The 112935-nt window shown below is 58.5% G+C and carries 116 protein-coding genes, 3 tRNA genes, 1 other RNA gene and 6 pseudogenes (2 of these 126 cut by a window edge); 92 read left to right on the plus strand and 34 right to left on the minus strand.

Annotated features, from left to right (window positions below):
- The 5 genes in view from AFERRID_RS13890 to dapC are tightly spaced (at most 21 nt apart) and all read right to left on the minus strand, a layout consistent with a single transcriptional unit that may run on beyond the window.
- Positions 1 to 158 carry the 5' end (the start) of a sulfotransferase family protein gene (locus tag AFERRID_RS13890; protein WP_126605524.1) on the minus strand. 805 nt of this gene lie to the left of the window's left edge, so the window shows 158 of its 963 coding nt (coding positions 1-158); the start codon lies at positions 156 to 158; the stop codon falls past the left edge of the window.
- A gap of 11 nt (positions 159 to 169) precedes the next feature.
- Positions 170 to 997 (minus strand): SPOR domain-containing protein, encoded by an 828-nt coding sequence (locus AFERRID_RS13895; protein WP_113525667.1) that lies wholly within the window; start codon positions 995 to 997, stop codon positions 170 to 172.
- Positions 987 to 2135 (minus strand): succinyl-diaminopimelate desuccinylase, encoded by a 1149-nt coding sequence (gene dapE / locus AFERRID_RS13900; protein WP_126605525.1) that lies wholly within the window; start codon positions 2133 to 2135, stop codon positions 987 to 989. The genes AFERRID_RS13895 and dapE overlap by 11 nt, the downstream gene beginning before the upstream one ends.
- Positions 2136 to 2146: 11 nt before the next feature.
- Positions 2147 to 2971, minus strand: a complete 825-nt coding sequence (gene dapD, locus AFERRID_RS13905) for a 2,3,4,5-tetrahydropyridine-2,6-dicarboxylate N-succinyltransferase (protein WP_113525665.1) — start codon at positions 2969 to 2971, stop codon at positions 2147 to 2149.
- A 21-nt stretch (positions 2972 to 2992) separates the two neighbouring features.
- Positions 2993 to 4210 (minus strand): succinyldiaminopimelate transaminase, encoded by a 1218-nt coding sequence (gene dapC, locus AFERRID_RS13910; protein WP_225982002.1) that lies wholly within the window; start codon positions 4208 to 4210, stop codon positions 2993 to 2995.
- 245 nt (positions 4211 to 4455) lie between these two features.
- Between dapC and AFERRID_RS15795 the strand changes: the two genes are divergently transcribed.
- Together AFERRID_RS15795 and AFERRID_RS15800 are read left to right on the plus strand one after the other, a co-directional pair.
- Positions 4456 to 4845: an EamA family transporter gene (locus AFERRID_RS15795; RefSeq protein ID WP_232027603.1), complete on the plus strand. Its 390-nt coding sequence runs from the start codon at positions 4456 to 4458 to the stop codon at positions 4843 to 4845.
- Positions 4842 to 5300, plus strand: a complete 459-nt coding sequence (locus AFERRID_RS15800) for a DMT family transporter (RefSeq protein ID WP_232027605.1) — start codon at positions 4842 to 4844, stop codon at positions 5298 to 5300. The genes AFERRID_RS15795 and AFERRID_RS15800 overlap by 4 nt, the downstream gene beginning before the upstream one ends.
- Here the strand turns inward: AFERRID_RS15800 and AFERRID_RS13920 are convergent.
- The 5 genes from AFERRID_RS13920 to AFERRID_RS13940 all read right to left on the minus strand — a co-directional run bounded on the left by AFERRID_RS13920 (position 5262) and on the right by AFERRID_RS13940 (position 9789).
- Positions 5262 to 5936 (minus strand): HAD family hydrolase, encoded by a 675-nt coding sequence (locus tag AFERRID_RS13920; RefSeq protein ID WP_126605526.1) that lies wholly within the window; start codon positions 5934 to 5936, stop codon positions 5262 to 5264. The genes AFERRID_RS15800 and AFERRID_RS13920 overlap by 39 nt on opposite strands.
- A complete protein-coding gene (gene ubiG / locus AFERRID_RS13925; RefSeq protein ID WP_126605527.1) occupies positions 5929 to 6636 on the minus strand; it encodes a bifunctional 2-polyprenyl-6-hydroxyphenol methylase/3-demethylubiquinol 3-O-methyltransferase UbiG in 708 nt (235 codons plus the stop codon). Before ubiG ends, AFERRID_RS13920 begins: the two co-directional genes overlap by 8 nt.
- Entirely contained in the window at positions 6633 to 7958 is a 1326-nt protein-coding gene (locus tag AFERRID_RS13930) for a TRZ/ATZ family hydrolase (protein WP_126605528.1), read from the minus strand. The genes ubiG and AFERRID_RS13930 overlap by 4 nt, the downstream gene beginning before the upstream one ends.
- Before the next feature lie 80 nt (positions 7959 to 8038).
- On the minus strand, positions 8039 to 9208 hold the full coding sequence (locus tag AFERRID_RS13935) for a lytic murein transglycosylase (RefSeq protein ID WP_225982004.1): 1170 nt from the start codon (positions 9206 to 9208) through the stop codon (positions 8039 to 8041).
- Positions 9209 to 9258: 50 nt separating this feature from the next.
- A complete protein-coding gene (locus AFERRID_RS13940) occupies positions 9259 to 9789 on the minus strand; it encodes a C40 family peptidase (protein ID WP_225982005.1) in 531 nt (176 codons plus the stop codon).
- Positions 9790 to 9954: 165 nt separating this feature from the next.
- On the opposite strand from AFERRID_RS13940, the gene AFERRID_RS13945 reads away from it, so the two are divergent.
- A tRNA-Asn gene (locus tag AFERRID_RS13945) sits at positions 9955 to 10030 on the plus strand.
- A 381-nt stretch (positions 10031 to 10411) separates the two neighbouring features.
- Here the strand turns inward: AFERRID_RS13945 and AFERRID_RS16045 are convergent.
- From AFERRID_RS16045 to AFERRID_RS13955, 4 genes and pseudogenes are all read right to left on the minus strand, one after another.
- Positions 10412 to 10537, minus strand: coding sequence for a hypothetical protein (locus tag AFERRID_RS16045; RefSeq protein WP_264158150.1), 126 nt, complete (start codon positions 10535 to 10537; stop codon positions 10412 to 10414).
- A 43-nt stretch (positions 10538 to 10580) separates the two neighbouring features.
- Positions 10581 to 10811, minus strand: a pseudogene (locus tag AFERRID_RS16050) (histidine phosphatase family protein); the annotation flags it as partial.
- Positions 10718 to 10945, minus strand: coding sequence for a phosphoglycerate mutase family protein (locus AFERRID_RS16055; protein ID WP_264158121.1), 228 nt, complete (start codon positions 10943 to 10945; stop codon positions 10718 to 10720). The gene AFERRID_RS16055 and the pseudogene AFERRID_RS16050, both read right to left, overlap by 94 nt.
- A gap of 398 nt (positions 10946 to 11343) precedes the next feature.
- Positions 11344 to 11721 (minus strand): DUF2628 domain-containing protein, encoded by a 378-nt coding sequence (locus AFERRID_RS13955; RefSeq protein WP_126605530.1) that lies wholly within the window; start codon positions 11719 to 11721, stop codon positions 11344 to 11346.
- Between the two features lie 261 nt (positions 11722 to 11982).
- On the opposite strand from AFERRID_RS13955, the gene AFERRID_RS13960 reads away from it, so the two are divergent.
- From AFERRID_RS13960 to AFERRID_RS15350, 24 genes are all read left to right on the plus strand, one after another.
- The gene (locus tag AFERRID_RS13960) at positions 11983 to 12780 is read left to right on the plus strand and encodes a bestrophin-like domain (protein ID WP_172959383.1); all 798 of its coding nucleotides are present in this window, start codon (positions 11983 to 11985) and stop codon (positions 12778 to 12780) included.
- Positions 12777 to 13526 carry a Pr6Pr family membrane protein gene (locus AFERRID_RS13965; protein WP_172959384.1) on the plus strand — a complete coding sequence of 250 codons (750 nt, stop codon included), beginning with the start codon at positions 12777 to 12779 and terminating at the stop codon, positions 13524 to 13526. The genes AFERRID_RS13960 and AFERRID_RS13965 overlap by 4 nt, the downstream gene beginning before the upstream one ends.
- A gap of 115 nt (positions 13527 to 13641) precedes the next feature.
- Positions 13642 to 14157: a type I restriction-modification system subunit M N-terminal domain-containing protein gene (locus tag AFERRID_RS16115; protein WP_331251195.1), complete on the plus strand. Its 516-nt coding sequence runs from the start codon at positions 13642 to 13644 to the stop codon at positions 14155 to 14157.
- Positions 14103 to 15260 carry an HsdM family class I SAM-dependent methyltransferase gene (locus tag AFERRID_RS15340; protein WP_331251196.1) on the plus strand — a complete coding sequence of 386 codons (1158 nt, stop codon included), beginning with the start codon at positions 14103 to 14105 and terminating at the stop codon, positions 15258 to 15260. Before AFERRID_RS16115 ends, AFERRID_RS15340 begins: the two co-directional genes overlap by 55 nt.
- A 1-nt stretch (position 15261) precedes the next feature.
- Complete coding sequence (locus AFERRID_RS15345) at positions 15262 to 15759, plus strand: hypothetical protein (protein WP_197722451.1); 498 nt, start codon at positions 15262 to 15264, stop codon at positions 15757 to 15759.
- Between the two features lie 89 nt (positions 15760 to 15848).
- Positions 15849 to 16154, plus strand: a complete 306-nt coding sequence (locus AFERRID_RS13975) for a hypothetical protein (protein WP_126605532.1) — start codon at positions 15849 to 15851, stop codon at positions 16152 to 16154.
- Complete coding sequence (locus AFERRID_RS13980) at positions 16135 to 16584, plus strand: TA system VapC family ribonuclease toxin (RefSeq protein WP_126605533.1); 450 nt, start codon at positions 16135 to 16137, stop codon at positions 16582 to 16584. Before AFERRID_RS13975 ends, AFERRID_RS13980 begins: the two co-directional genes overlap by 20 nt.
- Before the next feature lie 136 nt (positions 16585 to 16720).
- Positions 16721 to 18046 carry a restriction endonuclease subunit S gene (locus AFERRID_RS13985; protein WP_126605534.1) on the plus strand — a complete coding sequence of 442 codons (1326 nt, stop codon included), beginning with the start codon at positions 16721 to 16723 and terminating at the stop codon, positions 18044 to 18046.
- Positions 18046 to 18702, plus strand: coding sequence for a hypothetical protein (locus AFERRID_RS13990; protein WP_126605535.1), 657 nt, complete (start codon positions 18046 to 18048; stop codon positions 18700 to 18702). The genes AFERRID_RS13985 and AFERRID_RS13990 overlap by 1 nt, the downstream gene beginning before the upstream one ends.
- A 144-nt stretch (positions 18703 to 18846) precedes the next feature.
- On the plus strand, positions 18847 to 19581 hold the full coding sequence (locus AFERRID_RS13995; protein ID WP_126605536.1) for a hypothetical protein: 735 nt from the start codon (positions 18847 to 18849) through the stop codon (positions 19579 to 19581).
- Positions 19582 to 19681: 100 nt separating this feature from the next.
- Positions 19682 to 20521, plus strand: a complete 840-nt coding sequence (locus AFERRID_RS14000; RefSeq protein WP_126605537.1) for an AbiJ-NTD4 domain-containing protein — start codon at positions 19682 to 19684, stop codon at positions 20519 to 20521.
- A 39-nt stretch (positions 20522 to 20560) separates the two neighbouring features.
- Entirely contained in the window at positions 20561 to 20977 is a 417-nt protein-coding gene (locus AFERRID_RS14005) for an SRPBCC family protein (RefSeq protein ID WP_126605538.1), read from the plus strand.
- A gap of 225 nt (positions 20978 to 21202) precedes the next feature.
- The gene (locus AFERRID_RS14010; RefSeq protein WP_126605539.1) at positions 21203 to 21682 is read left to right on the plus strand and encodes a GNAT family N-acetyltransferase; all 480 of its coding nucleotides are present in this window, start codon (positions 21203 to 21205) and stop codon (positions 21680 to 21682) included.
- A complete protein-coding gene (locus AFERRID_RS14015) occupies positions 21679 to 22089 on the plus strand; it encodes a cupin domain-containing protein (RefSeq protein WP_126605540.1) in 411 nt (136 codons plus the stop codon). The genes AFERRID_RS14010 and AFERRID_RS14015 overlap by 4 nt, the downstream gene beginning before the upstream one ends.
- Before the next feature lie 110 nt (positions 22090 to 22199).
- On the plus strand, positions 22200 to 22979 hold the full coding sequence (locus AFERRID_RS14020) for an alpha/beta fold hydrolase (protein ID WP_197722452.1): 780 nt from the start codon (positions 22200 to 22202) through the stop codon (positions 22977 to 22979).
- Between the two features lie 107 nt (positions 22980 to 23086).
- On the plus strand, positions 23087 to 23404 hold the full coding sequence (locus tag AFERRID_RS14025; RefSeq protein ID WP_126605541.1) for a DMT family transporter: 318 nt from the start codon (positions 23087 to 23089) through the stop codon (positions 23402 to 23404).
- 5 nt (positions 23405 to 23409) lie between these two features.
- Positions 23410 to 23778, plus strand: coding sequence for a nuclear transport factor 2 family protein (locus tag AFERRID_RS14030; RefSeq protein WP_126605542.1), 369 nt, complete (start codon positions 23410 to 23412; stop codon positions 23776 to 23778).
- 96 nt (positions 23779 to 23874) lie between these two features.
- Positions 23875 to 24300 (plus strand): GNAT family N-acetyltransferase, encoded by a 426-nt coding sequence (locus tag AFERRID_RS14035; RefSeq protein WP_197722453.1) that lies wholly within the window; start codon positions 23875 to 23877, stop codon positions 24298 to 24300.
- Positions 24297 to 24539: a PIN domain-containing protein gene (locus tag AFERRID_RS14040; protein ID WP_192796451.1), complete on the plus strand. Its 243-nt coding sequence runs from the start codon at positions 24297 to 24299 to the stop codon at positions 24537 to 24539. Before AFERRID_RS14035 ends, AFERRID_RS14040 begins: the two co-directional genes overlap by 4 nt.
- 106 nt (positions 24540 to 24645) lie before the next feature.
- Positions 24646 to 24942, plus strand: coding sequence for a type II TA system antitoxin MqsA family protein (locus AFERRID_RS14045; protein WP_126605544.1), 297 nt, complete (start codon positions 24646 to 24648; stop codon positions 24940 to 24942).
- A 306-nt stretch (positions 24943 to 25248) separates the two neighbouring features.
- On the plus strand, positions 25249 to 25533 hold the full coding sequence (locus AFERRID_RS14055; RefSeq protein ID WP_126605546.1) for a type II toxin-antitoxin system Phd/YefM family antitoxin: 285 nt from the start codon (positions 25249 to 25251) through the stop codon (positions 25531 to 25533).
- Positions 25530 to 25964, plus strand: a complete 435-nt coding sequence (locus AFERRID_RS14060) for a putative toxin-antitoxin system toxin component, PIN family (protein ID WP_126605547.1) — start codon at positions 25530 to 25532, stop codon at positions 25962 to 25964. Before AFERRID_RS14055 ends, AFERRID_RS14060 begins: the two co-directional genes overlap by 4 nt.
- A 294-nt stretch (positions 25965 to 26258) precedes the next feature.
- On the plus strand, positions 26259 to 28907 hold the full coding sequence (locus AFERRID_RS14065; RefSeq protein ID WP_197722455.1) for a type I restriction endonuclease subunit R: 2649 nt from the start codon (positions 26259 to 26261) through the stop codon (positions 28905 to 28907).
- The gene (locus tag AFERRID_RS15350; protein ID WP_197722456.1) at positions 28868 to 29164 is read left to right on the plus strand and encodes a hypothetical protein; all 297 of its coding nucleotides are present in this window, start codon (positions 28868 to 28870) and stop codon (positions 29162 to 29164) included. Before AFERRID_RS14065 ends, AFERRID_RS15350 begins: the two co-directional genes overlap by 40 nt.
- A gap of 65 nt (positions 29165 to 29229) precedes the next feature.
- On the opposite strand, the gene AFERRID_RS14070 is transcribed toward AFERRID_RS15350, so the two are convergent.
- Together AFERRID_RS14070 and AFERRID_RS15070 are read right to left on the minus strand one after the other, a co-directional pair.
- The gene (locus tag AFERRID_RS14070; protein WP_126605548.1) at positions 29230 to 30252 is read right to left on the minus strand and encodes a HEPN domain-containing protein; all 1023 of its coding nucleotides are present in this window, start codon (positions 30250 to 30252) and stop codon (positions 29230 to 29232) included.
- Positions 30253 to 30358: 106 nt separating this feature from the next.
- Positions 30359 to 31174: an autotransporter domain-containing protein gene (locus AFERRID_RS15070; protein ID WP_145987107.1), complete on the minus strand. Its 816-nt coding sequence runs from the start codon at positions 31172 to 31174 to the stop codon at positions 30359 to 30361.
- 389 nt (positions 31175 to 31563) lie between these two features.
- Here AFERRID_RS15070 and tnpA point away from each other — a divergent pair, with 389 nt between their 5' ends.
- The 8 genes from tnpA (at position 31564) to AFERRID_RS14110 (ending at position 36779) form a co-directional block, all read left to right on the plus strand.
- Positions 31564 to 31896: an IS66 family insertion sequence element accessory protein TnpA gene (gene tnpA, locus AFERRID_RS14075; protein ID WP_012536651.1), complete on the plus strand. Its 333-nt coding sequence runs from the start codon at positions 31564 to 31566 to the stop codon at positions 31894 to 31896.
- Positions 31887 to 32234 carry an IS66 family insertion sequence element accessory protein TnpB gene (gene tnpB / locus AFERRID_RS14080; RefSeq protein ID WP_012536650.1) on the plus strand — a complete coding sequence of 116 codons (348 nt, stop codon included), beginning with the start codon at positions 31887 to 31889 and terminating at the stop codon, positions 32232 to 32234. Before tnpA ends, tnpB begins: the two co-directional genes overlap by 10 nt.
- 49 nt (positions 32235 to 32283) lie before the next feature.
- On the plus strand, positions 32284 to 33921 hold the full coding sequence (gene tnpC, locus AFERRID_RS14085) for an IS66 family transposase (RefSeq protein ID WP_126605549.1): 1638 nt from the start codon (positions 32284 to 32286) through the stop codon (positions 33919 to 33921).
- A gap of 415 nt (positions 33922 to 34336) precedes the next feature.
- Positions 34337 to 34753: a VOC family protein gene (locus AFERRID_RS14090; RefSeq protein WP_126605550.1), complete on the plus strand. Its 417-nt coding sequence runs from the start codon at positions 34337 to 34339 to the stop codon at positions 34751 to 34753.
- Between the two features lie 299 nt (positions 34754 to 35052).
- Positions 35053 to 35277 (plus strand): CopZ family metallochaperone, encoded by a 225-nt coding sequence (locus AFERRID_RS14095; protein WP_113525654.1) that lies wholly within the window; start codon positions 35053 to 35055, stop codon positions 35275 to 35277.
- A 246-nt stretch (positions 35278 to 35523) separates the two neighbouring features.
- The gene (locus AFERRID_RS14100) at positions 35524 to 35715 is read left to right on the plus strand and encodes a hypothetical protein (RefSeq protein WP_009568881.1); all 192 of its coding nucleotides are present in this window, start codon (positions 35524 to 35526) and stop codon (positions 35713 to 35715) included.
- A 138-nt stretch (positions 35716 to 35853) separates the two neighbouring features.
- The gene (locus AFERRID_RS14105) at positions 35854 to 36120 is read left to right on the plus strand and encodes a superinfection immunity protein (protein WP_113525653.1); all 267 of its coding nucleotides are present in this window, start codon (positions 35854 to 35856) and stop codon (positions 36118 to 36120) included.
- Between the two features lie 161 nt (positions 36121 to 36281).
- Positions 36282 to 36779, plus strand: coding sequence for an AAA family ATPase (locus AFERRID_RS14110; protein WP_126605551.1), 498 nt, complete (start codon positions 36282 to 36284; stop codon positions 36777 to 36779).
- Here AFERRID_RS14110 and AFERRID_RS15815 read toward each other — a convergent pair whose 3' ends face one another.
- Positions 36780 to 37019, minus strand: coding sequence for a DUF2147 domain-containing protein (locus tag AFERRID_RS15815; protein WP_232027609.1), 240 nt, complete (start codon positions 37017 to 37019; stop codon positions 36780 to 36782).
- A gap of 373 nt (positions 37020 to 37392) precedes the next feature.
- Here AFERRID_RS15815 and lexA point away from each other — a divergent pair, with 373 nt between their 5' ends.
- From lexA to pepN, 6 genes are all read left to right on the plus strand, one after another.
- Complete coding sequence (gene lexA, locus AFERRID_RS14120; RefSeq protein ID WP_113525651.1) at positions 37393 to 38010, plus strand: transcriptional repressor LexA; 618 nt, start codon at positions 37393 to 37395, stop codon at positions 38008 to 38010.
- On the plus strand, positions 38007 to 38651 hold the full coding sequence (gene imuA / locus AFERRID_RS14125; protein WP_113525650.1) for a translesion DNA synthesis-associated protein ImuA: 645 nt from the start codon (positions 38007 to 38009) through the stop codon (positions 38649 to 38651). The genes lexA and imuA overlap by 4 nt, the downstream gene beginning before the upstream one ends.
- Before the next feature lie 6 nt (positions 38652 to 38657).
- Entirely contained in the window at positions 38658 to 40076 is a 1419-nt protein-coding gene (locus tag AFERRID_RS14130; RefSeq protein WP_126605552.1) for a Y-family DNA polymerase, read from the plus strand.
- Positions 40054 to 43116 carry an error-prone DNA polymerase gene (locus AFERRID_RS14135; protein ID WP_126605553.1) on the plus strand — a complete coding sequence of 1021 codons (3063 nt, stop codon included), beginning with the start codon at positions 40054 to 40056 and terminating at the stop codon, positions 43114 to 43116. Before AFERRID_RS14130 ends, AFERRID_RS14135 begins: the two co-directional genes overlap by 23 nt.
- A gap of 156 nt (positions 43117 to 43272) precedes the next feature.
- Positions 43273 to 44124: a thiol:disulfide interchange protein DsbG gene (dsbG, locus tag AFERRID_RS14140; protein ID WP_113525647.1), complete on the plus strand. Its 852-nt coding sequence runs from the start codon at positions 43273 to 43275 to the stop codon at positions 44122 to 44124.
- On the plus strand, positions 44121 to 46754 hold the full coding sequence (gene pepN, locus AFERRID_RS14145) for an aminopeptidase N (protein WP_126605554.1): 2634 nt from the start codon (positions 44121 to 44123) through the stop codon (positions 46752 to 46754). Before dsbG ends, pepN begins: the two co-directional genes overlap by 4 nt.
- 41 nt (positions 46755 to 46795) lie before the next feature.
- Here pepN and AFERRID_RS14150 read toward each other — a convergent pair whose 3' ends face one another.
- From AFERRID_RS14150 to folD, 4 genes and pseudogenes are all read right to left on the minus strand, one after another.
- Positions 46796 to 48265: a CYTH and CHAD domain-containing protein gene (locus AFERRID_RS14150; protein ID WP_126605555.1), complete on the minus strand. Its 1470-nt coding sequence runs from the start codon at positions 48263 to 48265 to the stop codon at positions 46796 to 46798.
- The gene (locus AFERRID_RS14155; RefSeq protein WP_225982020.1) at positions 48249 to 48878 is read right to left on the minus strand and encodes a ParA family protein; all 630 of its coding nucleotides are present in this window, start codon (positions 48876 to 48878) and stop codon (positions 48249 to 48251) included. The genes AFERRID_RS14150 and AFERRID_RS14155 overlap by 17 nt, the downstream gene beginning before the upstream one ends.
- Before the next feature lie 21 nt (positions 48879 to 48899).
- Positions 48900 to 51005: a polyphosphate kinase 1 gene (gene ppk1, locus AFERRID_RS14160; protein ID WP_113525643.1), complete on the minus strand. Its 2106-nt coding sequence runs from the start codon at positions 51003 to 51005 to the stop codon at positions 48900 to 48902.
- Positions 50998 to 51848, minus strand: a pseudogene (gene folD / locus AFERRID_RS14165) (bifunctional methylenetetrahydrofolate dehydrogenase/methenyltetrahydrofolate cyclohydrolase FolD). Before folD ends, ppk1 begins: the two are co-directional and overlap by 8 nt.
- Here folD and AFERRID_RS15820 point away from each other — a divergent pair.
- A complete protein-coding gene (locus tag AFERRID_RS15820; RefSeq protein ID WP_232028034.1) occupies positions 51777 to 51932 on the plus strand; it encodes a hypothetical protein in 156 nt (51 codons plus the stop codon). The pseudogene folD and the gene AFERRID_RS15820 sit on opposite strands and share 72 nt — an antisense overlap.
- Positions 51933 to 52097: 165 nt before the next feature.
- On the opposite strand, the gene AFERRID_RS14170 is transcribed toward AFERRID_RS15820, so the two are convergent.
- Genes AFERRID_RS14170 through AFERRID_RS14180 form a run of 3 tightly spaced genes read right to left on the minus strand, consistent with a single transcriptional unit; the run spans position 52098 to position 57872 of the window.
- Positions 52098 to 55178 (minus strand): efflux RND transporter permease subunit, encoded by a 3081-nt coding sequence (locus AFERRID_RS14170; protein WP_113525641.1) that lies wholly within the window; start codon positions 55176 to 55178, stop codon positions 52098 to 52100.
- Positions 55179 to 55189: 11 nt separating this feature from the next.
- Positions 55190 to 56281, minus strand: coding sequence for an efflux RND transporter periplasmic adaptor subunit (locus AFERRID_RS14175; protein ID WP_113525640.1), 1092 nt, complete (start codon positions 56279 to 56281; stop codon positions 55190 to 55192).
- Positions 56282 to 56324: 43 nt separating this feature from the next.
- On the minus strand, positions 56325 to 57872 hold the full coding sequence (locus AFERRID_RS14180) for an efflux transporter outer membrane subunit (RefSeq protein WP_113525639.1): 1548 nt from the start codon (positions 57870 to 57872) through the stop codon (positions 56325 to 56327).
- A 220-nt stretch (positions 57873 to 58092) separates the two neighbouring features.
- Here AFERRID_RS14180 and AFERRID_RS14185 point away from each other — a divergent pair, with 220 nt between their 5' ends.
- Entirely contained in the window at positions 58093 to 58878 is a 786-nt protein-coding gene (locus AFERRID_RS14185; RefSeq protein WP_126605556.1) for a tetratricopeptide repeat protein, read from the plus strand.
- 66 nt (positions 58879 to 58944) lie between these two features.
- Here the strand turns inward: AFERRID_RS14185 and AFERRID_RS14190 are convergent, their stop codons facing one another.
- Together AFERRID_RS14190 and ppc are read right to left on the minus strand one after the other, a co-directional pair.
- Positions 58945 to 59523: a Maf family protein gene (locus AFERRID_RS14190; RefSeq protein ID WP_113525637.1), complete on the minus strand. Its 579-nt coding sequence runs from the start codon at positions 59521 to 59523 to the stop codon at positions 58945 to 58947.
- 12 nt (positions 59524 to 59535) lie between these two features.
- Complete coding sequence (ppc, locus tag AFERRID_RS14195; RefSeq protein WP_113525636.1) at positions 59536 to 62325, minus strand: phosphoenolpyruvate carboxylase; 2790 nt, start codon at positions 62323 to 62325, stop codon at positions 59536 to 59538.
- 334 nt (positions 62326 to 62659) lie between these two features.
- On the opposite strand from ppc, the gene hfq reads away from it, so the two are divergent.
- From hfq to AFERRID_RS14225, 6 genes and pseudogenes are all read left to right on the plus strand, one after another.
- On the plus strand, positions 62660 to 62926 hold the full coding sequence (gene hfq, locus AFERRID_RS14200) for an RNA chaperone Hfq (RefSeq protein WP_009561005.1): 267 nt from the start codon (positions 62660 to 62662) through the stop codon (positions 62924 to 62926).
- The gene (gene hflX, locus AFERRID_RS14205; RefSeq protein ID WP_225981764.1) at positions 62923 to 64248 is read left to right on the plus strand and encodes a ribosome rescue GTPase HflX; all 1326 of its coding nucleotides are present in this window, start codon (positions 62923 to 62925) and stop codon (positions 64246 to 64248) included. The genes hfq and hflX overlap by 4 nt, the downstream gene beginning before the upstream one ends.
- Positions 64249 to 64262: 14 nt before the next feature.
- Positions 64263 to 65456 (plus strand): FtsH protease activity modulator HflK, encoded by a 1194-nt coding sequence (gene hflK / locus AFERRID_RS14210; protein WP_113525635.1) that lies wholly within the window; start codon positions 64263 to 64265, stop codon positions 65454 to 65456.
- Complete coding sequence (gene hflC, locus AFERRID_RS14215) at positions 65453 to 66325, plus strand: protease modulator HflC (RefSeq protein ID WP_113525634.1); 873 nt, start codon at positions 65453 to 65455, stop codon at positions 66323 to 66325. The genes hflK and hflC overlap by 4 nt, the downstream gene beginning before the upstream one ends.
- Positions 66322 to 67523, plus strand: a pseudogene (locus tag AFERRID_RS14220) (ATP phosphoribosyltransferase regulatory subunit). The gene hflC and the pseudogene AFERRID_RS14220 overlap by 4 nt, the downstream one beginning before the upstream one ends.
- 42 nt (positions 67524 to 67565) lie before the next feature.
- Positions 67566 to 68861 carry an adenylosuccinate synthase gene (locus tag AFERRID_RS14225; protein WP_113525632.1) on the plus strand — a complete coding sequence of 432 codons (1296 nt, stop codon included), beginning with the start codon at positions 67566 to 67568 and terminating at the stop codon, positions 68859 to 68861.
- Between the two features lie 50 nt (positions 68862 to 68911).
- On the opposite strand, the gene AFERRID_RS14230 is transcribed toward AFERRID_RS14225, so the two are convergent.
- Positions 68912 to 68998: transfer RNA gene (locus AFERRID_RS14230), tRNA-Leu, on the minus strand.
- Between the two features lie 37 nt (positions 68999 to 69035).
- On the opposite strand from AFERRID_RS14230, the gene rnr reads away from it, so the two are divergent.
- Positions 69036 to 71276, plus strand: a complete 2241-nt coding sequence (gene rnr, locus AFERRID_RS14235; RefSeq protein ID WP_113525631.1) for a ribonuclease R — start codon at positions 69036 to 69038, stop codon at positions 71274 to 71276.
- A gap of 17 nt (positions 71277 to 71293) precedes the next feature.
- Here the strand turns inward: rnr and ppk2 are convergent, their stop codons facing one another.
- The 6 genes and pseudogenes from ppk2 to AFERRID_RS14265 form a co-directional block, all read right to left on the minus strand.
- Complete coding sequence (gene ppk2, locus AFERRID_RS14240) at positions 71294 to 72079, minus strand: polyphosphate kinase 2 (RefSeq protein ID WP_113525630.1); 786 nt, start codon at positions 72077 to 72079, stop codon at positions 71294 to 71296.
- Positions 72080 to 72112: 33 nt separating this feature from the next.
- Positions 72113 to 73500, minus strand: a pseudogene (locus AFERRID_RS14245) (dihydrolipoyl dehydrogenase).
- Between the two features lie 101 nt (positions 73501 to 73601).
- On the minus strand, positions 73602 to 74354 hold the full coding sequence (locus tag AFERRID_RS14250) for a competence/damage-inducible protein A (protein WP_126605557.1): 753 nt from the start codon (positions 74352 to 74354) through the stop codon (positions 73602 to 73604).
- On the minus strand, positions 74351 to 75016 hold the full coding sequence (purN, locus tag AFERRID_RS14255) for a phosphoribosylglycinamide formyltransferase (protein ID WP_113525627.1): 666 nt from the start codon (positions 75014 to 75016) through the stop codon (positions 74351 to 74353). The genes AFERRID_RS14250 and purN overlap by 4 nt, the downstream gene beginning before the upstream one ends.
- Positions 75009 to 76046, minus strand: coding sequence for a phosphoribosylformylglycinamidine cyclo-ligase (gene purM, locus AFERRID_RS14260; RefSeq protein ID WP_126605558.1), 1038 nt, complete (start codon positions 76044 to 76046; stop codon positions 75009 to 75011). Before purM ends, purN begins: the two co-directional genes overlap by 8 nt.
- 142 nt (positions 76047 to 76188) lie before the next feature.
- Positions 76189 to 76806: a superoxide dismutase gene (locus AFERRID_RS14265; protein ID WP_113525626.1), complete on the minus strand. Its 618-nt coding sequence runs from the start codon at positions 76804 to 76806 to the stop codon at positions 76189 to 76191.
- A 156-nt stretch (positions 76807 to 76962) separates the two neighbouring features.
- Here AFERRID_RS14265 and AFERRID_RS14270 point away from each other — a divergent pair, with 156 nt between their 5' ends.
- The 42 genes and pseudogenes from AFERRID_RS14270 (at position 76963) to pstA (ending at position 112358) form a co-directional block, all read left to right on the plus strand.
- Positions 76963 to 77625, plus strand: a complete 663-nt coding sequence (locus AFERRID_RS14270; protein ID WP_232027621.1) for a CDP-alcohol phosphatidyltransferase family protein — start codon at positions 76963 to 76965, stop codon at positions 77623 to 77625.
- A complete protein-coding gene (hda, locus tag AFERRID_RS14275) occupies positions 77510 to 78220 on the plus strand; it encodes a DnaA regulatory inactivator Hda (RefSeq protein ID WP_232028010.1) in 711 nt (236 codons plus the stop codon). The genes AFERRID_RS14270 and hda overlap by 116 nt, the downstream gene beginning before the upstream one ends.
- A complete protein-coding gene (locus AFERRID_RS14280; RefSeq protein ID WP_113525623.1) occupies positions 78217 to 79107 on the plus strand; it encodes a YihY/virulence factor BrkB family protein in 891 nt (296 codons plus the stop codon). Before hda ends, AFERRID_RS14280 begins: the two co-directional genes overlap by 4 nt.
- Before the next feature lie 95 nt (positions 79108 to 79202).
- Positions 79203 to 79664 carry a YceD family protein gene (locus tag AFERRID_RS14285; RefSeq protein WP_113525622.1) on the plus strand — a complete coding sequence of 154 codons (462 nt, stop codon included), beginning with the start codon at positions 79203 to 79205 and terminating at the stop codon, positions 79662 to 79664.
- 38 nt (positions 79665 to 79702) lie between these two features.
- A complete protein-coding gene (gene rpmF, locus AFERRID_RS14290) occupies positions 79703 to 79888 on the plus strand; it encodes a 50S ribosomal protein L32 (protein WP_012536832.1) in 186 nt (61 codons plus the stop codon).
- A 37-nt stretch (positions 79889 to 79925) separates the two neighbouring features.
- Complete coding sequence (plsX, locus tag AFERRID_RS14295; RefSeq protein ID WP_126605559.1) at positions 79926 to 80951, plus strand: phosphate acyltransferase PlsX; 1026 nt, start codon at positions 79926 to 79928, stop codon at positions 80949 to 80951.
- Positions 80948 to 81892: a beta-ketoacyl-ACP synthase III gene (locus tag AFERRID_RS14300; RefSeq protein WP_126605560.1), complete on the plus strand. Its 945-nt coding sequence runs from the start codon at positions 80948 to 80950 to the stop codon at positions 81890 to 81892. Before plsX ends, AFERRID_RS14300 begins: the two co-directional genes overlap by 4 nt.
- A 38-nt stretch (positions 81893 to 81930) precedes the next feature.
- A pseudogene (fabD, locus tag AFERRID_RS14305) lies at positions 81931 to 82865 on the plus strand (ACP S-malonyltransferase).
- The gene (gene fabG / locus AFERRID_RS14310) at positions 82865 to 83614 is read left to right on the plus strand and encodes a 3-oxoacyl-ACP reductase FabG (RefSeq protein WP_126605561.1); all 750 of its coding nucleotides are present in this window, start codon (positions 82865 to 82867) and stop codon (positions 83612 to 83614) included. The pseudogene fabD and the gene fabG overlap by 1 nt, the downstream one beginning before the upstream one ends.
- A gap of 84 nt (positions 83615 to 83698) precedes the next feature.
- A complete protein-coding gene (acpP, locus tag AFERRID_RS14315) occupies positions 83699 to 83947 on the plus strand; it encodes an acyl carrier protein (RefSeq protein ID WP_009561355.1) in 249 nt (82 codons plus the stop codon).
- A gap of 36 nt (positions 83948 to 83983) precedes the next feature.
- Positions 83984 to 85225, plus strand: a complete 1242-nt coding sequence (gene fabF / locus AFERRID_RS14320) for a beta-ketoacyl-ACP synthase II (protein WP_113525617.1) — start codon at positions 83984 to 83986, stop codon at positions 85223 to 85225.
- A 29-nt stretch (positions 85226 to 85254) separates the two neighbouring features.
- Positions 85255 to 86091 carry an aminodeoxychorismate lyase gene (gene pabC / locus AFERRID_RS14325; protein ID WP_126605562.1) on the plus strand — a complete coding sequence of 279 codons (837 nt, stop codon included), beginning with the start codon at positions 85255 to 85257 and terminating at the stop codon, positions 86089 to 86091.
- Complete coding sequence (mltG, locus tag AFERRID_RS14330) at positions 86088 to 87101, plus strand: endolytic transglycosylase MltG (protein ID WP_225981765.1); 1014 nt, start codon at positions 86088 to 86090, stop codon at positions 87099 to 87101. Before pabC ends, mltG begins: the two co-directional genes overlap by 4 nt.
- Positions 87098 to 87742, plus strand: coding sequence for a dTMP kinase (tmk, locus tag AFERRID_RS14335; RefSeq protein WP_126605563.1), 645 nt, complete (start codon positions 87098 to 87100; stop codon positions 87740 to 87742). The genes mltG and tmk overlap by 4 nt, the downstream gene beginning before the upstream one ends.
- The gene (locus AFERRID_RS14340; protein ID WP_126605564.1) at positions 87739 to 88740 is read left to right on the plus strand and encodes a DNA polymerase III subunit delta' C-terminal domain-containing protein; all 1002 of its coding nucleotides are present in this window, start codon (positions 87739 to 87741) and stop codon (positions 88738 to 88740) included. The genes tmk and AFERRID_RS14340 overlap by 4 nt, the downstream gene beginning before the upstream one ends.
- Positions 88724 to 89080: a PilZ domain-containing protein gene (locus AFERRID_RS14345; RefSeq protein WP_126605565.1), complete on the plus strand. Its 357-nt coding sequence runs from the start codon at positions 88724 to 88726 to the stop codon at positions 89078 to 89080. Before AFERRID_RS14340 ends, AFERRID_RS14345 begins: the two co-directional genes overlap by 17 nt.
- 88 nt (positions 89081 to 89168) lie before the next feature.
- Positions 89169 to 89259, plus strand: a tRNA-Ser gene (locus tag AFERRID_RS14350).
- Positions 89260 to 89305: 46 nt separating this feature from the next.
- Positions 89306 to 89402: signal recognition particle sRNA small type (gene ffs / locus AFERRID_RS14355), an RNA gene on the plus strand.
- 26 nt (positions 89403 to 89428) lie between these two features.
- Entirely contained in the window at positions 89429 to 91147 is a 1719-nt protein-coding gene (gene dnaX, locus AFERRID_RS14360; protein WP_126605566.1) for a DNA polymerase III subunit gamma/tau, read from the plus strand.
- A gap of 18 nt (positions 91148 to 91165) precedes the next feature.
- The gene (locus AFERRID_RS14365) at positions 91166 to 91489 is read left to right on the plus strand and encodes a YbaB/EbfC family nucleoid-associated protein (protein ID WP_126605567.1); all 324 of its coding nucleotides are present in this window, start codon (positions 91166 to 91168) and stop codon (positions 91487 to 91489) included.
- Positions 91490 to 91495: 6 nt separating this feature from the next.
- Positions 91496 to 92095, plus strand: coding sequence for a recombination mediator RecR (gene recR / locus AFERRID_RS14370; protein WP_126605568.1), 600 nt, complete (start codon positions 91496 to 91498; stop codon positions 92093 to 92095).
- Between the two features lie 59 nt (positions 92096 to 92154).
- Positions 92155 to 93372: an ammonium transporter gene (locus AFERRID_RS14375; protein WP_126605569.1), complete on the plus strand. Its 1218-nt coding sequence runs from the start codon at positions 92155 to 92157 to the stop codon at positions 93370 to 93372.
- 2 nt (positions 93373 to 93374) lie between these two features.
- A complete protein-coding gene (locus AFERRID_RS14380) occupies positions 93375 to 94226 on the plus strand; it encodes an NAD(P)H-hydrate dehydratase (RefSeq protein ID WP_126605570.1) in 852 nt (283 codons plus the stop codon).
- Positions 94213 to 95478 (plus strand): adenosylmethionine--8-amino-7-oxononanoate transaminase, encoded by a 1266-nt coding sequence (gene bioA, locus AFERRID_RS14385; RefSeq protein ID WP_232027623.1) that lies wholly within the window; start codon positions 94213 to 94215, stop codon positions 95476 to 95478. Before AFERRID_RS14380 ends, bioA begins: the two co-directional genes overlap by 14 nt.
- 82 nt (positions 95479 to 95560) lie before the next feature.
- Entirely contained in the window at positions 95561 to 96016 is a 456-nt protein-coding gene (locus AFERRID_RS14390) for a CBS domain-containing protein (protein ID WP_113525607.1), read from the plus strand.
- A gap of 12 nt (positions 96017 to 96028) precedes the next feature.
- Positions 96029 to 96514, plus strand: coding sequence for a tRNA (adenosine(37)-N6)-threonylcarbamoyltransferase complex ATPase subunit type 1 TsaE (gene tsaE, locus AFERRID_RS14395; protein ID WP_126605571.1), 486 nt, complete (start codon positions 96029 to 96031; stop codon positions 96512 to 96514).
- Complete coding sequence (gene mutL / locus AFERRID_RS14400; RefSeq protein WP_126605572.1) at positions 96504 to 98288, plus strand: DNA mismatch repair endonuclease MutL; 1785 nt, start codon at positions 96504 to 96506, stop codon at positions 98286 to 98288. Before tsaE ends, mutL begins: the two co-directional genes overlap by 11 nt.
- Entirely contained in the window at positions 98285 to 99253 is a 969-nt protein-coding gene (gene miaA, locus AFERRID_RS14405; RefSeq protein WP_126605573.1) for a tRNA (adenosine(37)-N6)-dimethylallyltransferase MiaA, read from the plus strand. Before mutL ends, miaA begins: the two co-directional genes overlap by 4 nt.
- 189 nt (positions 99254 to 99442) lie before the next feature.
- Positions 99443 to 99868 (plus strand): nucleoside-diphosphate kinase, encoded by a 426-nt coding sequence (ndk, locus tag AFERRID_RS14410; RefSeq protein WP_009562412.1) that lies wholly within the window; start codon positions 99443 to 99445, stop codon positions 99866 to 99868.
- Positions 99869 to 100960 (plus strand): 23S rRNA (adenine(2503)-C(2))-methyltransferase RlmN, encoded by a 1092-nt coding sequence (gene rlmN, locus AFERRID_RS14415; RefSeq protein ID WP_126605574.1) that lies wholly within the window; start codon positions 99869 to 99871, stop codon positions 100958 to 100960.
- A complete protein-coding gene (gene pilW / locus AFERRID_RS14420; protein ID WP_225981766.1) occupies positions 100957 to 101802 on the plus strand; it encodes a type IV pilus biogenesis/stability protein PilW in 846 nt (281 codons plus the stop codon). Before rlmN ends, pilW begins: the two co-directional genes overlap by 4 nt.
- Positions 101803 to 101813: 11 nt before the next feature.
- Positions 101814 to 102794 (plus strand): RodZ domain-containing protein, encoded by a 981-nt coding sequence (locus AFERRID_RS14425; RefSeq protein WP_126605575.1) that lies wholly within the window; start codon positions 101814 to 101816, stop codon positions 102792 to 102794.
- A complete protein-coding gene (gene ispG / locus AFERRID_RS14430) occupies positions 102784 to 103884 on the plus strand; it encodes a flavodoxin-dependent (E)-4-hydroxy-3-methylbut-2-enyl-diphosphate synthase (protein ID WP_126605576.1) in 1101 nt (366 codons plus the stop codon). The genes AFERRID_RS14425 and ispG overlap by 11 nt, the downstream gene beginning before the upstream one ends.
- 35 nt (positions 103885 to 103919) lie before the next feature.
- Positions 103920 to 105239: a histidine--tRNA ligase gene (hisS, locus tag AFERRID_RS14435; protein ID WP_126605577.1), complete on the plus strand. Its 1320-nt coding sequence runs from the start codon at positions 103920 to 103922 to the stop codon at positions 105237 to 105239.
- Positions 105236 to 105847, plus strand: coding sequence for a YfgM family protein (locus AFERRID_RS14440; protein ID WP_126605578.1), 612 nt, complete (start codon positions 105236 to 105238; stop codon positions 105845 to 105847). Before hisS ends, AFERRID_RS14440 begins: the two co-directional genes overlap by 4 nt.
- Positions 105844 to 107031, plus strand: a complete 1188-nt coding sequence (gene bamB / locus AFERRID_RS14445) for an outer membrane protein assembly factor BamB (RefSeq protein ID WP_126605579.1) — start codon at positions 105844 to 105846, stop codon at positions 107029 to 107031. Before AFERRID_RS14440 ends, bamB begins: the two co-directional genes overlap by 4 nt.
- A gap of 11 nt (positions 107032 to 107042) precedes the next feature.
- Positions 107043 to 108391, plus strand: a pseudogene (gene der / locus AFERRID_RS14450) (ribosome biogenesis GTPase Der).
- Positions 108392 to 108808, plus strand: a complete 417-nt coding sequence (locus AFERRID_RS14455; RefSeq protein WP_126605580.1) for a hypothetical protein — start codon at positions 108392 to 108394, stop codon at positions 108806 to 108808.
- Positions 108780 to 109010, plus strand: a complete 231-nt coding sequence (locus AFERRID_RS14460) for a histidine phosphatase family protein (RefSeq protein ID WP_126605581.1) — start codon at positions 108780 to 108782, stop codon at positions 109008 to 109010. Before AFERRID_RS14455 ends, AFERRID_RS14460 begins: the two co-directional genes overlap by 29 nt.
- 265 nt (positions 109011 to 109275) lie before the next feature.
- Complete coding sequence (gene pstS, locus AFERRID_RS14465; RefSeq protein WP_126605582.1) at positions 109276 to 110364, plus strand: phosphate ABC transporter substrate-binding protein PstS; 1089 nt, start codon at positions 109276 to 109278, stop codon at positions 110362 to 110364.
- Positions 110365 to 110490: 126 nt separating this feature from the next.
- The gene (gene pstC, locus AFERRID_RS14470; protein ID WP_126605583.1) at positions 110491 to 111447 is read left to right on the plus strand and encodes a phosphate ABC transporter permease subunit PstC; all 957 of its coding nucleotides are present in this window, start codon (positions 110491 to 110493) and stop codon (positions 111445 to 111447) included.
- 80 nt (positions 111448 to 111527) lie between these two features.
- Entirely contained in the window at positions 111528 to 112358 is an 831-nt protein-coding gene (gene pstA / locus AFERRID_RS14475) for a phosphate ABC transporter permease PstA (RefSeq protein ID WP_225981767.1), read from the plus strand.
- 20 nt (positions 112359 to 112378) lie between these two features.
- Here pstA and AFERRID_RS14480 read toward each other — a convergent pair whose 3' ends face one another.
- Positions 112379 to 112935: the 3' portion of a DUF2249 domain-containing protein gene (locus AFERRID_RS14480; protein ID WP_126605585.1), read on the minus strand. It continues 211 nt past the right edge of the window; only the last 557 of its 768 coding nucleotides appear in the window; its start codon lies beyond the right edge, outside the window — the gene reads right to left on this strand; its stop codon occupies positions 112379 to 112381.

Consider the following 112935-nt stretch of genomic DNA (forward strand, 5'->3'; position numbering starts at 1 on the left):
CTTTGTTCCGGAGACGGATGGGGCTGGGTAAAAAAGTGCGGTTCCTTCATCGCCGGCAAAAAAACCTGGGGATGTTGCCGCAGGTAGGCGTAAAGCGAAGTCGTGCCGCTTTTTACCGCACCGATGATATAGAAGTTGGGCCACACCGGTTGGGACATCTCGCGGTTCCTTACTGTTCTACGCTGTAAAAATCATGAAAGCCCATCTGCCTGAGTTCGGCGATGACCTGGACCGCAGCGACACCACCCGGCAGCGGACCAATCTGCACCTTGTAGTATTGCTGCCCGTTCACCAGTCCGGGCACGATGAGCACGCCGCGAATGCCGGCATGGAGCAGACGGTTGCGTTCACGGGTGGCATTGTTGACCCGGCTGAACGCCCCGGTTTGCAGAAAGGTTTGGGGTGGCGCCGGTATTTCCGGGGCCATGGGCAATGCTGCCGCTGTAACCGTGCCCCTGGATGCGCCTGCCGGAGGCGCGGCTACCGGTGCCAGAGCCACGATCTCCACTGGGGCGATGCCTTGCCCCGCCATCCCCAGGGCGTTGGCCGCTCCGTAGGAGAGATCCATCGCGCGGCCATCCACAAAGGGGCCGCGATCATTGACCAGCACGATAACACTTCGGCCGTTGCTGAGGTTGGTGACCCGGGCGCAGGTCGGCAGCGGCAGATCCCGGCTGGCGGCACTGAAGGCGCGTGGCCGGAAAGGGGTGCCCATAGCGGTGGTGGAGCCGGACTCCCAGCCATACCAGGAGGCCATGCCGCGCACGGCGTACCCGGCGGAGCTGTTCAGCGGCGCATAGATACGGCCGTGAACCTGATAAGGACGGTTATAAGCGGCGTGCAGATCAGGAGCGGGGGTGGCGCAGGCCGCAGAGGCGGACGGCGACGTATTGTTGGCAGTGGGTGATGTCGAGACTCCTGCACAGCCGCTCAGTGCCAGCATCCACAATCCCAGCATGGTATAGAAGACAGTACGGCGTGCGCCACTAACGGTCATTCGCGGCCTCCAGCAGATACACCATGATCTCCGTATAGATCTGCGCCAGATGTTCCAGATCGGCGACGGCGACGCATTCGTTGATCTTGTGGATGGTGGCATTGACGGGTCCGAGTTCTACGACTTGCCCACCCAACTGGGCGATGAAGCGCCCGTCCGAGGTACCGCCGCCGGTGGACAGTTGGGCCACGCGCCGTGCTACGGCTTGTAAGGCCTTTTGGGTAGCAGCTACCAAGGCACCCGGTGCCGTAAAGAAAGGCGGACCGGACAATTGCCAGTCGATGGCGTAGCGCATGGCGGCGGCGTCAAGGATTTTGTGGACCCCTGCCTGCAAAGATTCCGGCGTGGACTCCGTGGAAAAACGGAAATTAAAATCCGCCTGCAACTGGCCGGGGATGACGTTGTTGGCCCCGGTACCCGCGTGGATATTGGAGAATTGCAGGCGGGTAGGCGGGAAAAAATCATTCCCCGCATCCCAGGAGTGATCCACGAGATCCGCGAGTGGGCGGAAGGCGCGGTGGATGGGATTATCGGCCTTGTCAGGGTAGGCCACATGGCCCTGTATGCCGTGTACCGTCAGGCGCCCGTTCAGCGAACCGCGCCGGCCATTTTTGATGACGTCCCCCAGTACCTTTTCGGAGGAGGGCTCGCCGACCACGCACCAGTCGATGGTCTCCCCATGCTCCCGCAGCCAGTCCACCACATGGCGGGTGCCGTGGGTGGCGATGCCTTCTTCATCGGAAGTGATCAGAAAGGCCAGACGACCGGAATGCGCCGGATGCAGGGCGACAAAACGCTCTGCGGCGACCACCATGGCGGCGAGACTGCCCTTCATGTCGGCAGCACCACGCCCATAGAGCATGCCGTCGCGGATGACCGGCTGAAAGGGGTCGTTTTGCCATTCCGCGAGCGGGCCGCTGGGGACAACATCCGTGTGCCCCGCAAAACAAAGTCGTGGACCGGCGCCACCCCGTTCCGCCCAGAAATTCTCCACCCCGTTGGCAGGCAGACGCGTCACCCGAAAACCCACAGCCTTCAGCCGGGCGATCATCAGATCCTGACAGCCTGCATCCTCAGGGGTCACCGAAGGGCGGGAAATCAGGTCTTCAGCCAGTTCCAGTACGGCGCTCTTGCCCACGGGGCGCTCCCTCAGATATCGCGGAGAATGGCGTTGATGCCCACTTTGCCAAGAGTCTTGGCATCCACCTGCTTGACGATGACCGCGCAGTAGAGGCTATAGCTGCCGTCCTTGGAGGGCAGGCTGCCGGACACCACCACCGAACCGGCGGGCACCCGTCCGTAGGTGATTTCACCGCTTGCGCGATCATAAATGCGCGTGCTGGAGCCGATGAAGACGCCCATGGAGATGACCGAGCCCTCTTCAACGATCACGCCTTCCACCACTTCCGAGCGGGCACCGATGAAACAGTTGTCCTCGATGATGGTGGGGTTGGCCTGTAAGGGCTCCAGCACGCCACCGATGCCGACACCGCCGGACAGATGCACATGTTTGCCGATCTGGGCGCAGGAGCCGACCGTCGCCCAGGTGTCCACCATGGTACCCTCATCCACATAGGCGCCGATATTGACAAAAGACGGCATCAGCACGCAGTTGCGACCGATAAAGGCCCCGCGCCGCGCCGTGGCCGGCGGCACCACCCGAAAACCGCCGGTGCGGAAATCGTTGCTGTTATAATCGGCAAACTTGCCCGGCACCTTGTCGTAAAAATTGGTCTCGCCCCCCGGAATCCGGGCATTATCCTGCAAACGGAAGGAGAGCAGCACCGCCTTCTTGATCCACTGATGGGTGATCCATTGGCCATCACGCTTTTCGGCGACCCGCAGGACGCCCTTGTCCAGTCCTTCGATGGTCTGATGCACGGCTTCCCGAAGCTCTGCGGGGGCCTGCTTGGGGGAAATCTCCGCACGATTTTCCCACGCGGCGTCGATTATGGTGGCAAGATTCTGGCTCACACGAACTCCTTGATTAATGGTTTAGTTGTTAATAGTGGAAAGGGGATGCTGTTCCATAAAGCGACGTATGCGCTGCAGACCCTCGACGCAATCTTCCAGGCTGCCGACCAGCGCGATGCGGACCCTATCCTGGCCGGGGTGGACGCCGTGGGCATTTCTTGCGAGATAAGCGCCAGGCAGGCAGCGCACATGTTCTGCTCCATAGAGGGCGCGCACGAAGGCTTCGCCATCGCCGACCCGCGGCCAGAGATAAAAGCCGCCGGCGGGTGTCTCGATGGGTAATAGCGCACCGAGAACGTCATGGGCGGCCGCGAATTTGCGGGCATAATCGGCGCGAGTAAGCTGCACGTGCTGCTCGTCCTGCCAGGCGGCGACGGCTGCGGCCTGGATGAAGGGTGGGGTGGCCGCACCCAGATAGGTGCGGTAACGAACAAAGGCCTTGAGAATATCGGCGTCACCCGCCACAAAGCCGCTGCGCGCACCGGGAATGCTGGAGCGCTTGGAGAGACTGTGAAAAGCCAGTACCTGCGCCAGGCTGCCCGTCGCTGCCGCCGCTTCCAGAATACCGGCGGGTGCCTGTCCTTCAGGATACAGTTCGCTATAGCACTCATCGGCGGCGAGCACGAAGCGATGTTGCCGGGCTTTGCGGATCAGCCAGCCCAGGGTTTCCAGTGACAGGGTCGCCCCCGTGGGATTATGGGGCGAGTTGATGTAGAGCAACGCGCAACGTGCCCAGACCGATTCCTCTATCGCGAGAAAGTTCGGCTGCCCGCTGGCATCGCAGTTCAGATAATAGGGTTCCGCCCCCGCCAGTAGGGCGGCTCCTTCATAGATCTGATAGAAGGGATTGGGTAACAGGACCAGGGGTTTGGAGGCCTGACAAGGCGGCAGCACCGCCTGTGCGATACTGAACAGGGCCTCGCGGCTGCCGTTGGCGGAGATGATGTGCCGCTCCGGATCCAGAAAACCAATGGGCAAGGCAAAGCGCCGGGTTGACCAATCCGCGATGGCCCGGCGTAAACGCAGGTCGCCCAGCACCTTGGGATACTCGGCGAGACCATGCAGGTGCTCGATGATCGCCTCACTGACTATGGCTGGCGCCGGGTGGCGTGGTTCACCGATGGAGAAGTCGATGGGCTCCTTTGCTGGCGGTGTTGTTCCTGTCAGCAGCGTGCGCAAGCGCTCGAAAGGATAGGCCTGCAAGGTCTCCAGCAGGGGATTCATGGAATCTGTCGTCATAGAATGCGATTCTGGGGCAAGGACGGCGGTGATGACAAGCCCCAAACTTTCCCGGGGCGACCGCCGGATTCCGCATGACGCTAAGGGGCTGGGATTTTGCCGGGTTATGCAGGACAATGCGGCAGGATTGAAATAACCTTTTTCCAGATGGGACCACCGATATTCACCAGCACCGCCAGCCAGCCTTTGCGCTCCGCCAGAGCCTTCCCGCCATTGCCCTGCTGCTGGGTTCCAGCCTGTGGGGCGTGCTCTGGTGGCCGCTCCGCTATTTTCATGGAGCGGGCCTGCATGGCGCGTGGCTGATTTTTATCGTTTACCTATTGCTGGCGCTTCCAGCCGGATTGTGGTCCTGGCGCCGTCGTCATGAGCTGCAGCAGCACGGACGCACTCTGGTCGGGCTGCTCCTGCTTGGTGGCTGGACCAATGTGGCCTTCATGCTGGCGCTGGTGCATGGCGAGGTCATCCGTATTTTGCTGCTCTTTTATCTTTCACCGGTTTGGGCCATTTTTTCCGCACGGATTTTTTTGAAGGAGGCGATCGGCTGGCGCGGCGTCCTTGCGGCGCTGCTGGCGGTAGGCGGATCGGCTCTGGTGGTCAGCAATGGCCGGGGGTTTCTTTTGCGGACCTCGATATGAATGACTTGCTTGCCATATCTTCGGGCCTCGCCTTCGCCCTGAGCAATGTCATTCTGCGTGCGGACACGGCACTCGGCGATGTGCATCGTGCCACTGCAGTATGGTGGGGCTGTGTGCTGCTTGCCTTGCCTTTTGCGCTTTTTCAGCCGTTACCGGCCCTGTCCCTGCCGGACTATGGTTCTCTGCTGGCCTTTTCCTGGCTGTGGATTGCCGGGGCGACGGTGGCGGTGCAATTCGGTGTCGCGCGGATGCCGGTGAGCGTTTCCGCGGTGATCATGCCTTTTGAGGTCGTCGTAGGTGCACTATCGGCCTGGTGGCTGGCCGGGGAAGCACCGACGCTCCTCGAATCGTTCGGGGGTACCCTGATACTGACTGCGGCGCTTCTGCAGATTACCCGCAGCCAGGGGCATCCGGTTTTACTCGGGGGCGTCGAAATGGAGAAGGGCGAACTCTAGCTGTTCACTGCGCTGGATGATTTGATCGGCGCCCCAGTGCTGCGGGTCATTACCGGCCTCGAAGTAGCCCCAGGCCGCTGCCCAGCAGCGGGTTCCCGCGCCCCTGCCTGCTGCCATGTCGCGCGGATCGTCGCCGATCATGAGGCTGCGGGCCGCGCTGGCCCCCATCTCGGCGAGGGCGCGGGTGACCGGTAGCGGATCAGGCTTGGCGTGCGTCGTTGTATCGCCGCTGACGATGGCGGCGGGGGCAACGGGCAGTTTGAGCGCGCTCAGCAAAGGCAGGGTCAGAAACCCCGGTTTATTGGTCACGACACCCCATGCCATGCCGCGCTCCGACAGGGTCATCAGTGCTTTTGCCATACCCGGGAAAAGGGTGCTTCGTTCGCAGATATGGGCGGCATAAATCTCCAGAAACTCCGCTCGCAGGGACGCAAAATCCGGGTCCTCCGGCTGCACCTGAAAAGCCACCCGCAAAAGGCCGCGGGCGCCCTGGGAAGCGACCGGGCGGAGCATTTCCAGGGGCATGGCCGGCAACCCGCGTTCGATACGCATCCGATTGGCTGTGGCTCCGAGATCGGGAGCCGTATCCACCAGGGTGCCATCGAGATCGAAAAGTACGGCCGCCTGTTCAGACATCCGGGACTGCTTTGCGCGCCTGACTCAGGTAGTTGACGCTGACATCATCGCTCAGACGCGCGCGGTGGCGGATCGGATCAAAGTGCATGCCCTTGAGGGCCATGGTCTGCAGATGACTTTGGCGGGTCATGGCCAGTAACTCGCTGGGCCGGATGAACTTCCGATAGTCGTGGGTTCCGCGCGGGAGCAGCCCAAGCAGGTATTCGGCACCGACTATGGCCATCAGATAGCTTTGGGGGCCGCGATTGAGCGTGGCAAAAAAGGCATCTCCGCCGGGACGCAGCATGCGGGCGCAGGCATCCACGACGGCGGCAGGATCCGGCACATGCTCCAGCATTTCCATGCAGGTCACCACGTCGTAATACTCCGGTTTTTCCGTGGCCAGATCTTCGACGGCGATCTGCCGGTAGTCGATGTGGAGATGGTTGGCTTCCGCATGGGCGCGCGCCATGTCCAGGCCGTCCCCAGCAAGATCGATCCCGGTAACCTCCGCCCCCTGACGCGCCATGGCTTCGGCGAGGAGCCCGCCCCCGGTACCCACGTCCAGCACCTTTTTGGCCGCCAGCCCGCCACAGCCTCTGGCGATAAAATCCAGGCGCAACGGGTTGATTTCATGCAGAGTACGAAATGGCCCATCGGTATCCCACCACTGACCGGAGAGGGCGTCGAATTTGTTGACTTCAGCCTGATCACTATTCATCTGTCACTATCCTTTTCACGAATGCGCTCTACCCAGCCCCGGACGCGTGCGAACAGTTCCTGCGTGTCCCAATCCACGGCTCGGCCTTCGACGACACGCGGATTACCGTTTACCCAGACATGGCTGACCTGATCGCGGCCCGCACAATACACCACCTGCGAGACCGGGTCGTACACTGGATAAGTCGCCGGGTGATCCAGGTCAATGGCGATGCAGTCGGCGGCTTTGCCAGGTTCCAGACTGCCCGTTTCCCCGCCCCAGCCGATGGCTTCCGCGCCCCCCAGGGTTGCAGCCTCCAATGCCTCCCAGGCGGGGAAAGCGGTGGGGTCCCCGCTCACGCCTTTCGCCAACAAGGCTGCGGTGCGCAATTCACCCAGCATGTCGAGGTCGTTGTTGCTGGCCGCGCCATCGGTGCCGATCGCCAACGGGGTGCCCTGTTTGCGCAGGGTGGCCACCGGTGCCATTCCCGAGGCCAGCTTCAGATTGGATTCGGGGCAGTGGGCTATCCGCAGGCCGCTATTCCGGCTGATCGCCAGGTCCTCTTCATTCAACTGGGTCATGTGAACGGCAAGAAAGTGCTGATTCAATAGCCCCAGTCGGGCCAGCCGCGCCAGCGGTCGCATGCCGTCTCGGGCGATGGCCTCATCGATTTCATGCGCTGTCTCGTGGACGTGCATATGCAGGGGCAGTTTTTCGCTGGCGGCCAGATCGCGCGCGCCGCAGAGCCCCGCATCGCCCACCGTGTACGGCGCGTGCGGCGCAATGCTCTGGTGGATGAGCGGCATCCGGCGCAGGCGCGGCAACAAGTCTGCGGCCAATTGCAGACAGGCGTCGGCGTTCGCCGCGTAAGCCGTGGGGAAGTCGATGACGACATGTCCGATGGTGGCCCGCATGCCCATGCGCTGGGCGACTTCCGCCGCGGCTTTCGGGAAGAAATACATGTCATTGAAGGTGGTGGTGCCGCCGCGCAGCATCTCTGCGACAGCCAGTTCGGTGCCTATGGCCACAAATTCGGGGCTGACAAAACGACCTTCCACAGGCCAGATATGTGCGTTCAGCCACGTCATCAGCGGAAGGTCATCCGCGAGTCCGCGCATCAGGGTCATGGCCGCATGAGTATGGGCATTGACCAGTCCGGGCATCAGGACATGTTGGTCGAGGTGAGTCGTGCTGGCCGCGGTGTAGCGCGTGAGTATGTCTGCGGCGGGACCGATGGCGATGATACGCCCATCCTGCACCGCCAGCGCGTGATCGTGAAGCACGATGCACGGGCGAACCGGTACTACCCAACGCGCGCGAATGACCTGATCAACCGACTGCATTCCCGATTTCTCCAAACCCACACCGGACCTCTGCCTACTGGAAACGGAAGGCATTATATTAGCACAGGGGTGGCCCCGGATCAGCCGTTGATAATCCGCCTGATCGCCTCGGCATAGGCCCATACCGTTGCCGAGTAATAGGTATTCGGGTTGTAGCCCATGATGGCGTAGAAATTCGGGTAGGCGATGAACAGGGTCGGACCATGCTCAGTCTGCAGACGCAGCAGGCCTACGGGCGTGGATCCCGGCAGTCCGGAAGGCAGCTCCGGACGGATGTCGGCGGCGCGTAGTTGCGCCAGCGGATGCCTGCCTTGCAGAAATGGCGCTACATTCGTTCCCCGATTGCCGGATACTTGGCTCAGCACCGGCTGCCCCGGCTGCCAGCCGTGGCCACGGAAGAAGTTGGCAGTGGAAGCGAGGACGTCGGCCGGTGAACGCCACAGGTTGGGCATCGGCCCGCCGGGAGGATCATTCCAGGTGACCCCGTAGCGCAGGTAACTGCTGGCGAGAAACTGGGACATGCCCATGGCACCCGCCGGTGAACCCTGGAGTGTCCCCGGAGGGACGCCCAACCGCTGCGCGAGCTTCAGAGTTTCCGCGGTTTGATGCAGAAAAAACCGGCGCCGCCCCGGTAATGCCAATGCCAGGCTCAAATTGCTGTTGAGCACGGAAAAATTGCCCAAAAAAGTCCCGAAACCGGTTTCGATATTCAGGATACCCATCAGAATCGGTCCGGGGACCCCGTATTTTTGACTGACGGCTTGCAGTAATGCGGCGTGACCGCGCCAGAACTGTACTCCCCGGTCCAGACGGTCCTGCTGCACAAAACGATCCCGATAACGCCACCATGGATAAGGTATCGCGGGAGCGGCAGAAGGAGGTGAGGGCGTCATTATTTCCACTGCGCGGGCATTGAAACGGGCGTTTTGCAGGGCAGAAATCACATAGCCGGCGGGCAGGCCATCCCGCTCCTGCAGGTGGCAGGCGATTTCCTGCATGCGTTGCTGATAGCGGAGCGGGAAATTCTGGAATGCCACATTGCTGACACAGGTGCTGCCGGCCTTCTGGGCGGGCGTGGCGCTGGGCTGCTCGGGCACGGGTGCCGCAGGCAGCGGCAGCGGGGCTGGTGCCATGACTGCTGGTGCAGCCGGTGGATTCACCGGGCCGACGTTGGTCGCGCAGGCCGACGAGGCTGCGGCTATACAGGTCGCCAGTATCGTCATCGGAAGTAAAGCCCATTTTTTATGCATGATATTTTCACCAACGAAGATTCCGGAAATATTCGATGGCAATCGCCGGGTCAAGGGGCCCGCATCGCCAACAGTTCAGGGGGCATGGGACGCCGCACACCATCCAGACGCTCCGCCCAGTAAGGAATTCGCAAGCTTTGTACCGCCACCCCCTGACGGGGGTTCAGAGCGCTGACGAACTGATCTCCGCCGATATAGATGCCGACGTGGGAAAAGGGTTGGCCCATGGTGTTGAAAAATACCAGATCACCTGGACGAATGCGCCTGGGGTTTACCGCAGGCAGGGCGGCAGCCTGGGAAAAAGAGGTTCGGGGAATGTCAATGCCGGCGCGGCGCAATACATACTGAATGAATCCGCTGCAATCGAACCCCGTCCGAGGACTGTCTCCACCCCATTGATAAGGTTTGCCAATTTCTGCGATCGTATGCACGAGCACGGCATCGAGTATGGTGGTTTCCGCGCGATTGTGGTAAGCGGATGATGCGTTATCGGAAGATCGGTCTGCGGGCGGCGGCGTCATGGTGGCACAGCCGCTGAGGGTCATGGTCAGCAACAGCAGAAGTCCGCCCCCACGCTTCACGGAGCCCCCAGGTGACATAACGCGTTGCTTTCGCATCGTCCTCTTCCCCCTTCTTTTCTCTATGAAAAGTAGATAGCCCAAATGTGCCAGTTTGGCAAGGGGAAGTTCCGATTCTGCAGTGGTTCTTGACGCACGTTGCACAGAAGACTAGGATACGCGCACTTTTCCCCGGTAGCTCAGTCGGTAGAGCGGGTGACTGTTAATCACTAGGTCGGCAGTTCGAGCCTGTCCCGGGGAGCCAAGTAAAAACAAATGGTTGCGACGAAAAATCGCAACCCTTTTTGTTTCCTCCGGGAACATTCCTGGAACATTCAGATTATTTTGAGGGCAGCGGACTCCCTGCGAAGCTCCGGGCGAAGTCGGAATGTCCCCTTGTGCCGGTCAACGACTCCGCCCAAAAGGGGGAGCTTAGTGGGGTTGGGCTGAAGCGGCGAAGCTGCGGATGGGGTGCCTTGTAATTCCGAAGCAGGGCACAGGCAGCGTATCCGGCGGAAAGCATCCGCCAAGCGCACGGGTATGCCCGGGAGTGGGGCGCTCGCGGGTAGTGCCCCCGGCGTTCCGTTTACAGGGGCCGCTGCCTGTGCGGTGGTTCCACCGGGTGCAGGGCGGGGACTTCGTGCCTTCAACCCAGGCGGGAAATGCTGCCCGGGTCCAGGTGCAGATGCTCCCCAAAACGCAGCCCCAGCCCCAGCCCGAGCAACGGGTGGCCAGCGCCCGCAAAATATCGCCTGGGCAAAGCACAGCACATGCCTGTGGCTCTTTTCGTCCCATTCCCGGAGCAGTTCATCGCAACGCGCGCTGACGGCTTCCGGGCTTTCGCCACCTGGGGCGCCACACCGGAAAACGCTCCATGTCGGAATTCTTCGGCGAATCTCCGCCGTCGTCAGCCCCTCATAGCGGCCATAGCCCCACTCACCGAGTCCGGGGCTCAGTTCAGGAACGGCGTAACCCGCAAGAAGGGCGGTGCGGAGGGCGCGCAGCATCGGGCTGGAATAAACCCCGTCGAAAGGACCCATCTCCATAAGGGGGTTCGGAGCGCCTGCGCGTCTTTTCGCCCCTCCGCCGTCAACTCCACGTCGGTTACGGACGTGTGCCTGCCGCTACTCGCCCACTCGGTCATGCCGTGCCGCACCAGGGTGATGGATTCCAGGTTCATGCGCACCTCCTCGATTCCGCGCAGAATGCTGGATGTGGCGGTTTCGTACAAGGTGCTCCGTCTTGAGCGCTGCCCACGAATACTCCTCGCACCCACCACCGGGTATCCAGAAGAACTCCGGAGGCGAGGACCATAATCCCCGGCCAGAATCCAAGCCCCATTCTCGTGTATGCGGTGACTACCGCGGGCGTCGCGGCGGTAGCGTGTAGCGCCCGCAGCCCTTGCTGTGCCGCCATCAACGTGAGCGCGGCCACGAGCACCCACGCGGTGAGACTATGCCGGCGGCCGTTCAGAAGAAACAGGGACAGCCCGGCAGTCACGCTAAACAGGAAGCTGAGGAAAAATGACCAGAAAATCATGGTTACAACATTTCTGCAATCTTTGCGGCTGGGGAATCCTCACTGCGTCTTTTCCCGCGCGTATTGAGCCAAAGCGCCATCCGGGGTTTTCGCCTCGACGGTGGCGACGCTCACGTATCCCCGATTTCGGAGATTGGATTCACGCCAGCCGTTGCCATAGGCGCCGACGATGATTCCCAACACCAGCCCCACCAAGGCGAAACCCAGGTTCGCTGCCGAGGCGGGAGGCTGTCCGTGGGTGATGGACATCTGAAAAAGCCCTCGCACGATGTCGATGGCTAGAAAGAGCAGCGCCCATCCCCACATTTTCTTTACCAGCATCCAAAAGAAACCGAAAAAGAATCCCGGCCAGGAGACGCCCACCTTAACCGCTTCCAGTCCGCGCGTGGGATGTTCGAACACGTGATATGTTTTCATGCGGGGATTCCTTATGGTGGGGCGGCTTCAGGAACAAGTTAGCCCATCGCCCCGTATTTGCAAGGCCGGAGCTTCCCCAGGCCTTCAGGCATGGTCCGCTACTGGAATGTTTTGGAAAAGCCGTCGCTTCGCTTATAGTTTCAGCAATTGCTCTGGCCTGGTGTCTGTACATTCCGCTTCGGGATGGGCTCCAGTTTGTGTTAAATGGGGTTTTCCGTGTCGGCTTGGCCGACAACCCGGAGGTTATACGGAGTTTGGGGAATGGTAACGATTACCGCAATGAAAATAGGGCTATTTTCCGCAACTCTGTTTGTTCTTCTCATTGTTTTCGTCTTTTTTGGTTATCATCTCGGCCGACGACAGAGAAGACGGCGCGCCGGCGCCCAGGGCGACAACGATAATGGCGGGGGCAGCCATGTCGGCGGAACCGTATTTACCCTGATTGGGCTGCTTTTGGGATTTACGCTTTCCGCTGCCGCCACAGGCTTCCAGCAGCGGCAGGTCCTGATTGCTCAAGAAGCCAACGCCATTGGCACCGCCTATCTGCGCCTGGACCTGCTGCCCAAGCCTGACCAAGCGCCGTTGCGGTCCTTATTCCGGGAGTATTTACAGGCACGGCTGGATACCTATAAGGCCGCCGTGGGGTCCCCAGCCGCACATACGGCTTATCTGCGGAGCCTCAAACTGCAGGCCGCCCTTTGGCAACAGGGCACTACCGCCGCCCTTACCACGAATAACACGGCCATCATCAGTCTGACGGCATCGGCGCTCAATGCGACATTCGACATCACCACAACGCGACTGGTCGCCGCGCGTACCCACCCGCCCCTGGTCCTTTTTATCCTGTTATTCGGCGTGGCGCTGATGGCCGCCCTACTTGTGGGCTACGGCATGGCCTCCAGCCCCAGGATATCCTGGCTGCAGACCATTCTCTTTGCTGCGGCGCTCTCCATCACCCTGTTTACCATCATAGATATGGAATATCCACGGCTGGGTTTTGTTCGTGTGGATTTGGCGGATAGGGTCCTCATGGATACTCTGCAGGGGATGCGGCAATGAACGGGTCCCCTTTGCAAGCGGGCGTGACACGAGGGCACCGCTTCAAACCGCTCGTGGCCACATCCGCAGCTCTCGGCTGGATGGCCCTCGCGCTGCAGTTCGCCCTGTCCCTGCAATTGTCCATCGCGCACGGTAAGGGCGTGCTTGGCGGGCTGGTCATCTATTTCAGCTTCTTCACCATCCTGACGAACTTGCTGGTGGCGTTGGCGCTGACCGCCTCTCTGTTGCCGGTACGGTCCGGCGTTATCGAATTCTTGACGCGGCCGGGGGTGAATACAGGTATTGCGGCAAGCATCGCCCTGGTGGGTATCGCCTACGCCCTGCTTCTGCAACATCTATGGCATCCGGAAGGGCTCCAACTCGTGGCCGATATGCTGCTCCATTATGTCATGCCGTCGCTCTTCCTGGTCTACTGGTGGGTTGCCGTCCCGAGAGGGGATGTGCGCTGGACGAGTGTTTTCGCCTGGATGCTCTACCCGGTCCTCTATTTTTTGTACGCCATGACGCGCGGCGCCCTGTCCGGTGTTTACCCCTATCCATTCATCAATGCGGCGGAACTGGGCTACGAGCAAGCCCTGGCGAACGCTTTTGGGGTTTTGGCAGGTTTTATCGTGCTCGCGCTGCTTCTGGTTGTCATGGGGCGCTTCAAGGGACGTGCTGCATCCAGTCTTGCGGTGCGGAAGCCCCTTCCTTCCCTCGTCCCGGAACGGCGGTCGCGGACTGATGGCGAGAGTGATGTCCAGTGACACGGCATAACTGGCCCATAAACGTCCGCTCCGCTAGACTCGGGCCGAGCATTGCCGCCGAAAACGAGAAGAAATAACCGTGAACCAGCAAAACATCTCCGCACTCATCTGGGCCGTGGCCGACTTGCTCCGGGGCGACTTCAAGCAATCCGAATATGGGCGGGTGATTCTGCCCTTCACCGTCCTGCGGCGACTGGATTGCGTGCTCGCCCCCACGCGGGCGGCGGCCCTCGCCGAATACCGCGCAAAATCCGCAGCCAAGCTGCCCTTCGTGGAATTCGTCCGGCGTGCGGCCGGGCAGTCCTTTTTCAATCTCTTCCCCAGGACCTGCCGGGACTACTGGGTGACGCCGACAATCTGCGCAATAACCTGCAAGCCTATGTGCGGGCCTTTTCCACGGACGTGCAAGACATCTTCACCCGCTTCGATTTTCCCGCCACCATCGAGCGGCTGCACAAGGCGGGGCTGCTGTATCTCGTCACCGAGAAATTCACCAGCCTCAACCTGCATCCCGACGCCCTCAGCAATTACCAGATGGGCCTGCTGTTCGAGGAACTCCTGCGGCGTTTCGCGGAGATGTCCAACGAAACGGCCGGAGAGCACTTTACGCCGCGGGAAGTCATTCACCTGATGGTGGAACTCCTGTTTACGGAAGATGACGCGGCGCTGGCCCGGGGTGGCATCGTCCGCACCTTGTACGACCCGGCGGCAGGCACCGGCGGGATGCTTTCGGTGGCGGCGGAGCATCTGCACAGTCTCAATCCCGACGCCCGCCTGACCATGTTCGGCCAGGAACTCAATGACGAATCCTACGCCACCTGCAAAGCGGATATGCTCATTCGCGGCCAGGATGTGGCCAATATCGTTCCGGGGAACACCCTGTCCGACGACGGCCATCGCGGCAAGCACTTCGATTACATGCTGTCCAACCCGCCCTTCGGCGTCGAGTGGAAGAAAGTCGAGGCCACTGTCCGCGAAGAACACGAGGACATGGGCTACCGGGGACGCTTCGGCCCCGGACTGCCGCGCATCTCCGATGGCTCCCTGCTGTTTCTCCTGCACCTGCTATCCAAAATGCGCCCAGAGAAGGAGGGCGGCAGCCGTATCGGCATCGTCCTCAACGGCTCGCCGCTGTTCACCGGCAGCGCCGGCAGCGGGGAGTCGGAGATTCGCCGCTACGTGCTGGAACAGGATTATGTGGAAGCCATCGTGGCGTTACCCACGGATATGTTCTTCAACACCGGTATCGCCACTTATGTGTGGATACTCACCAACCGCAAGCCGGAGGAGAAACGCGGGAAAGTACAACTCAATCGACGGTTCCGGTTTCTGGCGCAAGATGCGCAAGAGTCTGGGCTCCAAGCGCCGGGAACTCGCCCCGGAACACATCAAGGCGATTTCGCAAATGCTGGGCGTCGGGGAGGCACTGGACCAGGCGGTACTCCTCGATGCCGAGGGCAAGGAGCGCACGCGGGTGGTGCTGTTCGAGGGCACTCCGGTACCGGAACCCGTAGACGGGGGTACCGTGAAAGTCCGTCCCGTCTCCAGGATATTTCGCATGACGGACTTCGGTTATCGCACCGTCACCGTGGAAAGGCCCCTGCGGCTGCGATTCCAGATGACTCCGGAACGTCTGCAGGAATACGAAGGAAAACTGCGGGAGAAACTGGACGGGAATGGGCGTGGACCGAGACGGGTCCGCAGCGTCGAGGCCCAGGCACAGGCCCTCCGTGAGATGGATGGGTTACTGGATGACGCCGAAGCCGTGTTCCAGGCGTTTGGAGACACCCCTGATGACAACTGGAACACCCTGTGGCCGCGCATCGAGGGGATTCTGGAAGCCCGAGGCAGCCGCTATACCCCGGCAAGCCGCAAGGCGTTCCGGGACGCGTTCACGGAATCCTGCCCGGATGCGGCACCCGTGGAAAGCGGGAAGCGTAACGGCCCGAAGTATGAGCCGGATTCCGGGCTGCGGGACACGGAGAACGTGCCCCTGGGCGAGGACGTGTACGCGTATTTCCAGCGGGAAGTCCTGCCCCATGTCCCGGATGCGTGGATTGACGAATCCAAACGGGACGCAAAGGACGGCAAAGTGGGCGTAGTCGGGTATGAGATACCCTTCAACCGGCATTTCTACGTGTTCGAGCCGCCCCGGAGTCTGGCGGAGATTGATGCGGATTTGAAGGCGTGCACCGGGCGGATACTCCGAATGCTGGGGGAGATGTCGGCATAAACGATGAGGGCAACTTGCCGCCACCCAGCAAAATGGTAAGCTGGTTTCATGGATGGCGTTGGCTAGTACCCCACGAGCAAGGAGGCATCATGAAAACCACCCTGGACTTACCGGATGAACTCATTCGCGAAGCGAAATTGCGGGCCGTCCTGCAAGGGCGCACGCTGCGCGATTTGGTGGCCGAGTACCTGCGACAGGGGATGGGAATGGCGGCGCCGAAACTGCCGACGTCACCCCCACGGGGTTCCGTGGTGGAGCTGGATGAGGGCGGTTTACCGTTCATCCGCGGACATGCCGACGCACCGGCGCTCCATATGAGCCTTGCTGAGTTGATTGCACTGGAACAAACCGCTCAAGCTGAGGAGGATGCGCGTCGTGCCGGGTTCCCTGTTTGATACCAGCGTGTGGCTGGCGGTGGTATTCACCCGACATCCTTTCCACGAAAGCGCTCGGAAAGCGCTGCAGGAGGCGACGGCATCCTACCCTGCCGTATTTTGTCGGGCAACCCAGCAAAGTTTTCTGCGGCTGGCTTCTACGCCGACGCTGTTCAAAGCCTATGGAGTAGACAGCATGAGCAACAGGGATGCTTTAGTCGCGTTGGATGCCCTGCAGTCTTCTCCGCGTGTTTGCGTTCGCGAAGAGGCTCCTGACGTTTTCTCCCTCTGGCGGATACTGGCCACCCGCGACACCGCCTCTCCCAAGGTGTGGATGGACGCCTATCTTGCCGCCTTCGCACTGGCCGGAGGGTTACGCCTCGCCACTCTGGACGGTGATTTCAAGAACTTCACCGCACACGGCCTGGATTGGGTTTTGGTGAACGCGTGAGGCTACGGTTACGGGTCCTCGACAGATGGAAAGACGTAACCAAGGGCAGCAAGGTGGGCATCATGGGGTGTGAGATATCGGGTATCCGGCCTTTCTACGTGTTCGAGCCGCCCGGGAGTCTGGCGGAGGTGGCGATATGACATATCCACGTTATCCAAAATACAGGGAATCGGGTGTCGAGTGGTTGGGGGATGTGCCTGAGGGGTGGGGAGTAGTCAGAACAAGGTGGCTGTTTTCCATAAAGAAGAATATCTCTGGAGAGTTGGGTTATGACATTCTATCTGTAACGCAACAAGGAATTCGAATAAAAGACATTGAAGGAAATAATGGTCAGTTTTCTATGGATTACGCTAAATACCAGATAGTTGACGTTGGTGATTTTGTAATGAATCATATGGATTTATTGACAGGATACGTCGATATATCCAAATTTCTCGGGGTTACGAGCCCAGACTACAGAGTATTTACGATAAGAAAGCCAACAGACTGTCACTATAAGTATTTCCTATATGTATTTCAAATGGGTTACAAAAATAAGATTTTCTATGCGTTTGGTCAGGGCAGTTCTCATTTAGGAAGGTGGAGGCTTCCCGCGGAGCAATTTAATAATCTTTCCTTGCCATTTCCTCCTCTCTCTGAACAAAAAACTATCGCCGCATTCCTCGATGCCGAAACCGCCCGCATAGATACCCTCATTACTGAATACGAAACCCTCATCGACTTGCTGAAAGAGAAACGGCAGGCCCTCATCAGCCAAGCGGTGACGAAGGGGCTGAACCCAGATGCTCCGATGAAGGATTCCGGGGTGGAGTGGCTGGGGGATGTACCGGAGCATTGGAGCGTGAGGCAGCTTCGCTTTATCGCAAATCTGAATCCATCCAAAAGCGAATGCTCAAACATTGGTGAAGATGAGGAGGTCTCATTTTTACCAATGGAGGCTATTGGGGATGACGGCTCGCTAAATCTTGAGCATGTGAAACCAATCAACGAGGTTAATTCTGGTTACACATATTTCCGCAATGGAGATGTGACTATCGCTAAGATTACGCCCTGCTTTGAGAATGGAAAAGGCGCAGTAATGAGTGGACTTAAAGGGCACATAGGGTTTGGCACAACTGAGTTAATTGTTGTGAGGCCGGAGCAGAATATATCCATTAGCGAATATATCCACTTGATTTTTGTTTCTGCATATTTTCGTAAATTAGGTGAATCATGGATGTATGGTGCTGGCGGGCAAAAAAGAGTACCCGACGAATTCGTGCGTAATTTCAAGATAGGGGTTCCACCTGTCGATGAACAACACGCCATCGCCGCATTTCTCGATACAGAAACTTCCCGCATGGACATCCTCGTTCAGGAAGCGGAAAACGGCATCAATCTACTCCGGGAGCGCCGGATGACGCTCATTTCAGATGCGGTGACAGGAAAAATTGATGTGCGTGACTGGAAAGGAGTTGCGTAATGGAATATTTGGCAAAAAAGCACGGCTTGTGGCTGGAAGGGGCGTATTCTCACTTACGCCTCATAACTCCACCGCCTGTTGTGCTCCCTTTTAGCTTGAATAGTGGCGTGAACGGTAATGTTTATGTTTTCTGTGAGGACTATTTTGATTCTGCGACTCGTGTTCGTAGAGGTCGGCTTTACCAATCTTCTGGTAGAGATGGAGACCGCTTCGAAAATGTGAGCCTTTTCCCATATCCCAGTCCATCCAAAGGTTGTCCAATAGATGAAATATATGAGACTGCAAACCTGAATATCAAAGCAGGACAAGAAGTAATTCTCGGCGACAATCTGGCGCAAACATGTTGGACCGTTGTTCTGGCTGAACGCAGAGGGCGTGACGCCTATTACATCACACTTAAGTCGAAAACCTTCCTTGGCGTATTACCGGAATTATTATCCGAAGAGATTCCACCAAACAACCGCGAGGATATCCACAGAGCCATGAATGCCGTCGTGGAGGCCGCATCCGTGCAAGCCCCCCAGCCAGTTATCGATGCCTGCCGGGTTGCCGCTACACATATGCTGCTTGCTATGTATCCGCAAATCACTAAAAAACGAGCTGGGGCAAATAGTCGGGAAGCTGGACAATGGGTCGTGTATCCAGTCTGCCGCTAATCTCATTAACAAGCTGCACTCTCGCGCAAAGCCATCGGGAGCCGCTAATAACGATACCCGCCCCGTGTCGCAGCGCGACGCCGATTTGGCCGTGAGCGCAATCGCGTTTCTCTTGCAAGACTTCGGATGGGCGGAGCAAGCATTATGAAGCCGCTAGCTACAACATGGTGTACCTATTATGCAGGATTTGCCGAGCAGCCTCCCGATGAACTGCTAGACATCGGTTTTCTCAACGAAAAATACCGTTCTCGACCATTTTACTACCCCATGGCGAAAGGGAATATTCGGGAGTTTCCCACCGTTGAACAGTGGTATAACTATGTACAAAGTCTCCGCATTCCACCCCATCAGATACCCCTTCCTTATCTTGATGCCTTCGATGAGGCCTTAAGGGCATTATTCATGACCTACCTTCTCCCGGAGTTTTGTAAAATGGCGGAGATGAAGGCGTTATCGACCCTGGAAGCCGCCCTGAAAGACGCGTATCATCATCAAATGTGTAAGCAAACGGCCCGGAAAACGAAGCCCAAAGCCGGCGAAAGTTCTACAGGGTCCGTACACCGATGTGCCGCGTTGGCAGATTGTTTGGAGTGGGCTGAACAACACGACGGTCTAGAGCCAAACCTGTTTGATAAGTCAATTGGCCAGAGAAGGCCAGAAGCATTGAATGTCATCCGGGATAAACAGATGCATGGTAAACTTGAGGAGATGTTTCCGTGGGGTGGGTTATTTGAAGTTATCAAAAGTACCGTTGGCTACGCCTTCCGAAATTGGACCATCTATGACATTCATCAGTTGAGGGCCGTAAATATGGCCACCCGTGCGGGATTCCCCGACTCTTCCTTTGGGCAGTGGCAAGATTTTCCTATAACAGCGTGAGCGTTCGTTTATATGGAATCGTCCGTGGTAGACGCAAGCGGCTTACACAGTCCGGCCTGCTTGACGCCTAAATTATGTGACCTCATGACAGGGGCATGCGATGAATGAAAAGTTCTCTAAGAGACACGGATACCAGCAAGCGCACGAAACAGAGATTATTGTGCGGCAAGACGCTCCGCATGAACTGCGTGGAATTGTTGTTCAGCTTGCTTACGATTGCGGATTTCAACCGAAAAGCCTTCGCTCACTTGTATGCCGCATACTAAGAAAACGGTCGGATTCAAACAATTGGTCTGAGTACCCAAACATGGACGATGAAGTACATGACCTCGTTGATGGCTGTGACTGGTATCGGGTCTACGACATCATAGAGGATATCTCCGGTGCCATGCGCGAGACCCCTTACTCTTATGAACCCCAAAAGTTCGAGAACGAAATAAACGACTACTTCCTCGAAAATGGTATTGGCTGGAAATTATCGAACGGCAAGGTTAAGATGCGCGGCCCCGAAGTATTCGAGGGAATTATAGACACTGCGGAGTGGCAGCTTGAAGCAAAAAACTTCAGTAACGCCAGGAATGAACTCCATGAGGCGCGCCGTGATTTGTCTCGGCGTCCTGCCCCTGATATCACTGGTGGAATTCAGCATTCAATGGCGGCGCTCGAATGTGTGGCTCGTGAGGCTTGTGGTGACGCCAAGGCCACTCTCGGCGATATCATGAAACGTTACCCGGATATCGTTCCTCGGCCTCTTGATGAGGCCATCGCAAAAGCCTGGGGTTACGCTTCGGAAAATGCACGCCATATCCGCGAAGGGAGGGAGCCAACATTCGAGGAAGCGGAGTTGGCTGTCGGCATGGTTGCTGCCCTCGCAACATATTTGGGCGAAAACATGGGGTATAACTATGCGCTCAGGCATGACAAACCAAAAGCGGCGTGACCATTAGCTTTATGTTAGTTTTATCAAAGAGGGAACGCCATGCAATTTGAAGAACAAGTCGTAATCGCAGCCTCTGTTGAAAAGGTCTTTTCCCTGTACGCAGACGTAAAAGGTTGGTCTTTCTGGGACTCTGACGTAAAGACTTCCTCCATTGATGGGGAATTCGTTTCCGGAGCCGGTGGCACCCTTCAACCGTCAAGCGGTCCAAAGGCTAAAATTGCTTTCACAGAAGTTGTTCCCAATCGTTCGTTCACGGTTGAAAGCAAGCTGCCTTTGTGTGTCATGCGCTTTGAACATGAGTTGTCAAGTCATTTGGGCGAAACCATAGCAGTGCATCGGATAGCCTTCGAGGGGATGCTTTCGCCGTTGTTTGGTCGACTTATCGGGTCGCAAATTAAAAAGGGCTTGCCTCATACGCTCCAAGGATTGAAACGTGCTGCTGAACACCAAAGTTGATATGGCGGTCAAGCGGAACGCTCCGCTTTTGACGCGTCACGTACCCTTACGCTAGGTAGGCAGGCAACCTATGGGATTTACGCTGGATAAAGTTGTACCGTGGGGACGTTCGTATGACGAAACGGGCGCAAAAAAACAGCGCGCCGCTTATCGTTACGTTAGGGATACATCGGATGTTACTTGCTGACGTGCCAGAACACCTGATTTGAAGGAGGGCTATACGAGATGACCGTGAACATAACCATACAGAGAGCAACCATAAACGATGCACCTGAAGTGGCCGTCATGGTTGGCGAGTTGCTAAATGAAATTATGAGCACTATTGGAATACATGCCTTCAAGTTCAGTCTTGATGAAACAATGGCCAGGCTCAAAGATTTCATCTACCGAGAGAAATATTTCGTTTTTGTTGCCCAAAGCGAGAATCAGTCTTTGGTTGGCTTCATTGCGCTTTATGAAAGCTACGCGTTATATGCCGAAGGCGCCTTCGGCACCATCCCAGAGCTCTTTGTTCGTCCGGGGTATCGTTCACAAAACGTGGGGCAGCGCCTTATGGAACAGGCAAAGAAATTCGGCAATTCGCGTGGCTGGAAGCGCCTAGAAGTTACCACCACTCCACTCCCACAGTTCGATAAAACAATAGCATTTTACGAGCGGGAGGGGTTCGCAATTACAGGTGGTCGCAAGTTGAAGGTGGCACTATGAGCAACCAGTCTGACATTGCTGTCGAGAGGGGTGCGCCAAAAAAACGACGTGCCGCTGACCTCGAGCGCTATGTTGCATCCATAGTGATTAACCTGGAAGGTGTGATTTCGGCGAATTGGCGAGACCTTCCCACGAAGGAAATCTTTCCGGGGATTCGTGCGCGTATCCTCTGGCAAGGCACGAACGGCGCCAAGGCCCAAATTCTTGAAATCGACCCTGGTGCCAAGTTCACAAAGCTCGATACGCATTTCCCGGGTCCTGAAGAAGTATTCGTGGTATCTGGCGTATTTAACGACGGTGTCCACGATTATCCGGCAGGTACTTTCATCCACAATCCGGCTGGCTCGGCGCACGTTCCTCAGTCAAAGCAGGGGTGCGTAATCTTCGTGTTCTTCCCCCGGGGTTGAGCTCATGCAACATAACACTGCGCTCAGTCATGGCGAGCAAAAATCGCACAAACCCTTAGCTACACGTTGGTCAGATTAGGATTAGTAGTAACACTCGCGAGGAAAAGGGGATGACCCATACACGCATGACAAGAAGTCAATTTCACCACGACGACCTGATGTTGTCATACCTCGATACGGGTGGGGAGGGCCAGACACTGATTGCCCTCCACGCGCTTTGGATGGAGGCCGCCACCTATGCCCGTCTTGCAGATGCACTATCACCCGAGTGGCGCGTCATCGCCATGGACCAGCGCGGACACGGTTATTCTGACCATGCGCTCAGTTATACACGCAAAGACTATATAGGCGATGTGGCCGCGCTGGTTGAACATCTTGAGGTGGACAAAGTCGTCCTGCTTGGTAACTCGCTGGGCGGCGTAAACGCCTACCAGTTCGCTGCGTGGCATCCCGAGCGTGTAAAGGCCGTCGTCATTGAAGACATCGGCGCCGCTCCGGATGCTAATGCGTCGTTTGTGTTAGCCTGGGAGGGTATCTTTCCAAGCCGTGAAACGCTCGAAGAACGCATCGGGCAACGGCTGGCGCCCTACCTCCTGGATTCCTTTCGCTCTACCCCAAACGGCTGGCGGCTTGCGTTCGAGCCTCGTGAGATGCTTGAATCGCAGCTTCAGCTCAATAGCGACCACTGGGCCGACTGGCTCGCGACTAGATGCCCGGCTCTCTTGGTCCGGGGTAAGGAGAGCCGGATTACGACGCAAGACCACTGCGAGCAAATGGCGGCGCGACGGCCCAATACTCGTCTCGTTACGCTTGATGGAGGGCACGTAGTCCATCAGGACAATCCGAATGGCTTTGCGGAGATTGTGCGGGAGTTCTTGCATGACCTTTGAGTTTATACGTTTGTTCACTAATCGTGCGCGGCTTCGCCCAACATTTCCATCGAGAGGGACGCGTAAAAAACGGCACGCTCCTTATCCTTACGGAGTTAACTAGAAATATGCACTGGTTATATCTGGCAATAGCAATCGTGTCCGAGGTTGTTGCAACTTCTGCACTCAAGGCAGCAAATGGCTTTACTCGCTGGGAGCCATCGCTTCTTGTTGTGGCCGGATATGCGTCAGCGTTCTATTTTCTTTCGCTTGCGCTACGCACCATCCAGCTTGGTGTGGCCTACGCTATCTGGTCTGGTGTCGGTGTTGCCTTGATTATACTGGTTGGTTGGGTTGTTTACCGTCAGCCTCTTAATGTGGCCTCATTCGTCGGTATCGCGCTCATTGTCGCTGGCGTGATAGTGCTCCACATTTTTTCCAAATAGGTTATATGCCCTCAGAAAACGCGCTTGCTATTTATCTCCAGGAGATGGAGGAGTCCTTGCTCCAGTCCAGTGTTCGCAAGTCCGAGCGCGTTTCGCAATTGCTGGCCGAGAGGTTCTTCGAGTTCGGTAGCTCTGGGCGTACGCTCAGCAAGGAGCAAATTATTGCCTCGCTGCATGCCGAGTCGCCAGTCAACTGCACTGCTACAGAGTTCAAGGTCCAACTTCTGGACCCACAAACCGCGCTCGTCACATATCGTGCGTGTCGCCACAGCGAGCCACCGGTGTTCACGGTACGTAGTTTCATCTGGCAACAACGGGAAGGGCTGTGGCAAATGGTCTTTCATCAAGGTACCATTACGACTGCGCCCACATGAGAACAATCATCCACCCTGCGCTCAAGCGTGACAGCGCAAAAGCACGCGGCCCCTTAGCTACACGTTGGGCGTCAATACAACATTATTGACTTGGTTATGGAATTCAATCTCTCAACTGATATTGAAAGCATTTCATGGAAAGAGCTAGCTTGTCTTTTCGAGCAGGCACCTTTGGGTAAAAGGCGTGAGCCTGAAATACTAGAAGTCGCTTTCCGTAACAGCCTGCTAAGAGTTTTTGCCTTTCACGGTGCAAAGCTCGTCGGTGCGGGTCGCGCGCTATCTGACGGTGTGTGGCGCGCGGCAATTTATGATGTGGCGGTCTTGCCGGAGTATCAGGGCAAAGGAATCGGACATAAGATTGTTCGCCATCTCATTGATGCTGCGAAAGTTGATGTCATCATGCTGTATGCGGTGCCGGGCAAGTCTAAATATTACGAGCGCTTTGGGTTCCGAAAAATGGCCACTGCCATGGCAATCATGCCCAATGAAGAAGAAGCAAGAAAACGGGGCCTACTCGAATGATGCCCAACAACACGTTAGGTATCCTGCGATTTCTCTTTGAGCCCGAGCGCCTGCCCGCGGATGTCGTCGAGCGAATAGCCGACGGCAGAAATCGGGTATGGTTCCGCATCCTGAGCCTCTGGGAAATCGCCATCAAACAGGCCCTTCGGCGCGATGCGTTCGATTTCGCTCGTGAAAACGTCAATGGCCTAAAGACGCACGTTGAACAGAAGACCTTTGCTGCGGGTACCAAGAAATGATATTGGTTTGACAGCATGTTACCATAATGGTTTGCAAGGTGAATATTGGGCAGTATCCATGTGAACCTCCCGACAACAACTCCTCTCTACGGACGGAAACACTTTTTTGGCTGAAATAATTATTCCTATAGATACTGCTTGCCCTATTTGCGGGGAAGGAACTCTTATTCTTCACATCGAGGGTGACACGATGGAATATAAGGGAATAACTCGAACTATACCGTCCCAATATAAGGTCTGTACCGCATGCGGCAGTGAGCAGGCGGACATTGATGACCTGCGAGTCAACAAAAGAGCCATGCAAGCATTCAAGAAAAAAGTGGATGAGTTATTGACGGGGCAAGAAGTAAAAACTCTTCGCGAAAATTCGCATAAAAAACCTAGTGATGAGTCCCTGCTCTAGCTATGAAATTGGGTCTTTAGATCAGGAACGTACTCATGATTACGGTGATCTCCTTAGAAGCCCAGAACAAGTTTGGACAGTTGTTGAAAAGGTACAACGGGAACCGGTGGTTATCACTCGTCACGGACGGGCGACTGCCTACATGGTGTCGCCACAAAACATGCCGGGACATCAGAATTTGCAGGCTGCACGGCGCAAGCACAGTCAAGCGGTTGCCGAATTCGCGTGCACGGGTAGAAAACATGGCCACGAATCCCCATTCTAGCTATAATAGCCAGAATGGATGTTTGTATTAGGAGAGAACCCATGATTACGGTGACTTCGGTTGAAGCCCAGAACAAGTTCGGACAGTTGCTGGATACCGTGCAGCGCGAGCCGGTGGTCATCACCCGGCACGGGCGTGCCACGGCGTTTATGGTGTCCCCGCAGGACATGCAGGACCTCCAGGACTTGCAGGCTGCTCGGCGCAAGCGCAGTGAAGCGGTTGCCGAATTCGAGGCACACTTCGCCAGAACCGATGCCCATCTTACACCGGCTGCGCGGGAGCTGACGGATGAGGATGTGGTGCGCCTGGTGAAAGAATCCCGTTGAGTCGGCCGCAACGGATTGTCATAGATACCAGCACCCTGGTGGGGGCGATGTTACATCCAGATTCCGTGCCGCGCCGCGCTTTCCTGACCGCAGTCCGGATAGGTGAGCTCTGTGTCACTGAAGCCACCTTGCAGGAAGTGCAGGAAGTGCTACAGAGGCCGAAATTCGACCGATTTATTCCGCTACAAGACCGGCTGGATTTTCTCACCTTGGTATCCGGCCACGTCAGCATGTGGGAGATTCACGTCTCCAGCGAGCAGGCTGCGACAGGCGTATGCCGGGATGAGAAAGATACGAAATTCCTCTCTCTGGCGTTGTCTTGCCGGGCGGACGTTCTCATTTCCAGCGATGGGGATTTGCTGGTCCTGCACCCTTGGCAAGGTGTGCCCATTCTGACGCCATCAGCATTTCTGGAAAAAGTGAACTCATGAGTCTGCACCAGGAAATCCACTTCGAGTCCGAAATCTGCGCCGACATGGCGGCTTCCGGCTGGCTCTACACGCCACCTGAAGGCACCACCCTGAGCCCGGATGCCTCGGGCTACAACGCCGAATTCGCCATTTTTCCCGATGACTTGCGCGACTGGATGGCCGCTTCTCAACCGGAAACCTGGGAGAAGCTGGTTCAGGGGCACGGCGACAGGGCACTTACCGAAGTGATGGCCCGCCTGCGCAAGGCGCTGGACACCCCAGGGCACTCTTTACGTCCTGCGCCACGGCATCGAAATGCTGGGCTTGCGGCATCCCATTGCGCTGGCCCAGTTCAAACCCGCCTCGGGCATGAACCAGGAACTTGCGGCCCGCTACCAGGCCAACCGGCTCAGGGTGGTGCGGCAAGTCCATTACTCGGCGCACGACACGGGCCGCAGCCTGGACCTCGTACTGTTCCTGAACGGTCTGCCCGTCGCCACGGCGGAACTCAAGACGGATTACACCCAGGCGGTAGAGAACGCGGTCTATCAATACAAGCGGGACAGGCATCCCCGGCCGCCGGAGCGGAACACGCCCGAGCCCCTGCTGAGCTTTCCCGGTGGCGCGCTGGTACATTTTGCCGTCAGCAACTCCGAAGTGCGGATGACCACGAAGCTCGCGGGCATGGACACCCGTTTCCTGCCCTTCAACCAGGGGAATCAGGGCGGTGCCGGGAATCCCGCCAATCCGAGCGGCATCGCCACCGACTATCTCTGGAAATCCGTCTGGGCACCGACGTCCTGGCTGCAGATTCTGGGCCGCTATCTGGTACCAGTGCGGGACAAGAAGAAGCAACTGAAAGGCGTCGTTTTTCCCCGCTACCACCAACTGGATTCCACGCGGAAAATCGTTTCCGCCGTACTCCGGGACGGGGCGGGCGACAAATACCTCATCCAACACTCGGCGGGCTCCGGCAAAACCCACAGCATTGCCTGGACCGCGCACATGCTGGCGGAATTGCATGACGAGACGGACCGCAAGATATTCGACAGCGTGATTGTCGTCTCGGACCGGACGGTACTCGATGAACAGCTCCAGGAAGCCCTCATGGCCCATCAGCGGACGGCGGGCGTCGTGGCCGTCGTCAAAGGGGAGGGGGCTTCCAAAAGCCGGGAACTCTCCGAAGCCCTGGCCGCCAACAAGCAGATTATTGCCTGTACCCTGCAAACCTTCCCATTCACGCTGCAATACATCCAGGAACTCGCCGCCACGCGGGGGAAGCGTTTCGCCGTAGTGGCCGATGAGGCCCATTCCTCCCAGACGAACGAAACCGCGGCACGTCTCAAAGTTATACTCTCCGGAAGCATTCCCTTGCAGGGCGCCGCCACCGCCAGAGACGGGGCCGCACTCGAGATGGACGAGGTGGAGGACGTCTCCGTCGAAGACATGCTCGCCGCCGAGATGGAAGCCCGGGCCGCCGGTAAGGAAACCGGGATTACCTATGTGGCGTTCACCGCCACCCCCAAGGACAAGACCCTGCAACTGTTCGGCACCCGGCCATACCCGGAACGGTCGCCCAGTGACGAAGACAACAAGCCGGAACCTTTTCATGTGTATTCCATGCGCCAGGCCATCGAAGAGGAATTTATCCTCGACGTGCTGAAAAACTACACGCCTTACCAGTTGGCCTTCCAGTTGGCCCACGAGACCAGTGGTCAGCAGGAGGGCAAAAAACCCCCCGTCGTGGATGCCGGTACCGCCACGGCGGGCATCATGGGCTGGGTGCAGCTGCACAGCTATAACATCGCCCAGCACGTCCAGATTGTGGTGGAGCACTTTCGCAAATTCGTGATGCCGCTCTTAGATGGACAAGCCAAGGCCATGGTGGTGACCAGCTCCCGCCTGGAAGCGGTACGCTGGCATCTGGCCATGCGCAAGTACATCGCCTCCCGTGGCTACGCCCTCAATACCCTTGTCGCCTTCTCCGGGGAGGTGGAAGATACGGAATCCTTCGACAAGCCGGTATCGGAAACCAGCCGGGACCTGAACCCCGGCCTGAAAGCACGCAGCATCCGCAAGGCGTTCAGTTCCGAAAATGGTCATCGCGGCGAGTACGCCATTCTCCTCGTCGCCAACAAGTTCCAGACGGGCTTTGATGAACCCCTGCTCTGCGGGATGTACGTCCACAAACGCCTGGATGGCATTCAGGCGGTGCAGACCCTCTCCCGCCTGAACCGGGCTTATCCCGGCAAGGACACCACCTATGTCGTGGATTTTGTGAACAAGGGAGAGGACATCCTCAAGGCGTTCCAGCCCTACTATGAAACGGCGGAACTGGCCGGCGTCAGCAATCCGGACAGCATTTATGATTTGCGCGCCAAACTCGACGCCCAGGAGTTTTATACCGCAGAGGACGTGGAGGCCGTGGTAAGCGCGGTGCTCCAGGGTGGCAAGCAGGCCCGCGTGGATGCGGTGTTGCGCCCCGTGGCGGATGCCCTCCTGCAGCGCTTTGCCAAGGCTCGCGTCCTCTGGCAGCAGCATCAGCCCGATGACGGGGACAGCGCTCCGGCACAGGCCGCCAAAGCCGAAATGGACGCCCTGTGGCTATTCAAGAAGGACATCGGCACCTATGTCCGCAGTTACAGCTTTCTCTCGCAGATTTTCGACTACGGCAACACCGACATCGAAAAACGGGCGATTTTCTTCAAGCTCCTGCAGCGCTTGCTGACCTTTGGTCGGGATATCGAGGAGGTGGACCTCTCCGAACTGGCCCTGACTCACCACACCCTGAAGGAGCTGGCGACGGAGAAGCTCTACCTCATCGGCGGAGAAAAGCTGACCCCTTCGGAGGCCGGGGCGGCATGGTGCGGGACAAGCACCGGGAGAGCCTCGACGCCATCATTCAGCGCGTCAACGAGATTTTTGTGGGACACATCAGCGATAATGACAAGCTGGTGTATGTGAATGACGTCATCATGGGCAAGCTCATAGACTGCGAACTCCTCATCGAACAGGCCGCCAACAACACCAAGGAACAGTTCGCCAATTCCCCGGACCTGGACCGGCTGATTCTTGACGCCATCATGGAGGCCATGGCCTCGTTTACGTCCATGAGCACCCAGGCCCTCGAATCCGCCCGCATCCGGGCCGAGTTGAAGGATATCCTGCTGGGGCCGGCAGGATTGTATGAAAGGTTGCGGGAGGGGAGGGAGGGGCGGTAGTGCTTTATTAGGGTGCGAAATATCTTTGAGCTAAACGGTTTAACTCTACAAGAGGAAACAGCGGTTCATTTTTGAGGAGCGGAGGTATTGGGTAGTATTGCTACGTCGCGAGCGTTTTGCAATTGCTCTTGTATCTTGCCGTCAGCCGCGAGTTGACAAGCAATTTCTAGTACCCCGTGATTGGCTTTGAGGCTTTCTGCCCGAGTGGTTTTCTTTTCACCATATCGTCCATTTGTCGGCCAATAAACGGAGGTTAGGAGAGATTCTTCGATGGTATTTTCCATGTACTGGGAAAGCTTTTCCGCTGGGGTTGATAATTTATGAGTCTTTTCAAATTTCCCTGAGACGACATTCAGCAAGCCCTTAATCAGCTTTTCTACAGCTTGGGTGGAATCCCATCGAGATTGAGAGTATCGCCCCTGAAGCAGGTTAGCGCAAGAGGATTGATAATCGCCAAAAGCCGTATAGAACAATTGCTCGTCATTATAACTCACTCGCCAGAACAAATCTACAAACCAGGATAGTCCGATTATGGTAATGCGACACCATTCGAGGAAAGCATTCAGCTGCGCATCGCTCAGCCTGTTCGCCATCCCTTGCGTAAGCCCGTCTATACATGCAAGACAGTTTATCTTTGGCGGGATTTCTATTGAATAAATCATATCCCCCTTTTTAATTGGATTACCGTCACTATCAACTCCGCAGTTCTCCAGATTCCTGTCCAGCATGTACTCACATTTGCCGCCGTAGGTTTGCGGTACAGAAAAGCGCCAAATACTATTACCCAGCTCCACGGGTGCAAAACCCAACTCATATGGGTGATTGAGCCGGTTTCCATAGACGTCCCGATACCAGCGATGCCCTCTGGCCACGAGCTGATTGCCACTGAATCCTGGTTCATCGGCAAGAGCATCGTCAGGGTATATATGCGTCACGTCTCCGAAGGCTTCGCCGAATCGTAGAGGAAAAATATGCGGCCTTTGAGCGGGTATGAAACCCGATTCATTGAGATGTGCGTCCACGTATTCCATCTCACATTCGAATTCATCTTCGCTTTCCGGTCGCTTTCGTGGCCAGGTGTAAGTCATATAGGTAATTCCTCGGGTGAGCGGACAGTGTAACCTTCTGAAAGAATAGTGCAAGAATGACGAATGCTCGTTATCCAGGACCCTTGGGGAAACGTGTTTATTGCTATTACAGCGTTGGCGCGAGAGGGCCGGATGATGCCTTGCCTGCTGGATGGGGGGATGATGCCAATTCCCGGAAGTACCCCACCGGGGGCCGCCATCTCGTTAACCGGGAAACCCTGAGCCCCGCTTTCAGGCGGGGGTGGTATCGATGCACGTTGGTGCAGCTACGAAGGGAAGCGCTCGCAGATCTGTCAGTGCGGGGGCATCGTGAAAAAAACCGCTCGACGAGGGCAACGGCAGCGCTGGCGAGGGCACTTCTGTTCAGTTGCAGCAACCAACTGCCTATGGGCAATAAAAAAGCGCCCCGAAGGACGCTTGTGTGCTGAAAGATGCTGACAGTCAGAAGTGGTAAGCCATCCCCACGATGCCACGAATATCGTTGATCGTGGTGCTCGCATTCAGGGCATAGGGTGTGTAGCTGTACCGCATTGTTCTGGTACCGGGCCGTGATGCCATCCAGACCCAGCTTAAAATCGGCATACTGATAGGCCAGATATGGGCCAACCGCTGCGTCTTCACCAATGGCAAACAGCTTACCGATGCGCGCATTAAAAGCCATCGAGTGACCAGACACGTGGGCGGAGCCGGTACCACTACCACCAGCTAATGTCCCCGTAATACCACCCCCATTGATCGGCGAACCAAATGCGTAATCCGCGCTCAAATGGGTGTACCACAATTCCTGATTGACGCCGGTCATGGTAATGCCGACGCCGCCGTTCGTGTTGCCGCCATTCGCAGACACACTGCCAGACGGGACGCTTGCGCTCGCGCTGGATGGAGTGGCGGCGACTTCGCCATAGACCCCAATCGTATCCAAGGCCTGACTAAGGGTATCGGCTGCGGCAACTGGCGCAATGGCGCAATGGCCAGCGCTGTCATAATTCTGAGATTCATCACTTCTTCCTCTGATGGTTGGTAACCATCAGGTTAGGCGGATTTCTGGGAAAGGCAACCCGGCTCCCGGCCCTCTACTTACCTGCGTCGCGGCCCAGCGCCTCCAGATCCTCCAAGGACCATCTGGATGATCCGCGCGAGAAAGGCCATCCCTAAAAACGATGAAGGCGCCCAAGAATATTTCATCCGCCGTGTTGCACACCCGATCATTCCCAGTTCATGAGCCTTCATGCGTAAGCGTCTAAGCAACCCACCTTCCCAAATTTCCTGACCTGACCGATCCTGATCTGCATTCAGCGCGGAGGGATGGTGATGAAGAAAGAAGAGAAAGTCGCTTATTGGCGGCAGCAGGTAGAGGGATTTCAGGCGAGCGGACAGTCGGTCAAGAATTATTGTGCGCAGGCGGGGATCGCCGTAGCCACGCTGCATTACTGGCGCAAACGCTTTGCCGATTCTGTACAAACGCCGTTGCTGTCCGCCGTGCCCGAAGGGTTTTTGCCGGTAACTCTGGCCGCGCCGGTCAGGACGCCTGTTTCACCGGTGGAAATTCACCTGTTATCCGGTCGTAGCCTGAAGCTTGCGGCGCCGGTAGATACCAGCTGGCTCCAGACCTTGGTGCAGATTCTGGAAAGACCATGTGGCTAAATTCGAGCAGCCGGATCTGGCTCGCGGCAGCGCCCGTAGATATGCGGTTAGGCTTTGATGGCCTGGCGGCCAAGGTACAGGGGGTATTGGCTGCCGATCCTTTTTGCGGTCATGCTTTTGTCTTTCGCAACCGCCGAGGGGATCGTCTGAAATTGTTACTGTGGGATGGACTGGGCTTCTGGCTGGTGTATCGCCGTCTGGATCAGGGACGACTCCATTGGCCCCGCGCCGATGCCGGTGCCATAGAACTCTCCGCTGCGCAGTGGGCGATGCTGGTAGAGGGGCGCCCGTGGACGCCGTTACCGAGCCTGGAAAAATGCACACCAACACTGCTGTAACTAGCGGGAATTTCTTGTATAAATAGCCCAGTTCCGATACTATTTTCTGATGATTTCAGCGCCGCAAACGCCTCTTCCCACCAGCCCGGACGCCCTGCGCGATCTGGTGCTGAGCCTGCTGCAACAGCAGGAGGAACAGGAAGCGGAACGCACCCGGATCATCGCCCAACAGCAAGCGGCCATTGCCCTGCGCGATGAAACCATCGCCCGCCTGGAAAGCACCATCGCCAAACTGCAGCGCTGGCGATTCGGACGCCGTTCGGAAAAGCTCTCTCCCGACCAGATCAGTCTTTGGGAAGAAGCGCTGGATACCGAAATCGCGGCGATGGAAAGCCTCCTCGAAACCGTTCTGGAAGACAGTGCGGCCGTGACCGCTGGCCGTGCAGAGGGAGCAGCCGCCGACGCGCAGACCGTAGCGGTCCCCGCCCGTCCCGTACGCCGGCACCCCGGCCGCATGGCGATCCCCGCCCATCTGCCCCGGGTAGAAGTACGTCACGATCCCAAGACTTGCACTTGCGCGCAATGTGGGGGTCCACTCGAAACGGTCGGGGAAGAGATCAGCGAAAAACTGGATTATATCCCCGGACGCTTCCAGGTGATTCGCCATATCCGCCCCAAACTGGTCTGCCGCCCCTGCGGTACCCTCGAAAGTCCGGCATTACCGGCACAGGTGATTGACAAGGGCTTGCCCACGGCGCGCCTGGTGGCCCATGTGATGACGGCGAAACACGTGGATCACCTGCCTTTGTACCGGCAGGAAACCCAGTACCAGCGAGCGGGCGTACCGATCTCTCGCGCCACCCTCTGCAGCTGGCTGGGTCAGGGCGAATACTGGATCAGCCTGCTCGCCGAAGCCTGCAAAAGGGCCTTGCTGGAAGGAAAGATTCTGCACGCCGACGAGACGCCCTTGCCCGTCCTCAACCCCGGCAGCGGCAAGACGGACAAAGCCTATCTCTGGGTGTATCGCAGCCAGGCGGATGCCCCGCATCCCGTCGTGGTCTTTGATTATGCCCCGGACCGTAAGGGGATCCACGCGCAACACTTCCTGGGCGACTGGAAAGGCATTCTCCAGACCGATGACTATGGGGGGTATGATGCCCTCTACCGCAAGGAACAGATCATCGAAGCGGGATGCTGGGCGCATGTCCGCCGCCACTTCTATGACGTGGAACAGCGGGGTCCCAGTCCGGTAGCCCAGAAGGCCCTGGCCTGGATCGTCAAACTCTACGCCATCGAAGCGGAGATCAAGGAATCTCTACCAGATCAGAAAGTCGCCGCCCGGCAGCAGCGTGCCGGTCCCCTGCTGGAAGCCTTCCATGCCTGGCTCACGGAAACCCAGATGCAGGTGGCGCCGAAAAGTGGCATCGCTAAAGCCATCGGCTATGCCCTCAACCGTTGGAAAGCACTGACGCTCTACCTCGAAGAAGGACAACTCAGCATCGATAATAATCCGGTGGAGCGAGCGCTGCGGGGCGTGGCCATTGGTCGCAAGAATTTTTTATTTGTTGGAAATGATGCCGGTGGCGAGCGTGCCGCGTCCTTCTACAGCATCATCGAAACGTGCAAACTCAACGGCATCGAGCCCTTCGCGTACCTCTGTGACGTGCTCGAAAAGCTCCCGACCTGGCCCAACAAAAAACTCCACGAACTCTTGCCGTGGAACTGGAAAAAATCTGCATTAGCCTGATTGGCGCCAACCCGCAAGGGTGGGTTGGCTGAACGTTTACCTTCATGCGGAGCCTGCGCCAAATACCGCGCAAGGTCGCCAGCTACTTTCGGCATCCCGCTGCTCGCTACGCCATGTCGGATATTTAAGGGTCGGATGAATATTACTGGCAGACGCTTTTGAGGCTGCCAGCCAGGCATCGTTTGGTCCGAAGAGCAAAGTGCTAGTCAACGTCAAAGCATCGTTCAAAACCGGCAGCTTTGGTGTAGACTTTACTTTGGCATCCGGGATGCTCCAGTCAACAATGCACCGGATCCATAGGTTCCCCATCGTGACATTGGTCCGTGACGGAGGGAAGGGGGTGTTCATCCGATTACCTGAAAATCGAAACCACCATTATTTGTTGCTAACTTGATCAACCATAAGGAGAAACGCAATGCATAGTAAAAATAATCCTATTGTTTGGTTTGAAATTTACGTTCAAGACATGGAGCGTGCCAAAAGCTTCTACGAAGCAGTTCTCGCAATCAAGCTGTGTGAAATGCCCGCTCCGACAGCGGAAATGACTATGGAAATGTGGTCTTTCCCCATGGACAGAGAAGCCGGGATGAACACCTACGGTGCTGGCGGCATGCTAGTAAAAATGGAAGGCAAATCCTCTGGGGTTGGTGGCACCCTAGTATATTTTGGTTGCGAAGACTGTGCTGTTGAAGCGGCACGTGCCGTTGCGCATGGCGGTATTTTGATCAAAGAAAAAACATCTATCGGTGAACATGGTTTCATCGCTCTTGTTCAGGATACGGAAGGCAATATGATTGGCTTTCATTCAATGGTATGTAAACCTAGCGAATAAGGTCAGATTATGCTTAGCTCCGGTGTCAGGATTTGAACCGTTTGTTGGTCAAATTCTGACCGCCCCCCGGTCTCGAAACTGGTCTGCTCTATAATGGGTACGGGGCATGGGCTCTTGACATTACACCAAGCTTCAATGTTTACCATGGTCCAGTGGTGGGCTATACGCAGAGTATCAGTGATTATCCGTGGCCGAGGTTCCACTCCGGCACATGGCTGATGCCCTGTGCAATCGAATGTCAGTTCATACGGGCGGTTTTATTCATTCCTTTACACCTAATTTTCAACAGGAGAGAACCCATGAGCGATATCAGGCTGAAGATCACCGGCATGACCTGCGGACACTGCGTGCGGGCCGTGACCAAGGCGCTGGAAGGCGTACCTGGTGTAGAAAAAGCGGACGTTACGTTGGAGCCGGGAGAAGCCGTGGTGCATGGCCTAGCGGATACCGCCACGCTGATCGCCGTGGTCAGGGAGGAGGGCTATGAGGCGGAAGAGTGCAAAAAGTCACAGAGCGGATCGTAGCTGCAAATGGCTTGGGACAAGCCGGCGCACCGGAAACAGGCGTATGGCGGATCCGCGACAAGGCAACTATATGATTTTCCATTATTATAAGAGGGATGGACAGTTTTCTGTCGCTGACACCGGACACTTTTATGGCAGAAAATGTCACCAGAATTCCGCAAAACTCATATAAAAACAAGGGGTATTTCAATTGGCATGAATATTGATATTGCTGGTTCGCAGTTTCAACCTTGAGGAGTAAGTAACATGTCCATGAAAACTTCTGCTATTGCTATTGTCATGATGTCTGCCTTCGCAGTTTCCACCGCCTTTGCGGCGACGCCAGCCAAGGCTCCGGCGAAACACCCAGCCAAAGTGGCCACGCACAAGGCCGTCGCGCATAAGGCCGTTGCGCACAAGGCTCCTGTGAAAAAAGCCACAGCCAAGAAAGGTTACTAAGGGGAACTTCCCTAAGTAGGAAAAAGGGGCCTTCTGGCCCCCTTTTTTATTTGGGGGAGCGGGTATCGGGCCCATTCCAGGGGTGCCAATCTGCTCAAATTCGCTATATGATTGGTGCGTAAACGGAAAGGAACCCCCATGTTGCACTGGATCACCGACAGCCGCGCCGGTTTTGTGGCGTTACTGATGGTCGCCTTCATCGTGGCGATAGGCGTGTATGTGTTACCTGCTCTGATGGCCTGGAGCATGGATAGCCCGCACCGGATACCCATCACCCTGCTGGATCTATTGCTCGGCTGGACCGTCCTCGGCTGGGTTGCCGCGCTGATCTGGGCAGTCATGAGTGGCAATGGCGATAATTTTGACGACGACCGTCCACCCCGCCGCCAGGAGCCCTGGATGTGATAGAGTCTAGGTCGGAACGGCGATGCTTGCGGCATGGATGCTCTGCACACTCATCCCGGAATCATCAGCGACAGGAAATGATATGAACACCGCAGTAACTATGGGCCTTACCGCAACCGGGCGGATTTTTGGGCAGTCCGGACCATTCCGGATTTGGGTGGATGCCTGATTTGAAAACATCTCCATTGGTCATTTTCACCGTGGGCACCGCGGCCTCTGGTAAAAGCACCTGGGCTCGATCGGTGCAGTCCCGTTATACGGGGTTGCGTATCGCTATTATCGAAAGAGACGGGATTCGGGTTTCCCTGCACGAGGGGAAGATCGAGGGGGTGTTTTCCTGGTCGGCGTGGAACCCTGCCCTGGAAGGTAAGGTCCAGCAGCTTTGGGAACGGCAGGTGCGGAGTGCCATCGGTACGCACGATGTCCTTGTCCTTGCCGACACCCATCTGGATGTCGACGATCTGGCAAAAAAAGCACAATGGTTGCGGGATCAGGGGGTCACGGAGATGTCTGTGCATTACTTCCCGGCCTTGCCGCTGATGGAGCTCATCCGCCGCGATCGGGGAAGGGGCCACCCGGTAGGTGGCGAAGTGCTCAGGGAGCACATCAAAAAGCTGGAGCCGGAGGACCGCTACTGGGAGGCTGTGGAGGGCCTTTAACTACCGCGATTCAGATGGAACCTTGGTCCAGATGGTATTGCCGCCGAGCCACGAAAAGCCGACATAACCGTACACCTTGAGTTTGCGGGAATCCAGAGTCGTCAGTGTGCCATGATAGTAGGTTTTGCTGTTGGGGTCGTAAATGCGGCCCTTTGCCCATTCCCCCGGACGTCTGGGCACGAAGTCCGCCAGAATTTGCGGCTGCCCCTTGGCGCGGGCCTGCTGCACAGTGTCCTGCATATGTCTCACGCTCTGTCCGAAAATCATACCATTTTTTGCGTAAATGCGGATGTATCCATTGCCCCCGCAGTTTGCCACAAGCCGGTAATGCTCTCGCGCCCTGAGCCTGCAAAAGCGATACCGATACTCCCCAAAAGTAGCCCGGTGAGGACGAGACAACGAGCTAAAAGATGTTTCATTCCTTGACCTTCCCAGCCTTGTGTCCCTACATACACAAATTTATGTTGCAAAATTTTAACAATATGAGCAACGGCTGGCAACTGCGGCCGGATGGCGGCGCTGTCCTGTATCGGGCCTTGCATTCTGCAGTGATACTGTATAAAAATATAGCCATCGCCAGCAGGTGGATCCGCTGGCCCTCAGGAGATATTGCATGGATGAACTTACCCCCCGGCAGTCCGAAATTCTCGGCTGGATTCGTACCCGTATGGCGGAAGACAGTCTGCCGCCTACCCGTGCGGAGTTGATGCGGGCCTTTGGCTTCCGTTCACCCAATGCTGCCGAAAGTCACCTGCGGGTACTGGCGCGCAAGGGCTATATCCTGCTGCAGAATGGTACGGCCAGGGGCATCCGCCTCTGTGCAAGCGAAGAAGAAACCGGTTTGCCGCTGATCGGGCGCGTGGCCGCCGGGCAACCCATGCTGGCCGAAGAGTTCCGGGAAGGGCAGTTGCCCGTCGACCCAAAGCTCTTTTCGCCAGGCGCCGATTACCTGTTGCGCGTGCAGGGCATGAGTATGCGTGATGCCGGCATTCTCGATGGCGATATTCTCGCCGTCCGTCACGATGCCTCGCTCACTCCCCAGGATGGTCAAATGGTAGTGGCCCGGGTCAACGGTGAGGTGACGGTCAAACGCTGGAAGCGGGATGGCAAGCAGGTCTGGCTGCTGCCGGAAAACCCGGATTTCTCCCCTATTTCTGTGGATTTGCAACGCGACAGTCTGACAATCGAAGGCGTGGTGGTCGGACTGCTGCGTATCGGAGGCAACTTATGAATCCATCCGCACATAAAACCGCCGTCGACACCCTGTTGAGCAACCATCCCCAGCACTTGTGGCGGGGTCTGAATAATCAGCGGACGCCGGGCGTGGCGGCGCACTGGCCGGATCTGGAGCGGTTGGTAGGTGACTGGCCACGTGGCGCCATCACTGAAGTGGTCAGCGCTCTGGACGGTATCGGAGAACTGCGTCTGGTGCTGCCCGCCGTGGCGGAACTGAGTCAGCGCGAGGCGCGCTGGATACTCTGGGTCGCGCCTCCACATATCCCCTATCCGGCAGCACTGGCGGCTGCCGGTGTCGATCTTGCACGGATGCTGGTGCTGCATCCACGCAAGGGCCAGAATACGCTCTGGGCGCTGGAACTGGCTCTGCGTTCCGGCAGTTGCAGCGCGGTGCTGGCCTGGCCGCCGACTCTACAAGATATCCAGTGGCGTCGCCTGCAATTGGCGGCCGAGGCGGGCAACAGTCTGGCCTTCTTCTTTTTCCGCCAAAGCAACGTCGCTACGGTGCCCGTTGCCTTGCGTCTGGGTCTGCACCCTGCCCCACAAGGAATCGACGTGAACGTCCGTAAACGTCGTGGTGCCATGCCGACGCGGGGTATGGTGGCGCTCAGCGACCAACTGGCGCTGGCGTTCTGAAACCCAATGTACTGGCTGGCGATACAGTTTCCGCGTTTGGGCGTGGAGCTTCGGGAACGGGTGCAGGCAGAAGCGGCCGCGCTGGCGCTGGTGGACGCGCAGGGCAGTGCTGGAACCTTGTTGCAGGTCAACGCGACAGCGTTTCAGGCGGGACTACGAACGGGCATGACGACGGCGCGGGCTTTGGCTATGCTCCCGGAACTGCAACTCTGTACTCGCGACCCGGCTGCCGAAGTGCAGGCGCTCAGCCACTGGGCCAGGCTGCTTTATAGTCTGGCACCACGGGTAGTGCTGCTGGAGGAGATGTCCCCCGCCCTGGCGGTGGATATCTCCGGTAACACCCGCCTGCAGCAGGACGACACATTGTTGCAGGTCGTGGCGGCATGGGCTGCTGCGACGCGACTGAGTGTGCATGCCGGGGTGGCTCCGACACCCCTGGGTGCCGCCTTACTGGCGCAATGGCAAGGAACCAGTTCCGGTCCTGGCTCCAGCTTTTGCCCAGGGGCCGTCGACTGGGCGCTGCTCTGGCCGCGAATCCCCATAACTCTGCTGCCTTGTGCCGCCACCACCCGTGCGGCCCTGCTGGCCTTGGGGGTTCGTCATTGCGCCCAGCTTCAGGCCCTGGACCGTGCCGATCTGGTCAGGCGCCTTGGTCCCGAATCCTTGCATGTGCTGGATCGTCTGAGCGGTAGGATAGATGATCCGCGTCCCGCATTGTCTTTCCCGATGAATCCGGAAGTTTCCATCCCGCTGTACAGTGAAATCCGCCACTGGGAAGGCCTGCGCTTTGCCCTGCACCGTGCTTTACAGGATCTTCAGCTTCTTCTCCGGACGCAGGCGCAGGCCAGCCGCTCCTGGCTGCTGCAGTTGCAGGGTCGTGAGCGGCAATGGTCTTCCACGCTGGAGGTACGCGATCCTTCCACGAAGGTGGAAACATTGTTGACGCTCTGGCAATGGCGGTTACAACAACAGCCTCTGGATTTTGCCGTGCATACCCTGCACCTGCAGGCACTGGCGCCGCATCACTGGTCCGGGCGTCAGGCCACCTGGTGGCAGGACGAGGCGGAGGAGGCGCGCTGGCAGTTGGTGGAGCAATTGCGTCAGCGTCTGGGTGACGTTGCGGTATATGCCGTCGCCGGGGTGGCGGATCATCGCCCGGATTATGCCTGGCAGAGGGTACCGCCGGGAGCTGGGCAGGGAGAGGCCAATGCCGCTCGTCCCCTCTGGTTGCTGGCGCAGGCACTGCCGCTCCATGCCCCACCGCTCCTTCCGCCGGCGCAGGTAGAACGTATCGAAGGCGGCTGGTGGGATGGCCGCGATCAGAGCCGGGATTACTTCCGCTGGCGACATCCTGGCGGGGCTCTGTGCTGGGTGTATCGGGACCGGCGTCAGGGGCGTTTCTATGTGCAGGGCTATTTTGCCTGAGTATGCCGAGCTTCACTGTCTCAGCGCACTGAGTTTTTTACGGGGTGCCAGTGCCGTGGAAGACCTGCTGGACCGTGCCCAGGCTCTGGGATACCGCGCCCTCGCCATTACCGAGGAGTGTTCCCTGGGCAGCGCGGCGCGAGCCCACAGCCATGCCCACAATATCGGTTTTCCGCTGATACTGGGCAGTGAAATCGCCCTGACCGATGGTCCGCGCATCGTCCTGCTGGTGCAGGAGCGTGACGGTTATGTCGCGCTATCCCGCTTCATCACCCGCGCCCGGGGACGAGCGGAAAAAGGCAGGTATCAGGCCCTGCTGGCGGACTTGCAAGGACTTGCGGGTTGTCTGGCCATCATTCTACCCGATTCACAAAGCCTACGCTTTGATGCTGCCGACGCCATCGCCGTAAGGGATTGTCTTGGCGCCGAAAATGTCTGGCTTGGCGCGGAGCTCCTGCGTGGCTGCGACGACGCGGCGCAACTTCGGGAGGTGTTGGAGCAGGGCAGGGCGTTGAAGATTCCTTGTCTGGCTTGCGGGGATGTCCACATGGACCGGCGCAGCCGTCGTTTTTTGCAGGATGTGCTCACTGCCATCCGCCTGCGGCGTCCGCTGGCGGATCTGGGCTGGGCACTGGCCCGTAATGGCGAGCGCCACCTGCGCCCGCGCCCCGTACTGGCGGAACTCTATCCTCCGGAGCTGCTGGCCGAAACCCTGCGGGTGGCAGAGCGCTGTCAATTTTCTCTAGATAGTCTCGTTTATCGCTACCCCGATGGAGCCTGTCCCGCAGGCCAGCAGCGGAATGATTATCTCGCCGAACTGGCCAGGCAAGGCCTGCAACGGCGTTATCCCCAAGGTGTCGCCACGGTGGTAACCACGCAACTGGAGGCGGAACTGGCACTGGTGCGGGAACTGGATTACGCCGGCTATTTCCTGACCGTCCACGATATCGTCCGATTCGCCAAGGGGCGCGGTATCCTCTGCCAGGGCCGGGGCTCGGCGGCCAATTCAGTCATTTGCTATGCCCTCGGCATTACGGAAGTAGACCCTAACCGAATGCAACTGCTTTTCGCGCGATTCATTTCTCGCGATCGCCGGGAGCCGCCGGATATTGACGTGGATTTCGAGCATGAGCGCCGCGAAGAAGTCATTCAGTACGTGTTTCAGCATTACGGGCGGGACCACGCCGCACTGACCGCTACCATCATCCATTATCGGCCGCGCAGTGCCATGCGCGATGCCGCCCGTGCCCTTGGTTTTGCGCCGGCCGAGATTCAGCGCCTCACCCAGGGCCTGGCCTGGTGGGATGGCCGCCAGATTCGCCCGGAGCGTTTGCAGGAGCAGGGCTTCGACCCCACCAGCCCGACCATCCAACGCCTGATCACCGTAGTCAATGCACTGGTCGGTTTCCCGCGTCATCTCTCCCAGCATGTCGGTGGCATGGTGCTTTCTGCGACCCCCCTCGATGCCCTGGTTCCCATCGAACCCGCCGCCATGGCGGAGCGCACGGTGATTCAGTGGGACAAGGACGATCTCGACGTCCTTGGTATTCTCAAGGTCGATATACTCGCGCTGGGGATGCTGAGCGTGTTGCGCCGTGCCCTCGATGATCTGGGCATGACCCTCGCCGACATCCCTGCCGAAGACTCCACCACCTACGCCATGCTCCAGCGAGGTGAGAGCTTGGGCGTCTTTCAGGTGGAGTCGCGGGCGCAGATGGGCATGTTGCCGCGCCTCAAACCCCGTTGTTTTTACGACCTGGTGATCGAAGTGGCCATCATCCGCCCAGGTCCCATTCAAGGGGATATGGTGCATCCCTATCTGCGTCGCCGCCAGGGGCTGGAGCCGGTGCGCTATCCTGGACCGGAAGTCAAAAAGGTGCTGGAACGGACCCTGGGTGTGCCGATTTTTCAGGAGCAGGTGATGCAGATTGCCATCGATGCCGCCGGTTTCAGTGGTGACGAGGCGGATGGTCTGCGCCGGGCCATGGCCGCCTGGCGGCGCAAGGGGCATCTCGGCCCTTACACCGACCGCCTCATCCGCGGTCTCCGTCTGCGTGGCTATTCCGAAGCATTCGCCCAGCGCCTTTGCCAGCAGATTCAGGGCTTCGCCGAATATGGTTTTCCCGAATCCCATGCCGCCAGTTTCGCCCTGCTGGTTTATGCCTCCGCCTGGATCAAGTGCCACCATCCGGCCATATTCACTGCCGCGCTACTGAATAGTCAGCCCATGGGTTTTTATGCCCCCGCCCAGATCGTGCAGGAGGCCTACCGCTGTGGCGTTGAGGTATTGTCCGTGGACATCTGCCATAGTGACTGGGATTGTAAAGTACAGGATAGGGTGCTGCGTCTGGGGCTTTGCCTGATCAAGGGCCTGTCACCCAAAGAGGCGGAAAGGCTTCTGCACTGGCGGGCGCAGGGCGGTGCGCTGCACAGCGAGGCGCTTCGCCACGGCCTTGGTCTGTCCGCTGCCGCACTGCACCAACTGGCATATGCAGGGGCTCTATCCAGCCTGCACGGGGACCGACATCAGGCCCTGTGGGCGGTGCAGGGCAGTCTGCCCCTGCCCACCGCATTGCCCATGCCGGTGGTACCGGAGCAGGCTCCCGCCCTTCCTGCCGAAACGCCCGCTGCCGCCTGTATTGCCGATTATCAGCAACTGGGCCTGAGCCTTGGTCCCCATCCCCTGCATTTTCTGCGCAAGCGGATCGCCCAAAGTGGCTATCGCCGTATCGCCGAGGTGCGCATGCAGCACCACGGCCGCCCGGATCGTCTCGCCGGTCTGGTCACCCACCGGCAGCGTCCCGGTACAGCTCATGGTACGGTATTCCTGACACTGGAAGATGAGTCCGGCATGATCAATGTCATCGTCTGGCCGCAAAGGGTCGAAGGCTGGCGCCGGGCACTGCTGCAGGGCCGCCTGCTGGGTATCGGCGGTCGGCTGGAGCGTCAGGGCGCCAGTCTTCATTTTATCGCCGACGCCATGGAGGATCTCAGCCCCTGGCTGGGTACACTGAGTACACGCTCCCGGGATTTTCATTAGTCCCGCTACCGAGGAAGTCCCTGCCCAGACAGCGGGCTCCTCTGGTCCGTCCCGCCTTACCTGGATGGGGCCGTCTGGCTTTTACCACGGCCACAGGTTTAGAATCAAAGCGCATCTTCGTTACCTCTCGCAAAAACATAAGGACCGTATTCACTCATGGAGAAAAAATCCATCGCGTTGGCCGTAGGCCTTTTCATTATCGGGGGACTCACCGGCGCCGTCGTGGAACGTTTTGCGGTAATGCCCGGCACAGGATCGGGAGTCAGTCTCGGCACAGCGGCTAGCTTGCTGGAATCCGTGACCCATGGAGAAGCCAAGGCCGAGAAGGTGTTTCCCGGTCCCGGCGGATTGACCGGAATCGAGGTGACTTTGCAGGGCCATCCAACGGTCGCCTTTGCCACTGCGGATGGCCGATACCTGATTGCCGGTCCGGTCCTGAACAAGCAGGGTGAGGATGAAGCGCACACGGCGATGGTAAAACTTGGCCTGATTCCCAAACCGGCGAGCGCAGGGACTTTGGCAGCGAAGGCGGTTGGTGCCGATAGCTTTGTGCTGGGTACAGGCGGACCGGAAATCACTGCTTTCGTCGATCCAAACTGCATTTTCTGCCACAAGTTTTATGAAGAGGCCAAACCGCTGATCGAGGCCGGCAAACTCAGGGTGCGTTATGTGGTGGTGGCTTTTCTCAAGCCGAACAGCATGCCGAAGGCCGCAGCCATTCTTGGTGCCGCAGACCCCGCTGCCGCCATGGCGAAGAACGAAAAGGGCTTTGATACGGTGACGGAAGAGGGGGGGATTGCACCGGCGCAAAATCCTGCCGCCGCCACCCTCAGTGCGGTAGAAAACAATACCAAGCTACTGAGCGAAAGTGGTGAAATGGCTACCCCCACCCTGATTTACTGTAATTCAAAGGGTGAGCCGACCCTGGTACACGGCTTGGGCAAAGAAAGCTTCATGGATTTTGCTGCGCATATCGGTAATCTGCAAAATGGGGTGTGCCAGAAGTGAATATCTCAGGATCGACAGCGGCGGTAATCCGGCGTGGAGACTACCAGGTTCCCAGCTATCAAGTTTCTGAAATCGCCTTGGATGTGCGCCTGGATCCAGACAATACCGAAGTACATACCCGCCTTCAGTTGCATCGCATCGCACCGGAGCCGGTCGCGGAATTGTATCTGGATGGCGAGTCCTTGGAACTGTTGGATATCCAGCGGGACGGCCAGGCGCTGGCAGAAAGCGCATATCGGCTGACCGAGGGTGGTTTGCTGTTGCTGAATCCCCCGGAAGCCTTCATTCTGGAAAGCAGGGTACGTATCCATCCTCGGGCCAACACCGCGCTTTCCGGTCTCTATCATGCGGGCGGGCAGTTCCTGACCCAATGCGAAGCGGAGGGATTCCGGCGTATTACCTATTACCTGGATCGCCCCGACTGCCTCGCCCGCTTCACGGTGACCCTGCACGCCCCGCAGGACGGTTGCCCGGTATTGCTTGCCAATGGCAACTGTATGGCCACGGGTGTTGAAGAGGGTGGCTGGCACTGGGCGCGCTGGGAAGACCCCTATCCCAAGCCGGCCTACCTCTTCGCCATGGTGGCCGGTGATCTGGCGGTCGTCCGCGACCGGTACCGTACCGCTTCCGGCCGGGAAGTAGCCCTGGAAATCTATGTGGCCGAACGCGATACCGGTGCCTGCGCCCAGGCCATGGACAGCCTCAAACACGCCATGCGCTGGGACGAAGAGGTTTATGGCCGGGAATACGACCTAAACCGCTATATGATCGTCGCTACCGACAGCTTCAATATGGGCGCGATGGAGAATAAAGGCCTCAATATTTTTAATGCCAAGTATGTGCTCGCTAGCCCGGAAACGGCTACGGACAGCGATTATCAGGGTATCGAGTCGGTTATCGCCCACGAATACTTCCACAACTGGACCGGCAATCGGGTGACCTTGCGCGACTGGTTCCAGCTCAGTCTCAAAGAAGGCCTGACGGTGTTTCGCGATCAGGAATTCAGCGCCGATCAAAATTCCCGCGGCGTCCAGCGCATCGGCGATGTACGCCGTCTGCGTGCCGCCCAGTTCCCGGAAGACGCAGGCCCGCTCGCCCATCCGGTGCGGCCCGATGCCTACTCCGAGATCAATAATTTCTACACCGCCACGGTCTATGAAAAAGGCGCCGAATTGGTGCGGATGATGCACACCCTGCTCGGCAAGGTGCCATTTCGGAAGGGTATGGATCTGTATTTCGAGCGTCACGACGGCCATGCGGTAACCATCGAGGACTTTATCGCCGCCATGGAAGACGCCAACCAGCGTGACCTCTCCGGGTTTCGGCGTTGGTATGGCCAGGCGGGAACACCCGTTTTGCGGGCCACCGGCAGCTACGATCCTGCCCGGCACAGCTATACCCTTACCCTGCATCAGGAAACCCCGGCAACCCCCGGTCAACCCGTTAAAGAGGCGGTGCCGATCCCGGTTCGTATGGCGCTGCTCAACACCCAAGGGCAACGTGTGCCTCTGGAGCTTGCCGGGGGTGCCTCCGAAACGGTATTGCTGCTGGAGCAATCGGAGCAGTCCTGGAACTTTGCGAACTTGCCGGGTCCGGTGATTCCTTCCCTTCTGCGCGGCTTTTCCGCCCCGGTGCGGCTGCAGGACCCACTGGATGACGACGCCCATGGTTTTCTGGCACGCCACGATGATGATCCCTTCAATCGCTGGGAAAGCATGCAGGACCTTGCTGTAAAGGCCTTGCTCGCCGCTGTGGCGGATTCGTCGGTCGCGCCGTTGCCCGTCACATTGCGGAACGCCGTTGCAGCGACGCTGGCGGACCGTCAGGTGGATCCTGCCTTCTGTGCCGAACTGTTGACGCTCCCCGGCGAGGATTATATTGGCGAACAGATGCCTGTAGTCGCCGTCGAGGCCATCCACCGTGCCCGGGAGGGGATGATGCGCGCCATCGGCAGCCATTTCGCAAAGGAATGGACCGATCTGTATCACGATCTTGCTGCCGCCTATCAGCGCGACGGTCTGTCCATCGGTCGCCGGCGTCTACGCAACCTCGCTCTGGGTTATCTCATCGCCGGTGAGGGCAGCAGGCGCGAAGGGACGATCCTGTACGCCCGTCAGCAATATATGCAGGCCGACAACATGACGGACCGGCTGGCGGCTTTCCAGTTGCTGGTGCAACATCAGCATCACGATGCCGAAGACGTCATCCTCGACTTTTACCAAAGGTGGCACGACTACCCGCTGGTGATCGACAAATGGTTTGCCATACAGGCGGCTGCGCCACATCCGAAAACCTTGCGGCAGGTGGAACATCTGCTGGTGCATCCAGCCTTTGACTGGCGGGTGCCCAATCGGGTGCGTGCGGTACTCGGCGCATTTGCCGCCAATCCCACGGTTTTCCATGCGGCGGATGGTTCCGGTTATACTTTTTTTGCCGAGCAGATCCGCCGTCTGGATGACATCAATCCGCAGACGGCGGCGCGCCTGGCGACACCCCTCAGTCGCTGGCAGCGCTACGATGCCCCGCGTCAGCAAGCGATGGTGGCAGCCTTGAAAATGTTGGCCGGTAAGCCTGGGCTTTCCCGCGATCTGGCAGAAGTCATACAGCGTTCTCATCCAGATAAAAAGTAGACAGCGGCGTCATGCAAAGAGCTTGAAGGGGTGTCGAAGCATCAGCTCCACGGCCGGGAGATACTCTCCAGCCGTTTCCAGTGCCGGGAGAATTTTTTGTGTTGCCGGACCTCCCGGGCATGGAGATAGCCCATCAGCATCCCCGCATGGAAGGCGAGCCCGTGCCTGCGGCTTGTAGCCAGTCCTGCAAGATGCTGTCCTGCCATATCTGCGTCATGCATTGCGCCGGAGATTTTTTGCAGAGCGGAGAGGGTCTTGAGCAGCGCCTTGCTATCTTTGCTGGGCCACATATCTCCTAGTGCGAGAATAACATAGCGCCAATTCTTGATGTGAATGCGCAGAGCATGAAACTCGATGGGGGTTTGGGCCGCAGCACCCGCCGCCGTCAATTTGCGGTCCTGACGCCGCAAATGCATTTCCGCGTAGTGCTGGAGGTCTTCGTCACTGTGCAACGCTGCACGCAGCAGTAGCGCCCAGAACTGCAGTATCGTAGCGGCGAGGTGACCCAGTCCGGCAGCGGTGGCCTCGGCCTCCGCGCTCAACCATGTGTACAGGGGCGCGGCCTCTGTGCCTGTCTCGGCAGCCAAAGTTGCCCAGTATGTGGCCAGGACTTCATGATCACGCCGTATACTTTGCTGGTGAAACCAGTCCGCCAATTCCTGACGGACACCCTCCAGACGCTTGTCGGTATCCAGCGTCCGGCAGAATCGCAGCAATGCGCGCAGGCTGCGGACGGCTTTGCGCAAGTGATGAAAGGTCTCCGGGCTGTTACCGGTCGCATGCTGCCTAGCTGCGGTGAGAGACTGCTGACATTGCTCGATCAACAGGCGGCTGAGTGCCTTTCCGGCATTTTCGTGTCGGCGTAGCGGTGCTGCTTTGTCCCCCAGTGCAACGGCATCGGCGGGTATCAGTCCGGCCAGACGCAACCCCCGGAACATCTTACTCTCCCCATCAGGCAGCAACGGCAGATGGGCGCATAGCTCCGCGCCCATCTCCAATATCGCAGCAGGCCCCCCGGTTGCCAACTCCAACTCCATTTCGAGAATCGGTTCGCATAGGCCGCTGGCAAGGATTTCTCCACGATCCAGGGCGACCACTATCTGGCTGCCATCGGCACAATCCACCCGGCTTTCCAGCCGCTCAAAACGGGTTTCGAGGATGGCCTGCAGAGCCAAATCCAGAAACGGTGCCAACAATGCCGCAGCGTCCGGGTCGGTAAACACCCGGAGGTCCGCTGCGGAGGAGGAAACGGTGACATTCCATTCGGGGCGCTGATGTAATCCGCCCATGGACTGTCCATCGGCCTTGAGGGTGGCGACCCACTCCTTACCTTCTCGACGCACCCGATACGCGAGTTTCGCGCGCCGTAAGGCGCCGTCCCGGCTGTCATAATAGACCGCATGCAGTTTCAGGGCGGGGGCTTCCCCCAGCGCGAGCAAAGGGAACTTGCAAATCTTTTCCCAGGTGACAGGGGAGGGGTCCAGTATTTGCAGTTTAAGCTCCTGTTCCATATTTCCCTTCCATCACGAAACGCAGAATCTGCGCCCATTGCGGCAGATCGGCCCGGGTTTCGGCGGCGCGCAGGTCTGCCACTCCCGCGCCCAGTTGTGCCGCTCGCACGTAAAGTTCGCTGTCGCGCAGGGTGGCCACTACCGGCAATTGCAAATCCGCAAGAAAGGTCTGCAAATGCTGTCCGCCCCTGGTACGCGCATTCACCCGGTTGGCGATCACGCCCATGCGCACTTTTCCCTTACGAAAGCGTTTTATTTCCTTTAGTTGTTCCAGGAAGACGCGGCTGGCGTCCATATCGAAGGAAGATGGTCCGATGGGCACCAGCAGTGCTTCCACCTCGCCCAGCATGTCTTCCAGACGCCCTTTCTTAAGGCCGGCAGGGGCGTCAAAGACCACGAAATCCGTGGGTGGATAATCGCGGAAATCCCGGTCTGCATCTGTAATGACGGACAGCTTGGGCAGGTGTTCCGATCGCCGCCCAGCCCAGGTACTGGACGAACGCTGTGGGTCCAGGTCGGCGAGGAGCACCGAACCACGCAGTGCCAGCAGGCTGGCGAGGTTGGTAGCGACGGTTGTTTTTCCGGCGCCTCCTTTACTGTTGAGCACCAGCACCCGGATCAATGCTCGCGCCTCTCACCCATAATGACTGCTCCTGTTGTAGTGTTCCAGCAGGCGGTCCTGTGCGGATTTACAGTTGGCATCCAGGGGATTGCGCAAAAAATCATAATCACCATCCGCACGCATCGCCCAAGCGTTACAATCGTCTTCCAAGTATAGCTGAAGGGTTTCCGTGAGTATGCGGGCGCGCAAGTCGGGGTCGGTAATGGGTACCGCGACTTCCAGACGGCGGAAAAGATTGCGCCCCATCCAGTCGGCACTTGATATCCAGAGGCGGGGATCCCCGTTGTTTCCGAAGTAATAGACGCGACTGTGTTCGAGGAAACGGCCGACAATGGAACGTACCCGGATATGATCGGAGACACCTGGTATGCCAGGGCGCAGGGCACAGGCGCCGCGCACCACCAGGTCGACTTCCACCCCGGCCTGGGAGGCCCGGTACAGGGCGCGAATCAGATCGGGGTCGACCAGCGCGTTCACCCGTACGATGATGCGGCCTTTGCTTCCATGCCGGATCTCCGTATCGATGGCTTCCTGTATTCCCTGGAACATCGTAAAAGGACTCTGCAGCAGACAGCGCAATTGCGGCGCCTTGCCCATGCCGGTGATATGCATGAACAGGTCATTCATATCCGCCGTGATATCAGGATTTGCGGTGAGCAGGCTGAGATCGGTGTAAATCCGCGCATTGCGGGGATGATAATTGCCCGTACCCAGGTGCCCGTAGAGGCGGATCCCGTCCTCCTCCCGGCGCAGGATGAGAATCATCTTGGCATGCACCTTGTGATTGACCACGCCGTATACCACTTGCACACCCACTTCTTCCAGACGCTCGGCCATCCGGATGTTATTGGCTTCGTCAAAGCGAGCCTTGAGTTCGACCACTGCCGTGACCTGTTTCCCGGCCATGGCCGCTTCTATCAACGCGTCGATGATCGGGGAGTCAGGGGTGGTGCGGTACAGCGTCTGCTTGATGCCGATGACTTTTGGATCGCTGACCGCCTGGCGGAGGAAATCCAGAACCGGGTTGAAGCTCTGGTAGGGGTGGTGCAGCAGGATGGGCGCCTCCCGCAGTTGCGCGAATATGTTCTCGGGGTGTGAACAAACCGGTGGCAGCCCCGGTACGAAGGGTGGATAAAGCAAGTCGGGACGGCGGACCATTTCAATGATGGCCGCCAGGCGTGACAGATTCACGGGACCCTGCAATGAATACAGGTTGCTCTCACTTAGTTCAAAATGTTTCAGAAGATATTCCACCACTTCCCGCGGACAGTTGTTAGCGACCTCCAGCCGTACTGCCTCGCCAAAGGGGCGTAGTGGTAATTCATCGGCCAGCGCGTCGAGGAGATTGTCCACCTCCTCCTCATCCACAAAGAGTTCACTGTTGCGCGTCACCCGAAACTGATAAAAACCCTGGATGGTCAGGCCCGGAAAGAGCGCCTGCACATGTTCGTGGATGACGGAGGAGAGAAACACGAAATCATTCGGACCCGCGAGATGTTCCGGAATCTGGATGATGCGGGGGAGAATGCGTGGCGCCTGTACGATGGCGATGGGGCTGTGTCGCCCGTAAGCATCCTGGCCTTCCAGAACGATAGCGAAATTCAGCCCTTTGTTCTGTACCTTGGGAAAGGGGTGGGCGGGGTCGAGACTCAGGGGAGTGAGTAGAGGTAGCACATCGGTTTGGAAATAATTGCCGATCCAGCGCTTCTGCGCCGCCCGCCATTCGCGGCGGCGCAGCAAGCGAATACCTTCTCTAGCCAAAGCGGGCAGCAGGCGCTGATTCAGGCATCGGTATTGTTCGGAAATGATTTCATGGGCCTTTTTCGCGACCGCCTCGATTTCACGATGGGGCCCAAGCATATCCGGCCCCAAGGGGCCGGCGCCGAATTTAAGCCGCTGCAACAGTCCGGCCATGCGCACTTCAAAAAATTCGTCCAGATTGATGGAAACGATGGTCAGGTAACGTAAACGTTCCAGCAGCGGTACGCGCTGGTCGTCGGCTAGAGCCAGCACCCGCTGGTTGAAAGCGAGGATGCTGAGGTCTCGGTTGAAGTACAGCTCAGGGCTGTCGAGAGGCGGCGCGGAACGGGCGTTTTCCGGCGCAGGCACCTCAGACATGCGGTGCCCCCATGCGATGCTCCGCAGCGATCAGGGTGTTCTGCAGAAGGGTGGCCACAGTCATGGGTCCGACCCCGCCGGGGACCGGGGTGATCCACGCTGCACGCTGCTCCGCGCCGGCAAAGTCCACGTCGCCGGTCACACGCCCATCCGGAAGACGGTTGATTCCTACGTCGATCACCACCGCGCCCTCACGAATCCACGCACCAGGGATCAATCCCGGTTTGCCGGCCGCCGCAACCAGCAGTTCGGCGCGCCTTACATGAGCCGCCAGGTCCCGGGTAAAGCGATGACAGACGGTCACCGTTGCGCCGGCGAGGAGGAGTTCCAACGCCATAGGGCGCCCGACGATGTTGGAGGCACCAACGATTACCGCCTCTTTTCCCTTGATATCGATGCCCGATTCCTGAAGGAGAGTCATGATGCCCGCAGGTGTGCAGGAGCGAAGCAATGGCGCGCGCAAGGCGAGACGGCCGATATTGTAAGGGTGGAAACCATCCACGTCTTTCTCCACCGCGATGGCTTCGATGATCTCTTCCGGGTCAAAAGGGGGGGAAGTGGCAGTTGCACCAGGATGCCGTCGACCGCGTCATTGGCATTCAGCTCCGCAATGTGGGCCAGAAGCTGTTGTGGATTAGTGTCTGCTGGCAAGTTGGCGGAGAATGAGGCAATTCCCACGGAAGCACAGGTCTCCCGTTTTTTCTGTACATAAATCCGGGAGGCCGGATCAGCGCCGACCAGCACTACCGCAAGGCCGGGGGAGCGCCCCCATTGGCGGAGAAAGGCATGGCTGCGAAGGGAAATATCGGCATGTATTTTTTTCGCGATGGCTTTGCCATCAATGCGTCGCGCAGTCACTTGGGCCTCTTTGGCGAGGTCTCGCTACTCAGGAAAAAATGCTCACCCATGAAAAAGTTACCTATGTGAAAAGCGGGCGCGTCAACCGGAGAGGTGGCGGCAAAACGGAGCATCCCCGGAAACGAGAGCTATGTTCGCCGGTTATTCTTCTGGCAGCCCCTTCTTTTGTCAAGCGAAAACGGGGCACTGAAGGGTACCCCGATCCATGATGTCCAACAAGATGAAACCGTCTTATCAAGCTTCCCGGGAATTTTGAGGTTCCCGTAAATCCTTGGCGAGTATCATATACATGGCAGGCACAACGAAAAGCGAGAAAAAAGAGCCGATCGCCAGCCCGGTAAAGATGACCAGACCCATGTCGAAGCGGCTGACCGCCCCGGCTCCACTCGCCAGCAAGAGGGGCAATACGCCCAGCACCATCGCACCGGTGGTCATGAGAATGGGCCGCAGACGGATGCTGGAGGCTTTTTCCACGGCGGAACGCTTGTCCAGCCCTTCGTGTCGCTGGATCTGGTTGGCGAACTGGACGATGAGGATGCCTTGCTTGGCGATCAGACCGATGAGGGTGATCAGGCCCACCTCGGTGTAGATGTTGATGGTGGCCAGCCCCAGACTGATGAAGATCAACGCCCCGCTGATGGACATAGGCACCGTGATGAGCACGATGAGCGGATCGCGAAAGCTCTCGAACTGCGCCGCCAAGAGCAGATAAATGAGGAGGACGGCCAAGGCAAAGGTGACCAGCAGCCCGCTTTTCTCCTGCATATACTGCCGCGACTGGCTGGAGTAGTCGATGGAGAAGCCCTTGGGCATGACGTTCTGGGCCTGGGTTTTCAGATAAGTCAAAGCTTGGCCGAGGGTCACGCCGGGGGCGGGTACCGCCTGAATGGTGGCGGAATTGAGCTGCTGGAACTGCGGCAGGAACTGCGGCTGCACTTTGGTTTCCACAGACACCAGGGTGGACAGTGGCACCATCTGCCCCGTTGCGGTGGCGACGTAGTAGGTCTTGAGAAGGCCCGGATCGGCGCGGAAGCGGTCCGGTACCTGCGGGATCACTTCATAACTCCGGCCTTTCAGGTCAAATCGATTGACATAATTGCCGCCCAGCAGCGGCTGCAAATCCTGGGCGATGTTTGCCATGGTCAAACCCAGGTTCGCCGCCATGTTGCGGTGGATATGGAGGACGATCTCCGGGTTGTCGATGCGCAGGTCCTTGGTCACGTAGATGAACAGGCCGCTTTTTTGGGCGCGGCCGATGACCTCGTTGGCCACCTGATCCAGCTTGTCGTAACCTCCGCTCGACTGCAGCACGAATTGAACCGGCAGACCACCAGCGGACCCGGGCAGGGACGGCCGTTGGAACGACGCCACCTGCAGACCGGTGATCCCATTCATTTGTTTTTGTACCTGGGGCGCCAGCTGCATGGCGGTTACCGATCGCTTATCCCAATTTTTTAGCCGCATGCCGGCGATGAGACTGTTGGTCCCGCCACCACTCCCCACGGAAATGCCGGTGACCATGAAGGTGGCTTTGGTTTCCGGATATTTACTCAGGTCATGGACAATCTCCATGCCGTACTTGCTCAACAGTTCAGGGGTGACGTTAGGCGCGCCGGTGCCCATGTTGAAAATGATGCCTTGATCTTCCTGCGGCGCCAGTTCCTGTTTACTCGTGGTGAAGAGGAAATAAATACTCACAAAAATCACGGCGGCAAAAAGCATGGTCACCGGCACGAAGTTGAGGCTACCCCGGAGCAGCCGATCGTACAGACGGCGTAATTCCTCGTAGCGGGTATCGATGAAGTGGGCGAATCCATGTGCGCTGCTGGCTCGGAGTATCTTGCTGCTGAGCATAGGCGACAGGGTCAGCGCCACCACCATGGAAACCAGCACGGTAGCCACCAGCGTAAAGGCGAACTCGCTGAAAAGACTGCCAGTCAGGCCGCTCATGAAGCCGATGGGGGCAAAGACGGCGATCAGCGTGGTGGACATCACCACGATGGCAGTGCCCAGTTCCCGGCCGGTCATCAAGGCCGCCTGCATGGGGCTTTTACCCTCGTCGATGTGGCGATGAACATTTTCCACCACAATAATGGCGTCATCCACCACCAGGCCGATGGCCAAAACGATGGCGAGCAGGGTGAGCAGGTTGATGGTGAAGCCCATGGCCCACATGATGAAACCAGCACCGATGATGGACAGGGGAATGGCCACTGCCGGGATGAGCACCGAACGGAAGGAGCCCAGGAAGAGGAAGATCACCAGGACCACCACCGCCAGCGTGATGCCGATGGTCAGCAAGACTTCGTCGATGGAGGCCTTGATGTAGTCCGTGGCGTCGTAGGGGATGGCCATGTGCATGTCTGGCGGAAGGGCAGTGCCGAGTTCGGCCAGTGCCGCCTTGACCCCCGCCGCGACATTCAGCGAGTTGGCCGACGGTGACTCCTGAATACCGACGAAAGCCGCCGGCTTGCCGTCAAAATAAGCGCTGGAATCATAATTCTGCGCCCCGAGTTCTACCTGGGCGACATCCTTGAGGCGGATGATGGTATTACCCACGTTTTTAACCACGAGGTTGCGGAACTGCGCCGCATCATGGAGGTTGGTGGTGGCAACGATGGTGTCCCCCGTCTCGGTCCCCCGGGTGCTCCCTACTGCTGAGATGAAGTCGTTGGCTGCCAGAACCTGGGACACCTGGGACGCGCTAATCCCGAGGGCGGCCATCTTCCGGGGGTTGAGCCAGACGCGCATGGAGTACGTATTGCCGTTCCCGGAGCCGGGCGGCAGGATCTGCGCTTCGCCCACGCCGCTGACGGCCGCGAGCTTGGGCTGAACCACCCGCAGGAGATAGTCGGTAATCTGCTGCTGGTTCAGGTGGTTGCTGTAAAAGGCGATGTACATGAGGTCAGTGGTGTTGCCCACCGTGACGTTGATCACCGGCAACTGGCTGCCGGCGGGCAGTTCGTTGGTCACCTGCTGGACCTTCGACTGGATATTGGCCACCGCCGCGTCGGGGCTGTAATTCAGTTTCATGTACACGGTAATGGTGGACATGCCCTCGGAACTGTTGGAGGTCATATAGTCGATGCCGGGAGCGCTGGCGATCACCCGCTCCAGGCGGGTGGTGATGAAGCCCTGGATGGTGTTGGGATTGGCGCCGGGGTACGCCGTGGTTACCGTAACCACGGTGTTGGTGAGGGCCGGGTACTCGCGCACCGTCATTTCCGTATAGGCGCGCAACCCGAGGAGGAGGATCACCAGACTCAAGGCCGTAGCCAGAACCGGTCGATGAATGAAGATATCCGTAAATTTCATCGCCGCCGTCCTCAGGCTTTGCCGCTGGCGGGGATTTCGACAGGACTACCCTCGTGGAGCTTGATCTGCCCCCCGGTGACCACCAGTTCTCCCGCCTGCAGTCCCGACAGAATCTGAACCTCATTGCCTCGCTGAATGCCGGTCTTGACGATGCGCTGGAGGGCAATCTGGCTTACCTTGCCATGGACGGTTTTTTTCTCCACCACATAGACAAAGTCACCGAAGGTATTATAGGTGATGGCGCTGGCGGGTACGGTCAACACTTTCTCCAGCCTTTTCTCGATTACCGTGACATTCCCGAACATACCCGGCCGCAGGATGGTCTTGGGGTTGGGTACCGTGGCCTGGACGTCAATCTGGCGCGTAGCGGTATTGATGGCCGCACCCGTGGCGGTGATCTTGCCGCTGAAGGTCTGGCCGGGATAGCTGTCCACCTCCACCTGAACGGGTGTGCCCACATGAATGCGGGCGAAATCACTCTGAGGCACCGTAAAGTTCACAAAAAGGGGATCCCAGGACTGAAGATCGACCATGGCGGTCCCGGGGATGATGTATTGCCCCAGATCTACCTGGCGAACTCCGAGATAGCCGCTGAAGGGCGCGCGGATGGCGAGCTTTGCGAGAGTGGCGTGGTCATTTTTTACGGCGGCGACCGCGCTTTGGTAACTGGCCACCGCGGAATCGAGCTGAGACTGGCTGGCGGCCTTGGTGGCGATCAGCGTCCGCGTCCGGCGGAGATTGATCTGGGCCAATCGCTGCTGAGCCTCGTCGCTGGCCAGTTGCGCTAACTGGTTACTGTTGTCGATCTGGATCAAAGGGGTACCGGCCTTCACGTATTCTCCGGAATGAAAATAGATACCGGTAATGGCACCGCCCAACTGGGGCGTCACCTCCACGCCCTGGATGGCGGCAAACGATCCCACGGCGGTTACTTCCGGGTGCCACTCCCGCTCTACCACCTTGCTGGCGCTGACGCTGACGACTGGTACAGGCATATGCGCCAAGGCCTGGTGCATCATATAGTTGCCGTAGAGCTTGAAGCCGAAAATACTGCCGAAAAGGATCAGCAATATAAGAATGACAATGACAAATGCTTTCTTCATGACCAGTCTCCTCGGCGGATGGCTGTGTTGAATGCGGAATGGCTCATGGCTTTACCTGTGTTACCGGCAACGCGCCAGCAGAGGGATGAGGCTTGCCCTGTGTATTTGCGGGCGGTGATTTCCTGTCGGTTTTGTTCCACCAACCGCCGCCTAATGCGACCAGCAGCGCGGCCGTATCCTGATAGCGCTGCGATCTGGCGGTTATTTCAGCGATTTTGGCGTTGTCATACTGCACTTCTGCAGTGAGGAGAGTGAGATAGTCAGATGCACCCGCACGATAACTCGCCTGCGCCAGCCGCAGTGCTTCCGCGGAGGCCCGTAGCGCCGCGCGTTGCGCAGCAAGGGTCTGCGCGTCATGTTCCACGGCGCGCAAGGCGTTGGCCACCTGGTCAAAGGCGTTCAGCACCGTACTGCGGTAGGCGGCATAAACCACATCGTAGGCAGCATGGGCCTCGGCTTTCTGAGCTTCCAGTTTGCCGCCCTCGAAAATCGGCTGGGACACGGCACCTACCAGGCTCCATATGCTGCTGACAGGGTTGAAAAACAGCGCGGGATGACTCGCCGTATCGCCAAACGCAGCAGTAAGCTGAACGGTTGGGTAGAATTGCGCCCTCGCCTCACCGATGACCGCATTTGCGGCCTTCATTTGCGAAAGCGCAGCGCGGATATCCGGACGCTGTTTGAGCAATTGCGAGGGGAGACTCACCGGCAATTCTTCGGGTAGTTGCAACTCGGTCAGGGTAAAGGGCTGCCGTCTGGCATCTGCAGGAAAAGCGCCCACGAGAATGGCCAGTTCATGACGATAGACGGCGAGTTGCTGCTTCAGCGGAGGCAACGTCGCCATTTCGCTGGCCAGTTGGCTGCGCTGGGTGACGACGCTGAGATAGTCCACGGCGCCCGCCTTGTACTGGTTCTCGGTGAGTTCCAGAAGCTGCCGCTCCTGGGCCACGATGGCCCGGGTAGCGCGAATTTGCCCCTCTGTCGCCGCCTCGCTGACGGCAGTGGTGACGATGTTACCGGTCAGGGTCAATCGCGCCGCTTCCAGTTCCCACCGCTGATATTTTACCAAAGCCTCGCTGTTGCGATAGACCAGACGGTTGACGCCGAAAATGTCCGGGTAATAGGAAACTCCGACGCTTCCGGTAATCAGGGAATAGTGAAATCCGCTGCTGCCACCGAAGGCCGCCCCGCTGGCTTTGCTCCGATTGGCCTGCAGATTGCCGGTGACTTGTGGATAGAAGATGCTGGCGTTCGCGCGCGCGGTGGCCTCGGCCTGTTTCAACTGGGCCTGAGCCTGGGCGATGGTCGGGCTGTTTTTCAGGCCTACCGCGATTAATTCGTCGAGTGCCTTGGAGTGAAAGAGTTTCCACCACTCTTCGTGCAGCTCTTTGCCATATGCGATCTCCTGGGAGTGACCGGAAGGGCCGCCCGGAGCCACGGTTTTTTTGGGGCTGATGCCCGCCGTGTAAGGTGTTTTGTCGGCTGGTGCCCGGGGAACGCGCAGCGGCGGCTCAAAGCTGCAGGCCGCCAGACTTCCCGCAAGTACCGTTGCCAGCGCCGCAGCGACGGGTCTTGGTAGTAGTTTTTGCAAAACAACACCTCTCAACGGCCTGTACCGACTGGTCAGTATAATGGCGAGAATCCTCCCTTTCTGTCAAACCGACCTCACCTCTTTCCGTCGGCGCACGTTGGACGCCCGCAAAGGTACATCCGAGCCAGAATGATCTGTCCTAGAGAAGTATATATCACCTCTTGAATTAGAGAGAGTTTCACCGCATATTGGAAGCGGAGTATTTTGATTGGAGGAGCGTATGAAGACAAAATTTTTTGGAGCCGTCGCCATGCTTTGCCTGCTGGCAGCGCCTGCTGCATGGGCCGAGCCCAGCGTAGCCCAGGTTGCCCAGGCCGTGCAGGCGGGTCACCTGAGCCAGGCGCAAGGCATGATGCAGGAGGTGTTGGCTGCGCATCCGCAATCTGCGGAAGCACAGTATGTGGAAGCGCGAATTCTGGCGCGCCAGGGTGACTGGGCCGGGGCCCGCACGGCTTTGCGGAAAGCGGAACAGCTCGCGCCTGCCATGCCCTTTGTCAAACCGCAGGTGCTGGCAGCTTTTAAGCAGTCTCTGCAGCGCCATGTTGACAAACCGGTCGGCAAAGCCGGTCACTGGGGCGCTGTGCTGGCCTTTTTCCTCGGATTGGTAGCCCTGATCGCGCTGATCTCCATGCTCCGGCGGCGGCGCCAACAGCCCGGGATGTTGTACCGCGGACAGCCTTCCGGACCCTTCGGTGGTACGAATGGGTACGGGCCCAATGGGCCGATGTATCCCGGCGGGGGTACCATGGGCGGCGCACCGCAGCAAGGCGGTGGGTTGGGGTCGAGTCTGGCATCCGGCATTGCCACCGGCATAGGGGTGGGGGCAGGCCTGGCGGCCGGGCAGGCGCTGGCGGGAAGCCTTTTCGGACATGGCAGCGAGTCGGGCAATGTGGGCAGTGAGGGCGGCAATAATGCTCTCGGCCTGACGGATGACTCCTGGGGCAACGATCAACTAGCGTCCAATGATGATTTCGGTATGGATGATGGCGGAGACGGCTGGGGCTAAGCCACTTGTTTTTGCAAACTCGGAGGGGCGTCGCTGGATGCCCCTTTTTTAATTCGTTTCTGAGTATTATGGCAACAGATAACCGAGATTGCGCAATGCCCGACAGACGGCGATCAGCGGTAAGCCCATCAGGGCATTGGGATCCTCGCCTTCCATGTGTTCCACCAGGCTGATTCCCAGCCCTTCGGAGCGAAAACTCCCGGCACAGTCCAAAGGCATGTCCCGTTCCACGTAGCGATGGATTTCCGCATGGGTCAGAGCGTACAGGACGACGCGATAGGGTACCAGAAACGCTTCCGTACCAGACGGGGCGACCACCGTCACACCAGTCAAAAAGTCCACCGCCTGGCCCTGCATCCAGGTCAGTTGCGCAACCGCCTGTTCGATATTTCCTGGTTTGCCGAGAACGCGGCCGGCACAGACGGCCGTCTGATCGGCACCAATCACCACCGCCTGCGGGAAGCGTTGGGCAATGGCCAGCGCCTTGGCGTCCGCCAGACGGCACACCAGTGTTTCAGGGGCTTCGTCCGGGAAGGGCGTTTCATCCACCGCTGCGATTTCCACCCGAAACGGGATCTGCAACCGGCGCAGGAGGTCCCGCCGGTAAGGGCTGGTGGAGGCCAGAATCAGTTCGGGCAAGGCCATGCGTAGGCGTCCTTAACCGGTATTGCGCTGACCGGCAGATATGGCGTTGATGGTGCGCAGCAAGGGATCCAGCCATATCTCCCGGAATTCCGGGGGGGTCTCGTCGTTGCGATAGCGCCGCAGCAACGCGAGTTGAATATGATTCAGAGGTTCCATATACACATTGCGTCGTTGCAGGGAGAATGCCAGGGTTGGGTTGTCGGCAAGCAAATGGTCAGCCCCGACGATGGCGAGCATCTCCGCCTGGCTGCTTTCAAATTCCGCCTGAATTTTACGGTAGATGGCGGTAGCGGCATCCCGATCGTTGGGTAAACCTGCGTATTCTCCGGCAATCGCCATGTCGGTCTTGGCCATCGCCATACCGATATTCCCCATGAGCGCCCGAAAGAACGGCCAGTGTCGGTACATGTCCCGTAGTGCCTGCAAACGTTCCGGCTTGTCCTCCCGCCAGCGGGCGAGGGCGGAACCAAGACCGTACCATGCCGGAAGAACATGCCGTGACTGAGCCCAGGCGAATATCCACGGAATGGCACGGATGGAGGACATGGAGCGATCGCCGCGCTGGCGATGGGAGGGGCGCGAGCCGATGTTCATGTGGGCGATTTCGTTGAGGGGGGTGGCCTCGTAGAAATAATCCATGAACCCTGGGGTGCTTTCCGTGAGATCGCGGTATACAGCCTCCCCGGTCTGGGTGAGTTCCGCCATGATTTTCAGATGGTCCGGGTTGTCGCCCGACGCCGAGCGAACCAGTCCTATGCTCGCCTTGATGAGGCCTGCCGTACCTACGGTCAGTTCATACACCGCCGTCTCCAGATTGGCGTACTTGAAGGAAAGCACCTCTCCCTGTTCGGTAATTTTGATCTGCCCGCGTACCGTATCCGGTGGCTGTGCCAGAATGGCTTCATAGGTGGGGCCACCGCCGCGGCCCACACTGCCGCCGCGACCGTGAAAAACTCGAATCCGTATTTTCCGTTTGTCTGCCAGAGCTGCCAGCCGTAGCTGGGCCTGATACAGGGACCAACTGGAAGAAAGTATGCCGCCATCTTTGCAGGAGTCGGAATAGCCCAGCATCACCTCCTGGATGTCATCCTGACTGCTGAGAATCTTGGTGTAAACGGGGTTGTCCAGCAGGGTGGACATCACCGTATCCATACGCTCCAGATCGTGAATTGTTTCAAACAGCGGGGTAATGGCGATCTCGCTGTAGAGGCCCTGCCGTGACCATCCGGCCAGACCGAATTCCTTGGCAAGCACCAGTACCTCCATAATGTGGCTTGCCTCATGGGTCATGGAGATGACGTAGTTGCCAAAACCGGCGGTGCTGACTTCACGCCGTAGCTGGGCGATGCAGCGGAACATCGCGCAGGTTTCCGCCGCCATCGGGGACAGGTCAGGCGTTTGCTCCACCAGCGGACCGGGGCGGCGCAGCGCGTCGGAAAGCGCCAGTATGCGCGCTTCTTCGGAAAGTTCCAGATAGTTGGCGAAGCCCGGAATTCCGGCGAAAAGCTCGGCGATGGTGCGGGAGTGTACGGAAGATTCCTGGCGGATATCCAGGTTGGCCAGGTGAAAGCCGAAGGTCTGGACCAGCCATATGATCTCCTGGACCTCATTGTCGGCGATATACCCGTCATTGTGGCCACGCAGTGAGTCGCGTACCAGCAAAAGGTCATCAAGGAAATCCTCCGCTGCGGCATAGGCGGGACCCGCCGACTCATTCAAGACCTGACCGTTTTCCAGTTGGCGCAGACGCAAGTCGAGACGGGTCATCATGTAACGCAGCTTGCGACGATAGGGCTCACTGGGGAAACGTTGGTCCACCCACTCGGCAAGCTCTGGAAAGTCGTCTGCGTCACGCTCCAATGAAGCAAGTAGAACGGGAGAGATGGCACAGAATCGGCTGGAATGTCCGAGCAACTGATAGAGGTCACTCAGACGCTGCTGATATTCTTTCAATACTTCAATGCTCTGGGTGCGCAAAGCCCAGCCGGTAATGGCCGCGGTAACATTGGGGTTGCCGTCCCTATCCCCCCCGATCCAGGAACCGAAGCGGATGAACGCGGGAATATCGATATCGGCATTTGCAAAAACCCGGCGCGCGGCCCGGCGCGCGGCCCGATAGGTGAGAGGTACCGCCTCGAACAGGCTATCGCGGAAGTAGAACAGGCCGTTTTCCACCTCATCCTGTACCTGTGGCTTGTTGGTGCGCACCTCTTCCGTTTCCCAGAGTATCTGGATCTGCGCCCGCAGGTTGTCCATCACTTCCTGTTGTTCTTCGTCATTGAGCGCAGAATCGTCGAGCATCTTGCTGGTCACGAAAATGCGGCGCAGGCCATGGAGGACCGTCCGGCGCTTGGACTCCGTAGGGTGTGCCGTGAATACCGGCAGATAACGGATCTGATCCAGGAGAAATTGCAACTGTCCGGGGTTGATACCCTGGCCTTGCAGCTCGCGGAAGGTTTCCTCGAAGGACCCTGTCCACAGCATGCTGCCCTTTTGGAGCAGACGGCGGCGGTGCAGGTGCTGGAACTCCTCTTCGGCGATGTTGACCAAGCTGAAATAGGTGTTAAACGCACGGATGACCAGGACCAGATCGTCTTGGGGAAGGGCGTCGATAAAGCGAGCAAGTCGCTCCCGGAGACGAAGATCCTCCCGCTTGTGGAGGCGGATGTATCCCTGACGCAGTTGCTCCACAGCGTTGAATACGCGATGCCCGGCCTGTTCGCGCAGAACCTCTCCCAGCAGGTTGCCGAGCAACTTGACGCGGCTACGGAGCGCTTTACCGTTGAGGGCCTTTTTTTCCACGTATTTCGTCTCCTTTGAAGCTGATCCGCCCGGAAACCGCTTGGCAACCCCCCTGTTGCCGCTTTCGGCTCCGGGCAGGCGGAGCCGAACGACACACGAGATCACTTTTGACGGCTGGCTTTGCATCTAACGTAATGGCAAGTGTGCGACAGGTCAATTCACCGTGAGGCTGGTCTCCGCAACCCTCGCCCCGAGGGCGCGTCCCGATGTCGCGCAATGCATGGTATTCGGATTGTTTTTGCGGTAGGCTGATGGCCTCGCAGTGGAAGGAGGCCCGCAGGCTTTTTCACTACATCTAAAAGCGCCATAAAGCGACAGTCTTAAGGAGATAAAAATGGCCGGACAACAAAAAGGACAGGTCCTTCAGGATCCTTTTCTCAATCTTTTGCGTAAAGAACATGTTCCTGTCGCCATCTATCTGGTGAACGGCATCAAGCTGCAAGGTTTCGTGGAGTCCTTTGACCAGTTTGTCGTGCTACTGCGCAACAACGTCAGTCAGATGATTTATAAACACGCCATTTCCACGGTGGTTCCTGGTCGCGATGTGCGTTTGCCCTTGCCGGAAGCTGAAGGTGAGAGCAGCACCGAAGAAGAGGCTTGATTCTGGCGAATACCGCAGTCGCTGTGGCCGCACCCCGGGAGAGGATTCTGCTCGTCCATGTGGTATTACGTGGTGAGGTGGATCCCGATGCCGGGGCGGAGTTTTTTCATCTGGCCACCGACAGTGGCGCGGATGTGTTGGAACTGCTTTCCGTTCAGCGCGGACGTCCTGATCCTGCGACCTTTCTGGGGCGTGGCAAGGTGGCGGAACTGGCGGGGCGAGTTGCAGCATTATCCGTGGACCTCGTTCTTTTCGACAGGGTTTTGAGTCCTGTTCAGGAGCGCAATCTGGAGGGCGCCCTCCACTGCCGGGTTGTCGACCGGGTAGGTCTCATCCTCGATATTTTTGCGCGGCGGGCGCGGACCCATGAAGGCAAACTGCAGGTGGAACTGGCGCAACTGACGCGTCTCCGTACCCGCCTTATCCGCGGCTGGACCCATCTGGAACGCCAGCGCGGCGGCATCGGATTGCGGGGTCCGGGTGAAACGCAACTGGAAACGGACCGTCGTCTCATCGGCGAGCGCATTCTTTCCCTGCGCGGGCGCCTGATCAAAGTGGCCGCACATCGGGCAACACAGCGGCGGGCACGGCAGCGGGCACCCCTGCCGACGGTCGCCTTAGTCGGTTATACCAATGCCGGCAAATCCTCCCTCTTCAATACCCTCACCAAAAGTTCCAGCTACGCCGCGGACCGTCTTTTCGCGACCCTCGATCCCGCCATCCGGCGTTTGCAGATAGGAGGGCATGAAGCCATTCTCCTGGCCGATACCGTGGGTTTTTTGCGCGACTTGCCCACCGACTTGATTGCCGCTTTTCGCGCGACGCTGGAAGAGGTAAATCAGGCGCAATTACTTCTTCATGTGGTGGACAGCAGCGCGCCTGATCGCGATGCCCAGATTGCCGCGGTAGATACGGTGTTGAGGGAAATTGGCGCGGAGGGTATTCCCCGCCTGCTGGTACTGAACAAGGTGGAGCTCACCGGAGAGGTGCCGGGAAACGTGTATGAGAGCTCTGGCAAACTGGCAGCGGTGCATGTCAGCGCGCACTCGGGTGTCGGCATACCCGAGTTGCTGCAGGCCGTGACACAGCGTGTGGGGCGCTCCATGTTGCGCGCTGATCTGACTCTGATGCCTGAAGAAGGAGCCCTGCGTGCGCGGATACATCGTCTGGCCAGCGTTATCGATGAGCGTTTCGATGAGCAGGGCAGGACGCATCTGACTTTTGACATTGATGGTCTCAACTGGCGGCGCCTGCATACGCAGATGCGCGATAGCGGTTGTCAGGCGATGGACGCGCCCCCTACAATACCGGCTGATGGCTGAGGAAGGAGAGCAGTATGCCGTGGAGTGATCCGGGCGGGAACGGAAACAAAAACGATAACAACCCCTGGGGACGGCGTCCCGGTGCGCAAAAGCCGGTTTTCGATATTCAGAAAATTACCCGTGAGTTGAAAAAGCTGGGCGGTATTTTCGGCTCGGGCGGCGGGCGCAGCGGTGGGCCGAAGATGGGTTACAAATGGCTGCACCTCCTGCCTTTCCTGGTGATCGGCGTGCTGATCCTGTTCTGGGTTGCTTCCGGCGTTTATGTCGTGAGACCGGGTGAAGAAGGCGTGGTATTGCGTTTTGGCAGAGAGGTCGGTATCAGCCAATCCGGTTTACACTACCGCCTCCCTTTTCCCTTCGAGAGGGTATACTTGCTCAATGTAGCGCAGAGCCGGCGTCTGGTTCTGGGCTATAGCGGTGCTGCCGATACCCAGAATCCCGGCATGATGCTGACCGCGGACGAGAGTGTGGTGGATGTCCGTTTCGCTGTGCAGTATCGCATCACCAATGCGGGACATTACCTATTTGCTACCGCAAATCCGGATCAGTTGATTTCCTTTTGTGCGGAATCCGCCATGCGGGAGGTCGTGGGACGCAGCAAAATCGACAGCCTGATCACTTCCGGCAAAGGCGCCATTCAGCAACAGGTGCAGCAAATCACCCAAAACCTGCTGAGCCGTTACCACGCGGGCGTCAGCGTTGATTCGATACAGCTGTTGGAGGTGACGCCTCCCAAGGTCGTCCAGCCGGCGTTTGCGGATGTGGTAAAGGCGCGTGAAGACATGGAGCGGGCGCGCGACGAAGCGCGGGCCTATGCGAACTCGGTCGTTCCCAAAGCCACGGGAGAGGCCGCAGCGATGGTGACTAACGCCGAAGGTTATAAACAGCAGGTGGTCGACCGGGCCAAGGGGGACAGCGCACGCTTCACCGACATTCTCCAGGCCTATCAGAAAAATCCGAAAGTAGTGAGTGAGCGCATGTACTTGCGCACCATGCAGGACATTCTGAGCCATACCCCGAAAGTGATTGTCGAGAGCAAGGGACAGCCCGTGATATATCTCCATATGCCCGCCAGGACTCCCGCGGCGGTCAGCAGCCCGACGCGCTCTGCGGTAGAAACCGCGCCGACCGTATCCGTGGCCCCGCCGGTCGCACCGACGGTCAGTCCGGTGGCTCTGCCGGCCGCTGTGTCAGGAGCCAGCTCATGAAGAACTGGGCCTGGAGTGTGATTATTGTGGTATTGGCGCTGGTGCTGCTGGCGTCGGCCAGCTTTTATTCCGTATCCATGACCCAGACGGCCGTGGTGCTGCAATTTGGTAAAGCTGTGCGCGTGGTGGAATCCCCCGGACTCTATATGAAGTGGCCCATCGCGCAGAATGTGGCTTTTATCAATAAGAGTCTGTCCAGTTACAGCACGCAGCCGGAATCCTTCTTGACGGTGGGGAAAAAGCCGGTGCTTATCAGCCTTTTTGCCGAATGGCGAGTGGCCGATCCACTGCTTTTCTACGCCCGCCTGCATAACGACGGGACCGCAGAGAGCCGGATTGGCGATGTGGTGCGTTCTGCGTTGCGGAGTGAGGTCGGCAACATGACGCTGAAGTCGGTGATACAGGGCCAACGCAGCAAAATGATGGACCCGGTGCTGGCGGAGGCCAATAAACGTCTTCAGCCACTGGGTGTGCATCTGGCCGATCTGCGTATTCTGCAGGTGGGCTTGCCCACGGATGTGCTGCAAGCCGTCTATAAACGGATGGAGGCTGAGCGTGCGGAGGAAGCCAATGCCTACCGCTCCGAGGGGGCGGCGGATGCCGCCAAAATCCGCGCTGAGGCGAATAAGGACCAAACCCGGATTATGGCGGATGCCTACCGGCAGCAGGAAGAGCTGAAGGGGCAGGGAGACGCCGAGGCGGCATCTATTTATGGTGCCGCATATGGCAAGGATCCGGCATTTTACTCGTTTTATCGCAGTCTGGAGGCGTACCGCCACAGCCTGAGTGACAAAGACGTGCTGGTGCTCAGTCCGGATGCGCCATTCTTCCGGTATTTCCGCCACTCATTGGAGCCAGCAGGCAAATGACGCGTACCGAAAGCCACCCGGCTTGGTTGCTGCCCAGCGGATTTGAGGACGTTCTTCCTGCACGAACGGAGGCACTGGAGCGCTGCCGCCGCGCGTTGCTCGATCTATACGCGCGATGGGGTTACCGTCAGGTCATTCCCCCCTCGTCGAACATCTGGAAAGTTTGCTGACCGGGAGTGCCGCAGACCTCGACTTACAGACCTGGAAACTGTTGGATCAGGATAGTGGCCGGTTGGTGGGGTTGCGCTCGGATATGACACCGCAAATGGCTCGCATAGACGCCCAGACATCTTCTGCAAAAGAGGTTCGGCGTCTGTCTTATGCGGGTACGGTGCTGCGCGCCCGCCCCGATCTGCTCGGTGGGAGCCGTGCCCCTTTTCAGATGGGCGCCGAGCTCTTCGGAGTGGAGGGGGCGGAGGGAGATCTGGAGGTCCTTTCCCTGATGGTGGAGAGCCTCGTCCACTGTGCCGTACCGGATTTGTTGCTGGATATAGGCCACGTGGGTATTTCCCAGACATTGGCCGATGCGGCAGGTCTGGAAGGCGCTTTGCGCGCTGAACTGCTGCGGCATGTCGAGCGCAAGGCATGGTCGGATGTACGGACATGGCTGCGGGAGCATCATTGCGGTATGGAACTGACCGCCGACTTTCATGCCCTGTCCGGCTTGCAGGGGGATTTCGACGTATTGGAGCAGGCACGCCGGTATCTGGGGCATTACCCAGCCGTTCGTGCCGCCCTGGATGACCTGCAATGCGTATGGTTGGTATTACGGGCACGTTATCCAGACCTGGAGATTCAATGCGACCTCTCGGAGATTCACGGACATCGCTATCATACCGGTCTGCTGTTTTCACTGTTCGGCCCGCAGCGCGGCGAGGCGTTGGCCAGCGGCGGGCGCTATGATGACATCGGTGCCGCTTTTGGGCGGCGACGGGCGGCGACGGGCTTTAGTCTGGATATCAAACCGCTGCTGCCGGGATTCCCGGATTCTGGGAGAATGGGGCGGGTTTGGGCCCCGGCTGGCATGGATGATCTGTTATGGCAGTCGATACAGGAACACCGCCGGGCTGGTTTTGTGGTTTTACAGGATCTGCAGCGTCAGGATGTGCCGAGTCCGCAGGATTTACAGGCACAGGGATTTGACGCCGTCCTGATCCAGGAAGCAACGGGTTGGAAAGTACAGCGTCTCGACTCGTGAAGTTTGATTTCATTTTCCAATGACCCATTTGTGGAGTCGTTCGTGGCTATAAATTCAAATGTTGTAATCATCGGCACCCAGTGGGGTGACGAGGGCAAGGGTAAGGTTGTCGACTGGCTGACGGAGCGTTGCCAGGCCGTGGTACGTTTCCAGGGAGGGCACAATGCTGGCCATACCCTCGTGATTGGAGCGCGGAAAACGGTGCTGCACCTGATTCCATCGGGTATTCTTCGGCCCGGGGTGTCTTGTTTCATTGGTAACGGTGTGGTGCTCGATCCCCTCGCTCTGTTTTCCGAATTGGACGAGTTGTGGCCGGTGGTGTCCGATGCCCATGAGCGCCTGTTCGTTTCCGACGCCTGCCCACTCATTCTGCCTTACCACAAGAGTCTTGACCTGGCGCGCGAGCGGGCGATGGGTGCGGCAAAGATCGGTACTACCGGTCGCGGCATCGGGCCGGCCTATGAGGACAAGGTGGCACGGCGCGCGCTGCGTGTCGCGGACTTGTTTCATCGCGAACGGTTTGCGGCAAAGCTGGGCGAGGCTCTGGACTACCATAACTTTGTGCTCCAACACTATTTTAAACAGGAGCCGCAAGACTTTCATGCCATCCTGGAACAGTATCTGGGGCTTGCGGAGCGTCTGGCGCCTATGGTGGTGGACGTTTCCGTGCGTCTGGCGCGTTTGCAGGCGGAAGGCGCGAGGATTCTCTTCGAGGGCGCCCAAGGTACGCTGCTGGACGTGGATCATGGCACGTACCCCTTTGTGACTTCCTCCAATACGGTAGCGGGTGGCGCTTCCGCCGGAAGCGGGGTAGGGCCGGCGGAACTAGGCTATGTACTGGGCATTACCAAGGCCTACACGACGCGGGTAGGAGCCGGGCCATTTCCTACGGAGCTCTTTGACGAGACGGGCGTCTTCCTGGCGGAGCGGGGCGCGGAAGTAGGTGCAACCACCGGTCGGGCGCGGCGCTGCGGCTGGTTTGATGCGGTGGCTTTACGGGCCGCCTGCCGGGTCAACGGGGTAACGGGACTGTGCATCACCAAGCTGGATGTGCTGGACGGCCTCAGCGAAATTCGCGTCGCCGTCGGTTACCGTGTGAACGGAGTGGTTCAGGAGGAGCTGCCCGGTGGAGCGGAGGCAGTGGCGGCCTGTGAACCCATCTACGAGAGTTTCCCAGGCTGGTCAGAGCCCACGGCAGGCGTGCGGCACTGGGACGACCTTCCCGAGGCCGCTCGTCGCTATCTGGAGGCCATTGCAGAACGCGCCGGACGACCTCTGGCGATTATCTCCACTGGGCCGGATCGGGATGACACCATTTTACGTACTGAGGCCCTGTGACGCAGCAACGCAATAAAAAAGGGAAGACCGTTTGGTCTACCCTTTGCTTTTGGTACCGGGGACTGGATTCGAACCAGCACAAGCTTTCGCTCACTAGGACCTGAACCTAGCGCGTCTACCAATTCCGCCACCTCGGCGTGGATGGAATCATCATTTATTAAGGAGCATTTGTCAATGCCGGAGACACAAGAATCCTCGTCGCTGAGGGACCGCGATCCCATGTTCGACCGGGAAAAAGAAAAATATGAGCGACCCATCGTCAGCCGGGAGTACATTCTCAGCTATCTGGAAAGCACCGGTCAGCCATCGACTCTGGAGGATATCATCGCCGATCTGGAGGTATCTGAAGAGGACCAGGAAGCCCTGCGGCGGCGTCTGCGGGCCATGGAACGGGATGGGCAATTGGTTCGTAACCGTCGTGGCGCTTACGGAATCGTGGAGGCGATGGAGTTGGTGCGCGGTACGGTCAGCGCTCACCCCGATGGCTTTGGTTTTCTGATCCCAGAGGGAGGCGGGAAGGACCTTTTCCTTTCACCGCGGGAAATGCGCAAGGTATTTCACGGTGATATGGTTCTGGGCCGGGCGGTCGGAGAGGATCGGCGCGGCCGTATCGAAGGCGCGATCGTGCGTATTTTGGAACGCGCGCTCAAACAGGTTGTGGGACGTTACTACGCGGAAGGCGGGGTGCGCTACGTCGTCCCCGAAGATCGTCGCACTCCTCAGGAATTTGCCGTGGTGGAAGGAGGCGAGCTGGCACCCGTACACGGACAGATCGTGACGCTGGAAATCACTCAGTACCCGGATGGGCGCAATATGCCCCAGGGCCGCGTGGTCGAGATTCTGGGTGAGCACATGGCCCCGGGCATGGAAGTGGAAATCGCGATCCGTAACTATGGGTTACCCCATCAGTGGCCGGACGAAGTGCTTGCAGAAATTTCGCATTTCTCCGAGACGGTCCCGGAAGCGATCAAAGTAGGGCGCCGCGATCTGCGGGCGCTTCCCCTGGTGACCATCGATGGCGCCGACGCCAAAGATTTCGATGACGCCGTCTATGCTGAAGAGATCGAAGACGGCTTCCGACTGATCGTTGCGATCGCTGACGTGGCCACTTATGTACGACCGGACTCCGCGCTGGACAAAGAGGCCACGACCCGTGGTAATTCTGTCTATTTCCCGCGGCGGGTGATCCCCATGCTGCCCGAGATACTGTCCAACGGACTTTGCTCCCTCAATCCCCACGTGGACCGCCTCTGCATGCTCTGTGAGATGGAGACGGATATGGCGGGCGAGGTACAGCGTTTCCGCTTTGCCCGGGGCGTCATGCGCTCCCAGCGCCGCTTCACCTATGACGAAGTGGCCGCCATATTGGCCGGTGACGAGGATTTGCGTACACAGGATGCAGCCATGGTTCCGCATCTGGAGGTGCTGCACCGACTTTATGAAAGTTTTGCCAAGGCCCGTGAGCGGCGGGGCACCATCGAATTCGATTCGCAGGAGAGCCGCATTATCTACAATGAACAGGCGCGCATTGAAAGGATCGTCGCAGTGACGCGCAACGTAGCCCACCGGATCATCGAAGAGTGTATGCTCGCGGCCAACGTGTGCGCGGCGCAATATTTCCGTATCCACGAGCTGCCCATGCTATATCGGGTGCATCCGGAGCCATCCGGCGACAAGCTGGAAGATTTGCGGCGCTTTCTTGGGGAGCTCGGTGTGCCGGTGCGTCTGCCTACCCACCCCCGCAGCGCCGATCTGGCCCGCATCATTGAGGACACCCGTGAGCGCGGTGATTCCAGTCTGATCCAAACAGTTATTCTGCGCAGCCTTTCGCAGGCCTATTACACCGTGGATACTGGTATGCATTTTGGTCTGGCCTTCCCGGCCTACACGCACTTTACCTCTCCCATCCGTCGTTATCCGGACCTCGTCGTGCATCGTGGCATTCAGGCTTTGCTGGACGCAGCCGGCGCGGAACCGCAGTGGTTCCCCCAAAAGGCATTACAGGAACTGGGTCAGCACTGCTCCATGACCGAGCGGCGGGCTGACGAGGCCAGTCGCGAGGCGGTGAATTGGCTCAAGTGCGAATTCATGATGGATAAGGTAGGCGAGACCTATACTGGCATCATTACGGGCGTTACCGGGTTTGGTCTCTTTGTGGCACTGCGGGAGATCTACGTAGAGGGCCTGATCCATATCAGCACCCTCGGTGAAGACTACTTTCACTTCGATGCCCAGCATTACCGGATTATTGGTGACCGGACCAAGGAAACATTCCAACTGGGGGATGGAATCCAGATCAGGGTTGCGAACGTCAATCTGGATGATCGTAAGATTGATTTCGAGCGGGTGATACCGGAGGGGCAAAGTGGCACGGCGAAGAACCGGCGGGCCCGGCGCAGCAGGAAAGATGCATAAAAGCACATGTATCCGGCTTATGCCTTGATCATCCCGTTGTCCAGGCAGAGCGGGTCATAGCCGAAGATGATGGTTTGATCGGGTAAGGTCAGGCTGACATCCTTGTCTGCATAATCCAGGTGACTCAACAGCCATTTGATGATCTGCAGGCGCGCGGCTTTCTTGTCGTCTGCAGTTACAACGGTCCAGGGCGTGAAGCTGGTGTGGGTACGCGCAAACATGGCATTGCGCGCGCTGCTGTAATCCTTCCAGTGTTTCACCGCCTGCTCATCGATAGGACTGGTTTTCCACTGCTTGAGCGGATCGTCTTTGCGTGCCTCCAGGCGCTTTTTTTGCTCGTTCCGGGAAATATCCAGGTAAATTTTAAAAAAATGGATACCCGAGCGCACCAGCATACCTTCATAATCTGTTACTTCAGAAAAAAATTCCTCGTATTGCGCATCGGTGCAAAATCCCATGACCTTTTCCACGCCCGCGCGGTTATACCAGCTCCGGTTGAAAAACACGATTTCGGCAGCGGAAGGCAAATAATGGGTGTAGCGCTGGAAATACCACTGACTTTCTTCACGGTCAGAGGGCTTGTTTAGTGCAACGATACGGGTTTCGCGAGGGCTGAGATGCTGCGTAATGCGCTTGATGGTGCCATCCTTGCCAGCCGTGTCGCGGCCTTCCAGAATAATCAGGATTTTTTCATTCTTGCTGATGATGTGCCGCTGCAGTTTGACCAGCTCGATTTGCAGTTGGTGTAACTCTTCTTTGTAGCGTTGTTTTTCCGTGATCTTCTCTTCTTTGTGCTTGGTCATGACGCGTACCTTTTAATGGTGAATAACGTGGTATTAAAAAAGGCTGCGCGCAGCCTTGCCGATGCCTTCGGCGCTCATTGGGTGCTGGTCCGCAAAGCGGGCCAGATCGTAGGCGGTGAGGCCGTGGGCGGCGGCCGTGCCGATCTGGCCGATAAGAGCACCGGCATCGATCCCCACCACCCAACCGCCTAGCAGGCGCAGGCTGTCCGCAGCGAAAAACAGTTGAATGCCACCTTCCATGCGTTCCAGAATCTGCGCCCGGGAATCTTCCTCAAAGTCATAGCGGCCGATCTGCAACGGTATACCCTGCGCTTCCGCCAGGGCAGGGGTAATGCCTACATAGGCGGCCGCCGGCAGGGTGAAGATGGTGGTGGGTATATGACGGAAATCCGCATAATCCATGGGAATATTGCCACCGAGAATATTGTGTGCAGCCACCATGGACTGGCGCACGGCGGCGTGGAATAAAGGTACGCGGCCGTTTACATCACCACAGGCATAAATATGGGGATGGGCCGTCTGCAGGTCCGCTCCCACAGCCACACCCTTTCGTGTCACGGTAATACCGATTTCGGCGGCGCCCGCAGGAATGACGGGACGCCTGCCCACGGCCATCAGCACTACGTCGCCATCGATGGTGTCGTCCTCTTCTCCACGGGTGTAATGTACGCGCCGCCCTCCCTCAGGGGTTACCTCGACTGCCGTCACGTCTATACCGGTGAGAATGTGAATAGACGGATCCAGCAACGGCGTTAGCACTGCCACCATACCCGGATCCATACCGTTGAGAAGTTGCCCACCTCTCTGAAGCAGCGTGACCCTGGTGCCCAGGGCAGCGAAGAACGTGGCCGTTTCCAGACCGATATAACCGCCACCGATGACGATCATCCGCTCCGGCAGGGTTTTGAGGATGGGGTCAGGTTTATACAGATCATGGCTGGTAAGGCAGAACTCGGATCCCGGAACCGGGGGACGAATACATCGGAGCCGCTGGCAATGATCACCTGGGCACACCGGAGTCGCCGTTCGCCGTCCGCCGTATCGACGGCCACTTCGTGAGGGGTGATAAACCGTGCTTCTCCCTGAATCATCTGAATATTCGGTGTGGCGGCCAAGTCTGCGGCGTGTTGCTGATAGCGCCGCGACTGGATGCTGTCCTTGTGCGCCATGATTTTTGCGAAGTCGACGGTAATGGTCCCGGGCAGACCTCGTTCGGCAAAGCGTCGCTGCGACTGGTAGATTTCGGCGGTTTCCCGAATGGCTTTAGAAGGTACGCAACCCTCGTAAAGGCAGTTTCCGCTCATTACCCCCTTGGGATCCACCATAACTACAGAACGTCCCGCCCTGGCCAGCCGAAATGCGGCAGGATAAGCGCCGCCTCCAGCACCGATGGTCAACAGATCAGCGTATTGAATGATCACTGGACACCTCCATATGGGAAAGTCTAGTTCATTATGACGGTGGCCTCCCCAGTTTGCAGGTACCTGTCAGCAAAACCACCAGTAGGCCCTCGTCTGTTTGATTACGATTCCGGGAGGCCCAGATCCCGGACTTCGAGGCCCATCCGTTCCAGACGGGCCTTCAGGTCGTAGGTGGCGGCCTGAACATCGTACTCCCGTCCTGCCACACCGAGCTCGATTTGCGGACCATCCGTCTTGAAACTGGGCAGGCTGGAGAAACGAACTTCCGGATGGGCAACGCAGAAACTCTCCATGAGGGGGACCAGATCGCCCTCCCGCGCATGGGGTAACAGAATTCGGGCCTCCACGTCAGCCACTATGGGCGGAAAATACTGCTCGATCACCCAATCGCTCATAGGTTCTGCCATCTGCGGAAATCCCGGAAAGAAATGCCCGTTACCCACGGAAAATCCAGGCACATTATTGACGGGGTTGGGAATCAGCTTGGCCCCGGCGGGCAGATCGGCCATTCGGATCCGTACCGGCTCTGCCTTTTCGCCATACTGCCGACGAATCCATTCCTCCGCTTCGGGGTGCCGGGACAAGGCAACGTCGGCCGCCGCCGCGGCGCAATCGCGGGTCAGGTCATCGGGTGTCGCCCCCAAGCCGCCGAAGGAGAAAAACGGCAGGGGCTGTGCCATGGCCCAGCGCAGCTGGCTCAGCAGGATATTCCGGATATCGGGTATGATCAGGCACCACGCTATGCCATAGCCGCGTCGTGCCAATTGCTGGCGGCTGCGGACAACATGACGGTCTTCCCGTTTGCCGGAGAGTATCTCTGTGCCGATGATCACCAAGCCAACATCTTTGCTCATGAGAAACTCTCCAGAGAGGGGGCAATGGCCTCGCGCATGGCCGTCTCTGGCGGATCTCGCCACTGGGCGCGCCCTGCGGCGTAGGCCACGCGGCCGGTCAGCAACCACGCCAGCGCCTGCGGATAAATACGATGTTCCGCATCAAGCACGCGGGCAGCAAGAGATTGCTCGTCGTCTTCCGGCAGCACTGCTACCGCTGCCTGAATGATGGCCGGACCGGCATCCAGCGCTGATGTCACGAAATGGACGCTGGCACCATGCCATAACACACCCTGCTCCAGCGCCCGGGCATGGGTATGCAGGCCGGGAAAGGCAGGAAGCAGGGAAGGATGAACATTCAGCATCCTGCCCTCATAATGCTGAACGAAAGCGGGCGTGAGCTGACGCATGAACCCCGCCAATGCCACTACATCCGGGGCGTAGTCGTCAATCTGCCTTTGCAGTGCGGCCTCGAAATCCACTCGGGTCCCATAATCGCGATGGTCGACCGTAAGGGCAGGAATGCCCGCCAGCACCGCCAACTCCAGCGCGCCGGCGGCTGGACGGTTACTGACGACGGCTACGACACGGGTGTCCGGTATCTGCCCGCTACGGCAAGCTGCAAGGATGCTCTGCAGATTGCTTCCCCGGCCGGAAACCAGAATCACCAGCCTTTTAGTCAAGAAAACGTACTCCCTCACCGTCCCGGCGTGGCACCAGCTGCCCAGCAACGAAGGCCTGCTCGCCATGCGCTGCCAAAGACTCTACTGCCGCCTGCCTGGAGTCCCAGGGTACGATCGCTACCATGCCGATACCAATGTTGAAGACCCGTCGCATCTCCTCCGTGGAGACCTGCCCCTGTTCCTGCAGCCATTGAAAAATGGGCGGCAGTTGCCAGGCTTTGGGGTCGATATGGGCGGCAAGCGCTGCAGGCAGTGAACGGGGCAGATTTTCCACCAGTCCGCCGCCGGTGATGTGGGAGAGGGCGCGTATGGTAACCGCCTGATGCAACGCCTGAATGGCCTTGACGTAGATCCGGGTTGGCTGTAGCAGCAGATCCACCAGCGGTTCACCATTGATCTGGACATGGGCGTGGGCACCACTGTGCACCAGTATTTCCCGAATCAGCGAATAACCGTTGCTGTGTGGCCCGGACGAGGCGATGCCGATTACCGCATCGCCTTCCTCGCAAGCGGCACCCGTCAGGATGGCGGACTTCTCCACGACACCCACCGCAAAGCCGGCAAGATCATAATGTCCGGCCGGGTACATGCCGGGCATTTCCGCCGTTTCGCCACCCAGCAAAGCACAGCCAGCCTGGCGGCAGCCTTCAGCCACCCCGGAAATGACCGCTTCCGCCACGACATTGTCCAACTGCCCGCAGGCATAGTAATCGAGAAACCACAGGGGTTCGGCACCGGAAACGAGGATATCGTTGACACACATGGCGACCAGGTCGATACCGATATGGTCATGTCGGTTGGCTTCCAAGGCCAGCAACAGCTTGGTACCTACCCCATCGGTGCCCGACACCAGTACCGGTTCACGATAGCCGCCGGGTAGGGCGAATAATCCGCCGAAACCACCGATACCGCCCAGTACACCGGGGCGGTGGGTACTTCTGGCAAGAGGTTTGATACGGTCCACCAATGCGTTGCCAGCGTCGATATTCACGCCAGCACTGCGATAGGTCAAAGGCTTTGGGGTGTCCACGGTGACTTCCTCAATGGGGTTTGGCTCATGGTATGAGGGCATCTGGCGCCTGTCAAAGGTGGAATCGGGGATCCTCACCCAGGCGCGACCCAATAAAAAAGAGCGGCGAACCGCTCTTTTCGGACCGGATTCCTACCGGTGGTCAGAAGCGCTTGAAAATCTGACCACTCCGGGCGGCCTGGAAGCGCGCTTCCACCACGCCCCAGTTCATGTTTTTGTGAACGGCTGCCAGGTAATCCGCGCGGCCAAGTGCCTTCCAGTCCACCATGTAGGCGTGCTCGAAGACATCGACGATAACCAGCGGCACGAAACCACTCACGTTACCGTCCTCGTGGAGCTGAACGAAGTGGTTGTTGATCTGACCGGTAGTGCCATCATAATAGGCGATGGCCCAACCAACGCTCCGGCTCTTGGCGGCAGACACCAGATCTTCGTGCCATACCTCAGCACTGCCAAACTGTTCCGTGACCGCTGCCTTGAAGCCGGGGGCCTGATCGATGCTGCTGCCCGGCTTCAGTTGCGCAAAATAATACTCATGTAAAACCATGCCGTTATACTCAAAGCCAAAGCGCCTACGGCGATCTGCATAGGCGAGGGAACCGGTTTTACCCGCCGCCCGCATTTCTGCCAGCTCTTTGTGCAACGCATTGCTCTGGTTGACATAACCGACATAAAGGCCCCAGTGATCCGTAATTTGGGCATCGGAGATGCCATCCAAGCCGCCGGGCTTCAATTCTTCGCGCACGCTATATTCGGACATTCGTCATTCTCCTGATTTCAAGTTTAGAACTGAACCAATACTGCCTTGATTGTAGTCAGTGGGCATTCCGTCTGCAAACGACCTGCCGGTCGTTTGAACCTGTATTGCCCCCGATTGTTCTTGACAGCCGCCGCGCCCTTGCCTAGCTTCACGGTCATGAACCTGCCGAACCTGTTGACCTTGCTGCGGCTCTTTCTGGTGCCGGTAATTTTCTATGCACTGGCGAGGGGTTTTTTCGCCGTGGCATTGGTCATTTTTTTTGCGGCAGCGGTTACCGACGCGTTGGATGGCTGGATAGCCCGTCATTACCATCTCCAGACCCGTCTGGGTGCCGTTCTCGACCCGGTGGCGGACAAATTGCTTGTAGTCACGACGGTTATCACGCTGACCTGGTTGCAGCGCATTCCACTGTGGCTGACAGTCGCCGTTATCTCTCGGGACCTGTTGATCGTGGGTGGCGGTCTGCTCTACCTGCTGCTGATCGGAAAATTCACTATCCACCCGACGCTGCTGTCGAAATGGAACACCGCGTTACAATTTGTCGTCATTGTGCTAGTGCTGTTCGAGGCGTCCAGCCGCTGGCGGATGCCGCTACTGCCGGTCTTTGTCCTGGTATTCGTTACGGCCGTTGCGTCGGGGGGCAATATGTCTGGGTATGGAGTCGCAAGGCCATTGCCCAGGACAGGGCTTCCGGCCAATCATGATGGGGACCCGACAGCGCATTCTCCCCTTGGGCGTGCAGGCGCCCGCAACCCTAGAGGGGTATTACCCCTGTCCCAACGCGGCGGCACTGCGTGCAGTGTTGAACCTCGTGGCTGAACCACAAAGCCTATGTCTTTACCTTTATGGCCCGGGCGGGGTCGGTAAAAGTCATTTGCTGCTGGGGGCGGCCGCGGCGCTTGCCGGCTGGACACCGTATATGGATTGTGGAGATGTCCCCCACCTATTCAACAGGATAAAGGATTTTGAGGGGTTCTCCAGCCTCGTGGCAGCCCCCCTGTTGTGTCTGGATAATATCGAGGCCTGGGCCGGTCAGCGCGATAAGGAAACTTTTTTATTCGACCTGTACAATGAGCGCATGAGTAATGGGCGGCCGATGCTCCTTGCCGGTCGCGCGGCACCCCGCTTCCTGGACTGGGCACTTCCCGACTGGGCCAGCAGGGCGAGCGCCTGCCTGCAAGTCGCACTGCGCCTGCCCGATGACACGGAAAGAGTGGCTATTCTGCAGGAAATGGCGCAGCGCCGGGGCCTGCAGATAGGTGTTGAGGCCGCACATTATCTGTTACGTCATCATGCTCGCGATCCCTCTACACTGGAGGGCTTGTTAACTGTGCTGGACGCCGGAAGCTGGGAGCATCAGCGAGAAGTGACCATTCCTTTCATACGCCTTTGCCTGGGTGCAGAGAAGCCATGACGTCGGGGTCGGGGAAAATGCCCGTGCGCCGGTGCTTTCGTCAGAAGAATAAAGCGCTGCGCCCGGCCCCTGCAGAGCAAAACGGTTGCTGGCAGCGTATGTTCTACCGGGTATTCAGAGCATGGCATGGTTTCTGGAACGATGACTGTATCGACCGCGCGGGGTTGCTGGCTTATACCACGCTCTTTGGCCTGATACCATTGGCGGTTCTCGGATTCAGCCTGTGGAACCTGGTAGGATTCAGTCTGCTCCACCGTGCTCAGGTGGATGATCTGGTTTTACGCAGTTTTGTCCCCCAGGCTGGAGGGGCGATTCTGCGTCAGGTAAACAGCCTCGCGGCGCGTGGCGCGCAAATGGGTTTGTTTGGGGTGCTGGGATTGGGCATCACCGCGATTTTTCTGCTGCATGCGGTGGAGCGGCATTTTAACGCCATCTGGGGGGTCACGCCGACCTGCCTGTGGTGCCGTATTTTGCGTTACATGGCGATGCTTGTGGCTGGTCCGCTCAGTATTGCGCTCATTCTGCCTCTCTTGGGCCCCCTGCAACCCCTGCTGCTCTACCTGGCGCATATTCCCCTGCTGCCCCCGGTTCTGGGCCATGTACTCACCTTTCTAGTGGTTACAGTGATGATGGGGCTACTCTACAAAATCCTGCCATCAGCGCCCACGCGCTGGCAGGATGTTTTTCTCGGCGGTGTGTCCACAGCCATTCTGTTTGAGATTTCAAAGATGGTGCTGGCTGGTTACCTGCAATTTTCAACCTTCGAAACCCTATATGGCGCACTCGGCGCTTTTCCCGTTTTTCTCCTCTGGTTGTACATGGCCTGGGCCAGTGTGCTGTTTGGCGCCGAAGTGGCAGCGGCGGGGATCACGCATGATGACCATTAGGGAGGATGCGCTCTATACATTAAAATCAGGAAGGGGCGCCGGGGGGCCGACAAGGTCTTTACTTGCAACGCTGTGATCGCTAATATCCCGCGCTTATGTTTTCCGCCAAAGCGTCCAGCCTGCCAATTGCCCGGGTATCTGTCCATGGTGACCGGCTGGATGGCGATGTCGATCTTCGCGTCTGGTTGCGCCTGGGTGAGGCGCTAGCTAGTGTGCAGGCTGTGCATGTATGCCTTGATCTGGTCCGCAGGGGGCAGGTGGTTACCGCCGATGGCCGTATAGAGTTGCGCGGTGAAATCCGCTGCGAACGCTGCATGGGTGCTATGCCCTTGCAACTTTCCGTGGTGGTACACAGCGGATTGGCAGAGCAAGAGTCTGCGGTGACCGCGCTGGACCCTGATCTGGAATTGGTACTTGCGGAAGACGGGGTTGTCGCTCAGCAAAGCTGGCTGGAGGACGAAGTGCTGCTAGCTCTGCCTATGATTCCGCGCTGCGAGGATTGGAAGTCGGGTGTTTGTCCGGTTACCGGGCTTGAGCCGTCAATGGTTGTAAAGTGAAGCACAGTACATCTTGATACAGATTGGAGAATTGAGTCATGGCCGTTCCACAAAGTAAAACTTCCCGTTCACGTCGTGATATGCGGCGCGCCCACGATTTTTTAGTAACGGTAAACCGTTCCGTATGCGCCAACTGCGGAGCAGCCAAACTGCCCCATCATGTATGCCCCGAATGTGGTTTCTATAAAGGTCGCGAGATCGTGAAGAAGGCGGTCGAAGCCTGACCAGGTTGCCGCGCCAGAGCGTCTCGGAGATTTCGCGATGCCGCATATTGCGGTAGATGCCATGAGTGGCGATTCCGGCCCGTCGACAGTGGTGCTTGCCATCCGTGATCTGCTCGAGGATCACCCCGATGTCATATTTCACCTAGTCGGTGATACGGTTTCCCTTCAGACGGAGTTGGAGAAAGCACACCTCCACCGATCGGATCAGGTCGTCGTGCACCACGCCAGCCAGGTGGTGGCAATGGATGAGACGCCGTCCCAGGCCCTGAGGAGCAAAAGGGATTCGTCTATGCATGTCGCCATCAGTCTGGTGCGGGAAGGGCACGCCGATGCTGTAGTCAGTGCAGGCAACACCGGTGCCCTTATGGCACTTGGGAAAGTGTTCCTTCGCACCATTCCCGGAATTGACCGGCCGGCCATTGCCGCTTTTCTGCCGACGACCACAGGGCGTTTCCTCGCACTGGATCTGGGTGCAAATGTGGATTGTCGCCCGGAACATCTCCTGCAGTTCGCGGTAATGGGCTCGATACTCGCTGAGCGGGTCATGGGTGTGACCAGGCCGCGCGTCGCCCTGCTCAACATCGGCTCTGAAGAGATCAAGGGCAATGAGCAGGTCAAAGAGGCGGCACTTCTGTTGCGTGCCGCCAGGCTGAATTTCATCGGCAATGTAGAGGGTTCCGATATTTACAAGGGAGTCGCGGATGTGGTGGTTTGTGACGGCTTCGTGGGTAATGTGGCGCTCAAGACCTCAGAGGGACTGGCAACGATGATCAGTCACGAACTGCGCGCCAGCTATACCCATGGCTGGTATGGGCGTATTGCTTATCTAACCAATCGTCCCATTCTGCAACGCCTGCGCCGCCGCCTGGATTCCCGTCAATACAACGGCGCCACGCTGCTGGGGTTGAACGGGATCGTCATCAAGAGCCACGGGAATGCGGATCGTTTTGCCTTTGCCTGCGCGGTGAAAGTAGCGATCGCCGAGGCCAAACATCGCCTGACCCTGCATATTGCCGAAGTGATCCAGGAGAATCTCGATCCGACGGTGCGAAACAGCGCGTGAAACCTATTTACAGCCGTATTGTCGCCACTGGCGGCTATCTGCCGGAACGTATTCTCAGCAACCGCGATCTGGAGCAGATGGTAGAGACCAGCGACGCCTGGATATTCGCCCGTACCGGCATCCGCTCCCGGCATATCGCAGCTCCCGGCGAAAAGACCGTAGACATGGCGGAAGCGGCAGCGCGCCAGGCACTGGCCGACGCAGGTCTGAAGGCGGCAGATCTGGACCTGATTATCGTGGCGACGACCACTCCAGATCAGATATTCCCCAGTACCGCCTGCCTGCTGCAAGCCCGCCTGGGCAACCGGGGTGCGCCGGCCTTCGACATCCAGGCGGTTTGCACCGGTTTCATCTATGCGCTGGCGACTGCCGATCGCTTCATTCGCAGCGGTGGGGCTAGACATGCGCTGGTGGTTGGTGTGGAGAGCATGTCCCATATCGTTGACTGGACGGATCGCGGGACCTGTATTCTTTTTGGGGATGGCGCCGGGGCTGTGGTACTCAGTGCTAGTGATCAACCCGGTATTATCTCCACACACATCCATGCCGACGGTGCCTATGCCGACTTGCTGCAGGTCCCCGACGGGGAGGCACGGATCACCATGCAGGGTAACGCAGTATTCCGCGTGGCGGTGCGTACCCTGGGTGAGATTGTACAGGAAACGCTCGCGGCAAATGCCCTGACACCCGCAGAAATCGACTGGCTGGTTCCACATCAGGCCAATATCCGCATTATCCAGGCGACGGCCGATAAGCTGGGCCTGCCTATGGAGCGGGTGGTGACGACGGTGGAACATCATGGTAATACTTCTGCGGCTTCGGTACCTTTAGCCTTGGATGAAGCCGCGCGACGCGGTTGTTTTCAGCCGCGGCAACGGCTTCTGCTGGAAGCATTCGGGGGTGGTTTTACCTGGGGATCAGCGCTCCTGCGTTGGGGCTGAAAGCCCTGCATACCAATTTGTATCGAGAGGAGGTTCGCTTGCACGGCTCTATCGCCTTTGTTTTTCCGGGTCAGGGTTCGCAGTCTTTGAATATGCTGGCCGACCTGGCCAACGGTCATCCGTTGGTCAAAGAGGTTTTTGAAGAAGCTTCTGCGCAGTTGGGCGAGGACCTATGGCTGCTTACGCAGGAGGGGCCCTCCGAAAAACTGAGCCAGACCCGCTGGACGCAGCCGGTGATGCTAACCGCCGGATATGCCGTATATCGGGTATGGGAAGAGGAAGGTGGCATCTTTCCCGATTTTGTCGCCGGGCATTCCCTGGGAGAATACACCGCTCTGGTGGTTGCGGATGCGGTGGATTTTGTGGACGCTGTACGTCTGGTCGCGGAACGGGGCCGCCTGATGCAGGAAGCGGTGCCGGAGGGGGTGGGTGCCATGGCAGCCATCATCGGTCTCGGCGACGATGAAGTGAAACAGCTGTGTGCTCAGGAAGCAAGGGGTGAAGTGCTGGCTGCGGCCAATTTCAACGCGCCGGGACAGGTGGTGGCCGCAGGTCATCAGGCGGCCGTCGAGCGGCTGGTGGAGTCGGCACGTGCGGCCGGGGCCAAACGCGTTGTCCTGCTTCCGGTCAGTGTGCCCAGTCATTGCAGCCTGATGGAGCCGGCCGCCGAACGTTTCCAGTCTGTGCTGGAATCCGTGCAGTTCCGTAGCCCCAAGGCGATGGTGGTACATAACGCCGATGTGCAAAGCCACAACACGCCGGACTCCATCCGTGCCATACTCGCCAGGCAGTTATATTCGCCGGTGCGCTGGACAGACACGATTCGCCACCTCGCCCGGCAGGGGCCATGACCTTTGTGGAAATGGGTCCGGGGCGCGTACTGTCGGGCCTGGGGAAACGCATAGAGCCCAGCCTGACCATGCTCCACGTCGAAGATGGCAAAAGCCTCAAGGCCGCCCTGGAGGTGATCTGATGGCAGGATCTTTGGAGGGCCAGCTAGCCCTGGTCACAGGTGGCAGCCGCGGCATCGGACAGGAGATCGCGCACGTACTCGGCAGGCAGGGTGCGCGGGTCGTTGCCACAGCAACGACCTCTGCCGGTGCGGAACGGATCAGTGCCGATCTGGCGGCGCAGGGTATCCACGGCGCCGGGATGGCACTGGATGTGACCGATGACGCGGCCATGTCCGCAACGCTCGCGCAGATACAGGCATCCCATGGCGCGCCGGCCATTCTGGTGAACAATGCGGGAATTACCCGGGATCAGTTGCTCCTGCGGATGAAAGATGAGGATTGGGATGCTGTCATGGCGACCAATCTGCGCGCGGTATACCGCTTGAGCAAGCTATGCGTGCGCGATATGCTCAAAGCCCGTTTTGGCCGGATCATCAACATTACTTCGATAGTCGGGGTGATGGGGAATGCCGGACAGACAAATTATGCAGCCGCCAAGGCGGGAGTCGCGGGTTTTACCCGGGCCATGGCGAGAGAGGTGGCGGCGCGGCAGGTGACCGTCAATTGTGTGGCACCAGGCTTTATCAGCACCGACATGACCGAAGGGCTGAATGAAGCGCAGCGCGATACTCTGCTGCAGCAGATTCCTGCGGGAAGGCTGGGGACGGTGGCCGATGTGGCTGCTGCAGTCGCTTATTTGGCGAGCCCGGAAGCAGGTTACGTAACCGGACAAATTCTGCATGTCAATGGCGGCATGTGGATGGGGTAATGCATTCGTGGCTTTACAGGACTGTATGCCCTGTGGTCCAATCTCGCCGACAATAATTTTTCACCAACAGAGGAGCTTCTCCTAATGGACAATGTGGCAGATCGTGTAAAGAAGGTCGTGGTAGAGCAGTTGGGCGTTAATGAAGACGAAGTCACCAATGAGGCGTCCTTTGTTGATGATCTGGGTGCCGACTCGCTGGATACCGTGGAGCTGGTGATGGCTCTGGAAGAAGAATTCGACTGTGAAATCCCCGACGAAGAAGCGGAAAAGATCGCGACCGTGCAACAGGCCATCGACTATGTGTCTGCGCATATTCCAGCCAAAGATGCCTGAGCATTTCCTGACCGAGACGATGAGGAGATCGGGCGTTTGAAGAGACGTGTAGTGATTACGGGGTTGGGGATTGTGTCGCCCGTCGGTGTGGGTATCCCCGCGGCGTGGGATTCGATAACCCAGGGACGCAGTGGTATCGGTCGGGTTACCCGCCTGGATCCTGCCGCCTACAGTTCCCAGATTGCAGGAGAAGTCCGTGGCTTCGATATTGGTCAGTACATTCCGACCAAGGAAGCCCGCAAGATGGATTTATTTATCCATTACGGCCTCGCGGCGGCCATGGAAGCGGTGGCAGACTCTGGTTTACAGATTGGAGCGGATATTGCAGATCGGGTGGGCGTATCCATCGGCAGTGGTATTGGCGGTCTGCCGGGCATCGAGTCCGAGCATCAGGTCGTCACGGAAAGCGGCCCCCGCCGGATCTCGCCGTTCTTTATTCCTCGTTGCATCGTCAATATGGTGTCGGGGCACGTTTCCATCATGTATGGCGCCAAAGGGCCCAACATCGCCATGGCGACGGCATGTTCCACTGGCACACATTCCATCGGCGAGGCGGCGCGGCTCATCGAGTATGGCGACGCCGATGTCATGATTGCCGGCGGAGCTGAGGCGGCTGTCAGCCCTTTGGGGTTGGGTGGGTTTTGTGCGGCGCGGGCGCTCTCTACGCGCAACGCCGATCCTGAGAGAGCGAGCCGCCCCTGGGATAAGGATCGGGATGGTTTCGTGCTGGGCGAGGGCGCGGGCGTTCTCATTCTCGAAGAATATGAATTTGCCCGGCGTCGTGGCGCACGGATCTACGCAGAGTTGGCCGGCTACGGCATGAGCTCCGATGCTTACCATATGACCCAACCCGCCCCGGGTGGGGAAGGTGCCGCCCGTTGCATGCGGGTTGCACTGCGTAACGCCTCGGTGTCGCCCGAAATGGTGGGGTATATCAACGCGCACGGGACATCCACCCCGCTGGGAGATCGGTCGGAGACCGATGCGGTACATACCGTATTCGGCGAACACGCGCAGCGATTGGCCATGAGTTCCACCAAGTCGATGACAGGCCATCTTCTGGGTGCCGCGGGGGGGGTGGAAGCCATTTTTACGGCGCTCGCGCTTTATCACGGCATTTTGCCGCCCACGATCAATCTGGATCAGGCCGGCGAGGGCTGTGACCTGGATTATGTGCCCCTCAAAGCGCGAAAAGCATCCGTAAAAGTTGCTTTAAGCAACTCCTTTGGATTCGGCGGCACCAATAGTTCGCTGGTTTTCCGCCGTATCGACGACTGATTCGCCGCGTGGGGGTGATTGTCGCCACCATGGATGGAAATCCCCTCGTGGCGGCGGGGGCGTGCGATGCCGCCCTGGACCGTGCGTTACATTACGGCGACGGGCTTTTTGAAACCATTGCGGTGATCAAGAGCGTTCCCCTGTTTTGGGAGGCGCATCTGGCGCGACTCGGGCGTGGCGCGGCTATTCTGAATATTCCGGCACCTCCTCCAGAAGTCTGGCGCAAAGATTTACGGACGGCGCTGGATGCTATCCCGGCACAGCCGCGCCTTCTCCTTAAACTGACCCTCGGTCGTGGACCAGGGCCGGGGTACGGCAGCGCTGGCGCTGGCCCTCCCCGACGCTATCTGTGGTTATCCCAGTGGCCGGAGCGAAACCCGCACTACTGGAACCCGGGCATCTCCGCCGCAACCTGCGAGGTCGCCTTGCTCACCGGCGCACCGTATCTCGGCGTCAAATCCCTCAATCGTCTGAACCAGGTTATGGCCCGGGATGCGCTAGCCCCTGAATATGCCGAAGGGGTCATGCTGGATCAGTCGGGACTGTTGCGCGAGGGCATCATGTCCAATCTGTTTTGGGTAACGGCTGGTGTTGTCCATACTCCGGAACTGGAAAACGGCGGCATTGCTGGTGTTCAGCGGGCCGCTATTCTGGCATGGTTGCAGGCGCATGGTGTGCCGACCCGCTTGGGCTACTGGCCACTGACGATGCTTCAGGATGCTGACGAAATATTTTTCAGCAACAGCCTTATCGGTGTCTGGCCGGTGCGCTACTTCATGGGGCGAGAATTACCCGGACATGACGGGCCTATAACATCCGTCCTCCTCACATGGACTCGGGAAATGGGTCTGGGGCTACAACCGTGACCCGCAGACGTATGGCGGTTCTGCTCGTTCTTCTGACCGTATTATTTTCTGTCGGATTTTACGGCATCGGCATGTATTGGCCGGAAACTCTACCGGCGAAGGGGGTGACGGTCCCTATCCCCCTTGGTGCCAGTGATGCGCAGAGTATCACCAGTCTGGCGCGTTCCGGGGTGTTGCCATATCCGCGACTGTTTCATCTGGCTTGGGCTCTAGCCGGGCGTCCGGCCATGCAGGCCGGACTGTATGAGTTCAGGGGCAGCGTTAACCAGGAACAGGTGCTGCACCGCTTGATTGCCGGTCAGTCCACGCCCCTTAATCTGCTGATTGTGCCGGGCTGGCGTTTGCAGGACGTGGTCCGGGAAATACGGGACAGTGCCCCCTACCTCAACCGGCGTGATCTGCCTCAGGAGGAAGGGGTGGCAACGCGCCTGGCGCACCTGGGCATCGGCGCAGAGGGCAGCGCAGAGGGCTGGCTTTTCCCGGATAGCTACCGTTACGTGCCGGGCACCACGGCGCTGAGTGTACTGCGGCGCGCCTACGTGCGCATGCAGCACGAATTGCAGGCCCTGTGGGCCGGGCGCGCTCCCGGACTGCCGCTTCATGATCCCTACCAGGCGCTGATTCTGGCTTCCATCGTACAAAAGGAGGGGGCGCCCCCCGCAGAGCAGGCGCATATTGCGGCCGTGTTTCTCAATCGCTTGCGGCACGGGATGCCTTTACAATCCGATCCTACCGTGATTTATGCTTTGGGCGGGCGCTATGCCGGGCTTTTGACGGCACAGGAGATGCGTGTGGACAGCCCTTATAACACCTATCTGCATGCCGGGTTGCCGCCTACACCCATTGCGATGCCGGGATTCACCAGTCTGATGGCCGTGCTGCATCCGGCGGACAGTACCGACCTCTATTTCATTGCTCAGGGAGATGAGTACCATTATTCTGAGAGTTACGCGCAACACCTCAAGCAGATACGACGTTATCTCCAGCATGCCGGAGGAGCGGTTCAGTGAAGGCGACCACACGGAAGAGCGGATTTTTTCTTACCCTGGAGGGTATTGAAGGTGCGGGGAAGAGCTCAGCCCTGCCGGTGCTGGCGGAACTTTGCCGCCAGCAGGGTTACGCCGTTGAAGTTACCCGGGAACCGGGCGGAGGCCCACTTGGCGAGGCGTTGCGCACCATTTTTCTGGACGATAGCCTGCATCTGGATGCGGACGAGGAACTGCTTCTGCTCTATGCCGGACGTCGGGATCACTGGCGGACACGTATCGCGCCTGCGCTGGCCGCCGGAAAGGTGGTCATCAGTGATCGCTATGAAGACTCCACTTATGCTTATCAGAGTGGCGGAAGGGGGGTCCCTGCCGCGCACATCGCGGCGCTGGCGCGCTGGGCGGGGATCACCCGCCGTCCAGACCTGACGTTTTGGTTCGATATAGCGCCGGAGTTGGGTGCAGCACGTATCTGCGGGCGCCGTCCGGATCGGCTGGAACAGGAAGATCAGGCCTTTTTCAGCCGCGCCAGGGCGGTCTTTGCGGAGCGTTGCGCGGCCGAACCACAAAGAATCTGGCGCGTCGATGCGAGCCTGCCTCTGCCGATGGTGCATGATGCTGTGCGGGCAAGGCTCGCCGCCTGCCTGGCGGCCTTTTATTCATGAACATGCCTCGCCCGACGCCTGCGGAGTGGTCGCCGATATGGAGCCTGGTGCAAATCGGTTTGCCCCAGGCGATGCTTGCCGCAGGCGAATCGGGAACGTTGGTCGAGCAGTACTGCGATGATTTGCAACAGGTGGCGCTGTGTTTTGCGCCAACTGCGCAGGGGCTACCCTGCGGAACCTGCCGCTCCTGCCGTTTGTTGGCGGAGGGCAACCATCCCGATCTGCTGGTGATCACTCCGGAAACCGGAAAACGCATCACCATTGAGGCGGTGCGCCATGCCAACGAGTTCCTCGCCTTCACCCCGCAGGTCAGCGCGTGTCGCTGGCTGCGCATCGCGCCGGCCGAGGCGATGACTGCGGCGGCCGCCAATGCCCTGCTGAAAACCCTGGAGGAACCTGCGGCGCGTGCCCATATTCTTCTGCTCAGTGAACACCCGTCGCAGCTTATTCCCACCATCCGATCCCGTTTGCAGAGATTGCCGTTCCCGACGATGCTGCCGGGGCAGTGCGTGAACTGGCTTGAAGGTCTCGGCATACCGCCTGCGGAGGCGCTCTCGTTAAGCCGGCAGTTTGCGAACCGGCCACTGCGCGCCTGGCAACTTTGGGAATCCGGGTGGGTCACGCTACGCCGAACCTGGATCGAGACGCTGTTGAACCTTCCTCGGCAAGGGCCTGTCGCGGCTTTGCGGCTGGCGGACAACTGGGCCAAAGACACCGACTTGCTGCTGCTGCGCGAACTGGTTCTAAGCCTGTTGGGGGATTTGCTGCGTCTTCAAGGCCGCCGCCTGGACAACGTCGTGCATTTAGACTATCTGCAATCGCTGGAGGTTATGGCGCAATCGGCCCGGGTTGCGTGCCTCTGGGCAGCCTTGGAGGGATGGGCGCGGCTGCCTGAGTCGCTTGCGCAAAATCGCAATGTGGGGATGACCATGGAAACGTTATTGTTGAGTTGGGTAGGCATTTGGTCAGGGCAGGTGGCGCATGGAATTACAGGCTGAAGCGGGTGGCGCGGCGAAAGCGCTGTCTGTCGTGTTACGGGATGCTACCGCAGTGCAGCGTTACTACATGCCCAACATCAAAGGGGGAGGGGTGCTGGTAGAGACATCGAACCTCCTGCCCATAGGTACCGAGGTGCTGCTCATGATCACCCTCCCCGATGGTCAACCACGTGCGCCCGTCATGGGAAAGGTGGTGTGGGTGACGCCACCCGACAACCGTGAGGGTCGCCCTCCCGCCATCGGTGTCCAGTTTGTAAATGACCGCTCCGGTGTCCTGATCCGGATTCAGAACGCACTGTCCGGCCTGCCAAGGAACGATGGTGAGGTGCTGAGCTTTTAAAATGCCGTTTGGACGCAGGCTCAGCATCGGTCACTCCGCACGGGTCATTGCCCTGACGCTGGCGTCTGAGGTACACTCCGTCCCCTCAGGAGAGGTGACCGAGCGGCCGAAGGTGCAGCACTGGAAATGCTGTGTACTCCAAAAGGGTACCGTGGGTTCGAATCCCACCCTCTCCGCCAATCATCGTCCGTCAGTGGACAATCTCAGGTTTTCTATGGCGACAAAGATCGGTCCCCTCGCAGTGGTAACTGGTGAACCCCGTCAGGCCCGGAAGGGAGCAGCGGCAGCCGGTGATCCAGGTGCCGGGGTGCGGCTGGTCGGCGTCGCCACCCTATATTTCAGACCCGCATGAGCGCCTATCTCGCGCTGGCCCGCCGCTGGCGACCCCAACATTTTGATGATTTTGTCGGGCAGGACGCCGTCGTCTCCGCCTTGCGCCATGCCCTGGATTCCGGCCGCATTCATCATGCTTTTCTGTTCACCGGCACGCGGGGCGTCGGTAAGACGACTCTGGCGCGGCTGCTCGCCAAGTGCCTGAACTGTGAGCGAGGCGTGAGCAGCAACCCCTGCGGAGAGTGTAGTGCCTGTCGCAGTATTGCCGCGGGGAACTTCGTGGATCTGCTGGAAGTGGATGCGGCAAGTCGTACCCGGGTCGATGAGACCCGCGACCTTTTGGACAATGTCCAGTATGCGCCTACGGCTGGCCGCTACAAGGTGTACCTCATTGACGAGGTGCATATGTTGTCTGCGCACAGCTTCAATGCGCTGCTGAAGACCTTGGAAGAACCGCCGGAGCACGTCAAATTTCTGCTGGCGACTACGGACCCGCAGAAGCTGCCGATAACCGTGCTCTCCCGCTGCCTGCAGTTTAATTTACGCCGGCTGGATATTCCCCAGATCCAGGGAAGGTTGCGACAGATCATGCTGTTGGAACAGGTGCCGGCGGAGGACACCGCCCTGCAGCTACTGGCGCGTGCGGCCGACGGGAGTCTGCGTGACGCCTTGAGTCTGCTGGATCAGGCTATTGTCCACGGTGGCGGCGCGGTGCAGCGCAACGGCGTGCTCGCGATGCTCGGACGCAGCGGCGATGACGCGGTGCTGGGTCTGATCGCTGCGTTGGTGGACCGGGATGCCGCACAGGTATTCGCCATACTGGGTGATCATCTGGCGCGGGGCATGGACGGACCTGGCCTGCTGGACCTGGTCATAGAAGGCTTGCATCGCATCGCTCTGGCGCAATTTCTTCCAGCTGATCCGGATGCCGATGGCGCCGAGGCGGTCGGGCATCTGCGCGGGAGAATCAGCCCGCTTACCCTGCAGTCCTGGTATTTTTTGCTCCTTTCGGCACGACGTGACTATGCGCTTTATCCAGACGAGCGCATGGCGCTGGAGATGGCCTTTCTGCGGGTGTTGAGTTTTTCCGGTTCAGCAACGCCCGACTCGCCGCCAGCGGCGCTCCCGAGCGGAGAAAACCGGCATTCTGGCGAGTCCACCCCCCCGACGCGCGAGTTCGTTGTGCCCAAGGCAACTTCGCCGCTATCACACCATTCGGCCCCCTTGCTCTCCACCCGTTCACGGGATGAAGTCCGGGAGCCGTCGCCGGCAGCGACGTCCGGTCAGCATGATGCGGATGCCGGGATCGCGCCAGCAACAGACTGGCGTCGCGTACTGGCGTCGCTGGCGGTGTCGCCGATGATTGCCGAATACCTGCGCTATGGACAAGCCTTGCGCTGCGATTCAGAGGCGGTGGAATTGGCCGTGGAGCCCAATTATTTGCCGTTCCTTCTCAAGACCGAGGCCCGCCGGGCGTTACATCAGGCGCTTACGGCATATTACGGCCGGGAGCCCAGGCTGAGCATTGTTGCTCTCACCATAGAGACCGGAGTGGGCAGCCTGGTGCAGGAAGACCGGGCGCAGCTGGCATCCAGGCAAGCTGCAGCAGAGGCACGGGTGGCTGCGGATCCGCGCATCGGCGCGTTCCTCGAAGCCCTGGATGCCCGCGTAGAATCCATTGAAATCGTGGCGGCATCCTCAAACGGCATGCCGTCAGCTCACAATGAAGCGTAAACAGGGAGGTAAGGAAAGATGAAAGGTGGACTGGGAAATATCATGAAGCAGGCGCAGCAACTCCAGGAGCGTTTGCAAAAGACGCAGGAAGAACTTGCCCAGGTAGAGGTGCAGGGCCACGCGGGTGGCAATCTGGTGGAAGTCACCATGACCTGCCGGCATGACGTGCGCGGGGTGCGCATCGACCCCTCCCTGCTGACCGACGGCGATCAGGAGATGCTCGAAGATCTTGTGGCAGCGGCCATCAATGACGCCGTGCGCAATGCTGAGAAGGTCAGCGCGGAGCGGATGTCGGAAGTGACCGGCGGCATGAATATTCCGGGCATGAACCTGCCTTTCTAGGCGCTTATGGCAGACGTTCCGAGTATGGATGCCCTGGTGGCACTGCTACGCCGCCTACCGGGTATTGGCCCGCGTTCGGCGCAACGGATCAGCTATGAGTTGCTGGTGCGCAAGCGCGATCTCATGCCGCAACTCGCCGCAGCCTTTCAGCAAGCCCACGCGGTGGTCCGTTTTTGTGAACGCTGCAACAACCTGAGCGAAACGCCATTGTGTGCCGTCTGTCGTTCCGAACACCGGGACCGTTCCATTTTGTGCGTGGTGGAATCACCCGCTGATCTGCGTGCGATCGAAGATACAGGGGTATTCGTCGGCGAATTTTTCGTATTGATGGGGCATTTGTCACCCCTGGATGGCATCGGTCCCGAAGCCCTGCATATCGACCGCCTCAGCGCGCGGCTGGGTGAAACAGACTTGCGGGAAGTAATTTTTGCGACCAATCCTACCCTGGAAGGTGAGGCTACAGCCCAGTTTCTCGCCGGGCTGGTTCCGGACGGCATCACCATCAGTCGTATCGCGCGGGGGGTGCCGGTGGGTGGTGAACTGGAATATGTCGATCGCAGCACCCTCGGACGCGCCCTGCACGGTCGTCGTCTGCTAGACGAGTAAGCACTGACCCATCGTTTCGTAAAGATAAAAGCAATCCATTTCGAGAGGAAACAGCCATCATGATCCCCACAGGAGTCACGCCTCCAGGCGGAAATGTATTTTTTTTGCTGATGGGCGCCATTCTGGTGTTTGCCATGCACGGCGGATTCGCCTTTCTGGAACTGGGTACGGTACGACGGCGCAGCCAGGTAAATGCACTGGTGAAGATTCTCAGTGATTTTGGTATATCCACCATCGTCTATTTTTTTGTGGGTTATCATATCGCCTATGGCATCAGCTTTTTTGCCGACGTAAAGACTCTGACCGCGAGCAATCACGGTTTTCAGATGGTGCGGTTTTTTTTCCTGCTGACCTTCGCTGCTGCGGTGCCCGCCATTATCTCCGGTGGTATTGCCGAGCGGGCGCGTTTTTATCCTCAATTGCTGGCGACCGCCTTTCTGGTGGGACTGGTTTATCCTTTTTACGAAGGGATCGTCTGGAATGGCCATTATGGTATTCAAGCTTGGTTTACCCGCGCTTTTGGCGCACCTTTTCACGATTTCGCAGGCTCGGTGGTAGTGCATGCCATGGGTGGATGGATGGCGCTGATGGCGGTCTGGCTGCTGGGTTCGCGCAAGGGGCGTTACGGGAAAGATGGTGCGGTACACGCCATGCCGCCGTCCAACATTCCCTTTCTGGCGCTGGGCTCCTGGATTCTGATCATCGGCTGGTTTGGTTTTAATGTGATGAGTGCACAGCAAATTGCTGCTGTGCAGGGTCTGGTGGCGCTCAACTCGCTTATGGCATTGGTGGGCGGCATGCTGGCAGCGCTGGCGGTAGGGAAGGGCGATCCGGGCTTCGTTCATAATGGCGCTCTGGCAGGTCTCGTGGCCATCTGCGCCGGTTCCGATGTGGTGCAACCCATTGGGGCTTTGGCCATCGGCGTCATTGCCGGCGTTATTTTTGTCTACCTGTTCACCTTTGTGCAGCATCGCCTGCGTCTGGATGACGTGCTGGGCGTCTGGCCGCTCCATGGTGTTTGCGGTGTGTGGGGTGGACTGGCCGTCGGCATTTTTGGACATCAGTTCCTCGGCGGCGCAGGTGGGGTCAGTTTCTGGTCTCAGTTGCTGGGCACCTCACTAGGCGTCCTGATCGCCCTGGCGGGCAGTGGTATCGTCTACGGCAGCATCAAGTACTTTATCGGGATTCGTCTGGATCCCGAGGCGGAGTATGCGGGGGCGGATTTGAGCCTGCACCATGTCAGCGCGTATCCTGAAGAGGATATCGAGAGGGCGTGACCATGACAGAACCTTTTGCTGCCCTGAACTGGCAGGCCATGCCAGGCCTGCCGGTGCGCAACCCGCAGGCGCACAAAGGAAGTTTCGGCCACGTTTTCGCCGTAGGCGGAGGGCCGGGCATGGGCGGGGCATTGGCGCTGACCTCTGCCGCCGCCTATCGGGTGGGCACCGGATTGGTGACGGCAGTGGGGCATCCCTCCGCGATCCCTTACTTGGCGGCACACCTGCCAGAAGCAACTTGGCGAGACTGGCCTGCGACTTTTGGAGATTTGCCGGACCATGCCGTCCTGGCCGTTGGCCCTGGCTTGGGTCAGGGCCTGGCCGCCCATGATCTTTTGCTGGAGATCGGTACACTGTCCTGTCCCCAGGTATGGGACGCCGATGCCCTGAACATTCTTGCGCGTTTTGGTCCGAAACTGCTGACCACCGATGCACTTCGTCTGTTTACCCCACATCCGGGCGAAGCGGCCCGTCTGCTCGGGATAACAGTCGCCGATGTACAGGCAGACCGTATCGCGGCGATTGTTCGGTTACGCGCCCGCTATGGCGGCTACTGGGTCCTCAAGGGCCACCATAGTCTCCTGCTGGGATGCGCTGTCCGGAATCTCTGTATTTTGGGCAATCCGGGCATGGCCACGGGCGGCAGCGGGGACGTGCTGACCGGCCTGTTGGCCGGTCTGCTGGCGGTCGGCCTGGACGCCGACCGGTCTCTGTCCCTCGGCGTGTGCCTGCACGCCCGCGCGGGCGATATCGCGGCCGCGGAGATGGGCGAGGCCAGCCTACTGGCGGGGGATATCCTGGCGGCAGTGCCCCGCGCTTTGCAGGAGTTGACGCAACATCATGACGGAAACTGAAGTATTGCGGGAATGGGATCGCCGTTATTTCTGGCATCCCTTCACCCAGATGCAGTGTTACGGGGATGACGACCCGTGGATCATCGACCGTGCAGAAGGCAACTACGTGTACGATACCCAAGGTCATCGCTGTCTGGATGCGATCGCCAGCCTGTGGTGCAACGTTCACGGTCACCGTCATCCCCGACTGGATGCCGCCCTGATCGGACAGTTGGGCAAAGTCGCACACAGCACGGCACTGGGTGCTGGCAATGCTCCGGCCATTCGTCTCGCCAAGGCACTGGTGGAAATTACCCCAGCCTCCCTGCAACATTGTTTTTTTTCGGAGGACGGCGCCGAGGCGGTCGAGGTCGCCATCAAAATGGCGGCCCAGTACTGGTGTAATCTGGGCCGCCCCGAAAAACGCCTCTTCCTGACTCTGGACAATGCCTATCATGGGGACACCGTTGGCGCCGTTTCGGTGGGCGGCTTCCCCCTGTTTCACGAGGTATACGGGCACCTCCTGTTCCCGACTTTACGGTTGCCGAGCCCTTATGTATTGCAGCGGGAAGACTGCGATGGAGATCCGGAGCAGGCAACAGCCGTATGGCTGGCGGCGCTGGAAACGACGCTCCAGGAGCAGAGCCGCGAGATTGCGGCCGTGATCCTCGAGGGCGGGGTGCAGGGCGCCGCGGGCATATTGCCTTTCCCGCCCGGTATTCTGGCCGGTGCGCAACGTCTGTGTCGGGCCTACGAGGTCTTGCTGATCATTGATGAGGTCGCCACCGGCTTCGGCCGCAGCGGCAAGCTTTTTTCCTGTGAGTGGGAGGCTGTCGAACCAGACCTATTGGCCTTGGGTAAGGGGCTGAGTGGTGGTTACTTGCCGGTGGCCGCGACCCTCGCCGCAGAACACGTTTATGCTGCCTTTCTTGCGCCTTTCGGGGAAACCCGGCAGTTTTACTACGGGCATACCTACACCGCCAATCCTTTGGCCTGTGCGGTAGCGCTGGAGAACCTGGCACTTTTTGCGGAAGGCGGTGTGCTGGCTGCTTTGCCCGAGAAAATCGCCCAGTTGCGAACCGGGCTGCAGCGTTTTCACGGTCAGTCGTGGGCAGGGGAGGTCCGCCAGTTCGGTTTGATGGCCGCCATCGCGTTGCGCGACCCCAGGACGAATGCGCCTTATCCCTACGGAGACCGCGTCGAATACGCAGTGTGCCGGCGAGCACGGGAAATGGGCGTTTACAGCCGCCCCTCGGTGATCTCCTCACCATAGTCCCGCCGCTGTCGGTGACAGCAGCGGAAATAGACACTATCCTCAACGTATTATATGACGCCATGGCGGAAGGACGATCCTGATGAAAACGGCCCAAGATATCATGAACCGCGAAGTTGTTACGGTGCTGGCCGATGATCCGGTCGATAAAGTGGGGGATGTGCTCCTCAGTTCCGGGCACCACAGCCTGCCCGTGGTGAACAGCGAGGATCATCTGGTCGGGATGATCGGTGAGCGGGATATGATTGACGCCCACCGCAAGGTGCATCTGCCGACCATGCTGACTATTCTGGATGGTCTGATCCCTCTGGGCGGCATGCATGAATACGACGAAGACCTGCGCAAAGTCACGGCGGTGACCGCCAGCCAGTTGGCCAGCTCCCACGTCGTTACCGTAGCCCCCGATGAGGATACGGACGCGGTAGCCGAGAAGTTGCTGCGTAAGGATGTGCATGCGGTGCCTGTGGTCGATAACAGCGGTTTGTTGCTGGGTATCATCAGTCGTTCGGATATTCTTCAGCATCTGCTGAAACCCTGAACCGGGTATCGGATGCACTGGGATTTCGCAGATGCCGAAGCCTGCCGGGACTGGGGGCGACAGTTTGCCCAGCGCATTCATATCCCTGCGGTTATTTATCTGGAGGGCGATCTGGGGGTCGGTAAAACCACTTTGGCGCAGGCTATCTTAAAGGCGCTAGGCGTTACCCAGAACATCAAAAGCCCGACCTATACCCTCATGGAACAGTATTCGACCCGGATCGGACCGGCTCTGCATCTTGATTTGTATCGTCTGCAAGAGCCGGAGGAGCTGGAATTTATCGGTATCCGTGATTGTCTGACGGAACCCTCCCTGTGGCTGGTGGAATGGCCGGAGCGGGGTGCGGGTTTCCTGCCCCCTGCCGATTTGTCACTCAGCCTCCGTATTCTGGACAACGGCAGTCACCGTCTGGAGTGGCTGGGGCATCAGCCCCATGTTCAGGACTGGACCATTTTCTTGACGCCCGCATCCACCCGGAAAATCCGCCATGAGGGATGAACAGGCACCCCGCGTTCATCGCCTGGATACAACATTGGCCAATCAGATTGCCGCCGGCGAGGTGGTGGAACGTCCTGCCTCCATCCTGAAAGAGCTTCTGGAAAACAGCCTGGATGCCGGAGCCACGCGGATTACCATCCATCTGGAGGGTGGTGGGATGGATTTGCTCGGTGTGGAAGATGATGGTGTCGGCATCCTGGCCGAGGATCTGCCCCTCGCCCTGGAGCGCCATGCCACCAGTAAAGTGGCCACCTGGGAAGACCTTCAGGCGATCCAGACCATGGGTTTTCGCGGTGAGGCCTTGCCAGCGATCGCTTCCGTCTCGCGCCTGGAACTCCTCTCGCGGGCGCGCAGCCAGAATCAGGCGGCGCGCCTGCAGGTAACGGGGGGCATGGCTGCCGCTCCGGAGCCCGCAGCCAGGGCACCAGGAACCACAGTGCGTGTGGCCGATCTCTTTTTTAACGTGCCCGCACGGCGTAAGTTTCTGCGTAGTCCGGCCGCCGAGTTGTCGCGCAACCAAAAGGTGTTGCGCCAGATTGCGCTGGCCAACTTCCCGGTGGCTTTTCAGCTTATCCAGAACGGCCGCTCTCTTGCGCAATTTCCAGCTACGGATGCAGAAAGCCGGGCAGCGCGAGTAGCCGCCATAATGGGGGAAGGCTTTCTGGCCAATGCACTGTATATCGAACAGGAAGATCAGGGCTTGTCTCTCAGCGGCTGGCTGGGCCTGCCCACCTACAACCGCGCCCGCGGAGATGAACAGTATTTTTATGTTAACGGTCGTCCGGTGCGTGATCCGGTGGTTACCCATGCCCTGCGTGCGGCTTATAACGATGTGCTCTTTCAGGATCGTCACCCCCTTTATGCGCTTTACCTGAAGCTGCCGCCCGAGCGGGTGGATGTTAATGTACATCCCGCCAAGGCGGAGGTACGCTTTCGGGACAGCCGCGAGATACACGATTTTCTTTTTCACACTCTGCGACGGGTGATTGCGGAGCAGGGCGGGGCACAACCACGGATGACCGTTCCGGTCCAGCCTTTCTCCCAAAGCCCGACCGCTACCAAAAGTCCTGCTTACGTCCCGACTCAGCGATCGCTGAACGCTGCTGCGCAGGAGAGTGCCGGGGCCTATTGGGAACATCTAGTGGCGCCGGTGATGGCGTCCGTACCATCCCCTGATTTGCCGGCGGCACCAGCCCAGGAACTGGCCCCGAACTACACCCTCGGACAGGCCATCGGGCAGATTCACGCACGTTTCATCCTCGCTCAGAACAGCGAGGGGATGATTCTCATCGATCAGCACGCAGCTCATGAACGCATCCTCTACGAGAAGATGAAGAACATGTCTCAACAGAATGAGAAGCAGGCGTTTATTATTCCTGAATACGTGCATGTAACTGCGGCGCAAATGGCGCACTTCGACAAACGACAGCGCGATTTGCAAGCTGCCGGGCTGGACATCAGTGTTGCCGGTCCCGGTACCTTGGCCATTCATGCGGCCCCCAAAGCTATCGCCGCCGTCACCTATGGGCAGATTATCGCTGATATTCTTGCGGAAGAGCCTGCCTGGGCCGAGGGAGATGGGGACGCCGTCCTCGCCGACATGGCCTGCCGTGCCGCTATCAAGACAAACCACCGCCTCAGCCTCGAAGAGATGAACAGCCTGTTGCGCCAACTGGAGGCCACTCCGCGTTTCGGGCAGTGCAATCACGGGCGACCGACGGTAGTGTATTTTTCTTTGGCCGATCTCGACCGCCTCTTTCTCCGCGGGCGATGATTCCTGCTATTTTTCTGATGGGTCCGACGGCCAGCGGCAAGACCGAACTGGCCGTAAGGCTTGCCGATGCGTTGCCCATAGACATTATCAGCGTCGATTCGTTACTGGCATATCGTCATTTCGATATCGGCAGCGCCAAACCCAGTCTGGCCCTGCGCCGGCGATATCCCCACGCGCTGGTCGATATCCGGGAGCCCGACGAGCCCTATTCGGCGGGCCTGTTTCGGGAAGATGCCCTGCGCTGTATTGCACTGGCGCGGGAACGCGGTCGCATCCCGTTGCTGGTCGGCGGCACGGGCCTGTATTTTCGTGCGCTGGAGCGTGGCATTGATACCTTACCCCCCGCCAATCCCGCCTTGCGCCAGAGTCTGATGGCGTTAGCAGAGGAGGCGGGATGGTCCGCACTACACCAGCGCCTCGCGACCCTGGATCCGGAGACCGCCGCGGGTATCGCTCCCCATGACCGGCAACGCATTCAACGCGCCCTGGAAATCATCCTCGGTTCGGGGCAGGCGATCAGCGGGGCACGTCACTGGCAAGGTACATTCCCCGGCCCGCTCTACAAAATCATCCTGCGCCCGCCTAGAGGCTGGTTACATCAGCGTATCATGCAGCGCTTTGACGTCATGCTGAACGAGGGATTTCTGGACGAAATTGCCGACCTGAGCACGCGTCACTACGCGCCGGAGTTACCCGCCATGCGCGCCGTGGGTTACCGCCAATACTTCGCCTGGCATGACGGGCTCTGCAGCTCCGCAGAAGCTTACCAGGCGGCGCTGGCGGCGACCCGCCAACTGGCCAAGCGCCAGGATACCTGGTTCAAGAGGGAATCGGCGCATTATTATCTCGATCCATCCCGCGACGATGCATCCTCTCTGCTATTGCAGATGGCCACCCGACCCGTGCAGGGCGAGGTGCATTCCATCGGCGGGGACAACGGAGGTGAAATGGATGAAACTGGATGAACGCCATCCATGAACGGGGAGCCCGACTGATGGGCTGGAATCTCGAGGATGTCGACAAACCTTTCGTCGCCCGGTTGCAGGCTTAAAGTTGGCGCAGTCCAGGCATCAACGCCGGCGCGCCGGATTGCCAGCGAATACGCAGAATGCTAGCCTATGGCCACTCTGACTTTTACCCCCATTGAGGATCTTATGGCTGTTGAGCGCACCCTTTCCATCATCAAACCCGATGCCGTGCAGAAAAATGCCATCGGTGCCATTCTTGGTCGCTTCGAGAAGGCGGGGCTGCGCATCGCAGCCGCCAAGATGTTGCATCTCAGCCGCGATGACGCGGGTGGGTTTTATGCGGTGCACCAGGCCCGGCCTTTTTACGGCGAGTTGTGCGACTTCATGAGCAGCGGTCCGGTATTGGTTACGGTACTGGAAGGTGAGGGTGCCATCGCCAAAAACCGTGATTTGATGGGCGCCACCAATCCCAAGGATGCCGCTGCAGGAACGATTCGTGCGGACTTTGCCGACAGCATTGATGCCAACGCCGTGCATGGTTCAGACAGTGCCGAGACTGCGGCATGGGAAATCAGTTACTTTTTTGGTCAACGGGAGATTTTTGCGCACTGAATGATGGGCGATTCTTTGGTGGTTGCTCCGGCCGAAAGGCCACACCTGCTGGGACTGGGTCGCCAGTCCCTCGCTAGGTTGCTGCGTATCTGGGGAGAGTCCCCCTTTCGGGCCAACCAGATTTTGCAATGGCTGCATACCCGCCAGGTGACGGATTTTGCGGCCATGACCAACATCAGTAAAACCCTTCGCGCTCGCCTCGCCGCAGAAACCCGCATCGACCTGCCGGAAATCATCGCCGATCAGACAGCGGCGGACCACACTCGCAAATGGCTGCTGCGGTTGCCCGATGGCAATGCCATAGAAACTGTTTTTATTCCCGGAGAAGATCGGGGTACGCTGTGCATCTCTTCGCAGGTAGGCTGTTCTCTGGCCTGCAGTTTCTGTGCTACTGGTGCACAGGGGCTCAGCCGCAACCTCGAAACCCATGAAATTATCGCGCAGGTGTGGGTGGCGCGCGATTTTTTGGGCCTGGACGCGATCACCAATATCGTTTTCATGGGCATGGGCGAACCGATGCTTAATTTGCGCGAGGTATTGCCGGCGCTGGATTTATTGCGCGACGAATATGCTTACGGCTTTGGCGCGCGGCGCATTACCGTCAGCACCGCAGGTGTGGTGCCTGGTATGGATCGACTGGGTGCGGAAAGCCCGGTCAATCTCGCGATCAGCCTGCACGCCAGTCGTGATGAAATCCGCGACGTGCTCGTGCCGGTAAACCGCCACTACCCGCTGGCAGAGCTGCTCGCCGGCTGCCGCCGCTATCCTTTGCCGCCCCGGCGCCGCATCACCTTCGAATATGTAATGCTGGAGGGTGTCAATGACGCCGATTCCCATGCGCGGGAACTCCTCCGCCTGTTACGAGACATCCCGGCCATGGTGAATTTGATTCCCTTCAATCCCTTTCCCGGCTCAAATTATAAACGGTCGCCACAGGTACGCATCGATGCTTTTCGCGATATCATTCTGCGCGGTAACATAATGACGGTTACACGCCGGCCGCGTGGTGACGACATCGCCGCCGCCTGTGGTCAGTTGGCCGGGCAGGTACACGCCGGCCGTCGCAGTATTCCCTTGGCAGTGCATTCATGAAAAGACTTCTGGGACTGGGGGCGGGTGTGCTTCTGCTGAGTGGCTGTGGGCTTTTTGGTGGCAAAAGAGCAGAGTTGACGCCCGATCAGCAAATGGCTGCGTATATTGCCCATGAACACAAGGCCAACGCCTCCGCTTCGGGCTTCAGGCCGACACCCGCCAACAGCGAACAAGCCAAGGCCGGCATCTACACGTCTCTCGGGGCCGCTTATTTGCAGGATGGCCATCCCCGACAGGCGATCCGGGAACTGCAATTGGCAATTGCCGCTAACAGCCGTTATGCCAATGCATACAATGTCATGGGTCTGGCCTACGAACAGTTGCAGCAGCATAATCTGGCCCGCAGCGCCTTTCGCCGGGCACTCTCCATAGATGCAAAAAACCCTGAGTACCTCAATAACTACGGCGCATTTCTCATCAACTCCCGCAACTATGCCGAGGCGGTTGTCGAGCTGAAACGGGCCACCTCCGATCCGCTGTACAGCACGCCGCAGTTCGCCTGGACCAACCTCGCACAGGCCTACGCAGGGCTCAAGGACTTGTCGGCGGCACGCGATGCGCTGAACCGGGCACTTTATCTGGTGCCCAACTATCCGCCAGCCCTGCTGATGCTTGCCGAACTGGATTACAAGGACGGTAAAGCAGATGCCGCTTTCGCCCATTTGCAGGTGGTTCTGGCGCAGGAGCCGGATAACGCTGATGCGCTCTTGCTGGCGGGGCGGATTGCCGCCCTGCAGGGGCGGCCAACACAGGCACGGTTCCTCTGGCAGCGTTGTGTGACGGCTTCACCCTATTCCGCAGCAGGCAAGCAGGCGCAGCGACTGCTGCTGCAAAACGGTTGAGACGGTACGCCATGGATATGACACCAGAAAACGAAATTTCTCAGGACTTGCGGGCGGCAAGGGAGGCACATGGCTGGAGTTTTCGCCAAGTCGCAGAGCGGTTGCATATCACCGAAGCTCAGGTAAAGGGTCTGGAAGACGGTGATTATACCGCTCTGCCCGGGGCCGCTTTCGCGCGTGGTTTCCTGAAGAATTACGCGCGGCTGCTAGGCCTGGATCCGGAACCGCTGCTGAGGACGTATGACGCCTCCAACGAGGGGTCTGGGTTGCACCCGTCGGAAACGGTGTTGCCCGCCAGCGAAGGACCGCTGTTGGATTACAGCCGACGCGTACTGATTTTTTCCGTATTGATCGTGATCGGCATTATTGCGGTCGCATGGTGGGTCTGGAGTCATCAGCAGGTGCAGGGCCTGCCTGCCACGGCGGTTTCGCCTATGGTGGCCAAACATCCGGCGGTTCCCGCTAAGGCAGTTATCATGGCGCCCAACGTGTCAGCCGCTGCTCCGGTGTCAGCAATCGGGAACCCGCAGGCGGCACCCGGCCTGCCCGTCGCACCGGTCGCGGCAACCCGGTCTGCAGCCGTGGCGACGGGTCCTGGGCTGACGTTTCAGTTCAGTGCGGACTGCTGGGTGCAGGTCAAAGACTCCTCGGGGAAAACTCTGCTCGCAGTTTTGGGACATCGCGGCGATGTCCTACGCGTCGATTCCGGTATTCCGCCATACAGTGTTCTGGTAGGCAAGGCCAGCGCCGTCACCATCAGTTATGATGACAAGCCTGTGCCGTTGCCCGCCAACGCCTTGGGCGTAGCCAGACTGCAGGTCGGCACCACGCCGACCGTCGCTGGTGTACCCCCCCACGGTGTCACCCACGCGGTAGCTGCCGCTCGTAGCCAGGTGCCCCCCCCTGCGCTTCCAGTAGCCAGCATGACTTCACCACCTGTTGCGGTATCTGGTACTGCAGCCGTTTCCAGCGAGGCTTTCCATGCACCATGAATCTCCCATTCGGCGTCGTAAGACCCGGCAAATTCACGTAGGCAAGGTAGCGATCGGCGGCGATGCACCGATCAGTGTACAAAGCATGACCAATACCGAGACCCGCGATATCGCGGCCACCGTCGCGCAAATCCGGCGCCTGGAGGCGGTAGGTGCCGACATCGTCCGGATCTCCGTACCCAGCATGGATGCTGCGGAGGCATTCAAGACGATCCGCGCTCAGGTGGAAACCCCGCTAGTCGCCGACATCCACTTCGATCACCGTATCGCTTTGCGGGTGATGGAAGATGGTGTCGATGGCCTGCGTATCAATCCCGGAAATATCGGCTCTCTGGATAAAACACGGTTGGTGGTGGAAATGGCCAAGGACAAGGGCATCCCCATCCGTATCGGCGTCAACGCAGGGTCGCTGGAGAAGGATATCCAGGAGAAATATGGGGAACCGACACCCGAGGCACTGGTGGAGTCGGCCTTGCGTCATGTGAGCATTCTGGACGAGTTGAACTTTCATGACGTGAAGATCAGCGTCAAGGCCTCCGACATTTTTCTCGCTGTGAGCGCTTACCGCCTGCTTTCGGAAAAGGTGGATTACCCGCTGCATCTCGGTATCACCGAAGCCGGCGGCCTGCGCTCCGGCACTGTCAAATCCGCTATCGGGCTGGGCCTGCTCCTGCGGGACGGGATCGGCGATACCATCCGGGTTTCGCTCGCAGCGGATCCCGTCGAGGAGATTCGTGTCGGCTTCGATATCCTGAAAAGCCTGCACCTGCGTCAGAAGGGGATCAATCTGATCGCCTGCCCGTCCTGCTCCCGTCAGGAGTTTGATGTCATCACCACCATCAATGCCCTGGAAGCGCGTCTGGAAGACATTCTCGAGCCTATGGACGTTTCGGTGATCGGCTGCGTGGTGAATGGCATCGGCGAGGCGAAGGAGGCCGATATCGGCCTGGCGGGCGGTGACAAGCGCAGCATTCTCTACTACCGCGGCAAACAGGTCGATCGGGTGGAGAACAACGATATCGTCGACGTGCTCGAAAAGCGGATTCGTGCGGAAATCGCTGAACGGCAGGCGACACGCCATGAGGGTTGAGCACCACCTTCCCATGCTGCAAAAAGGGAGCGGGCATGGCGAGTAAGGAGTTGCAGGCGGTACGTGGTATGAATGACATTTTCCCGGAGGAGAGCGCGGGGTGGCAGGCGTTGGAAGATGACCTGCGGATGTTGCTGGCGCTCTACGACTACGGTGAAGTGCGTCTGCCTCTTCTGGAATCGACGGAACTCTTCGCCCGTGCCATTGGCGATGCCACCGATATCGTCCAGAAGGAGATGTATACTTTCGCCGATCGCAATGGAGACAGTCTTACCCTGCGGCCGGAGGGTACGGCGGGATGCGTGCGTGCGGCGATTCAGGCCCGGAGCATTCGGGGCCAGACCCCACGCTATTATTATATGGGGCCGATGTTTCGGCACGAACGTCCGCAAAAGGGTCGTTACCGGCAGTTTCACCAACTGGGTGTGGAGGTTTTCGGGCTGCCTGCGGCGGGTACCGATGCCGAGGTCATCGCCCTGTCGGCGCGGATTCTACGGGCGGCTGGGGTTACCGCTTCGCTGCAGATCAACTCACTGGGGAGCCCGGCGGCGCGTATCCACTATCGAACCCTGCTGCTGGACTATCTGCGTCCGCGGCGTGGGGTGCTCTGTGCCGACTGTCGGGAACGGATGGAGCGCAACCCGCTGCGCGTACTCGATTGCAAGGTGCCTGCCTGTCAGGAGATTGCCCGCATGGCTCCGCATTTGGTGGATCATCTGGACGAAGACTCCGCCGCCCATTTTGCCAGTCTGCAATCATTGCTGACCGCGCTCGATATCCCATATCTGGTCAATCACAGCCTTGTACGCGGTCTGGATTATTACAACCGTACGGTTTTTGAATGGGTGACGGACGCGCTTGGCGCCCAGGGCACGGTGCTGGCGGGTGGTCGTTATGACGGTTTGGTCGCACAGTTGGGTGGTGCTGATACACCGGCGATCGGCTTTGCCGTGGGCCTTGAAAGGCTACTGGCGTTGCAGGCGCTGCAGGGGAGGGGGGTAGAGGCACCTCATCCTTTACTGTTTATCGGCGCTCTGGATGATGTTGCGGTGGCCCGCGCGTGGCGAATCGCCGAGCAGCTACGGGATGCAGGTATTTCCGTGGTGACCGGGGGCCCCGCCACTTTCAAGAACGTCATGAAGCAGGCGGAACGTTCCCGGGCCAGATTCCAGGCCCTGATTGGTGCGGAGCAAATCGCCGGTGAGCCGCTGATCCTCAAGGAACAGGCCGGAGAAGGCCGCTGGCAGGGAGATCCCGAGGCGTTGTACGAGGGTTTGCGCAGCCTTGGCGTTGATTTCCCGCAGCATGCACCCCATACTGTCCGCAATTTTGCCACAGCCAGAACCTCATCGTGACCGGTCCAGAACTCTCCGAATTCCTTTATCGCCATCGAGTTTCCGTTATCGCGGGCATCATCATGGTCCTGCTCGCGGCAATGGGCTTTTTCGGCTACGAAAAATACCAGCGCCATCAGGTGGAGCGCGCCGCCGTGCTATATAACGAACTGGTGGATACCCTCGTCGCGGGGCAGACCAGTACGGCACGCGCCAGCGCGGATACGCTGGTGCATCAATATGGACACACGCCCTACGCCATTTTCGCCCGGTTTTTTCTCGCGCGCATGGACAGCGAAAGCAACCAGATCCCGGCGACAGAAGCGGAGCTCAACAGCGTCATCCAGGCCAAGACCGCGCCGAGGGGGCTAAAGGGCATCGCCACCCTCAGCCTGGCCCGACTCTACCTGGACCAGAAGCAGCCGCAGAAGGCCCTGGATATGCTGAAAGTGCCGGATGCGGCCTTCGCCACCCTGCAGGAGGAAATTCAGGGAGACGCCTATGTGGCACTTCATCAGGACGGCAAAGCCATGCGGGCTTACCAGGCAGCCATTGCCGACCTTCCGGCCGCCGATCCTTACCGCAGCTACCTGCAGATGAAGATGGCCAATATCGGAGTGGCGCCATGAAGCTGCGACCTTTTTCCCGCGCTCTCGGGCGCATGGTAGCGCTGGGTGCCGTGGCCACTCTGCTGAATGGTTGTGGTATCCTATCCTGGTTTCATTCCACTCCTGCCCCCAAGACTCCGCCGCCCCTCGCCAAGGGGATGGATAAAGTATCCTTCTCCACCGAATGGCAGGCCCGTCTATATGGTATCTGGCAGGTCAACCCCTATCAGAATACGTTGATTGCCCATGACAAAGGGCAGATTGTGGTCGTCGATGCGTCCGGGCGTCTGGTCAGCATGACCGACGGTGGTCGCCAGATGTGGACGCGCAGCCTGGATGGCCGGACAGCGCGCGGCCCGACACTGGCAAACGGTGTGGTTTATACCGGCACAGACACTGGAAAAGTCTATGCGTTTACGGCAAAGGACGGCCACCCGCTCTGGACCATACAGTTGAGTTCCGAAGTGCTTACCCCGGTAGTGGCGGCGGGTGACCATCTTCTGGTGCAGACGGTGGATGGGCATCTCTGGGCTCTCGACCCGAATAATGGCAAGGTGCAATGGACATTCTCCATGAATCAGCCGACCCTCATCCTGCGTGCGGTGGCTACGCCTGCGGTGCATGACGGAGTGGTGTATGCCGGTTTCGCGGATGGGACGGTGGCGGCTCTTAGTCTGGGGTCCGGTGCGGAGCTCTGGCGGGCGCAGGTCGCCTTACCCCATGGCAGCAATGAATTGGCGCGTATGGTGGATGTGGCCGCAAGCCCGGTGGTTGGGGAGGGGCAGGTCATCACTGCAGCCTATCAGGGGAATCTGGCTGCTTACGCGTTGCAGGGCGGCACCCAGAACTGGAGTGTACCGATGTCCGTCTATATGACGCCGGTACTGGAGGATGGCCATCTGCTCGTCGCGGACGCCGATGGGCGGATATCCTCCGTAGACCCGGCATCCGGCAATGTGCTCTGGCGCAATGACCGTCTTAGCGGGCACGATTTGACCGGGTTTGGCCTCTGTGGCGGGAGTCTGCTGGCCACGGACAATGCGGGTTATCTCTATGTCATCGATCCACAGACCGGGCACCGCATAGGTCAGACGCGGCTGTCTGATAGCGGTATTCAGAGTACTCCCGTTTGTCTGGGAAGTGGCCAGATCCTTGCCCTCAGTGATGCGGGCACCTTGTATCGAATCCACCTGGCAAAGCGCTAAGGCTCTATTTCATGACTGCTGTTATCGCCCTGGTGGGGCGCCCCAACGTGGGTAAATCCACCTTCTTCAATCGCCTGACGCGCACCCGCGAGGCACTGGTGGCAGACCTCCCGGGCCTTACCCGGGATCGCCACTATGGTACCGCGCAGTTTGAAGGGCGCCAGTATCTGGTGGTCGATACCGGTGGTTTTGAACCGGAAGAGCGGGAAGGTCTGGTAGCGGCCATGGCGGCGCAGACCCGCCTCGCCATCACCGAGGCGGATGCCATTTGTTTCCTCGTGGATGCCAAGGAAGGACTTTCCACTCAGGATGCGGAAATCGCTCAGGAGTTGCGTCGCGGGGGTAAACCCATCTATCTGGTCGTAAACAAGATGGACGCGAAAGGCGCTGTGAGCGAACTGCCTGAGTTTTATCGCCTTGGTCTGGGTACGCCTTATACCATTTCCGCTGCTCATGGGCACGGCGTCGAACCGTTGCTGGAGGCAATTTTTTCCGATTTGCCGACCCCTGAGGATGACATCGCAGACGCGACGAGAAAGGGGCCGCGTATCGCCATGCTTGGTCGACCCAACGTAGGGAAGTCGACGCTAGTCAACACCATGCTGGGTGAAAAGCGCGTTCTCGTTTTTGACGAACCCGGAACCACACGGGACAGCATCCGTATTCCTTACGAGCGCCAGGGAAAACCCTATGTCATGATCGATACTGCTGGCATGCGGCGCCGCGCGCGGGTCGGCGAGGGGCTCGAAAAACTGAGCGTATTGAAGACCCTGAGTGCGCTGCGCGAGGCAGATGTGGTGCTGCTGGTGCTGGATGCGCGTCTGGGCATTGCCGAGCAGGATGCCCACTTGGTGGGTGTCGCGGTCGAACTGGGGCGTCCCATTGTGGTGGTGGTCAACAAATGGGATGGCATGAACCCCGAAGAGCGCAAGGCCGTAAAGCAGGAACTGGAAAGACGGCTGGACTTTATTCGCTACGCGCCGGTCTATACCATATCCGCTTTGCATGGTACGGGTGTGGGTGATCTCTATAAGAGTATCGATCAGCTATGGATTGATTCCCGTCGTCATTTCTCCACAGCCGAACTGAACCGTGCCCTGGCCGATGTGATCGAGACCCATCAACCACCCATGGTGGGTGGGCGACGCATCAAACTGCGTTACTGTCATCAGGGGGGGAGAACCCCATCACCCTGGTGTTTCATGGGAACCAATTGACGCGCCTGCCCGGCACCTACAAACGTTATCTGGAAAGCGCCTTCCGCAGAGCCCTTCATTTGGAGGCTGTGCCCCTGCGTCTGGTCTTCCGACAGGGAGAAAATCCCTACGACCCGCAACCAAAGAATGGGAGACAACATTAAATGAGGGAACGCATCCCGGGCTGGTGGCGCTGGGCGTTCGCTGCAGTGTGCATTTATACGGCGATCCTGGTGGGCAACCGTTATCTGCCTGTTAGTCCGCAGATGCTCTGGATACGCGCCGGTGAGTATGCGCTGTGGGCCGCCATAACGCTGGGGGCCATCGCCCGATTTTTTCCTGCCTTGACGCCTTACGGCTGGCGGCCGGTCACCATCTTCCTGGGCGCGGTACTTTCAGGACTGGAAATCTTTATCGGGACGGGGCCTGACACGAAGGTGCGGGTGGATGAATGGATGACGGCGCTGATTGGCATTGCAATCATCACCATTCTGGCGCGTGTTTTACCCGTTGCTTTTACGCGTTTCTGGTTTGGTCAGGAGGTAGCTCGTCATGGACCTATTGTTCCTCCGCCACGCTGAGGCGGAAGACGCAGATAATGGTGGATCTGACTTTGAACGTCAGTTAACTGCGCACGGTCGGGCGAGTGCGGAGGAAACGGCAGACGGGCTAGCACTCTGCATCTGTAACCAGATCGCATTGCGGCGTAGCCCTCTGGTACGGACCAGGGAAATGGGTGCATATCTGGCTGCCGCTTTGCTACCGTCCCTGGCCTGGCGGTAATGGCGGCATGTTGTTGTTAACGTTTAATCCTGCAGACGCCAGTCCGTTGACAGACTCTCCTGCTGTCGCCAAGGTTTCCGGGCCGAATCATGATACAATGGTCTTTGTTGTCATAAAAGTGACATAAATCTTTCATCAAAGTGTCATATTACTATGTTAGATTGCCCTTCGAGTTTCGCTGAAGATGGCACTATCGTGCTGTCTGGATGCGGGATGTTCTGTGGATAAGTCGTAAATCAACGTATCTGCCATCTTTGGAGGCCTTATGCTGCATCGCTTGAAAGAAGAAGTAACACGTAGTGTCAAAGGTGCCGTAATTCTGTCCGCGTTGGGCCTTTCTGCCCTGTATGCCCTGCCTGCTTCGGCAGCTCCGACCATCTCGCTGTTGGAAACCGGCTCCACCCTGCTGTACCCACTCTTCAATCTGTGGGTTCCTGTGTACACCAAGATGAACCCTGGCATTCAGATCACCACCCAGGGCACGGGCAGCGGTACCGGCATCGCTGAGGCGATCTCTGGGGTGGCCCAGATCGGCGCTTCTGATGCCTACATGAGTGACGCTCAGATCAAGCAGCATCCCAATATCCTGAACATCCCGCTGGCCATCTCCATTCAAATGATCAATTACAACGTTCCCGGTCTGAATAACGTGCATCTGAAGCTGTCCGGTCCGGTGCTCGCAGGCATCTACTCCGGCAAGATCACCAACTGGGATGATGTGGCCATTGCTAAGCTGAATCCCGGCATAAAGCTGCCCAAGCACAAGATTATTCCGGTGCATCGTACCGATGGATCCGGTGATACCTTCATTTTCACCACCTATCTGTCTGATACGACCCCTGCATGGAGCAATAGCGTGGGTTACAGCACAACGGTGAGCTGGCCAGCAGTCCCTGGTGGCATTGGTGCGGAAGGTAACCCCGGCATGGTGCAGGCCCTGAAAACGACACCTTACGGTATCGCCTATATTGGCATTAGTTGGAAGAAGCCAGTGGAAGAGGCCCATCTGGGAATGGCCATGCTGGAAAACCGCGCCGGCAAGTTCGTACTGCCGACGGTGGCGAATGCCAAGGCTGCAGCGGGTGAGATGGTACAAAAGACCCCGGCTGACGAGCGGATTAGTCTGGTCTATGCACCAGGTGCCAATTCCTATCCCATCATCAACTACGAATATGCGATCGTCAGCAAGACGCAGCCCAATACCGAAGTGGCTATGTCCATGCGTAAGTTCCTGAACTGGGCTATTGATCCGAAGGGTGGTAATGCGCCACACTTCATCACTGCAGTGAACTTTGTGCCGCTGCCCGATAGCGCTGCGAAGCTTTCCCGCAAGCAGATCGCGGAAATTCAGTAAGGGTTGTGCCGGAGCCGGGGCTGTGTACCCTGGCTCTTCCCATCTCCCATGCAGGACTCCTCTGTATATTTTTATGATTATTGATGCCGACTATCCAGATGCTCCAAGTGCCGGGAGATTTGTGGGATGAAAACTCCTGTATTTAGAGTAGGGCTGATCGTTACGGCTAGCTTTTTACCGCTTTCATTAATTGCATTGATTGTATTTTTGGTCATTTATTCATGGCCGGCTATTCAGTTTAATCAGCTTCATTTTTTGTGGACGAACGACTGGAATCTGGGGAATCTATATGGTAACCCGGTTGATGTACACGGCGCGCAGATCATGCCCGGGGCAAAATATGGGATCTGGTTTCTTGTCGTTGGCACCATTGTCAGTTCGATACTGGCCATGTTGATGGCGATGCCTATAGCGATCGGGGCGGCATATTTCCTGAGTGAAGGGGTGCGCAAATCCTGGGCCGGCCCGTTGTCTCTTTTCGTTGATTTGCTGGCGGCCATTCCCAGCGTCGTTTATGGACTATGGGGATACGCCCTGCTGGTACCGCTTTTTGGCCAGACTATTTTCCCCTTTATGGCCAAGACGTTTTCTTTGATTCCGTTCCTCGGCGGTGATCCGGGGAGTGGCTATGGGCTGCTTACTTCGGCCTTTGTGCTGGCGGTAATGATCATTCCACTGATTTCTGCCACCCTGCGAGAGTCCATCCAGATGACGGAACCTGCTTTGAAGGAAGCGGGTCTGAGTCTGGGCCTGAACCGCCTGGAGGTTTTCTGGCATATCACCCTGCCCAAGTTGAAGACCGTGTTGATCGGAGTGGGTATTCTCGCCCTGGGCCGAGCCCTGGGAGAAACCATGGCGGTTCTGATGGTCAGTGGCAATGCGCTGAATTATCTGCCCAACAACATTTATGCGCCGATCTCCACCATGGCCGCATTTATTGCTTCACAACTGGATAGCGCACTACAGGATCCGACGAATATGGCCGTTGAGGCGCTTTCGGAAATTGCCCTGGTGCTCCTGGTCATTACGGTGGTAGTGAACTTTGCAGCGCGTTTACTACTGTGGATGGCGAGGGTACGCTGATGGCCAGCAAGACAGTTGAAAGCAGCATTACCACCATATCCCGCGCGAAGGGCTTCAAGGTATCTTTATACAGGCGCATAATGTCCGCATTCGCTTGGTTGTTCGTGGTGTTCTCGTTTCTTTTTCTTGCGGCGATGTTTATTTCCATTGTTGGGGACGTGGTCATTCACGCATGGCCGGCGTTGACGCCAAAATTGTTAACGGACATTACCAATGGTATCGGTGGTGGTCTCAAAAATGCTATCGAGGGCTCCGTTGTCATGTCCGTCGGGGCGTTGCTGCTGGCGGCACCAATCGGCATTTCTGCCGGAATATACCTGAGCGAGCATGGATACGGCGGAGCCGGAAAAATGCTGCGTTTTCTTTCCGATGTGCTGGTCGGCATCCCGTCCATCGTGCTGGGCTATGTCGGCTATATCACCATGGTCATTTATCTGGGTTGGCAGTTCTCGGTAGCGGCTGGAATCATCACCCTGACAGTGATGTTGCTGCCCTACGTCGCCCGCTCCACCGAACTGGCGATGGCCAATATTCCGCTGGCGGTACGTGAGGCGGGTTACGGCCTGGGCGCGGGCGAAGGGCGTGTAGTGCTACAGATACTCCTGCCAGGCGCGGCACCGGCGATCATGACGGGGCTTTTTTATGCCGTCGCGCTGTCCATGGGAGAAACAGCGCCGCTCCTGTATACGGCGGGTTGGTCCAACTACATGTGGAATGGACAGTTTACCAAAGAGCCCATCGGCTACCTGACCTACGTCATATGGACGTTTATCAACGAACCTTTTACTGAATCTCATATGCTCGCATTTGCAGCGGCTTTTCTGATTACCGGGGGCGTGCTGATCCTGATCCTGGCCGGTCGCTGGTTACTGATACGCGGACAACGTCGCATGGGCGTTTATCAGGGATAAGAAGGCCGGTGTGCTGCCCCTTATTTCCGCGCGCAACCGGGGAAGATCCCGTTGACTTGCTGATCCTCTGCGCCCGCCAGCACCTCTTTGGAGCGGGCCAGGAACTCGGCAGCGCGGCCCCGGTCGCTATTGTCGGTGGTTTGCCAGATAGGGAAGAGGGTGTTTTCTTCGCGGTTTTCATGTTTGGCCAGGGATCCGGAAAGCACTGCGCAAATAGCGGGCAACATACCATAATCCTTTTCCATCAACGTCTCTTCCACCAGTTTGGACTGGACGATGATGCTGTCGTGTTCAAGGAGCATGTCCGCAAGTGGACCTTTTATCTCTCCGCCACCCAATATCGGACCGAGGATATTGTTCTCCAGATGGACGTGGCGGCGGAGACCGATCCAGTAATCGCTGAAGAGGGTTTCTGCATCGGTGATCCGATTTTGGTTGGCGGCAGCCAGAATGTCAGCAAACTGGCAGTCCAGGCGGTAGTGATCCCAGGTCAGTAGGTCTACCACATCCTTGGCTTCCGCTTCGGCGCGAGGTCGTATGTCTATCTGCCAGAGTTTGCCATCCGTTTCAAAACGCC

Source organism: Acidithiobacillus ferridurans, assembly GCF_003966655.1.
GTDB classification, from domain to species: Bacteria; Pseudomonadota; Gammaproteobacteria; order Acidithiobacillales; family Acidithiobacillaceae; genus Acidithiobacillus; species Acidithiobacillus ferridurans.

Bases quoted from the DNA above. Each gene is read 5' to 3' on its own strand.
- AFERRID_RS14015 (WP_126605540.1), top strand. From the start codon at position 21,679: ATGAGCAACCAGTCTGACATTGCTGTCGAGAGGGGTGCGCCAAAAAAA.
- dapC (WP_225982002.1), bottom strand. From the start codon at position 4,210: ATGACGACAGATTCCATGAATCCCCTGCTGGAGACCTTGCAGGCCTAT.
- AFERRID_RS14025 (WP_126605541.1), top strand. From the start codon at position 23,087: ATGCACTGGTTATATCTGGCAATAGCAATCGTGTCCGAGGTTGTTGCA.
- AFERRID_RS14070 (WP_126605548.1), bottom strand. From the start codon at position 30,252: ATGACTTACACCTGGCCACGAAAGCGACCGGAAAGCGAAGATGAATTC.
- AFERRID_RS14105 (WP_113525653.1), top strand. From the start codon at position 35,854: ATGTTGCACTGGATCACCGACAGCCGCGCCGGTTTTGTGGCGTTACTG.
- AFERRID_RS13965 (WP_172959384.1), top strand. From the start codon at position 12,777: ATGAACGGGTCCCCTTTGCAAGCGGGCGTGACACGAGGGCACCGCTTC.
- AFERRID_RS14095 (WP_113525654.1), top strand. From the start codon at position 35,053: ATGAGCGATATCAGGCTGAAGATCACCGGCATGACCTGCGGACACTGC.
- AFERRID_RS14365 (WP_126605567.1), top strand. From the start codon at position 91,166: ATGAAAGGTGGACTGGGAAATATCATGAAGCAGGCGCAGCAACTCCAG.
- AFERRID_RS14040 (WP_192796451.1), top strand. From the start codon at position 24,297: ATGATGCCCAACAACACGTTAGGTATCCTGCGATTTCTCTTTGAGCCC.
- AFERRID_RS13975 (WP_126605532.1), top strand. From the start codon at position 15,849: ATGAAAACCACCCTGGACTTACCGGATGAACTCATTCGCGAAGCGAAA.
- AFERRID_RS14150 (WP_126605555.1), bottom strand. From the start codon at position 48,265: ATGGAACAGGAGCTTAAACTGCAAATACTGGACCCCTCCCCTGTCACC.
- bamB (WP_126605579.1), top strand. From the start codon at position 105,844: ATGAAGCTGCGACCTTTTTCCCGCGCTCTCGGGCGCATGGTAGCGCTG.
- lexA (WP_113525651.1), top strand. From the start codon at position 37,393: ATGGATGAACTTACCCCCCGGCAGTCCGAAATTCTCGGCTGGATTCGT.
- AFERRID_RS14185 (WP_126605556.1), top strand. From the start codon at position 58,093: ATGAAGACAAAATTTTTTGGAGCCGTCGCCATGCTTTGCCTGCTGGCA.
- hflK (WP_113525635.1), top strand. From the start codon at position 64,263: ATGCCGTGGAGTGATCCGGGCGGGAACGGAAACAAAAACGATAACAAC.
- AFERRID_RS14250 (WP_126605557.1), bottom strand. From the start codon at position 74,354: ATGAGCAAAGATGTTGGCTTGGTGATCATCGGCACAGAGATACTCTCC.
- AFERRID_RS13955 (WP_126605530.1), bottom strand. From the start codon at position 11,721: ATGAAAACATATCACGTGTTCGAACATCCCACGCGCGGACTGGAAGCG.
- hisS (WP_126605577.1), top strand. From the start codon at position 103,920: ATGGCGAGTAAGGAGTTGCAGGCGGTACGTGGTATGAATGACATTTTC.
- rnr (WP_113525631.1), top strand. From the start codon at position 69,036: ATGCCGGAGACACAAGAATCCTCGTCGCTGAGGGACCGCGATCCCATG.
- AFERRID_RS13960 (WP_172959383.1), top strand. From the start codon at position 11,983: ATGGTAACGATTACCGCAATGAAAATAGGGCTATTTTCCGCAACTCTG.
- plsX (WP_126605559.1), top strand. From the start codon at position 79,926: ATGCCGCATATTGCGGTAGATGCCATGAGTGGCGATTCCGGCCCGTCG.
- hfq (WP_009561005.1), top strand. From the start codon at position 62,660: ATGGCCGGACAACAAAAAGGACAGGTCCTTCAGGATCCTTTTCTCAAT.
- AFERRID_RS14425 (WP_126605575.1), top strand. From the start codon at position 101,814: ATGGATATGACACCAGAAAACGAAATTTCTCAGGACTTGCGGGCGGCA.
- AFERRID_RS14345 (WP_126605565.1), top strand. From the start codon at position 88,724: ATGGAATTACAGGCTGAAGCGGGTGGCGCGGCGAAAGCGCTGTCTGTC.
- pabC (WP_126605562.1), top strand. From the start codon at position 85,255: ATGGATGGAAATCCCCTCGTGGCGGCGGGGGCGTGCGATGCCGCCCTG.
- pstC (WP_126605583.1), top strand. From the start codon at position 110,491: ATGAAAACTCCTGTATTTAGAGTAGGGCTGATCGTTACGGCTAGCTTT.
- AFERRID_RS14065 (WP_197722455.1), top strand. From the start codon at position 26,259: ATGCTGGGCTTGCGGCATCCCATTGCGCTGGCCCAGTTCAAACCCGCC.
- AFERRID_RS16045 (WP_264158150.1), bottom strand. From the start codon at position 10,537: ATGTGCTGTGCTTTGCCCAGGCGATATTTTGCGGGCGCTGGCCACCCG.
- tnpC (WP_126605549.1), top strand. From the start codon at position 32,284: ATGATTTCAGCGCCGCAAACGCCTCTTCCCACCAGCCCGGACGCCCTG.
- AFERRID_RS14030 (WP_126605542.1), top strand. From the start codon at position 23,410: ATGCCCTCAGAAAACGCGCTTGCTATTTATCTCCAGGAGATGGAGGAG.
- ispG (WP_126605576.1), top strand. From the start codon at position 102,784: ATGCACCATGAATCTCCCATTCGGCGTCGTAAGACCCGGCAAATTCAC.
- AFERRID_RS14280 (WP_113525623.1), top strand. From the start codon at position 78,217: ATGACGTCGGGGTCGGGGAAAATGCCCGTGCGCCGGTGCTTTCGTCAG.
- AFERRID_RS14130 (WP_126605552.1), top strand. From the start codon at position 38,658: ATGTACTGGCTGGCGATACAGTTTCCGCGTTTGGGCGTGGAGCTTCGG.
- dnaX (WP_126605566.1), top strand. From the start codon at position 89,429: ATGAGCGCCTATCTCGCGCTGGCCCGCCGCTGGCGACCCCAACATTTT.
- AFERRID_RS13930 (WP_126605528.1), bottom strand. From the start codon at position 7,958: ATGCAGTCGGTTGATCAGGTCATTCGCGCGCGTTGGGTAGTACCGGTT.
- recR (WP_126605568.1), top strand. From the start codon at position 91,496: ATGGCAGACGTTCCGAGTATGGATGCCCTGGTGGCACTGCTACGCCGC.
- AFERRID_RS14090 (WP_126605550.1), top strand. From the start codon at position 34,337: ATGCATAGTAAAAATAATCCTATTGTTTGGTTTGAAATTTACGTTCAA.
- miaA (WP_126605573.1), top strand. From the start codon at position 98,285: ATGATTCCTGCTATTTTTCTGATGGGTCCGACGGCCAGCGGCAAGACC.
- tsaE (WP_126605571.1), top strand. From the start codon at position 96,029: ATGCACTGGGATTTCGCAGATGCCGAAGCCTGCCGGGACTGGGGGCGA.
- AFERRID_RS13985 (WP_126605534.1), top strand. From the start codon at position 16,721: ATGACATATCCACGTTATCCAAAATACAGGGAATCGGGTGTCGAGTGG.
- AFERRID_RS14455 (WP_126605580.1), top strand. From the start codon at position 108,392: ATGAGGGAACGCATCCCGGGCTGGTGGCGCTGGGCGTTCGCTGCAGTG.
- AFERRID_RS14375 (WP_126605569.1), top strand. From the start codon at position 92,155: ATGATCCCCACAGGAGTCACGCCTCCAGGCGGAAATGTATTTTTTTTG.
- AFERRID_RS13995 (WP_126605536.1), top strand. From the start codon at position 18,847: ATGAAGCCGCTAGCTACAACATGGTGTACCTATTATGCAGGATTTGCC.
- AFERRID_RS14135 (WP_126605553.1), top strand. From the start codon at position 40,054: ATGTGCAGGGCTATTTTGCCTGAGTATGCCGAGCTTCACTGTCTCAGC.
- AFERRID_RS14285 (WP_113525622.1), top strand. From the start codon at position 79,203: ATGTTTTCCGCCAAAGCGTCCAGCCTGCCAATTGCCCGGGTATCTGTC.
- rpmF (WP_012536832.1), top strand. From the start codon at position 79,703: ATGGCCGTTCCACAAAGTAAAACTTCCCGTTCACGTCGTGATATGCGG.
- ubiG (WP_126605527.1), bottom strand. From the start codon at position 6,636: ATGAATAGTGATCAGGCTGAAGTCAACAAATTCGACGCCCTCTCCGGT.
- ndk (WP_009562412.1), top strand. From the start codon at position 99,443: ATGGCTGTTGAGCGCACCCTTTCCATCATCAAACCCGATGCCGTGCAG.
- AFERRID_RS14110 (WP_126605551.1), top strand. From the start codon at position 36,282: ATGCCTGATTTGAAAACATCTCCATTGGTCATTTTCACCGTGGGCACC.
- AFERRID_RS14190 (WP_113525637.1), bottom strand. From the start codon at position 59,523: ATGGCCTTGCCCGAACTGATTCTGGCCTCCACCAGCCCTTACCGGCGG.
- AFERRID_RS14100 (WP_009568881.1), top strand. From the start codon at position 35,524: ATGTCCATGAAAACTTCTGCTATTGCTATTGTCATGATGTCTGCCTTC.
- hda (WP_232028010.1), top strand. From the start codon at position 77,510: ATGGGGACCCGACAGCGCATTCTCCCCTTGGGCGTGCAGGCGCCCGCA.
- AFERRID_RS14055 (WP_126605546.1), top strand. From the start codon at position 25,249: ATGATTACGGTGACTTCGGTTGAAGCCCAGAACAAGTTCGGACAGTTG.
- acpP (WP_009561355.1), top strand. From the start codon at position 83,699: ATGGACAATGTGGCAGATCGTGTAAAGAAGGTCGTGGTAGAGCAGTTG.
- pstS (WP_126605582.1), top strand. From the start codon at position 109,276: ATGCTGCATCGCTTGAAAGAAGAAGTAACACGTAGTGTCAAAGGTGCC.
- tnpA (WP_012536651.1), top strand. From the start codon at position 31,564: ATGAAGAAAGAAGAGAAAGTCGCTTATTGGCGGCAGCAGGTAGAGGGA.
- pilW (WP_225981766.1), top strand. From the start codon at position 100,957: ATGAAAAGACTTCTGGGACTGGGGGCGGGTGTGCTTCTGCTGAGTGGC.
- AFERRID_RS15800 (WP_232027605.1), top strand. From the start codon at position 4,842: ATGAATGACTTGCTTGCCATATCTTCGGGCCTCGCCTTCGCCCTGAGC.
- rlmN (WP_126605574.1), top strand. From the start codon at position 99,869: ATGATGGGCGATTCTTTGGTGGTTGCTCCGGCCGAAAGGCCACACCTG.
- AFERRID_RS14170 (WP_113525641.1), bottom strand. From the start codon at position 55,178: ATGAAATTTACGGATATCTTCATTCATCGACCGGTTCTGGCTACGGCC.
- AFERRID_RS15815 (WP_232027609.1), bottom strand. From the start codon at position 37,019: ATGCAGGACACTGTGCAGCAGGCCCGCGCCAAGGGGCAGCCGCAAATT.
- AFERRID_RS14390 (WP_113525607.1), top strand. From the start codon at position 95,561: ATGAAAACGGCCCAAGATATCATGAACCGCGAAGTTGTTACGGTGCTG.
- AFERRID_RS14035 (WP_197722453.1), top strand. From the start codon at position 23,875: ATGGAATTCAATCTCTCAACTGATATTGAAAGCATTTCATGGAAAGAG.
- AFERRID_RS13935 (WP_225982004.1), bottom strand. From the start codon at position 9,208: ATGCATAAAAAATGGGCTTTACTTCCGATGACGATACTGGCGACCTGT.
- AFERRID_RS14340 (WP_126605564.1), top strand. From the start codon at position 87,739: ATGAACATGCCTCGCCCGACGCCTGCGGAGTGGTCGCCGATATGGAGC.
- AFERRID_RS14380 (WP_126605570.1), top strand. From the start codon at position 93,375: ATGACAGAACCTTTTGCTGCCCTGAACTGGCAGGCCATGCCAGGCCTG.
- ppk2 (WP_113525630.1), bottom strand. From the start codon at position 72,079: ATGACCAAGCACAAAGAAGAGAAGATCACGGAAAAACAACGCTACAAA.
- fabG (WP_126605561.1), top strand. From the start codon at position 82,865: ATGGCAGGATCTTTGGAGGGCCAGCTAGCCCTGGTCACAGGTGGCAGC.
- AFERRID_RS14005 (WP_126605538.1), top strand. From the start codon at position 20,561: ATGCAATTTGAAGAACAAGTCGTAATCGCAGCCTCTGTTGAAAAGGTC.
- AFERRID_RS14270 (WP_232027621.1), top strand. From the start codon at position 76,963: ATGAACCTGCCGAACCTGTTGACCTTGCTGCGGCTCTTTCTGGTGCCG.
- hflC (WP_113525634.1), top strand. From the start codon at position 65,453: ATGAAGAACTGGGCCTGGAGTGTGATTATTGTGGTATTGGCGCTGGTG.
- imuA (WP_113525650.1), top strand. From the start codon at position 38,007: ATGAATCCATCCGCACATAAAACCGCCGTCGACACCCTGTTGAGCAAC.
- AFERRID_RS14020 (WP_197722452.1), top strand. From the start codon at position 22,200: ATGACCCATACACGCATGACAAGAAGTCAATTTCACCACGACGACCTG.
- AFERRID_RS14265 (WP_113525626.1), bottom strand. From the start codon at position 76,806: ATGTCCGAATATAGCGTGCGCGAAGAATTGAAGCCCGGCGGCTTGGAT.
- AFERRID_RS15340 (WP_331251196.1), top strand. From the start codon at position 14,103: ATGTCCAACGAAACGGCCGGAGAGCACTTTACGCCGCGGGAAGTCATT.
- AFERRID_RS16055 (WP_264158121.1), bottom strand. From the start codon at position 10,945: ATGAACCTGGAATCCATCACCCTGGTGCGGCACGGCATGACCGAGTGG.
- AFERRID_RS13920 (WP_126605526.1), bottom strand. From the start codon at position 5,936: ATGTCTGAACAGGCGGCCGTACTTTTCGATCTCGATGGCACCCTGGTG.
- dsbG (WP_113525647.1), top strand. From the start codon at position 43,273: ATGGAGAAAAAATCCATCGCGTTGGCCGTAGGCCTTTTCATTATCGGG.
- AFERRID_RS15345 (WP_197722451.1), top strand. From the start codon at position 15,262: ATGGATGGGTTACTGGATGACGCCGAAGCCGTGTTCCAGGCGTTTGGA.
- ppk1 (WP_113525643.1), bottom strand. From the start codon at position 51,005: ATGTCTGAGGTGCCTGCGCCGGAAAACGCCCGTTCCGCGCCGCCTCTC.
- AFERRID_RS14000 (WP_126605537.1), top strand. From the start codon at position 19,682: ATGAATGAAAAGTTCTCTAAGAGACACGGATACCAGCAAGCGCACGAA.
- mutL (WP_126605572.1), top strand. From the start codon at position 96,504: ATGAGGGATGAACAGGCACCCCGCGTTCATCGCCTGGATACAACATTG.
- AFERRID_RS14175 (WP_113525640.1), bottom strand. From the start codon at position 56,281: ATGAAGAAAGCATTTGTCATTGTCATTCTTATATTGCTGATCCTTTTC.
- AFERRID_RS14460 (WP_126605581.1), top strand. From the start codon at position 108,780: ATGGACCTATTGTTCCTCCGCCACGCTGAGGCGGAAGACGCAGATAAT.
- tnpB (WP_012536650.1), top strand. From the start codon at position 31,887: ATGTGGCTAAATTCGAGCAGCCGGATCTGGCTCGCGGCAGCGCCCGTA.
- AFERRID_RS14010 (WP_126605539.1), top strand. From the start codon at position 21,203: ATGACCGTGAACATAACCATACAGAGAGCAACCATAAACGATGCACCT.
- AFERRID_RS13990 (WP_126605535.1), top strand. From the start codon at position 18,046: ATGGAATATTTGGCAAAAAAGCACGGCTTGTGGCTGGAAGGGGCGTAT.
- pstA (WP_225981767.1), top strand. From the start codon at position 111,528: ATGTCCGCATTCGCTTGGTTGTTCGTGGTGTTCTCGTTTCTTTTTCTT.
- AFERRID_RS13895 (WP_113525667.1), bottom strand. From the start codon at position 997: ATGACCGTTAGTGGCGCACGCCGTACTGTCTTCTATACCATGCTGGGA.
- bioA (WP_232027623.1), top strand. From the start codon at position 94,213: ATGACGGAAACTGAAGTATTGCGGGAATGGGATCGCCGTTATTTCTGG.